We start from the raw sequence: 114,776 nt of genomic DNA, 5'->3' as shown, positions 1-114,776 counted from the left end.
TTGGCGACGGCCTGGGCGATGGGGTGCTCGGAGGCGTTCTCCAGGGCGCCGGCCAGGCGCAGTACCTCGGTCTCGGCCTCGTCGGCGGCGAGGTGCACGTCCAGGAGCGTCATCCGGCCGGTGGTGACGGTGCCGGTCTTGTCGAGCACGACGGTGTCGACACGGCGGGTGGATTCCAGTACCTCGGGGCCCTTGATCAGGATGCCCAACTGGGCGCCGCGCCCGGTGCCGACCATCAGCGCGGTCGGGGTGGCCAGGCCCAGGGCGCACGGGCAGGCGATGATCAGCACGGCGACGGCGGCGGTGAAGGCGCCGGCGATGCCCTGGCCGGTGCCCCACCAGAAGCCGAGGGTGGCGGCGGCGAGGGCGATCACGATCGGCACGAAGATGCCGGAGACCTTGTCGGCCAGGCGCTGCACCCGGGCCTTGCCGTTCTGCGCGTCCTCGACCAGGCGGGCCATCTGGGCGAGCTGGGTGTCGGCGCCGATTCGGGTGGTCCGGACCACGAGCCGGCCACCGGCGTTGACGGTGGCGCCGGTGACGGTGTCGCCGGGAGCGACCTCGACGGGGACCGACTCGCCGGTGAGCATCGAGGCGTCGACCGCCGAGGTGCCCTGTTCGATCACCCCGTCGGTGGCGATCTTCTCGCCGGGGCGGACCACGAACAGGTCGCCGACGGCGAGCTGTTCGACCGGGACGCGCTCCTCGCGCCCGTCGCGCAACACCGCCACGTCGCGGGCGCCGAGTTCGAGCAGGGCCTTGAGCGCGGCGCCGGAGCGGCGCTTGGCGCGGGCCTCGAACCAGCGCCCGGCCAGGATGAAGGTGGTCACCCCGGCGGCGGCCTCGAGATAGATGTTTCCGGCCCCGTCGCTGCGTTCGACGGCGAAGGAGAACGCGTGGGTCATGCCGGGCTCGCCGGCGCTGCCCCAGAACAGTGCGTAGACCGACCAGGCGAGCGCGGCCAGCGTGCCCATCGACACGAGCGTGTCCATGGTCGAGGTGCCGTGCCGCAGGTTGGTCCAGGCGGCCTTGTGGAACGGCCACGCGCCGTAGGCCACGACCGGCCAGGCCAGCGCGAGGGACAACCACTGCCAGTTGGTGAACTGCAACGCCGGGACCATCGCCATCGCGATCACCGGCACGGTCAGTACGGCGGAGATCAGCAGCCGGTCGCGCAGGGCGCGGACCCGGCCGCCCTCGGGGTCCGCCTCGGGCGCGGCTTCGCCGGTTTGGCCGGCGGTGACGGGAGGGGCGGGGAGTTCGGCCGTGTATCCGGCCGCCTCGACCTGGGCGATCAGGTCGGCCGGCGCGATCTCGCCGGCGTAGCTGACCTTCGCCTTCTCGGTGGCGTAGTTGACCGTCGCGGTCACGCCGTCGAGCTTGTTCAGCCGCTTCTCGATGCGCATCGCGCACGAGGCGCAGGTCATGCCGCCGATCGACAGTTCGATCTGCCCGCTGTCCTGCGGCGTCGAGGTCTCGGTGGTCGAACCCATCGCCTGCTCCTGTTCGGATCGGTGGTTGCGCGGCCGTCGCGGGGCCGGGGGCGGTGGCGGCCGGTGCCGTCCCGCGATCATGCCTCAACTATACCCTAGGGGGGTATCAAAACGTCAAACGTCGGCCACGACCGGGGGACGTGTCGGGCATCCCTAGTGCGCGTGCTCGCCGTGCTCGGGCTGGTTGGGCTGGTTGGGCTGCGTGGACTGTGCGGACCGGGCGGGCGGCGGGGCCGGTGCGGTCGTGGCGCCCACCGTGACGGTGAACTCGGCGGTGCGGACCCTGCCCTCGTGTTGGAAGTCCAGGTACAGGCGGTAGTTGCCCGCGCTGGGGGCCTGGGCCTGGAAGCCGATGCCGGGACCCGCGGGGGTCCTGCCGTCGCCGGGCGCGCCCTGCGGGTGCACGTGGAGATAGGCCAGATCGCCCTGGCGCAGCGCGACCAGGTGGCCGTAGGCGCCGAGGTAGGGCTGGAGGTCGGTGACGGGGCGGCCGTCCCTGCTCACGTTCAGGGTCAGCGGTGCGGATGCCCCGGTGGCCAGGTCGCCGGTCAGGGTGACGGTGTAGCCGTCGACGACGGCCGTGCGGCTCGGCGCGGGCAGCGCGGCCGGTGCGTAGTCGCCGGCCACCACGACGTCGGCGCCCAGGGTGAGCGTGCCGCCGGGGTCGCCGGTGGGCGTGAAGTCGGCGAACATCCGGTACGTGCCGGCGGTCGCGAAGGTGAGCGGCACGCTCCAGGTGCCGTCGGCGCCGAGCACGGGGTGTACGTGCTGGAACCCGGACAGGTCGCGGCGGGTCACGATCAGGTGCAGGTCCTTGTCGTGGGCCCGGTCGTAGCGCGTCCACGGTTGCCCGTCCGGGCCGAGTACGCGGAAGCGGAAGTCGGTGGTGGTGCCGGCCGGCAGCGGCTCGGCGGGGGCGACCAGGGTGTAGCCCCGGTCGGAGACCTGCAGGCCGCCGGGCAGCTCGGCGGCGGCCGGTGTGGCGCCGGGGGAGCGGGCGCCGCCCGACGGGCCCGCCTGGGCGCCGCCGTGGCCGCCGTGTGCGGGGGCGGGATCGGAGCCGACCGGGCCGACCGCGTGGCCGACGCCGAATGCGGCCCCGAAGGCCAGCACGACGCCGGCGCCGAACGCGCCGACCTTGACTGCGGTGTTCATGGGCTCTCCCTGTTCGATGGCGCGTTCGCTCGATGGCGCGTTCGACACCGCGTCGGATTCGGATGCCGCGTTCGAGGCGGTGGGGCGGGTGGTCGCCGGACCGCGGCGGGCCCGGTGGTGTCGCCGACCGGGGCCGTAGGTCCTCCGTCGAGGGGGCGCCGGTGTCGGGCGGCGCCCCCTCGACGGATCAGTGGCAGCTGCCGCAGCAGCTCGCGCCGGCCTCGGGGGCCTCGGCTGCCGGGGCGACCAGTTCGTAGCCGGCCTCGTCGATCGCCGCCGCGACGGCCGGGTCGGCCAGGGCCGCGTCGGAGGTGACCGTCACCTTGCCGCTCGCGAGGTCGACCGCGACCTCCGTGACGCCGTCGATCCTGCCGACCTCGGCTTTGACCGAGGAGACGCAGTGGCCGCAGGTCATGCCGGTGACGGTGTAGGTCGAGGTGACGGAAGTGGTCGTGCTCATGGCGAAGCCTCCTGGTTCTCGGGTCCGCCGCACCGGTTCCGGGCGGCGGCTTCGACTACAACATACCCCCCTGGGTATATTGTCAACCCGAGGGGATGGATTCCCGTTGCGAAGCGGGGGGTGTGGGTGGGGGAACTCCCGTCAGGAGCGCACCAATCGGGCCACCGCGTCGGCGGCCTCGCGGACCTTGGCGTCGGCCGCGTCGCCGCCCTGCCCGGCGGCCTGGACCACGCAGTGGCCCAGGTGATCGGTCAGTAGCCCCAGGGCGACCGCCTGGAGCGCCTTGGTCACGGCGGACACCTGGGTCAGCACGTCGATGCAGTAGGCATCCGACTCCACCATCCGATGCAGACCTCTGACCTGGCCCTCCACCCGCTTCAGGCGGGCGAGGTAGGCGTCCTTGCCGTCGTCGTATCCGGTCATCGCGGGCCTCCCTGGTCGCGCATGCGGTCTCGGCTCGACCGCAAGGTACCCCCGCAGGGTATCGTTTCGGTCGGTCGTATACCCCCGGGGCCTATGAAAATATTCGGAATGCCGGGTGCCGGGCGCCCACGTCGAAGGCACGACATGCGGCCGCCCCCGGGATCCGTGGATCCCGGGGGCGGCCGCATGTGCTTCGGGGTGTGCTCGTGCCTCGCGCTCAGTCGCGCAACATCAGGATGACGCCCGCGGTGAGCGCGCCGACCGCGACGGCGGCTATGCCGTACGCGACGCGATGGCTGCGCAGGATCGGCAGGAAGCGGTCCACGGCCAGTCGGCCCGGGCCGGTCAGCGCGAGTGCGGCGGCGGCCGCGGTGAGCAGCAGTTCGTACTCCACGCCCTTCGGTGCGAAGAAGCCGCCGTCCCACTTGACCGCGATGGCGTTGATCATCGTGCCCACGATCCCGGCGGCGGCCAGAGGGGTGCACAGGCCGATGACGAGGGCGAGCCCGCCGAAGGTCTCGGTGAGGCCGGCCACGGTGGCCATCGCCTTGCCGGACGGGTAGCCGCTCATGGTGAAGAACTGGCCGGTGCCGTCCAGGCCGGAGCCGTCGAACCAGCCGAAGAGCTTCTGCGAGCCGTGTGCGGCCATGGTCAGGCCGACCACGACGCGCAGCAGGGCCAGGCCGAGGTCGTAGCCGTGCAGCGACGCGCCGGGCGCGCCGGCGGGCGCGGTGCGGGTCGCCTGATCGGGGTCGCGGTGGGTCGTCTCGGCGGGGGAGTACATGCGGGTGCTCCTGTCGATGGCGAGGTCGCTGGGGCGATCTTGCGGCGTGCGGCATGCCGCACCGCCGCACGCGGTGTCACCGCGTGTGGCGATGCGGGCCACGAGATGCGGGCGGTCCAGTTCAAATTTGAACTACTTCGACGCTACAGGCCGACCCCGGCTTCGACAAGCTGGGTAGGGTTTGCCGCATGAGCGAACCGCGTTGGCTGGACGACCTGGAGATGGCCGCGTGGACGAGCTTCGTCGAGGCCGGCCACCGGGTGGACCGGGCTTTGGAGCGCCAGCTCAAGGACGAGGCGGGGTTGTCCCACCCGCAGTACGAGATCCTGGTGCACCTGGCGGACGCGCCCGACGGCGAACTGCGGATGGCCGAACTGGCCGACCGGTTGATCACCTCGAAGAGCGGGATCACCTACCAGGTCGCCCAGTTGGAGAAGCTGGGCCTGGTCCGCCGGCGCGCGTGCCCGGAACAGGCGCGCGGGGTCTACGCGGTGCTGACCGACGAGGGATCCGCGCGGCTGCGCGGCGCCGCGCCCGCGCACGTGGCGCGGGTGCGCGAGGTCCTGATCGACGTGTTGGATCGTGACCAACTGGCGGTACTGGCCGAGGCGTTGGGCGTGGTCGGCCGCCGACTGCGGGCACACGACCGAGCCTGAGACACGGCCGGCGCCGCGCGGGCCCGGACACGGGTGCGCCCCGCCCCCGGCGCGCTGCCGGGGGCGGGGCGATCACTCGTGATGCGGTGTTCTTCGGGACGCGGTCAGGAGATCGAGACGTCGTCCACGAAGAACGTGGTCGTCGCGGACTCGTCCTCGGAACCGGAGAACTGGAGGCTGACCGTCTGGCCCGCGTAGGCGCTCAGGTCCACGGTCTTCTGCGCATAGGTGCCGGTCGCGTTGGCGTTGGAGTAGGTGGCCAGCGTGGTGCCGTTGATCTGGACATCGAGGGTGTCGTAGACGGTGCTCCCGACCTCCTCGGTGGTGATCTTGACCCACACGCGCAGCTTGGCGTTGGCCGGGACGGTGATGTTCGACTGGCTCAGGGTCTCGGTGGCGGTGCTGCCGTAACCCATCATCCAGGCGTACCAGCCACCGCTGTGCGGGGTGGCCTGCGTGCTGTTGGTGATGTCGTTGGCGCTCTGCGTCCAGTTGGCGGTGCCCTGCTCGAAGCCGCCGTTCTGCAGCGAGTTGCCCGGGTTGACGGTTCCGACGGTCAGCGTGTACGTCGTCGCGTGCTGCACGTTGCCGGTACCGGTGATGGTGATCGGGTACGTACCCGCCGCGACGTTGGCCCCCACCTGGAAGGTCACCGTCGAGGACGCACCGGACTGGACCGACGTCGGGTTGAAGGTCACGTCCACGCCGCTCGGCGCGCCGGAGGAGGTCAGGTTCACCGTCTGCGGGTTGCCGCTGGTGGTCTGGGTGTTGACGGTCGCGGTGGTGTTGCCGCCCGGCTGGGTGTTGCCCGAGTTCGGGCTGACGCCGACCGAGAAGTCGTTGCCGGGGTTGCCGCCGCCGACCGCGGTCTTCCAGATGGTGTAGGCGACACCGTCCGCGCTGCGGTCCAGAACCGTCGCGTTGATGTTGGAGGTGGTGTCACACGCGGAGTGGTAGCAGGAGTCGTAGGACTGGTTGGCCTGTCCGCCCCACTTCTGCGCCTGTGCCGAGGTCTTGCGCGCGTCGGCACCGGCCGCGTAGCCGGAGGTGGGGATGCCGCCCTGCTGGAAGGAGGCGTCGTCGGAGCGTCCCTGGCCCTCGACGTTCTCCTCCGGGCGCAGGTTCAGCGAGTCCCAGTAGGCCTTCATCGGGGCGGCGGTGGCGGAGTTGATGTTGTTGATGAAGTAGCCGCCGTTGGGCGAGCCGACCATGTCGAAGTTGTAGTAGCCCTTGATCGCGGTGCGCTGGGTCGAGCTCAATTGGCTGACGTAGAACTGCGAGCCCTGGAGACCCTGTTCCTCGCCGGCCCACCAGCCGAACCGCACGTGCTTGGTCAGGTTCGGGTTGGCCTGCGCGAGGACGAGCGCGTTCTCCAGGAGGGTGGCGGAGCCGGAGCCGTTGTCGTTGATGCCGGGGCCGGCCTGGACGCTGTCCAGGTGGGCGCCGAACATGACGGTGGAGTCGGCGGGGCCGCCGGGCCAGTCGGCGATCAGGTTGTTGGAGCGGTAGGTGCAGGAGGTGCAGGTCTGCTCGGTGACCTGGTAGCCGGCCGCCTGGAGCTTACCCTTCACATAGGCCAGCGACGCGGTGTAACCGGCGCTGCCCGCACGGCGGTTGCCGCCGTTCTGGGTCGCGATGGTGTTCAGCTGGGACAGGTGCGCCTGCACGTTCGCGACGCTGACGTCGGGAATCGGGGAGGACGTGCCGCTGACCGTCAGGGTGTACTGCGCGGTGTGCGTCACGCCGGTACCGGTGCCGGTCACCGTGATCGTGGACGTGCCCGGCGTGGCGGTCGAACTCGCCGACAGGGTCAGCGTGGAATTGGCGCCGGACTGCACACTGCCCGGGTTGAACTGGGCGGTCACACCGGTCGGCAGGTTGGAGGCGGTCAGGGTGACCGTCTGCGCCTGGCCGGCGGTGATGGTCGTGGCCACCGTGGACGTGACGGACGCGCCCGGGGCCACCGTGCCGGCGGTCGGGTTGAGGGTGATCGAGAAGTCGTTCTGACCCGGGCCGGGGGTGCAGGTCGGGTCACCGGTCTGCGCGGGCACGCTGATCGCGTCCCAGGCGGCCTTGGTCTTGGTGAACAGCGCGCAGGTCGGGTCGAGCGTCTTGGCCGCGCTGAGCGTCGCGGTGCGGTAGCGCTTGTAGGTCATGCCGCTGGTCTTCAGGAGCATGCCGCCGTAGAAGACCTTGCCGGCCTGTTGGATGCCGACCCCGGTCAGGGTGCTGCTGTTGCAGGTCGGGCTGGTCGGCTTGCCGCCGCCGGGGTTGGTGCCCTCGGCGAGCAGGTAGAACCAGTGGTTGAGCGGTCCGGCCGCCGCGTGCTCCTCCGTGCTGGGAATCGAGGAGCTGTAGCAGTCGGGGTCGCCGTTGGTGGACGGCTTGTACATGTAGCGGATCGGGCCCTGGCCCACCAGGTTCACGGTCTCGCCGACGGTGTAGTCGGGAGCGTCGTACGGCGAGGGCTCGTTGGTGTACGCCTCGGTCAGCGCGCCCATGATGTCGCCGGTGGCCTCGCCGAGTCCGGCCTCGCCGCTGGTGCTGCCCGGGGTGAACTGGTCGATGCCGTGGCCGAATTCGTGGCCGACGACGTCCATCGAGCCGATCCACTGGTTGCTCTGGTTGTGCCCGATGGAGATCGACGAGCCGTCCCAGTAGGCGTTGACGTCGTTCAGACCGACCTTGACCGGCCAACTACCGCCGTTGCCGTTGTGCCCGTTGCGACCGAGCCAGTCGCGGAGCATGTTCCATTCCTTCTGCGCCGCCCACATGACGTCGACGCAGCCGGTCTCCTTGCTCGACGCCTGACCGTTGCCCCACGAGTCCGAGGACTTCGAGAAGACCTGGCCGCTCGAGTAGTCGGCGCAGGTCAGACCCGGCCGGTTGGGGTCGCGCAGGGAGTACGTACCACCGGAGTTCGTGGTGTCGATCGCGAGCGGATTGGGGCCGTTCCACTGGCTGTTGCCGGTGCCGGCCTTGACGTCGTCGACGGTGTCGAGCACCGTGCCCGTGCTCGCGTCCACGAACACGTGCAGCCGGCTGGGCGCGGTCGCGGTCCGGCCGATCAACACGGTTTCCCAGGCCAGCGCGCTCTTGCCGTCCTTGACCCGGACGACCAGGCGGTGCGAGTCGACCCGGTCCACGCTCGCCAGCTTGGTCCTGGAGGTGGCCTCGGCCGCGCCCGCCGCGATGGTGGGCTGGGTCGGTACGGAGATTCGGGCGTCGGTGGACGACTGGGTCGCCCGTACCCGGCCCTTGCCGTCGGCCATCACCACGGCGTCCGCGCCGACGACCGGCAGGCCGCGGTAGGTGCGCTGGTAGGCGACCGAGTACAGGTCGTTGATCCACGGCGTGACGGTTTGGCGCTGGTACTGCTCGTCGGGACCCTTGGCGAGGGTGTCGAGGCCGCTGGAGACGGCACGGTCGGCGGCGGAGACCGCCAGTGCCTGCGAGTCGGGCTGTGGCGGGTCGGCTGACGCCGGCTGGGCCACCACGCCCACGGTGAGGCCGGTGAGCATGGCCAGAACGGTTCCGGCCGTGGTCATTCTTCGATTCATCGAGGCTCCTCGAGTGGGAAGGCAGACCTCGACCACGAATCCGGCTTGGACCGCACGCCTCGTGAGCGCCGCGGTCGACCGTGCAGGCCGGGGTTCGTGCCCGAGCGAGCGAAACACTCACACGGACACGAGGGCCGCGCGAAGGGCTGCGGCGAGGCCGGCAAATAGTGGCGAAATCAGTGCTGCCTCGGGCCTGTTGCGGGTTCGGCGTCCGGGCCCTCGGCGGTGCGGGCCCGGATGCCGAGGGATCAGACGCAGAGGGGTTCGCCGGACTGCACCGGGACGCCGACCGCGCTCCAGGCGTCCCGGGTCGCCTTCCAGACGACGCAGGTCGGGTCGAGGGTCTTGGCCGCTTGTACGGTGAGCGTGCGCAGCTTCTTGTAGTCGATGCCGGACGGCCGCGACAACAGGCCGCCGTAGAAGACGCGACCGGCGGTCTTGATGCCCACTCCGGTGACCGTGGAGTGGTTGCAGGTCGGGCTGGCAGGCTTGCCGCCGCCCGGATTGGAGCCTTCGGCGAGCAGATAGAACCAGTGGTTCAACGGACCGGACGCCTTGTGCTCGTCCGGCGGCAGTGTCGAGCTGTAGCAGTTCGGGTCGCCGGTCAGCGAGGGGTTGTACATGTGGCGCAGCGGTCCGCCACCGTCGAGAAAGACCATCTCGCCGACGGTGTAATCGGGGGTGTCGAACGGTGCGGGTTCGTTGGCGTAGAACTCGGTGAGCGCGCCGAAGATGTCGCCGGTGCCCTCGCTGAGGCCGGCTTGCATGAACGAGCCCGGGGAGGTCTTGTCGACCACATGTCCGTACTCGTGGCCCACGATGTCCATCGCGCCGAGCCATTGACTTTTGGTGTCGTGGCCGATGAGCACCTTGTTGCCGTCGAAGTAGGCGTTCACGGTGGGGAGACCGACGACCACCGGTACGGTACCGCCGGCGCCGTTGTGGCCGTTGCGACCGAGCCAGTCGCGGAGCATGTCCCATTCCTTCTGCGCCGCCCACATCGAGTCGACGCAGCCGGTCTCGATCGTGGTCGGGTTCGCGTTGCCCCAGTCGTCGACGGTCTTGGCCAACACCGCGCCGTTGTACTTGGAACAGGTCAGGCCGGGGCGGGTCAGGTCGTTCATGAAGGAGGTGGAACCGCTGGAGGCGGTGGTGATGGTGATCGGGTCGGGGCCGTTCCACTTGCTGTGCCCGGTGCCGGCGTGGACGTCGTCGTAGGTCGCGGTGTCGAGCACCGCGCCGGAACGGGCGTCGACGAACACGTGCAGCCTGCTCGGCGCGTTCCCGACCCGGCCGGTCACTACCGTTTCCCAGGCCAAGTGGGCATTCGCGGGGTCGAGTTGCACCACCAGGCGGGGTGTCTCGACCCGGTCCACGGCGGCGAGTCGGGTGCGCGCGCTCGCCTCGGCGCTCGCGGCGGGTACGGTCGGCGCGGTCGGCACGTCGATGCGCGGGCCGTCGGCGGTCTCCACGGCCCGGACCCGGCCGGTGCCGTCGGCCAGCACGGCGGCGTCGCCGCCCACCACGGGCAGGCCGCGATAGGTGCGGGTGTAGGCGATCGAGTAGAGGTTGTCGAGCCAGGGCGTCACCATGCCCCGCCGGTACCGCTCGCCGGGTGCCTTGGCGAGGTTGCCCGAGTCGCCGGAGACGGCGCGGTCGGCCGCCTCGATCGCGGCGCCGCGGGCGGCGGCTGGGGAGTTCGATGGCGGGGCCGCGTTCGAGGGTGTGGTGGTGCCGATTCCCAGGCCGGCCAGCAGGGCCAGGACCGATCCGACCGTCAGCGTTCTGCGATGCATCGAGGCTCCTCGGGTGGAAGACGGGCCGCGACGACGAAACCGATCGCCGGCGCGCCGGGTTCGTCGCCCGAGCGAGGAACACCCTCACAGCGGAACGGTTCTGCGGCAACGAATCTCGAACAATCGGCACATCTTGGCTAGTTGTGGGCCCGAGCGGGCTCAGTGTCGGGGCTCCCAGCGGAACAGCCGGATGCCGAGCGCGGCGCCGATCAGCGTCCAGGCGGTCACCGACGCCAGCGCCAGGAACGCGCTGCCCACGCCCATCCCTTCCCAGGCCCCGATGGCGAGGTCCACCACGCCGTCGCCGGGGACCAGGTAGCCGAGCCATCGCAGGTGCTCCGGGGCCCGCTCCTGCACGAGCAGGTTGCCGCCGATGGCCACGACCAGGAACGGCATCGTGGTGACCTGCGCCTGCTCCGCCGACGCGGTGAACGCCGAGGTGGCCATCGCGACCCCCGTACACATCAGCGCCCCGCTCACGATCGCCAGGACGAGCAGCCCCGCGTTGTCGGGGGCGGAGAGACTGGTATACGACAACACGACGACCAGCAGCACGAGTTGGCCGCACGTGACCAGGACCGCCGGCAGCACCAGCCCGACGATGATCGACGCGTCGGGGTCCGCGCCGCTGCGCAGACGTTTGAGAAACAGGTCCTTGCGCCGGGCCGCGAGCGTGGCGGCGAGTGTCGCGTGCACCCCGATCAGCAGCATGAACAACACGGAATGCGCGACCGTGTCCGGCGTCGGCGAGGCCAACGCGGTGGACGCGACGAACAGCGGCAGCAGTACCACCGTGGCCGCGACCGTCTTGTCGCGCAGCATGATGCGCAGTTCGGCGGCGGCCACGGCCCGCCAGGCGGTGCCCTTCACGCGGCCACCCCCGTCGGCGCGGGGTTCGCGACGGCCCGGAAGACGTCGTCCAGCGTCGCCGGCCGGGTCACCAAGCCGCGCAGGCGCACGCCGCGCCCGTCCGCCCAGGCGAGCAGCATCACCATGGCGCGCTCCGGCTCGTCGGTGGTCACGGTGACCCGGTTGCCCCGGCTGGCGGCCACGTCCACCGCGAGCGGCAGGTCGGTCGCGGCCGGTCCGTCGGGGAGATCGAAGGAGATCCGGGCGGGGTACGGGGCGAGCAGTTCGGCCAGGGTGCCCTCGACCGCGATCCGCCCCTCGCGCATGATCGCGATCCGGTCGGCCAGCGTGCTCGCCTCCTCCAGGTAGTGCGTGGTCAGCACCACCGTGGTGCCATCCGCCGACAACTCGCGCAGCAGGTCCCACAGGAGATCACGCGTCTGCGGATCCAGTCCGGCGGTCGGCTCGTCGAGGAACAGCAGTTCGGGCCGCCCGTACACCGCCATCGCCAGGTCGAGCCGCCGCCGCTCGCCGCCCGACAACCGGTTGACCCGGACGTCGCGCCGCCGGGTCAGCCCGAGCCGGTCGATCAACGCCTCGTCGTCGTCCTCGCGCCGCGCGACCCGGCTCCACAACCGCAGCGTCTCGATCGGCGTCAACTCGGCCGCGAACCCCGACTCCTGGAGCATCATTCCCGTCCGCAACCGCACCGCGGTCGAGCGCGGATCGCCGCCGAGCACCCGCACCGACCCCGAGGTCGGCCGGCGGTGGCCTTCCAGGGTCTCCAGCGTGGTGGTCTTCCCCGCGCCGTTGGTGCCCAACAGGGCGTACACCTCGCCCCGGCGCACGTCGAGGTCGACCCCGGAGACGGCCTCGAAGGCGCCGTACGAGCAACGCAGTCCGCGTACTTCGATCATCGTCGCATCCATGACGCCAGCGTGTGGCCGGCCGCCCGCGCCCGGTAGTGGCCCGGTGTCCGCTCCCCGGCTGACAAATGTCATGCCCGCCGATGACCGATCACCGGGAGCGAGCCCCGGCCGCGCACCTACGCTGGGCACATGGTCTCCTCCACGATGCGACGGGCACGCCGCTTCACCGCGTGGTCGCTGCTGTCGGCCGTGGTGCTGGTCCCGGGCATCCCAGCGGTGCTCGCGGTGGTCGAGGCGGTCCACGGCGACAACGGGTGGCCGTTCGCCGTGGCCGCGATCGGCTGCTGCGGACTGTTGTTCGCCACCGCCCGGCACTGGGCCGGCACGCCGCCGCGCGGTCTCCTGACGGTGACCTGCGCGGTGGCCCTCGGGGTCTCCGCGGCGGCGCTGGCCCACGACGCGATATTCCCGTGGCCCATGCCGCTCGCCACCGCCGTGGGGCTGCTGACGATGTACGCCCGCGGTCGTCGGTGGCGGGTCCTGACCGCGGGCCTGCTGGTGACAGCGGCGCTGCCGATACTCCTCGGGCCGTCGCCGGGGGAGAATCCGGATCAGACGGTCGGCGCGCTGATCATCACCACCGGTGTGGCGCTGACCTGCGTGGTCAACGACTGGGTCTGGCGCCAGTTCGTCGAACTCGACGACGCGCGCCGGATCGCGGGCGAGTTGGCCGTGGCCAACGAACGGCTGCGGTTCGCCGCGGACCTGCACGACATCCAGGGCCACACGCTGACCGTGATCGCGGTCAAGAGCGAACTCGCCCGGCGGCTGGTCGAGAGAGACCCCTCGGCCGCCGCCGCGCAGATCGGCGAGGTGGAGGCACTGGCCCGCGAGGCGGCGACCGACACCCGGGGCCTGGTACACGGCTACCGCGAGGTGTCCTTCCCCGCCGAACTGGCCAACGCGGCGGCGGTGTTGACCGCGGCCGGGATCGAGTGCCGCTACGCGAGCCCACCCCCGCTGCCGGACCGGGCCGGCACGCTGTTCGGCCTGGTGGTGCGGGAGGCCACGACCAACATCCTGCGGCATGCGGCGGCCACCACCGCCTCGATCGACGTGTCCGCAGACGGCCGCCGGCTCACGATTCGCAACGACGGCGCGACGCACGGAAGACGCCCCGGAGGCACCGGCCTGGCCGGCTTGGACGCCCGGCTGCGCGGCCACGGCGGCGAGTTGCGCGCCTCGGCCGGCCTGGGCGTCTTCGAGGTGGTGGCGCGCCTCGATGTCGCCGACCGTACGGAGGCCCCCGCGTGATCCGCCTGGTGCTGGTCGAGGACGAGGCGATGTTGCGCGGCGCGCTGGGCCAACTCCTGGACCTGGAGCCGGACCTGACCGTGGTCGCCCAGGCCGCCGACGGGACGGCCGCGATCGCCGAGGCCGCCCGGCACGTGCCCGACGTGGTGGTGATGGACCTGGAGATGCCGGGTGGGCCCGACGGTCTGGAGGCGGCCGGCCGCATCCTGGCCGGGCGCCCCGACACCCGGATCGTGCTGGTCACCCGGCATGCCCGCCCCGGCGTGCTCACCCGCGCGCTGCGGGCGGGCGTACGCGGATTCGTGCCCAAGTCGCGGCCGGCCGCGCATCTGGCCCAGGTGATTCGCGACGTGCACGCGGGACACCGGCACGTGGATCCGGAGATCGCGGCGGCGGCCCTGGTACTGGACTGCCCGTTGTCCGAGCGCGAGTTGGACGTGCTGCGGTTGACCCGGGAGGGGCTGAGCGTGCGCGACATCGCCGGCCGGGTGCACCTGGCCGCCGGGACGGTACGGAACTACCTGTCCTCGGCGATGACCAAGGTGGGCGCCCCGAGCCGGCACGCCGCGGCCCGTTACGCGGTCGAACGCGGATGGTTGTGACGGCCGTGGCGGGGGATCGACGGTGACCGGTCGGGAATCGCCCGAGGCGGCGGGCTTCGAGCCGGCCACCGGCGCGGAAGCCGTACCGGTCGCGGGCACGCCGGAGCGCGCGGCGGCGGTGCGGGACGCGTTCGAGGCGCTGCTGCGGATTCGCGACGTGGTGAACAGCGGCGCCGGCGACCCGCGCGCGACGCCGGCCGAGTGGGAGCGGGTCCGGATGGTGCGTGCCGTCGCGCTGGCCTTGGAGGCCGCCGGGATAGCGCCGTCGGCCCTGGACGAGCGCGGACAGCGCACCGCCACCGGATACTGCGTCACCGCCGGCGACCACCCCCAAGTGGTCCGGGTCGAGTGGCCGGGCCCGCGCGGCAGCGGCGCCGGCCACGAGGCGGAGCGGGCGCTGCACGGGTGCGCGCGGGTGCTGGGCGAGTTGGGCTGGGTGGTGTTGGAGTACCGGGGCAAGGGTGGTCGGCGGTATCTGGAGGTGGAGGCCCCGTCGACGATCCGGCGGTGAAACGATCGGCGGTGAGGCCCGTCCGCCGTCACAACCCCGGATCCAGGCCCGCGTGCCGACCGCACAGGGCCATGCAGACCTGATTGGGCCCCTCGTACGCGCGCTCCGGCAGGGCTGCCAGAGCCCGAGCCACCCAGACCGCAGCTCCGTTGATCGTGGCCGCGGCGCTCAGCGCCGCCGGGCGGGCGGGGAACCGCACGCCGAACATCGCGCAGTGCAGCGCCTCGGGATCCACGGTCGTCGATTCGCCGATACTCCTCATGGCTCCTCCACACGCGTCTACCCGACCGTGGGTGTGCGACGACCTGCGGCCGGTGTCGCTGCGCACGCCGAGGGCCGGTCTCCGTGTCGCCCTCGGGGTCGCGCGTCGACACGAAGAGCCGCCGGTCGGACGAGCACGGGTGGTGATCGCGACTCGGGAGCCCGGGGTGGCGGCAGCTTGTGGCTTCAGAGCTATAATACGCCGCCCGCGCGCCGATGGGGGATCACGAACCGGTCGGATGCACACGGTACGGACCCGATCCGGCCGCCGGGGCCCGGGGAATCGCCGCCGAGGGGTTCAGGCGCGAAATCCGAGGTGGACGTGGTCGTGGTGGGTGTCGTCGGTGAAGAAGGCCGCGCCGGAGAGTCGGTACGGGCCGCCGACGTTGTACGAGCCGGCCGCCTCGCCCGCGCGCATGAAGCTCTCGACCAGGGAGCGCGGGGTGGCCGGATCCACGATCGGTCGGCCGTCGACGCGCCACACGTCCACCGCGCGGCCGACCGGGTGGTCGCTGGGGCGGGTGGTGCCGAAGACGTCGATCGGGTGTCCCGAGCGCAGGATGCTCACGTCGACGGTGTGCTGTGCGGCGAGCGCTTCCAGCGCGGTCAGTACGGATGTGTGGACGGTGCCGGCGCGCAGATCGGCGGCGGCTGCGGGTGGCAGCGTGATGCGCGGGTCGGCCAGGACGCGGGCCTCCTGGGCGGAGGGGGTGGCGGCGGCCGCTCCCGGCGTGGAGGGGTGCAGGGCGGTGACCGTCCAGTCGGGCTCGGTCCGGCTCAGTCGTACGTCGACGGTCACGCCGCCGGCCACCGGGGTTCCTTCCGCGCCGCGGATCCACGAGCGGCAGACGACCAGGACACTGGCGGTGGTGTCGAGGATGCCGCCGTACTGGGCGTCGACCACCTCGATGACGGCCTCCGGCGTGTCCGCGAGCAGTGGCCCGGCCTGGTCGGCGAGGGCCGGGGAGTAGCCCAGCGCGGCGATCCGGGCCCGGGCGGCGGCGATTCCCTGTTCGCCCGGCGGCCAGGCGCCGAGCGCGGACACCAGCGTGACGGCCCGCTGTTTGACGTGCGGTCGCACGTCGCCGGGGTTGGCTGCCCAGGCGGTGACCACGGGCAGTGCGGGAGGGGTGGCCGGCGGACTCGCGCTCGCGGTCGGGCTCCCGCCTGGCGTGGTGCTCGACGGGGTCGGCCGGGTGTGCCGACTATCGGACGACGAGCAGCCCGCTGCCGCCGCCACGATGCCGAGTACCACCGCGCGCCGTCCCGGAACAGGCGTTTTGTCCACGCGGCCACGATAGGCCGCGCGCCTGCCCGATTCGGGCGATCCGGTGTCGTGTCGGGGGCGGGTCGATCGCAGGGCGCCGAGCGCGCGGGTGTCGGCTACGACGCCGGTACGGGAGCGTCCGCCGCCGGCCGGACCAGTACCCCGGTCAGCAGGGCGTCGAGGTAGCGGGCGGCCAGCTCCGGATCGTCGCGGTCGGGGGAGTGGCGGACGGCGAAGCCGAGACCGTGGAGCAGGAGCAGCAGGTCGGCGGGCCCCAGCGGCGGGCGCAGCACCTCGGCGTCGGCGGTACGGGCGAGCAAGTCACCGGTGGCGCGCAGCAGTTGGCCTCGCAGCTCCAGCGTCTCCGGGGTGGCCGCGCCGGAGTCGGAGGCCGCGGCGGCGAATGCCTCGTCCTGTACGTAGGCGTCCAGTGTGTCCCCGAGGAAGGCGCGCAACGCCTGCTGTGGGTCGGGCAGTCCGGCTGCCTCGCGGGCCTGCCGGACGAGCGTGGCGAAACGATCGGCGGCCAGTGCTTCGAGCAGCGCCTCGGGGGTGGGGAAATGCCGGTAGACGGTGCCCACGCCGACATCGGCGGCCAGGGCGACCGCGTTCAGTTGCGGCGGCCTGCCCCCGCGTACGAGCACCCGCGCGGCGTCCATGATGCGCCGCCGGTTGCGGGTCGCGTCCTTGCGCCGCGTGGGTCTGTGGGGAGAGGCCGTGTCGTCCATGCGCGCGACGTTATCGGCAAAGCGGATGAGTAGTCCATTAGGAGGATTCATCCGTTTACCGGAGCGCCGGTGACCCGAAGGGCCGGACCGTGCTCGCCGCTTCGGCACGGCCGAACGGGTTCGCCGGATCGGGTGAAATTGCGGCGTTTTCGGCCTTGCCGGCGTGCCCGCGGCCGGAATCGGGGGTTCTCTCGGAGGGCGGTTGCGAAGGAGGTCACGATGGCGCGCGTCACGGCCGGTGGTGCTGTGCCGCGGCACGGCGTGCGCCTGGTGGTCGTACTCGTCGCGCTGCTGGCCCTGTTGCACGCGGCGCACGGCGCCGGTGCCGGAGCGCGCGTCGGTGGGTGGGACTCGGATCGGTGCGCCACCGGTACCACCCGGTACACGGTCCCCGTCGACGCCGAGGACGCTCCGGCGGAGGACTCGGGCGGTCGGCCCGGTCCGGCGGATCCGACCGGCTGTACCCCGCCCGGCCTCCGGCCGCGATACCCGTCCGTCTCCGCGTCGAGCGCAACGTCGGTGGGCGGGCGCGGACTTCGGCCGGCCGACCCGGACGCGCCGGGCGCCCGTACCGCGTCGAATCCGATGGTGGGGGTGGGAACACCCGCGCGGACCGTGGTCCTGCGCTGCTGAGCGGGCACCGCCGCCCCGCCGTCGCCGCAGTGGGCGATCGGCCGGGCCGGCGTACCGATCCGATTCCGCAGCCCGCGAACACGGGAGATTCCGCCATGCCCTTCGACGTCTACCTGCTGATGAGCGCCCTGGTCCGGGCCGAGGCCGCCCGCGCGGCGGCCGGTGCCCCGCCTTCCGAGACGCCGCCTGCCAAGCCCCCGACCGCCAAGACCCCGCCCCCGGTCGCCGACCCCGTCGCCGGCGACCCACCCGGCGCCCGTGCCGAACCCGAGGGGATCCCGGGTGTCCCGGGAGTCCCGGGCGCTTCAAGTACCGACCACGACCCGACCGGTGTGATCCGCAGGCGCTGATCCCCGCCCGTGGCCTCCGACACGCGCACCGGGGGCCACGGGGCGCCCCGCCTCGACCGACCGCGCCCTCATGCCCCCGGCCTGGACACCTTCCGATCAGATGATTATGGTTTTCATTATCGAAACGTCGAGACGGCACCCGCCGATCGACGTACACCCACCCCTGCTCGGAGACTTCCCATGCGTATATCCGTCCGCGCCGGCGCCGCCCTCGCCGCCGGCGTCCTGAGTACCGGCGCCCTCGCCGCCTGCGGTTCCGACGACAAGGACGCCCGGGACGGCAAGCGGACCGAGGCCGCCCCGGTGGCCAACGCCGGCGCGCCCGCCGCCGGTTCGGGGCCGAAGGTCAAGGTCGTGGCGACCACCACGCAGGTCGCGGACTTCGTACGCAACGTCGGGGGCGACCGGGTCGAGGTGACCCAGTTGATCAAGGCCAACGCGAGCGCACACGAGTACGAGGCCACCCCCGCCGACCTGAACGCCATCCGCGGCGCCAAGCTCGTCGTCGAGAACGGCGTGGACATGGAGAAGGCGTGGCTGCCCAAGGCGGTCCAGGCCGCCGGCTTCACCGGACAGGTGGTCGACTCCTCCACCGGCGTACGGCTGCGCAAGGGCGAGCCCGGCACCGACGGCGAGGAGTTCGACCCGCACATCTGGCACGACCCGACCAACGCCAAGGTGATGGTGGCCAACATCGGCCGCGCCCTGAGCGGCGCCGACGCGACGAACGCCAAGGTGTACGAGAACAACCTCGCGGCCTACACCGCCAAGCTCGACGCCCTCGACGCGGACACCCGGGCCAGGATCGACGCCATCCCCGCGGCCGATCGCAAGCTGGTCACCAACCACGACGCGCTGGGCTACTACGTCGACCGCTACCGGCTGGAGTTCGTCGGCTCGATCATCCCCGGCTTCGACGACCAGGCCGAACTGTCCGGCAGCCGAATCGACGAGATCGTCGGCAGGATCAAGGCCACCGGCGCCAAGGCCGTGTTCGCCGAGAGCGCGCTGCCGCCCAAGACCGCCGCGACCATCGCGCGGGAGGCCGGCGTCAAGGTCGTCGACGGCGACGACTCGCTCTACGCCGACTCGCTCGGCGCCCCCGGCTCGGCCGGCGACACCTACCTCGGCGCGGAGAAGCACAACACCGACACCATCGTCGCCGCGCTGCGAGGGTGACGATGACCGACCACATCGCCGCCGCCGCGCCGTGGGCCCGGCCATGACCGACCCCGCTCCCGACCCGATCCGCTTCACCGACGCGACCATGGCCTACCACCGCGCTCCCGTCCTGGAAGGCGTCGACGGCCGGGTCCGCGCCGGCGAGGCGGTGGCCCTGATCGGCCCCAACGGCGGCGGCAAGAGCACCCTGATCAAGGCCGTGCTCGGCCTGGTCCCGGTGATCGCGGGCACGGTGACCGTGGCCGGCCGCCGTCCGGCCGAGGCGCGCGCCCGGGTCGGCTACGTACCGCAGGCGGCGAGTCTGGACCCCGAATTCCCGGTCACCGCCCGCCAGGTGGTGATGATGGGCCGGCTGCGGCTGATCGGCCGATGGCGCCGACCCGGCCGGCAGGACCGGGCGGCCGTCGACGACGCGCTGGCCCGGGTCGGCCTCGCCGACCGTGCCGGCGCCCGCTTCGGCACCCTGTCCGGCGGGCAGCGCCAGCGGGTGCTGCTGGCCCGCGCGTTGTCCCCGGACCCGCCGATCCTGCTCCTGGACGAACCCTTCAACGGCGTCGACGCGGTCAGCCAGGACGCGCTGATCACCGCCCTCACCCGGGCCAAGAGCACCGGCACGGCCGTGCTGGTGAGCACCCACGACCTCGGCCCGGTCCAGTGCCTGTGCGAACAGACCTGCCTGGTCAACCGTCGGCAGATCGCCTTCGACCGGACCGAACTGGCGCTCACGCCCGACCTGTTGCGCGCCTGCTACGGCGGAAACGTGGTCGACCTGGACGCCGGCCGACTCGTCGTCACCCGAGGCTGACCGGCCGTGGACACCACACTGCTCCTGGAGCCCTTCCGCGTCCCCTACCTCACCCGGGCCCTGATCGAACTGACCATCCTGGGCGTACTCTGCGGCACCGTCGGCACATTCGTCGCGCTGCGCCGCCTCGAGTTCGTCGCCGACGCGCTCACCCACACCGTCTTCCCCGGCGTGGTGATCGGCTTCGCCCTCCGGGGCGCGAGCGGCATCCTCGCCGGCGCGCTGATCGCGGCCGGTGTCACCGCCTGCGCCCTGACCCTGCTCACCCGCCACCGCCGCACCGGCGACGACACCGCGCTCGCCATCGTGCTGACCGCGATGTTCTCCATCGGCGTCCTGGTCGTCTCCCGCAGCCACTCCTACACCGCCGACCTCCAGACCTTCCTGTTCGGCCAGGTCCTGTACACCTCCCGCGCCCAGATCACCGAAACCGCCGTGGTGGCCCTGCTCTGCCTGGTCGCACTCGCCGTACTGGGCCGCGAACTCGTGCTGCGCGCCTTCGACCCCGACGCGGCCCGAGCCGCCGGGCACCGCGTCGGCGCGCTGGACCTGGCGCTGAACCTGATCGTCGCGCTGACCGTGGTCGCCGCCGTCCGCACCGTCGGCACCGCGCTGATCCTGGCCCTGCTGGTGATCCCGGCGGCCATCGGCCGCACCCTGGGCCGCCGCCCGGCCCACCTGGCGCTGATCGGCTCGGTCGCCGCCGTGGTGTGCGGCTACCTGGGCCTGGTCATCAGCTACACCGCCTCCGTCGACTCCGACATCGCCCTGCCCGCCGCCCCCACCGTCGTCCTCACCCTCGTCGCCGCGCACCTGCTCGCCCTCGGCGCGTGCGGCGCGGCCCGACTGCGCCCCGCCCGCTTCCGGAGCCCCCGATGACCTGGTTCGACACCTACACCCACCGCGCCTACGCCGAGGCCGTCATGGTCGGTCTCCTGGCCGGCGTCGTCGGTGTCCAGGTCGTGCTGCGCAGACTCGCGTTCCACGCCATGGCGACCACCCACGCCACCTTCCCCGGCGTGGTCCTCGCCTCGATCCTCGGCATCGACATCTACCTCGGCGGCACCGCGTTCGGCGTACTGCTCTCCGTCGCGGTCCTCGCCCTGACCCGGCGCCCGGGGCGGACCGCGTCGGGTGCGATCGGCGTCGTCCTCGCGGCCGGCTTCGCGCTGGGCGCCGTCCTGGTCGCGGCCGGACCCGCGAGCGATCGCAAACTGTCCGCCTTCCTGGTCGGTTCCATCGTCACCATCGACAGCCACGACCTGGTCGTCACCGCCGCCGTCGGGACGGTGATCCTGGCGCTGCTCGCGGTGTTCGGCCGCGAACTCGGCTTCGCCGCCTTCGACCACGACGGGATGCGGGCCGCCGGACACCCGGCCCTGGGCCTCGACCTGCTGCTCCTGCTGATCGTGCAGGCGGTCGTCGTGGTGCTCACCCCGGCGGTGGGCGTCATGCTCACCCTGGCGCTGCTCGTGGCACCGGCGGCGACCGCCCGGTTGTGGACGGATTCGCTGCGCCGCACCGGAGTACTGGCCGGCCTCCTCGGCGTCGGCAGCGCGGTCACCGGACTGGAACTGTCCCGGCACTACGACGTGGCCGCCGGCGCGACCATCGCCCTCGTGGCGGCGGCCGGCTTCGTGGTCTCGCTGCTGGTATCCCCGCGACACGGCGCGCTCGGCCGGCTCCTGGACCGCCGCCCGGAAACGGCGACGGCACCGGCCTGACCGTCCCGCCGCCAGAGATGTGTCAGCGCTCGTCCGGACGGTGGACGATCGAGGAAGGGACGTCCGGGACCGGGTGCGCGCACGCCGTCCGGCACCGGCGAACGTTCGGGCGCGCTCGGTGCGCCGACCTCGAACAGGCGCGTCGGAGCGGGGGGTTGTGCTGAACTGTGGGCATGGAATTCTCCCGACTGCTCGACTGTCTCGCGGCCGACTTCGCCCGCCTCCGGGCCGTGTCGGCGACGGACCCCACGGCCGGTGTGCCGACCTGCCCGGGCTGGACCGTGGCCGACCTGACCCGCCACGTCGGCGAGGTGTACCTGCACAAGACGCGGGCCATCCGCGAGGGCGCCGAACCCGACCCGTGGCCGGCGCGGGAGCCGGCGAAGGAGGATCCGATCGCGCTGCTCGACCGCGCGTACGCAGACCTGCTTTCCGAGTTCGCCACCCACGGCCCGACGGATCCGGCCGGATCCTGGTACGCCCCGGACCCGACCGTCGGCTTTTGGATCCGGCGGATGGCGCAGGAGACGGTGATCCACCGGATCGACGCCGAACTCGCCGCCGGGGAGCCGATCGCCGAGATTCCTCCCGACCTCGCGGTGGACGGCGTCGACGAGTTGCTGAAGGTATTCGTGGCGTACGGCGTCGCCGAGTGGGGCGACTACTTCACCGGCGTCCTGGCCGAATCCCCGGGCCGGACCTACCTCGTGCGCGCCGACGACGCGGCCTGGCGGGTATCGACCGGACCGGGCCTGTTCCGCGTCGAGGACGGCGCGGGCACCGGTCCGGCGGACGTGACCGTGAGCGGCCCCTCGGCGGCGGTGTTGCGCCGGCTCTGGAACCGCGAGGAGGCCGACGCCACGAGCCCGGTGACGGTCGTGGGTGCCCCGGAGGCGGTCGAGGAACTGCACCGCTGCATCGTCGTCGCGACCCAGTAGCCGAGTGGCCGACGAGGGGTGCGGCGGAGACGATGGAAAGGAGCGTGTGCGGGCTTCGCCGCGCGTTTTCGGCCGCCGCCGTCGGCGGCGGATTTCGGGAGAGGTACACACCATGACCATGGCCAGGGACATCATGCACGAGGGCGCGCGGTGGATCCCGCGGACGGAGACGCTGGACCGCGCGGCCCAGTTGATGCTTCGGCTCGACGTGGGCTCGCTGCCGGTCGCCGATACGAACGAACGGCTGTGCGGCATCATCACCGACCGCGACATCGTCACCAAGTGTGTTGCCCTCGGCCACGATCCGGCCAAGGTGACGGCGGGCGACCTGTGCGAGGGCACACCGCGCTGGATCGATGCCGAGGCGGACATCGGCGAGGTGTTGCACGAGATGCGGGAACACCGGATCCGGCGACTGCCGGTGATCGATCACAAGCGCCTGGTCGGCATGATCAGCGAGGCGGATCTGGCCCGGCACCTGTCGGACGAGCAGATAGCCGCCTTCGCGGAAAGCGTGTACGCGGCGTCGCGCTAGTCGCCGCTCGCTGCTCGCTGCTCGCCCGTGTCAACGGCCGTTCCCCGCAGCCCGGTTCGGATCTCCAGGGCTCGGGGGCGGCCGTTGCGCGTGGGCGCGGGCGTCGGTCGGTGGAGGGACGTCGGTCAGTGGATGGGCACCACGCCCACCGGACACCGGGCGTGGTGCAGGACGGCGTGCGTGGTCGGGCCGAGCCGCATCGGCAGGGGGCCGCGCCTGCGGTGTGCGCCGACCACCACGAGCGCGCCGTCGATCGAGGCGTCGACCAGGTCGCGGCCGGCCGTGCCGTTCATCACCGCGGCGTCCACGGGCAGTTCGGGATCCGCGATACGGATCGTGTCGAGCACCTTGTCCACCATCGCGGTGCGTTCGGCCCGGACCGCCTCCACGTCGATCATGTTCGGCAATACCAGGCTCGGCGCCAGGCCGGTGACCGGGAGCACCCACGAGTGCACGGCGCGCAGTCCGCCGCCGAGGCGTCGCGCGTGGTCGGCCGCGAAGTCCGCGGCGGGGCCGTCCTCGGGGCCGCCGACGCCGACCACGACGCCACGCGCGTCCTTCGCCGCGGCGGTGTGTACGACGACCACCGGACAACTGCTGTGCGCGCACACCCGCAACGACACCGAGCCGAGCAGCAGCCCGGTGAAGCCGCCGTGCCCGCGACTGCCCACCACGACCGTGTCGCACCGGGCACTCGCGGCGAGCAACGCTTCGGCGCTGTCGCCCTCGCGGACCGAGGTCTCCACGGCGAGATCGGGAAAGTCCGCGCGGATCCGGGCAGCGGCGGCGTCGATCAGCGTGTGGGCGCGCTGGTGGACCTCGACGCGGTGCCGCCGGCCGAGCCCGCCGACGGGCACCGCGGTGACGATGTACAGCGGCACCCGGCGCGCGGCGGCGTCTTGTGCCGCCCAGCGCAACGCGTGGTCGGCCGCGGCCGAACCGTCGTGACCGACCAGAACCCCGAGACCGACTTCGCTGTGTGGGGACGACATGGCACTCACCTCGAGAGGGCATCCACCGGGTTCATACCCGCTTCGACGGGTGCCGAGTTCGACAGGATCGATCCGGACCTCACATTCGGCCGCGCCCGCGCGTCTACCCGATACAGCGTCGACACCCGGTCGACACAGACCGATACACAACGACACGCCGACACATCGATACATCCCGATGCATACCGACGCACGCCGACACACGGCCGCACGCGGCAGCCGTACATCGCAGAGGAGACCGGCATCATGGACACCCGCCACGCGCTCGTGGACACCTCCCTGGGCGCACTGACCGTGGTGGCCGCGGACGACGCCGTCGTCGGGCTCTACTTTCCGGGGCACTGGTACCTGCCGCCCGAGGAGAGCCTGGGGCGCCGGGTCGACCACCACGACGACCCGCTCCTGGCCCGGACCGCGGCGCAACTGGTCGAATATCTGGCCGGCGAGCGCACCTCGTTCGACGTGCCGACGGCCACCCACGGCGACCCGTTCCAGGAGCAGGTGTGGGCGATGTTGCGGGAGATCCCGTTCGGCGAGACCACGACCTACGGGGCGCTCGCCGAGCGGCTGGGCAACAAGGCGCTGGCCCAGTCGGTCGGCCAGGCCGTCGGGCACAATCCGATCTCCATCATCGTCGCCTGTCACCGGGTGGTCGGCAGCGACGGCAGGCTCACGGGTTTCGCGGGCGGCCTCGTCCGCAAACGTACGCTGCTCGACCTGGAGGAGTCCGAAGCGTCGAAGGCGGCCCGGCTGTTCTGAGCGTCGGCCGGGCACGGGAGCGACGCCGTACGGGATCGGGGAGATGAAGCAACCTTTCGAACGGGTCGTCGACGAACACGGGGACACCGTCCTGCGGGTCTGCCGGGCGATCGTGGGGGTGCACGACGCCGAGGACGCCTGGTCGGAGACCTTCCTCGCCGCCCTGCGCGCCTACCCCGACCTGCCCGAGGACGCCAACGTGCAGGCGTGGCTGGTGACCATCGCGCACCGCAAGGCCATCGACATCACCCGCGCCCGGCGGCGACACGCGGTGGTCACGGACGACCTGCCCGAGCGGCCGTCGACCATCGGCGTGCCCGGCTCGATCGACCACGAGTTGTGGGACGCGGTCAAGGCCCTGCCGCCCAAGCAGCGCCGAGCGGTCGCCTACCACCACTTCGCGGGCCTGCCCTACGCGGCCATCGCCGAGATCGTCGGCGGCACCCCGGCGGCGATCCGCCGCGCCGCGTCCGACGGGATCCGGGCGCTCCGCGCCGCCCTGTCCGCACCCACTTCGAAGGAGTAGCACCGTGATCGACACCCACACCGACGGCCCGGACACCTCCGGCCTTCGCGCCCGGGCCGTTTCGGGCCCGGGCACCCTCGATCGGCTGCACGAGCGGCTGGTGGCGGCCGCGAGTCGGGACGGGCTCCTGGACGTGGCCTACACCAACGTGGACACCCCCGTGGGATCGCTCCTGCTGGCCGCCACCGGGAGCGGCCTGGTCCGGGTGGCCTTCGAGAGCGAGGACCACGAACTGGTTCTGGACACGCTGGCCGGCCGGTTCGGTCCGCGCGTGCTGCGCGCGCCGGCCCGCCTGGACCACGCGGCCCGCGAACTCGACGAGTACTTCGCCGGCACCCGGACGCGCTTCGACCTGCCGCTCGACCTCGCGCTGTCCCGGGGCTTCCGGCAACTGGTGCAGCGCCGGCTCGCCGACATCGAGTACGGGGACACCTGGAGCTACGCCCGGGTGGCGCGCCTGGTCGGCAGCCCCGGCGCGGTCCGCGCGGTCGGTACGGCGTGTGCGACCAACCCGCTGCCGATCGTGCTGCCCTGCCATCGGGTGTTGCGGGCCGACGGCACCCTCGGCGGCTACGCCGGCGGCCCGGCCCGAAAGTCCGCTCTGCTCGCCCTGGAGGCCCGCGGCCGGACCCGGGCCCCGTCCGGCGACCCGGGCTAGCCGGCGATCCCGACCGCCCGATCGGGGCCAGGGGGAGGTTTCGGGCGAGCCGGTTACGACATGTGGACATACAGTGACTTTCATGGACGATTTCTTCGGTGTGTCGGGCGATGAGGCGCCCGGGGACGCGGTGCGCGAGTTGGCCGAGCAGACCACCCGCCCGGACTGGGTCGAGCCGGATCCGGCGGCGGACCTGGTGCCGCGCCTGCGGGTGGCCTGTGACCTGCCCGGTTCGCCCTGGCGGTTGCGCGGGACCACGCTCCTGCCGGGCGGCATCCTCGCCGTCGACGTCGAGCACGCCCGCCCGCGCAGCCCCCGCCTCCTCGCCGACGCCATCGAGTTGCTGGCCGGTGTCGCCGGTCCGGCCTTCTTCGTGCACCACACCGACGCCGCGACCTTCGACTGCGTCACCGGCACCCTGCGCAGCGACACCCCCGGACCCGGCCGAGGCCACCTGCTCCGGCTACGCCTGACGGGGCCCGGGCCCGACGGCAGGCCCACTCTTCGGGCCCACGCGCAAGCCCTGATCCCCGCGCCCTGATCCTGCGCCCTGAGCCGGCCGCCGAAGTCGCGGACGCCGGGCCGCACCCCGGGACGCCGGTACCGCGGGCGCGATGCCCGGCACGGCCGAACTGCCGCCCCGGGTTCGGATATCCGGTGGTTCCACGGCGGCGGGGCTGGTTGGATCCGGGGATGAACAGTGACTTCCCCGAGGGCTACGAGGTGTCCACCGATCCGACGCGGCTCGATGTGGCGACGATCCACCGATGGTTGTCCGAGGACGCCTACTGGGCGCTCGGCCGGCCGCGCGAGAAGCTGGAGCGGGCGATCGCCGGCTCGCTCAACTTCGGTGTGTACGACGTCGTTTCCGGTGCCCAGGTCGGCTACGCCCGGGTGGTCACCGACTGGGCCACATTCGGCTGGCTCTGCGACGTCTACATCGATCCGACGGTGCGCGGCAAGGGTCTGGGCACCGCGCTCGCGATCGCCGTTCGCGACGAGTTGGCGCCGGACGGGCTGCGCCGGATCATGCTGGCCACCGCCGACGCGCACGGGGTGTACGCCAAGGTCGGCTTCCGGCGGTTGGCCTCGACGGACACGTGGATGGTGCTGGGCGAGCACTGACCGCCGGCCCGGCCCACCCCACCCCGTTCCGCGAGGGGTGGCCCCGGTCCGGGCGGGACACGGCCGGGCCGGCGGGGGGCCGCAGGCTCATTCGCTCGGGACACCGGCGGGCGCACGGTAGGTGCATGACTTACCAGGGCGACACCATCACGCGGGAACTCGACGACCCGCTCCCGCTCTCGGCACCCGTAGCATCCCTCGGAAGGACCAGGACCATGTGCCGGCACATTCCCACCTGTCCCACCGCATCGGCCCCCGACCACCTCGCGGCCCACGTCGTCACCAGCCACCCCGAGCAGGGATGGAGCCTGCTGTGCAACGGAGTGGTGATCTTCGAGGACACCGGCGCGCTGCTGCCCGACGGTGAAGTCGAGGCGCCGCACCGGCCGAACCCGGAGGGATCGCCCGTCGACGGGCCCGCCCGGGTCCCGGCGCAGCGCCGACTGGAAACCGCCGGGTAGGCGGACCGACCGCACCGATACCCCCAGAGGACCGCACGCCCCGCGCGTGCGGTCCTCTTCGTATGTGCCCGAGGACACGAGGAGGGCGTCCCTCGGGAGTGCGAGCGCCTCGTTCGGTCCCGAGGTGAATCGGGACTCGGGACGGGACTTCGGCCTCACGTGGTCGGGACCCGGGTGCGCCGAGGGTTGTGGACACATCGCCCCGCAGTACCGAACGGTAGAGAGAGGCACCCCGTGAGTACTCTGTGCCGGCCCGCCGTGGCCGTCCCCGAGAACACCGTCACGCTGGACGAGTCGATCGACATCGCCCGTCGGCTGCATGCCGACAATCCGCGGCTGCCGCTGGCGCTGCGGCTGATCGGCAACACCGGCGTCCGCAAACGACACCTCGTGCAACCGCTCGAACAGACCCTGCGGCACCCGGGTTTCGAGGCGCGCAACCTCGTCTACGAGCGGGAGGCCAAGCGTCGGGTGCCGCCCGTGATCTATCAGGCGCTGGCCAACGCGGAGTTGGGCGTGCGGGACATCGATCTGCTGATCTACGTCTCGTGCACCGGCTTCACCATGCCCTCGATGACCGCCTGGCTGGTCGAGGCACTGGGCATGCGCTCGGACACGCGTCAGCTGCCGATCGCCCAGCTCGGGTGTGCGGCCGGTGGCGCGGCGATCAACCGGGCGCACGACTTCTCCACCGCCTACCCCGACGCCAACGTGCTGATCGTGGCCTGTGAGTTCTGCTCGTTGTGCTACCAGCCCGGTGACGACGACATCGGCTCGCTGCTGTCCGACGGGTTGTTCGGCGACGCGGTCGCGGCGGCGGTGGTGCGCGGTTCGGGCGGTACGGGGATCCGCCTGGAACGCAACGCCTCCTACCTGATCCCGCACACCCAGGACTGGATCTCATACGCCGTCAAGGAGACCGGTTTCCACTTCCGGTTGGACAAGCGGGTGCCGGGCACGATGGAGCCGCTGGCACCGGTGATGGCCGATCTGGTGAGCCGACACACGTGGGACGCCTCGGCGTTGGACTTCTACGTCGTGCACGCCGGCGGCCCGCGCATCCTGGACGACCTGAGCCGATTCCTCGGCGTCGACAAACACGCGTTCCGGCACAGCCGGGCCACGCTCACCGAGTACGGGAACATCGCCAGCGCCGTGGTGTTCGACGCGCTCGACCGGCTGTTCGCCGAGGGCGAGCCGAGCGTCGGCGGGCGCGGCATCGTGGCCGGATTCGGCCCGGGGATCACCGCCGAGATGGCGCTCGGCACCTGGACCCGCGGCGCGCCGCCCGTCGAGCACCGCCGGCGCGGGCGGACCCGGGGGCGGGTCACCGGACAGCGGTCCGCGCCCGGGCATTCGGCGGCGTCGCCGGCGCACCCGGCGGCCTCGCCCGTGCGGCCGGGGTGAGGACGCCGAGCCGACCGTCCGCCGATCCCAGCACCGGGAGATCTCGATGAACGCGAAAACCTCCGACCCCGCCGCCCCTGCCGGGGCACCGGTCACGGACTGGCTGGCCTGCCCGCGCTGTCGGGCGCTCGTGTACCGCAAACGGTTCGAGCGGGCCGACGGGGTGTGTCCGAGTTGCGGGGCGCACGCGCCGCTGAGTGCGGCGCGGCGGCTGGACGCGCTGCTCGACCCGGGCAGTGCCCGGCCGCTGACCGCCGCCGAGACGGTGCACGACCCGCTGTCGTTCGCCGATCTGAAGCCGTATCCGGACCGGTTGTCCGCCGCCCGCGCGACCACGGGGCACGCGGACGCGGTGCGAGTGGCGGCCGGCACGCTGTTCGGGTATCCGGTGGTGGTGGCCGCGATGGACTTCGCCTTCATGGGCGGCAGCCTGGGCGTCGCCGCCGGGGAGGCGGTGGCGATGGCCGCCGAGGCCGCGCTCGCGCGGCGGGCGCCGCTGGTCCTGGTCACCTCGTCGGGCGGGGCGCGGATGCAGGAGGGCGCGTTGGCGCTGATGCAGATGGCCAAGACCGCGGCGGCGATGGCCGCGCTCGACGAGGCCGGCGTCCTCACCGTCACGGTCATCGCCGATCCGACCTACGGCGGGGTGGCCGCCTCGTTCGCCACCCTCGCCGACGTGGTGGTGTGCGAGCCGGGGGCGCGGATGGGCTTCGCCGGTCCGCGGGTGATCGAACAGACCATCGGGCAGCGGCTTCCGGAGGGCTTCCAGACGGCCGAGTTCCTGCTGCGGCACGGCCTGGTGGACGCGGTGCACCCGCGCGGCGAACTGCGCCGAACGCTCGCGGTCCTGCTGGCCTCGGCCGGCGGACACCCCGACCGCACCGGCCCGACGCGCGCCGGCCGGGACGAGCGGGTCGCGGAACTGCCGCGTCCCGTACCGGCGACGGTGGTGCGCGATCCGGCGCGGCTCACCCAACGGTCCGCGCCGGAGGTGGTCGCGGCGGCCCGGGACCTGCGGCGGCCGACCACGCGCGACCACCTCGCGTACTGGATGGACGCCTTCGTCGAACTGCGCGGCGATCGGGCGGGCGCGGACTGCCCGGCGATCGTCGGCGGCCTGGGCATGGTGGAGGGCCGCTCCGTGGTGGTGCTCGGCCACCAGAAGGGGCACACCACCGCCGAACTGGTACGGGCGAACTTCGCGATGGCCTCGCCCGCCGGCTACCGCAAGGCGATCCGGCTGGCCCGGCTCGCCGAGAAGATCGGCGTGCCGCTGGTGACGCTGATCGACACCCCCGGCGCACATCCCGGTATCGAGGCGGAACAGCAGGGCCAGGCCGGGGCGATCGCGGACTGCCTTCGGGTGTTCACCGGGCTGCGGGTGCCCGTGGTGGCGGTGGTCACCGGGGAGGGCGGCAGCGGCGGGGCGCTGGCGCTCGGCGTCGCCGATCGGGTGCTGATCGGCGCGAACGCGCTCTACTCCGTGATCAGCCCCGAGGGCTGCGCGGCGATCCTGTGGAAGACCCGGGAGGAGAGCCCGGCGGCGGCCCGCGCGCTGGGTCTCGACGCCCGGTCGCTGCTCGAACTGGGCGTGGTGGACGGGGTGGTGCCCGAGCCCGAGGGCGGCGCGCAGGCCGATCCGGCCGCCGCGAGCCTGACCCTGCGGGACGCGGTGCTGGGCACGCTGGACGAACTGGCCGTGCTCGACCCGGCCGAACGGGTGCGCCGACGGCGGCGGCGACTGCGCGGCTTCGGACTGCCCGGGCCGCCCGCGACCGGCACGGACCGGGCGCGCTTGGAGGACACCGACGAGGAGGAATCGGCATGACCGGCGCCGACCAGCAGGGCCCGGCGGCCACCCTGGCCGCCCTGCACGCCGCGCTCGACCGGGTGCTGCACGATGCCCCGCGACCGCCCACGCACGTCGTGGTGCGGTCCGGAGGGGAGAGCATCGAGCTGACCTGGTCGGCCGCGGTCGCCCCGCCGCCCGTACCCGAGGCGGCCCCACCCGCGCCGGTCGAGGCGGAGCGGCAGCCGGCGGCGAGCGACGGACACCTCGTCCGCGCCCCGCTGGTCGGCACCTTCTACGCCGCGCCCGAACCCGGCGCGCCGCCGTTCGTCGCGGTCGGCGACCTCGTGGAGGCGGGCCAACAGGTGGCCATCATCGAGGCGATGAAGCTGATGAACCCGATCGAGGCGGACCGCGCAGGTCGGGTCACCGCCGTACTGATCAAGAACGGCGAGGGGGTCGGTTACGACGAGCCGCTCTTCGAACTCGACTGCGACGGGCAGGGGTGAACCACCGTGTTCGACACCGTACTGATCGCCAACCGGGGCGAGATCGCGCTGCGTGTGGTGCGCACCTGCCGGGACATGGGCATCACCAGCGTGGTGGTGCACTCGGGCGTGGACGCGGACTCGGCCGCGGCGCAGGCCGCCGACCGGCGGATCAACATCGGCCCCGCCGATCCGCGCCGCAGCTACCTCTACGCCCCGGCGGTGATCGAGGCGGCCCGGCTGACCGGGGCGCAGGCCGTGCATCCCGGATACGGGTTCCTGTCCGAGGACCCGGACTTCGCCACGATCTGCGCGGAGAACGGGCTGGTCTTCGTCGGCCCGGCCGCCGAGGTGATGGCCCGCCTCGGCGACAAGTCCACCGCCCGGCGGATGATGGCCGACGCCGGGCTGCCGGTGGTGCCGGGTTCGCGCGAACCGGTGGGCACCGCCGACGAGGCGGCCGAGGTGGCGCGGCGGATCGGCTACCCGCTGATCGTCAAGGCGGTCGCGGGCGGGGGCGGTCGCGGGATGGCGGTGGTGCGCGACGCCGGTGCGCTGCTGCCCACGTTTCGGGCCACCCGCGCCTCGGCCCAGGCGGCGTTCGGCGACAACCGCGTGTATATGGAGCAATACCTGTACGGCGCCCGGCACATCGAGATCCAGGTCCTGGCCGACGGGCACGGCAACGTGGTGCACCTCGGCGAGCGCGACTGTTCGGTGCAGCGCCGACATCAAAAACTGGTCGAGGAGTCGCCGGCCCCGGAGTTGCCCCCCGGCCTGGCCGATCGACTGGCCGGCTACGCGGTGGCCGGGTGCCGGGCCGCGGGATATCGCGGCGCCGGCACCTTCGAGTTCTTGGTGCGCGGTGCGGAGGCGGCGTTCATCGAGGTGAACTCGCGGATCCAGGTGGAGCATCCGGTGACCGAGATGGTCACCGGGATCGACATCGTCCGCGAGCAACTGCGCATCGCCGCCGGGGAACCGCTGGGCTTCGACCAGGATCGGGTGGAGCGGCGCGGGGCCTCGGTGGAATGTCGGATCAACGCGGAGGATCCGGCGCGCGACTTCGCGCCGTGCCCCGGCACGCTGACCGGATTCCGGGCGCCGGGCGGGCCGTTCGTTCGGGTCGACACGCACGCGTTCCCGGGGGCGCAGGCCCGTCCTGAGTACGACTCGCTGTTGGCCAAGGTGGTCACGTGGGGGCAGGACCGGGATCAGGCGCTGGCCCGGATGCGCCGGGCGCTGGGCGAACTGCGGGTGGAGGGGCCGGGCGTGCACACCACGGCCGGGCTGCTTGCCGACGTGCTCGACGACCCGGACTTTTGTGCGGGCCGTCACGACACGACCCTGCTGGACCGGCGCGCGGCGTCCTGACGCCGAGGCCGATCGGGGGGTGTCGCCCCATCCGTCGCCCGACCCGCGCGCCGCCCGACCCCGCAACGGGTCGGGCGGCCGCTTTTCCGGTGCGTGTGGCGCGTGGCGCGTGCCGGATGCCGAGTGGCGCGTGGCGCGTGGCGCATGCCGAGGGTCGAGTGGTGCGGGGTGCGGGGTGCGGGTGCGTGGCGCGTGCCCGATGCCGAGTGGGCGCGTGGCGCATGTCGAGTGTCGAAGGGTGCGGGGTGCGTGGCACGTGCCGGATGCCGTGTGCTGATGCTGGGTGGTAAGTGGTGCGTGCCGGGTGCCGGGTGGCGCATGGCGCATGGCGCATGGCGAGTGTCGAGTGGTGCGGGGGTGCGTGCCGGATGCCCGAGTGGTGCGGGGTGCGGGGTGCGTGGCGCGCGCCGGATGTCGAGTGGGCGCGTGGCGCATGTCGAGTGGTGCGGGGTGCTGGTGCTGAGTGGTAAGTGGTGCGTGCTGGATGCCGTGTGCCGTGTGCCGTGTGCCGTGTGCCGTGTGCTGGGTGGTAAGTGGTGCGTGCCGGGTGCCGGGTGCCGGGTGCCGGGTGCTGGGTGGTAAGTGGTGCGTGCCGGGTGCCGGGTGCCGGGTGCCGGGTGCCGGGTGCCGGGTGTTGGGTTCGTGCATGGTCTCGCCCCCCGTCGTTGGATGCGACGGGGGGCGAGGATTTGTGTGTCATGTGCGGTGTTTGCCGCCGGTCGGAGCCCGATTCGGCTCCTCGGGGCGGGGTCGGGCGGTGGGGCTACGGCGGGTACCGATGGCCCGGGTCCGACGGGTGCGACTGGGTGGGATCGGGCCGATGGGGCCTGCCCGGTACCGCCGGCCGGTGCGGTTTCCCCGGCTTCCCGGGCTTTCCCGGCTTCGGCGGATGTACGCTGCTCGGTTCACCCGGTTCCGTCGGTTCGGGCAGTACCGGGCACTTCGGGTTCGGCGGAGTGCACTGGGCGATCTCGTCGGGTACCTCCGTCGCGGGTGGCGGTTCGCCCTTGGGGTGGGGGTGGTGTGACATCGTCGACCTCCGTCGTACGGGTGGGGACGCGGTGCTCGTGGTGTGCGACCGCCCCTCCACTCTCACGCAGCGTGGTCCCGGGCGCATGTGGTCACGGTCCTGGTCCGGTCCGGGGCACGTCCCGGGTGTGCGGGCCCGGGCGGGGGATCACCGCACGCACGGTGGTGCCGTATTCGTTCCGGGTCGCGGTGAACGTGCCGCCCAGTTCCTCGGCGCGATCGGCCATCGAGCGCAACCCCACTCCGCCGCCCGCCGCGTCGGGGCCGGCCGGGTCGGGGGCGAGGCCCACCCCGTCGTCGGTGATCTCGACGGTGACCCGGGTCTCGCTGATCCGGACCGCGAGCGCGGCGCGTCGGGCGCGGGCGTGCCGCACCACGTTGTTCAGCGCCTCTCCGCAGATCCGGTACACCGCGACCTCGACGGCGGGGGCCAATTCCGGCGGCGGGTCGGGGTCGAAGACGATCTCGATCCGGGGATGCCCGTCGCGGCCGGTGTCCAGGCGGTGCGCGGCCTCGCGGAGCGCGCCGGCGAGGCCGAGGCGCAACAGCGCGGCGGGGGCGAGCCCGTCGGTGATCCGGCGCAGTTCGGTGATCGCCTCGCCGATGCCCTGCGAGGCGATCACGAGGGTGCCGGCGGCGGGGGTGTCGGGAGGTACGCAGGCCCGGGCGGTGTCGACCTGGAGGCGGGTGCCGGACAGCGCGGGGCCGAGGCCGTCGTGCAGGTCGTGACGCAGCCGACGGCGGGCCTCCTCGCGCGCGAGCACGATGCGCTCCCGGCTCTCCTGCAACTCCTCGTACAGGCGCAGCGAGGCGATGGCCGGCGCGACCTGGTCGGCGAGGAAACGCAGCAGGTCCACGTCCTGCCGGTCGAGGGTGGTCTGTCCGGGGCGCGGCGGTACGGACAGTCGACCGATCACGGCGCCCTCGTAGCCGAGCGGGAAGACCGCGCAGTCGTCGGGCAGGTCGCCCAGCCGGGCCAGTTCGCGTTCGCCGCGGCGGGTCTCGACGACCACGCTCGCGCCGGGCAGGCCGAGGGTGCGCACGACGGTGCCGCACAGCAGTTCGGGGGCGGCGCCGGGGGCGACCGCGCGGCTGAGTTGTTCGGCCAGGTCGCGAACCACCTGGTAGGGCTTGGCACGTTCGCCGTAGTAGAAGCGGTCCACCACCCGGGCGGCCCAGCCGACGGTCGGGCGCAGCAGCGCGCCGATGACGAGCGCGCCGCCGGCCACGGCGATGGCGCCGGAGCTGCGGGCGCCGGGCAGGTAGTCGGACAGTTGCACGGCGATCGCGAGGTAGCCGCCCATCAGCACCGCGGCCAGCGCGAACGCGGCCAGCACCCGGGAGACGGAGCGGTCCAGATGCCGGCGTCGGTCTCGGGCGAAGGCGTACGCGAAGGAGAGCTGCCACACGACGATGCCCCCGTAGATCAGGAAGTTGTAGATCGAGTCGGAGAGTTCGAGGTGGTAGCCGAGGAATTCCACGGCGAGCCAGAACACGTAGGGCAGCAGCGGCAGGAAGCGCACCGCGTGCGGGCCGGGGGAGCGCACCCAGCGCACCGCCATCACGAGCAGGCTGGTGGCGATGACCAGGGGCGGGATCACCTCCTGGCGCGGGGTGATCCACTCGTTCAGCCACTGCTCCGCGTCGGCCCAGACGCCCTGGTCCAGGAAGCCGGGCAGGCCGTACCAGTCGAAGCCGGCGTAGTCGCGGTAGGCGTGCACCGCGCTCCACACCGCGACCAGCGCGGCCCAGATCCGGACGACGCGGGAGCGCGGCAGCCGCCCGTCGGGGAGCCACAGGGGCAGCGCGTACATCGTGAACAGGTACACGGTGTCGGCGATCAGCCACAGCACGATGGCGAACGCGGACCAGCCCGGCCCGGCGTCGGCGAACACCGCGCCGAGCAGGACCGCGTAGCCGACGGTGACCGCGACCCCGGTATAGAGCAGGAGCCGGCCCAGACCGGGCGCGGAACGACGGGCGAGCACGAACAGCCCGGACAGCGCGAAGCCGCAGCCGAGCAGGACGAACACACCGGTCAGTCCGGGGTTAGGGGCCAGCCGCGGGTCGTCGAGGTGGGTGATCAGCAGGACCAGGGCGACGAGGCAGCTCAGCAGACTGACGGCGCCCGCTCCGTAGATCCGGGCGGGTCCCGCACGTTGCTCCAGCGCGGTGATGGGCATGTGGCCTCCTCACGGGACGTCGGCGGGGGACGTCGCGGACGAGTGGAGCCGGGCCGCCCGCGGCGGATCCGACGCGTGGGTGCCATCTGCGTTCGCCGGTTCCAGCATGCGGCTCCCGTGGTCCCGGGTGCGGGAGGCACCGGTCCCGAGCCGGTCCCGATCCGATCGGGACACCGGGAAGGGGTCGGCGGGGCGCGGCTCGGACGGGCGCCGGTTCAGGGGTCGGTGGGGCGGTCGGCTCCCAGACCGACGTCGCGGGCCCGGGCCACCGCCTCGGCGCGGGTGCTCACGTGCAGCTTTTCGAAGATGTGGGTGATGTGGTTGCGTACGGTCTTCTCGGCGAGGAAGAGCCGGCGGGCGATGCGCCGGTTGTCCAGGCCGCGGGCGAGCAGGTCGAGCACCTCGCACTCGCGCTCGGTCAGTTCGGGGAAGACCCGCTCGCCGCCGCGCCCGGCGGTGCCCGCGAGCAGCGCGGTCAGCCGGGGCACGGTCTGCGCGCCGAAGACCGCGCCGCCGCCGGCGACGGTGCGCACGGCGTGCAGAACCTCGTCCCGGGCGGCGCCCTTGACCAGATAGCCGCCGGCGCCCGCGCGTATCGCGGCGAGCAGGCTGCCGTCGTCGTCGGACATGGTCAGCACCAGGATCGGCACCGGCGTCTCGGCGACCAGGGCGCGGGTGGCCTCGATGCCCGATCCGTCGGGCAGGTTGAGGTCCATCACGACCAGGTCGGGGCGATGTTCGGCGACCGCCGGGGTCACCGCGGCGGCGGTCTCCACCTCGGCGACCACGAGGATGTCACCGGCGCTCTCCAGGGCCGCCCGCAGGCCGGCGCGGAACAGCGGATGATCGTCGACGATCACGATTCGCAACGGCACGGACCCGCATTCACCAACCACGCGGTACATACTACGCGTGAACGGGTCGTTACATCTCGTAGGTTCCCGCATGTGGCGACGCCGGCGTCGCGGTCCGGTCGCCCGGAGCGCGCGCGGCGCCGGTCGATCGGCGCGGTTGTGGCGCAACTGCCCCAACCGGTCAGGTTTTCCGGGCATGGCCCTAGGAACCGCCGGCGCCCGTCGCTACCCTCCAGCGCATGATTTCCACGGTTGTCTGGGGTACCGGCAACGTCGGTCGCGCGGCCATTCGAGCCGTCGAGGCCCACCCGGCGCTCGACCTCGCGGCGGTGCTCGTGCACAACCCGGACAAGGTCGGCCGCGACGCGGGCGAACTCGCCGGACTCGACGGGACGCTCGGGGTCGCGGCGACCGACGACATCGGCACGGTGTTGGCCGCCGGGCCGGGGGCCGTGGTGTACGCGGCGTCGGGCGACATTCGCCCCGACGAGGCGTTGGCGGACATCGTGCGCGCGATCGAGGCCGGCGCGGTGGTGGTCACGCCCGCCCTGTACGCGCTCTACGATCCGACCAACGCCCCGGCGGAGCTGCGCGATCCGGTGCTGGCCGCGATCGCGGCGGGCGGCGGTTCGTTGTTCGTCTCCGGTGTCGACCCGGGGTGGGGCAACGACGTACTGCCGCTGCTGATCAGCGGATTGGGCACCACGGTGGATACGATCCGCTGCCAGGAGATCTTCGACTACTCCACCTACGACCAGGAGGATTCGGTCCGCAACCTGGTCGGCATGGGCCAACCCATGGACTACGGCGCGCCGATGTTGTGGCCGGACATGCCGACCATGGTGTGGGGCGGACAGATCCGGCTGATGGCCCGGGCGCTCGGCGTGGAACTGGACGAGATCCGCGAGACGATGGACCGTCGGGCGCTGGAGAGCACGGTGCGGACCTCGACGATGGGCGAGTTCGCGGCGGGCACGCAGGGCGCCGTGCGGTTCGAGGTGCAGGGCATCGTCGAGGGCGAACCGCGCATCGTGATCGAACACGTGACCCGGATCCACCCGTCCTGCGCCCCCGACTGGCCGACGCCGCCGGACGGGGCCGGGGCGCACCGCGTGGTGATCGAGGGCCGGCCGCGAATCGAGGTGACGGTGGAGGCCACGGACGAGGGCGAGAACCGGTCCGCCGGCGGCAACGCCACCGCCGTCGGGCGCCTGGTGGGCGCCATCGACTGGCTCGTGGCCGCCGAACCCGGGCTCTACGACGCACTCGACATCCCCCTGCGGCCGGCCGTGGGCAAACTCGGAAGGAAACACGCATGAGGATCGACATCCCCGAGGACAAGGACCCGATCGCCTACGTCTGGGGCGAGATGGTGCCGGAGATCGGCATCGCCGCCTCGACCTTCTCGATGAAGGTCTACGACCACTCCACGCTCGGCCTGCGCGAGTTCGAGGCCGCGCGGTTGCGGATCGCGCAGATCAACGGCTGCGTGTTCTGCCTGGACTGGCGCACCGAACGGGACGGGGAGAAGGTCGAGGACGGCTTCGACGAGGCGGTCGCGCGGTGGCGTACCACCGAGGTCTTCGACGACCGCACCCGGCTGGCCGCGGAGTACGCCGAGCGCTACGCGCAGGACCACCACAACCTGGACGACGAGTTCTGGGCCCGGATGTCCGCGCTGTACAGCCAGGCCGAGATCGTGGAGCTGAGCATGGCCATCGGCTCCTGGCTGGCCTTCGGCCGCCTCAACCACGTGCTCGGCCTCGACACGGTGTGCGTGCTGACGCAGCACTGACCCGAACGGCCCGGGCGGCGCCGTCGCCCCGGCCGCCCGGTCGGCGGGCGGCCGGGGCGACCGCGCCCGGGCCCGGGGGATCGGTGGCGAGTGTTCCCGACCGTCTCGGCGGCCGGTACGGCCGTCCTCCGGTCCGGGTAACCGCCCTCCGGAGCCGACCCGAGTCGTGCCGCGTCCGCGCGGCACGACTCGGGTCGGCGGTGGCGCGGGCGGGCTCAGAGCACGCCGGCCGTCATGTCCATCAGGCGGGACAGGACGGTGTCGCCGGAGGCGCCGACGCCGTCGTGCTCCCACTCGTTGGTGACCCAGGTCCGCACCGCGCCGACCTCGCGGGCGGTGCGCAGGGACAGGCCGGCGTCGACGTACATGTCGTCGTGGTAGACGATCGCCGCGACCGGAACCCGGTTGGCGGCCAGCCGCGCCGGGTCGTACAGCGGCGCCCAGTCGGCGCGTTCGGCGAGCAGGTGGGCGGCCTCGGCGAACGGGCGCAGGCCGGCGATCTCGTCGAACATCCAGGGGTGGATGGTCTCGCCGGTGAGCAGCAGCGGGTCCGCGTCGTCGGCGAAGTCCGCAAGCGCGGTGTGGGTCCGCTCGGCGGCCCACCCGGTGGGGCCCGCGCCCTGGGCGTAGACGGACTCGTGGAGCACCGCGTACAGCGGGTTGTCGACGAACCCGGTCAGCGTGGCCACCTGGCGCAGGAAGGTGTCGGAGAGCTCGCCGGTCGTGGGGTCCACGGCCTCGTCGAGCAGCCAGTGCACCCGCTCGAAGCCGTCGCCCATGCCGAACACCTGGCCCAGCGTGCGCAGTCGACGCACCGTCAGCACATCGCCGTCCGGCAGTCGTACGCCGCCGTCGGCGATCGTGTCGGCGATCCGGCGCAGGCGCGCCACGTCGTCCGGGTAGCGCTCGCGGAACTCGGCGTTCTTGTCCCGGATGCGCGGGTAGGTCAGCGCGTACACGTCGTCGGCCGTGGCGGACAGGCCGGGCAGGCCGCCGGTGATGTGGCAGCGGCGCAGTCCCTCGGGGGCCAGCGACAGGTAGCTGAGCGTGATGAAGCCGCCGTAGCTCTGGCCCAGCGTGTCCCAGGGCTCGTCGTCGCACAACGCGCGGCGGATCGCCTCGGCGTCGGCGACGATCGAGTCGGCGCGGAAGTGCGCGAGGTGGGCGGCCAGTTCGTCGGCGGAGCGGAACCGGGCGGCGGCTCGGGCGGTCACCGGGGTGCTGCGTCCGGTCCCGCGCTGGTCCAGAAGCAACACGCGGTGGGTCCGGGTGGCGTGCCGCAACCAGCCGGGGGAGCCGGAGATCGGGCGCGGCGACTTGCCGCCCGGGCCGCCCTGGAGGTAGAGCAGCCAGGGCAGCCTTTCGTGGGCGCGGGCGGGATCGACGACCTCACGGGCGAAGACGTCGATCCGCGGACCGGTCGGATCGTGGTGGTCCAGCGGCAGCGGGAACACGTGGTCGGTGATCGTGTATCGGTGGTTCATGGGGAGTTCGCCCTAGTCTTCCGGTGTGGACTCGCGCGCCCGGTCGGACCAGAGCGAGCGGATGTGGCCCAGGTGTTCGCTCATCGCGCGACGTACGCCGGCGGCGTCGCCGGCGAGCAACAGGTCGAGGATCTCCTCGTGTTCGCGGGCCGAGGCGACCAGCGCGCCGCGTTCGGCGAGTCGGGTGAGGCCGTACAGGCGCGAGCGCTTGCGCAGGTCGCCGACCACCTCGACCAGGCGGCGGTTGCCGCCGAGTTCGAGCAGGCCGAGGTGGAACTGGCGGTCGGATTCGAGGTATCCGATCAGGTCGCGGCGTTCGGCGGCGGCCACGATGGCGGCGGCCACCGGGCGCAGCGCCTCCAGGGCCGCGTGATCGGCGGTCTCGGCGAGGCGTTCGATCACCGGGATCTCGATCAGCGCCCGGATCTCGGTGTATTCGTCGAGGTCGCGGCCGGACAGCGCGGTCACCCGGAAGCCCTTGTTGCGGACCACCTCGACCAGACCCTCCTTGACGAGGTCGAGCATCGCCTCGCGCACGGGGGTGGCCGAGACGCGGAACTGGGCGGCCAGGCTCGGTGCCGAGTAGACGACGTCGGGGCGCAGCTCGCCGGCGATCAGGGCGGCACGCAGCGCGTGGGTGACCTGATCGCGCAGACTGCGGTGCTCCCGCACGGACGGCAGGTTCAGCGAGCCCGGGGTGTCCCCGGCGCCGTTCCCGAGGACGTGCCCGCTCGATACTTCGGCGTCCGCGCTCATCTGGTGTGTCCTTCCTCGGGACCGGATACGGACCGGCCTTTGTGCGATGTGCAATGGCACAGCGTAGCCGCCGCCGCGCCCGAAGCCTCCTCTCCGTCGGAATCTCTTTTGCACTGGTGTGCCGGCCGGGTTGCGAGCGGGTGCCGGTCGCGTCGAGCGCGCGGCTACGGCGTGCCGGTGGGGTCGGCCGGGAGCAGGCTCACGGTGCGCACCGAGGTGTAGAAGTCGGCGGCGGCGCGGCCCTGTTCGCGGGGCCCGTGGCTGGAGGCCTTGGTGCCGCCGAAGGGCAGGTGGAAGTCGACGCCGGTGGTCGGTGCGTTGACCTTGACCAGGCCGGTGTCGATCCGGTCGACCACGGTCAACGCGGCGTCGAGGTCGCGCGTGTGTACGGAGGTGACCAGGCCGTGCGGCACGTCGCGGGCCAGTTCCAGGGCCTCGGTGAGGTCGGCGGCGGTCTGTAGGACGGCGACCGGGCCGAAGACCTCCTCGCGCAGGATCGGGTGGCCGGTGGGGACCCGCTCCAGGATGGTCGGGGCGGTGTACCAGCCCGGGCCCTCGGGGGTTTCGCTCGTGGCCAGGATCCGGGCGCCGGCGCCGGTCGCGGCGTCGATCGCGGCGCGTACCCGGTCGCGGGCCGCCTCGCCGATCACCGGTCCGCACACCGTGGCGGCGTCGCGGGGGTCGCCCACGGTCAGGGCCCGGGCGGCGGCGGCCAGGGCCGCGCGCAGCGGGTCGGGGTCGCCGACCACAATGATCCGGCCGGTGGCGGTGCACTTTTGACCCGCGTAGCCGAACGCGGCGGCGATCAACTGGCCGGCGGTGGTGCGCACGTCGGCGTCCGGGAGTACCAGCGCGGCGTTGCAGCCGCCCAGCTCGGCCTGCACCGGGACGCCCCGGGCGGTGGCGGCGCGGACCACCTCCTGCCCCACGGCCGTGGAGCCGGTGAAGGAGACCACGTCGGCGGCCTCGACCACGGCCGCGCCGGTGGCGGCCTCGCCGGGCAGCACGGTGAACACGTCGGCGGGCAGCACCTCGGCCAGCAGTTCGGCCAGGCGCAGCGCGCAGCCCAGGGCCTGCGGGGCGGGCTTGAGCAGGACCGCATTGCCCGTGGCGAGCGCGGGCGCGGCCTTCCAGAGCGGGATGGCCAGCGGGAAGTTCCACGGCGTGATCAGCCCGGCGACGCCGTGCGGGCGGCGCCGGGTGAGCAACAGGCCGGGGCCGGCGGCGGGTTCGTGCACCGTGCCGACCGGGTCGTAGGCCTGCTGGGCGTTGTAACGCAGGATGGCGACGGCGCGGGTGACTTCGCCGCGGGCCTCGGCGATCGGCTTGCCGACCTCGCGCACGATCAGGTCGGCGAGGTCCCCGGCCGCGGCGGCGAGCCGGTCGGCGGCGGCGTCGAGCGCGGTACAGCGGGCGCCGGCGCCGGCGTCGAGCCAGGCCCGCTGGGCGATCCGGGCCCGCTCGGCGGCCCGACGCACATCGGCGGGCGCGACGGCCGGGGCCTCGGCGACCTGCGTGTCGGGGTCGGCGGGGTCGTGGCTGCGGACGGACGGTGCGGTGGTGGTGGTCACGATGGCAAGCCCTTCGGGAAGGGGACGGCGGGGGCGGGTGGCGTCGGTGCGGCCGGTCGGCCCGCGACGGGCGTGGCTCGCAGCGGTGCGTGGGGCGGGCGAGGGTGGCGTCGCGGGCCGGTCGGTGGCCGGTCGTCAGCTCAGCCCGGCGGCGACGGCGCGTTCGGTGGCTCGGCGTACGGTGTCCTGGGCCTCGGCGGACAGCGGGCGGCGCGGCGGGCGGCAGGGGCCGCCGGGCTTGCCGACCACGTCCATGGACAGTTTGATCGCCTGGACGAACTCGGTACGGGTGTCCCAGCGCAGCAGCGGGTGCAGGACGTCGTACAGCGCGCGGGCGCGGACCAGGTCCCCGGCGCGCGTGGCGTGGTACAGCTCCGCGCAGGAGGTCGGCAGCACGTTGGAGAAGCCGCCGATCCAGCCCTTGGCACCGCCGACGGCCAGCTCCAGGAGCACGTCGTCGGCGCCGGCCAACAGGTCGAGATCGGGGGCGAGTTCGGCGATGCGGTAGGCGCGTCGGGTGTCGCCGCTGAACTCCTTGACGCCGACGATGTGACCGTCGGCGTGCAGCTTGGCGAGCAGTTCGGGGGACAGGTCGACCCGGGTGTCGAACGGGTTGTTGTAGGCGACGATCGGCAGGCCGACGGCGGCCACGTCGGCGTAGTGCGCGTGTACCTCGGCGTCGTCGGCGCGGTAGGCGTTGGGCGGCAGCAGCATGACCGCCCGGGCGCCGGCCTCGGCGGCCTGTTCGGTCCAGCGGCGGGCCTCGGTGGAGCCGTACGCGGCGACTCCGGGCATCACCCGGTCGCCGCCGACGGCCTCGATCGCGACCTCGACCACGCGGGCGCGTTCCTCCGGCGTGAGCGTCTGGTACTCGCCCAGGGATCCGTTGGGCACCACGCCGTCGCAGCCCGCTTCGACCAGCTCGCGCACGTGGTCGGCGAACGCGTCGTAGTCGATGCTCAAGTCGGCCCGCAGCGGCAGGGTGGTGGCGACCATGAGACCGCGCCAGGGGCGCGGTGTGCGATCGGTGGTGGTCGGTGCGGACATGGGAACTCCTTGACGGGTGAGGCGAATCGGATGGTGGCGCACACTGCGGAGGCGGCCCCCGGGCGCCCTCGGCGAGGGTTCGCACGGGCCCGGCGCGGGCCGAGGGGCGGGTGACGGGGAAAGGCGGGTGTCGGTCGTCGGCGAGGCGGACGACCGGCACCCGGGCGCCGGGGCCGGGGGTGCGGCGCCGGTGCCGGTCCATGTCGGCTCGTGCGACGTCGTTGTCGCAGGGCTCTACTCCGGTCACCTCAGTACAATGTCACATGGCTCCAATGGTGCGCCAGTCCCCTGGTGAAGACGGCCGGAAAAGACCGGGAGGGTAAAACCGCAGGTGAAAGGTAAAGGAAAAGTAAATACAATGTCGCACCTCAAATGTGACACTGCCTAAACCTTGACCCTTGGATCACCCGTGGGCAGAGTTCCCCACCACCACCCACCCCGCCGCCTCCCGAGAGGCTCGCCAAACATGACCACCCTCGCGCCCCCCACGGATCCGCCGGTCGAGGACGATCCGCCCAGCACCCGACCGGCCCCCACCGGGCTGCGCCCCTCGCAACTCGCCTGGCGACGCTTCCGGCGCGACCGCACCGGGATCGCCGCCGCCTGCGTCGTCGCCGTCTTCGTCGTCGCGGGTCTCGGCGCACCGCTGTTCGCCGAGCTCTACGGCAAGGACCCGTACACCACCTACGGCCAGAACCGCCCCGGCCTGCTCAACGAGTTCGGCTTCCCCATCGCCCCCAACGGCGGCATGTCCGGCGACTTCTGGCTCGGCCTCGAACCCGGCCTCGGCCGGGACGTGCTCACCCAACTCCTGTACGGCATCCGCACCTCGCTGCTCATCTCGCTCGCCGTGGTCGCGGTGGTCACCGTGCTCGGGGTGCTGGTCGGGGTGACCGCCGGATACCTGGGCGGGGGCACCGACTTCGTGGTCGGCCGGGTGATCGACGTGATGCTCAGCTTCCCCTCGACGCTGTTCTTCATCGCCTTCACGCCGGTGGTCACCTCGCTGCTCACCGAGCCCGGCGAACAGATGTCCTCGGTTCTGCGGGCGGGGGTGATCATCGCCGTGCTCGCCGCGTTCGGCTGGGCATCGGTGGCCCGCCTGCTGCGCGGTCAGGTGTTGTCGCTGCGCAGCCGCGAATACGTCGAGGCCGCCCGGGTGATCGGGGCCTCGCCCGGTCGCGTGGTGCTGCGCGAACTGCTGCCCAACCTGGTCACCCCGATCCTGGTCAGCGCCTCGATGGCGGTGCCGACCTACGTGACCACCGAGGCGGCCCTGTCCTACCTCGGCGTGGGCATGGTCGAACCCACCCCCGACTGGGGGCGGATGCTGCTCAAGGGCGCCGAGGTCTACCGGACCGACATCACCTACATGTGCGTGCCGGGCATCTCGATGCTCGTCTTCGTCGTCGCCTTCAACCTGCTCGGCGACTCGGTCCGCGACGCGCTCGACCCGAAGAGCGACCGCTGACCACCGCGCTCCTCGCGATACCGCACCAGCACGGCAAACCCTCGGAAGGAACCATGACCCTGCGCACCGGTACCACCAGAGCCACGCTCGTCACGCTGGTCCTCGCCCTCGGCGCGGCCGCGTGTTCCAGCGGCGGCGGCAGCCCCGACGGCGGCGGGCCCGGCAAGGGCGCCGCGCCCAAGGCCCAGGTCCGCGCGGTGTCGATCGGCGCCGCCGCCGAGTCGAAGGGTCCGGCCAGGGAACTCCCCGGCGCCAAGCCGGGCGGCACCGCCACGGTTTTGGAGCGTGCCGACTTCAACCACCTCGACCCGGCCCGGGTCTACGTCTCGCACGAGCAGACCGCCGAACTGCTGATCTCGCGTCAGCTCACCACGTACAAGCAGGAGGGCGACCACACCACGCTGGTCGGCGACCTGGCCACCGACACCGGCACCAGCCCCGACGGCGGCAAGACCTGGACCTTCACCCTCAAGGACGGGCTCAAGTACGAGGACGGGTCGCCGATCACCGCGCAGGACGTCAAATACGGCATCGAGCGCTCCTTCGCCAAGGAGATCACCGGCGGCCCGACCTGGATCCAGGAATGGCTGGTCGGCAACACCGACTTCCGCTCGGTCTACGACGGCCCGTACGGCGGCCGCGAGTTGGACGCGATCAAGACCCCCGACGCGCGGACGATCACCTTCGCGCTGCCCGCGCCGCGCGGCGACTTCCCGTTCGCGGTGGCGATGCACACCAGCACCCCGGTGCCGCGCGCCAAGGACACCAGGCTCGAGTACGACAAACACCCGTTCTCCAGCGGCCCCTACAAGATCTCCGGCCGTGAGATCGACAAGTCCATGACCATGGTGCGCAACGAGCACTGGGACCCGAACACCGACGCGGTCCGGCACGCCTACCCCGACCAGTGGAAGTTCGAGTTCGGCGCGTCCAACCAGCAGATCAACGAGCGGTTGATCGCGGCGAACGGCAACGACCGCAGCGCGATGACGTTCCGCGTCGCGGTCGGCCGCGAGGTGGCTCAACAGGTGCTCACCACACCGGAGTTGAAGGCCCGCACGGCGGACGCCGCCACCCCGTACACCGAATACTTCGAGATGAACAACCGGCGCCTGACCAACCCGAAGGTGCGCCAGGCGCTGATCGCGGCGTTCCCCAAGGAGCAGGTGCGGCAGATCCTCGGCGGCCCCGCCTACGGCGAGTTCGCCACCACGCTGATGGGCCCGACGGTGCTCGGCTTCGAGCCCTACGACCTGGCGGGTGTGCCGCCCACGGGTGATGTGAACAAGGCCAAGCAGCTGCTCGCCGAAGCCGGCACGCCCAACCCCACCATCTCCTACGCCTACAGCCAGACCCCGCTGTGGGAGCAGGTCTCGGTGACCATCGTCCAGGCCCTCCAGCAGGCCGGCTTCAAGGTGGTCCCGCAGCCGATCAACGACAAGAGCTATTACACCGAGATCGGCCGGGTGGACAACAAGTACGACCTGTACTGGGCTGGTTGGGGCGCCGACTGGCCGAGCGCGGCGACCGTGCTCCCGGCCAAGTTCGACGGCCGCAAGATCATGGACGACGGCTCCGTGTACAGCCTGTACGACAACCCGGCGACGAGCACCGAGATGGACCGGATCACCTCGATGTCGGACGTGGTCGCCGCGGGCAAGGAGTGGTCGAACCTGGAGAAGAAGATCATGGCCGACGCCCCCGTGGTGCCGTTCGTCCACCGGCGCCAACTGACCCTGTACGGCCCCGGCCTGGGCGGCGTGCGGGTCGGCTTCATCGGCTCGACCTACCCGATCGACGTCTGGGTCAAGTAGCCCCGGGCGAGGCGGCCCCGGCTCCGGCCGGCGGCGCGGGCGGGAAGGCTCCCCCTTCCCGCCCGCGGTACCCGCGCCGCCGGGCCGCCCGGCCGCCCCGGCCACTCCCAGGTCCGACCTCCAGTGAGGGCCCATCCCCATGTTCCGATTCCTGGTGCAGCGACTGCTCGGCGCGGCGCTGATCCTGTTCGTCGTCTTCACCGTCACCTTCTTCCTGTTCTTCGCGATGCCGGACGACCCGGCGCGATTGTCCTGCGGCAAGACCTGCACCCCCGAGACGCTGGCGCTGATCCGCCGCGACCTCGGCCTGGACGAGTCCGTGCCGATGCAGTACCGGCACTACATCGTCGGCGTCTTCGCCGGCCGCGACTTCGGCGCCTCGCACTGCTCCGCGCCGTGCCTGGGCTACTCGTTCGTCAACCACGAGCCGGTTCTCGACACCCTGCTCGACCGTTTCCCGGCCACCCTGTCACTCGCGCTCGGCGCCTCGGTGATCTTCCTCGGCGTCGGCATCATGATCGGCATGCTCGCGGCGCTGCGACGCGGCACCTGGCTGGACAAGTCCACGATGGCGCTGTCGCTGATCGGCGCCTCGGTGACGATCCAGTTCCTCGGCGTGATCGCCCGCTACGTGCTGGTCGACCAACTGCGCTGGTTGCCCAAGCCCGAATACCTTCCGTTCACCGGTGATCCCGGCGGCTGGACGGGCGGCCTGTTGCTGCCGTGGCTGACGCTGGCCTGCGTCCAGGCCGCGGTATACGCCCGACTGACCCGCGCGTCGATGATCGACGCGCTCGGCGAGGACCACGTACGCACCGTGCGGGCCAAGGGATTGACGTCGCGTCAGGTCTACCTGAAACACGCGTGGCGCGGCGCGATCACTCCGGTGGTCACCGTGTACGGCATCGAACTCGGCGTTCTGCTCGGTGGCGCGGTGGTCACCGAGACCACCTTCAACATCCCCGGCATCGGCAAGCTCGCGGTCAACGCGGTCGCCAACTCCGACCTGCCGATGATCACCGGAGTGGTGCTGATCGCCGCCACCGCCATGGTGCTCGCCAACGTCGCGGTGGACGCCGTGTACGCCGTCATCGACCCCCGGGTGCGTGTGTGATGACCCCTCCGCTGCTTGCGGTCCGCGACCTGCGGGTCCGCTTCGCCACCGAGGGCGGCGTGGTCAAGGCCGTCGACGGTGTCTCCTTCGACGTCGAACGCGGCCGCACCCTCGGCATCGTCGGCGAGTCCGGCTCGGGCAAGAGCGTCACCAACCTCACCCTCCTGGGCCTGCACAACCCCGCCCGCACCACCGTCGAGGGCAGCGCCGTCCTGGACGGCACCGAACTGGTCGGCGCGTCCGAACGCACCCTGCGGGACCTGCGCGGACAACGTGTGTCGATGGTCTTCCAGGACCCGCTCACCGCCCTCTCCCCCTACTACACGGTCGGCGCGCAGATCGTGGAGACCTACCGGCGCCACACCGGCGCCGGCCGCCGCGAGGCGCTCGACCGGGCGATCGACATGCTGGACCGGGTCGGCATCCCACAGGCCGCCCGCCGCGCCCGGGAGTATCCGCACCTGTTCTCCGGCGGTATGCGCCAGCGCGCGATGATCGCCATGGCGCTGGTGTGCGAACCCGACCTGCTGATCGCCGACGAGCCGACCACCGCGCTCGACGTGACCGTCCAGGCCCAGATCCTCGACCTGCTCGGCGAACTCCAGGCGCAACTGGGCACCGCGATCATCCTGGTCACGCACGACCTCGGCGTGGTCGCCGACGTCGCCGACGACGTGCTGGTGATGTACGCCGGACGCGCGGTCGAACGTGGCCCGGCCGCACAGGTGTTGGAGACCCCCAGGCACCCGTACACCCGGGGCCTGCTCGCCTCCGTGCCGCGGCTGTCCGACCCGCTGGACCGCCCGCTGCGACCGGTGCCCGGCGCACCGCCCAGCCTGCTCGCGCCGCCGCCGGGCTGCGCCTTCCACCCGCGCTGCGCCCAGGTGATCGCCGGGCCCGGATCGCCGTGCCGCACCCGGGCGCCGGTGCTCGTGAGGATGGGCGACAGCGCACACGCGGCCGCCTGTCACCGGGAGGAGGCGCCCGCGTCGGTGGGGGTCGGGGCGGCGGGCGCGGAGGCGGGCGCGGGGCCGGTGGAACGGGAGCGGGCGCAGATGCCCGACGCGCGAGAAGGCGGGAAGAACGTATGAGCACACCCGAGGCGCCGCTGCTCGAAGTGGCGGGACTGACCAAATTTTTCCCCGGGCCGCGCAGTCTGCTCCGCCGCCGAGTCGGAGCCGTCCGCGCGGTGGACGGCATCGACCTCACGGTCGAGGCCGGGGAGAGCATCGGCCTGGTCGGCGAATCGGGCTGCGGCAAGTCGACCACCGGACGGCTGATCACCCGTCTGCTCGAACCGAGCGCGGGCACGATCCGGTACCGGGGCCAGGACATCACGCACGCCTCGCGCCGCGAACTGGCGCCGATCCGCGCGCAGATCCAGATGGTCTTCCAGGACCCGTACTCGTCGCTGAACCCCCGGCACACCATCGGCGGCATCCTGCGTGCCCCGCTGGACGTCAACAACATCGACCCACCCGGCGGTCGGCGCAAGCGCGTTCGGGAACTGCTCGACACCGTCGGTCTGAATCCCGAGCACTACAACCGCTTTCCGCACGAGTTCTCCGGCGGACAGCGGCAACGCATCGGGATCGCACGCGCGTTGGCCGCCGGACCCAAGCTGATCGTGGCCGACGAGCCGGTGTCCGCGCTGGACGTGTCCATCCAGGCGCAGGTGATCAACCTGCTCGCGGACCTGCGGCGCGACCTGGGCATCGCGTTCGTGTTCATCGCGCACGACCTGGCCGTGGTCCGGCACTTCTGCGACCGGGTCGTGGTGATGTATCTGGGCCGGGTGGTGGAGAGCGCGGAACGCGGTGCGCTGTACGAGAACGCGCATCACCCGTACACGCACGCCCTGTTGTCGGCGGTGCCCGGCGCGGTCGGGCCGGACGGCGCTCGGCGCGAACGTATCCGGCTGATCGGTGACGTGCCCAGTCCGATCAACCCGCCCTCGGGCTGCCATTTCCGGACCCGCTGCCACAAGGCGCAGGACGTGTGCGCGACGACCGCGCCGGCGCTGACCGCCCTGGCGGGGGATCCGGGGCATCGGGTGGCCTGCCACTTCCCGTCGCCCGCCAAGACGTTGGCGTCGGTGGGGGATAGGACCCCGGCCGGACGGGGGGCGGCCGGATCGGGGACGGGGGCGGGGCGGGCGGCCGGCCATGGCTTTGGCGGGCCGCCCGCCCCGTGCGGGCGCCGGTGAAGGGCCGGTCCCTTCACCGACGTTCGGTGTTCCGGTGCCACCACCGCCAGGCCCGCTCGACCGGCTGCCAGGCGGGGTTGCCCACCGATTCGACGGTGGGCCGACGCGGCGCCGGTTGGTCATGCCGGGCGGCGTCGGGACCGAACACCGCGGCCGGAACCACGATCACGACCACCACGGCCACCACGATCGGCACCAGCACCCGATAGGCGGTGCGGGACGGGGGTTTCGGGCGGCGGGCGTCGGAGCGGCGGGGGTCGCCGTGGCCGGGGGTGACGGACATGGGGAGAGTTTGGCGCGGCGTTCATGAGGATTTCGTGATGCGGCCGGAGCGGGGGCGTCGGGGCGGTCGGTCGGGTCAGGATTCGCGGGGTTCGGGGGATTTGGGGGGCTCGGGGGGTTCGCGGTGCGGTTCGGGGCGGGATTCCGGGGCCGGTTCGGACGGCAGGCGGAGTTCGGCCACGGCGCCGCCGCCGGGGGCGTCGGTGATGCGGGCGGTGCCGCCGTGCAGGTCGGCGACCCAGCGTACGATCGCCAGGCCGATTCCCGTACCGCCCGTCGGGCCCGTCGCGCGCCGCTCGAAGACTCGCTCGCGGTCGCCCTCGGCCACCCCGGGCCCGCGGTCGCGCACCCGTACCGCGCCGTCCGCGACCTCGACGTCGATCGCGGCATCGCCGCCGCCGTGCTTGAGCGCGTTGTCCACCAGGTTGCGCACCGCCTGGGCCAACAACTCCGGATCGCCGCGCACCACGGTCGGCTCGGTCCGCACCACGAACCGCGCCCCGGACGGCGGCAGTTCGTCCACGACCTGCTCGACCAGCTGATCCAGCCGCAGCGCCTCGCGCTCCACCTCCTGCGTCCCGGCTTGGACCCGGGCCCGCACCAGCAACCCCGTGACCAACCGGCCCAGTTGATCCACCAGACGTGTCGCGCGGGCCAGTTCCCTCGGTGCGGTGTCCGGCGCCGCCGCGCCCGCCGAGGTGACCAGACGCAACGTGGCCAGCGGGGTGCGCAGTTCGTGCGCGGCTTCGGACAGGAACTGCTCCTGCTGCTCCAGCGTGCGCAGCGCGGGCCGCATGCTGCGCCCGGACAGCAGGTGCCCGGCCAGGCCCGCCGCCGCGGCCAGGGCGAGGCAGCCCAGGAACAACGAGCGCACGAGCCGGTCGTGGTCGCGCCGACCCGGTCCCGGGTCGGCCACGGCGATCAGCGCCGCGTCGATCCGATCGGCCTCCCACACCGGGGCCGCGGCCACCCGCACCGTGCGGCCGTCGCGCCCCTCGGCGTCCCAGGCCACCGCCGACTGCACCTCACGGGCGTCCGCGCCGATCTCGGTGAGCTGCGCCGCGCTCGGCAGCAGCGGCGAGTCGGCGGGTTCGGCGTAGGAGCGTCGGGGCACCCCGGCCGGATCCCATTCGACCACGGCGATCGCCACGTCCCCCTCGACGAGTTCGTCCTCGTGCAGCGAGTCGAGGCGCAGTGTGCCGTCCTCGTAGTAGAGGGCCCGGGACAGGCCCGACACGCGGCGGTCGAGGTCGTTGTCCAGTTCCCGCGTCCGGGACTGGCCGTCGATGGACCCGGCGACCAGGGCGAGCACGACCAGGCAGACCGCCGTGGTGAGGGTGAACAGCGCGGTCAGCGTCCAGCGCAGGCGGCGCAGCCGGGTGACGGCGGGGCGGATGGGCCGGGGGGTACGGGTGGCGCGGGTGGGCGACGGGTCCGCTGCCCGGACCGCCGAGCGGGCGCGGAACCTCACGGGGTGCCGGCCGCTTCGTCCGCGCCGATCACGAAGCCGACGCCGCGCACCGTCCGGATCAGGGCCGGCGGGCCGAGTTTGCGGCGCAGTTGGGCGATCACCGCGTCCACGACGTTGGACATCGGCTCGGCCATCTCGTCCCAGCAGCATTCGATCAGGTCGGCGCGCGGCACCACCCGTCCGGCGCGGGCGGTCAGCAGTTCCAGGACCGCGAACTCCTTCACGGTCAGCGTGAGCAGCACCCCGGCCCGGCGCACCCGGCGGCGGGCGGTGTCGATCTCGACGTCGCCGACCACCGAGACCGGCGGCCGGGGCTGCTCGGCGCGGCGGCACAACGCCCTCACCCGGGCGGCCAGTTCCTCGAAGACGAAGGGCTTGACGAGGTAGTCGTCGGCGCCGCCGTCGAAGCCCGCGAGCCGGTCGGGCACGGCGTCCATCGCGGTCAGCATCAGCACCGGGGTACGCGCCCCCGCCGCACGCAGCCGGCGGACCAGATCCAGGCCGTCGCCGTCGGGCAGGCCGCGGTCGACGACCAGACAGTCGTAGGTGTTGACCGCGGCCTTGAGGTCGGCGTCGGCGATGCGTCCGGCCGCGTCCACCGCGAACCCGACCGTCTGCAATCCGGACACCACGGCCCGGCTCAGTTCCGGATCGTCCTCCACCACGAGCACACGCATGGCCGTGAGCCTAGGCCCTGTCCGGCGGTGGCTCGGGTCAGCGGGTCCGGGCGGGTGCCGGGCCGGGGGAGAGTTCCCACCACGGACTGACCTGGGCGGCGTCGTCGGTGTCGACCCGGTCCCCGGGGCGGGGGATGGCCAGCCGTACGTCCTTGGCCTTGGCCTCCTGCCACAGCCGGTCGACCGGTTCGGCCCACGGGTGCAGGGCGAGGTCGAAGGTCGCCCAGTGCACCGGGAGGAGCACCCTGCCGCCCAGGTCCAGGTGGGCGGTGACGGCCTCCTCGGGGTTCATGTGGATGTCGGGCCAGCTCGGGCTGTACGCGCCGATCGGCATCAGGGTCAGATCGAAGGGGCCGTGCGCGGCGCCGATCCGGGCGTAGCCGTCGAAGTAGCCGGAGTCGCCGGCGTAGAACACCCGGCGCTCGGCGCCCGCGACCACCCACGAGCCCCACAGCGTGTCGTTGCGGCGCAGGGTGCGGCCGGAGAAGTGGCGGGCCGCGGTGGCGGTGAAGCGCAGACCGGCGACCGTGGCGTCCTCCTCCCAGTCGAGTTCGATGATGCGGTCGGCGGGGACGTTCCAGCGCTCCAGGTGGGCGCCGATACCGAGCGGGACGAGGAAGGGCGCGGTCTGGGTCGCGGTGAGCGCGCGTACGGTGGCGCGGTCGAGGTGGTCGTAGTGGTCGTGCGAGATGACCACCGCGTCCACGGTGGGCAGGGTGGCGAGCGGGACCGGCAGCGGATGCATCCGGCGCGGGCCGACGAGCTGCGACGGGGAGACCCGGTCGCTCCACACCGGGTCGAAGAGCACCCGGCGGCCCTCGATCTCGACCAGGGTGGTCGCGTGGCCGTACCAGACGGCGCTCACCCCGTGCGGGGACTGTGGCACGGTCGGGGCGGCGACCAGGGGCACGGGCGCGGCGGGTCGGCGCAGGTGACGGTCGCGCAGCAGGGCCGCGATCAGGCCGGGCGCGCTGCCGGCCGCGACCAGGTCGGCGGGTACGGGGTTGTGGAACGCGCCGTCGCGGAACTGCGGTGAGCGCCGCATGCGGGCCAGGCGTTCGCCGTCGGCCTTGCCGCCGAGCTCCGCCGGGACGTCCCGCAACGCCCAGCCGGCGGCGGCCAACGCCAGCCCACCCGCGACCAGTCGGCCCGCCGATCGGAATCCCGCCATCGATCACACTCTCCTCGTGTCGTCCTTCAGGCACTTCAACCGACGACGGGTGTAACACGTTCCCCAAACCACGAATCCCGACGCATCCGGCAGGCCGGCGTCAGCCGTCCGCCGCTCGCCGCGCCCGGCGGCCCGCGACGCGACACGTCCCGGGCCCGATCCGGGCGGCGTGAAGCGCGGCGGAACCGCACTCTCCGCCACCGGCGGAGCGCGGCGCAGCCGGAAGGCACCAGGCACCACCGCAGCGGCGGCGCCGGGCGCCTTCCGCTCCCGGCGGAGCGAAGCGCAGGAGAAGCCACCCCACGATCGCCCCGACGGCAACCACCACCCGCACGTCCGCTGCCCCCGGGTCGGCTGCCTCTCGCGGTTGCCGGCTTCGTTGCCGGGCGGCTTCGTTGTGGAGGCTGTTGTATTCCGGATTGCTTGATTGCATCATGCAGTTGATGGATCGAGTCAAGCGAAGCGAGGGTGCACGCGATGGACACCGGTGAGTTGCTGGACGACCACGACGCGGTGGGGCTGGCCGACCTCGTTCGGCGGCGGGAGGTCTCGCCGGCGGAACTGCTCGACGCGGTGTCGTGGCGGATCGAGGAGCGTGATCCCACACTGCGCGCGTTCGTGGCGACACGTGTCGAGGCGGCCCGGGCGGAGGCGGCGGGGGAGTTGCCCGACGGTCCGCTGCGAGGGGTGCCGTTCGCGGTGAAGGACCTCGGCTGCGACGTGGCCGGCATGGTGAGCAGCCAGGGCTCCCGGCTGTTCGCCGACGCGGTCGCGGCGCGGGACGGTGCGCTGACCACGCGCTACCGGCGGGCCGGGCTGGTCGTGGTCGGCAAGACGAACAGCCCCGAGTTCGGCAAGAACGCCAGTACCGAACCGCTCCTGCACGGCCCCTCGTACAACCCCTGGCGGACCACGCACTCCACCGGGGGCTCCTCCGGCGGTTCGGCCGCCGCCGTGGCCGGGGGCATGCTGCCGGCCGCGCACGCCAACGACGGCGGCGGCTCGATCCGGATCCCGGCGGCCTGCTGCGGGCTGTTCGGGCTCAAACCGTCGCGGGGCCGGGTGCCCGATGACCAGGGGCTGTCCGCACTGGCCTATCCGCTGTCGATCGCGCACGCGGTTACCCGGACGGTCCGCGACTCGGCCGCGCTGCTCGACGTGGTCGCCGGGCCGCTGCCGGGCGACCCGTACGCGGCCCTGCCGGCGCCGGCCGCCGGATCGTTCCTGGCCGCGCTCGACGCCGCGCCCACCCGGCTGCGGGTGGGGTTCGCGACGGCCAACGTGGACGGGATCGCCGCGCACCCGGCGGCGGTGCGCGCGGTGGAGCGCACGGCCGCGCTGCTCGCCGAACTGGGCCACCGGGTCGAGGAGGCCGCGCCGGTGTGGGACGGACCCGCCACGGGGCAGGCACTCGGACAGGTGATGTCGGCGGCGACGCACGCCCAGATCGAGGACCGCTTGGCCGAACTGGGCCGGGAGTTGCGAGAGGACGACATCGAGCCGTTCACCCGGGTGATCCACGAACGGACGGCGGCGATGCGAGGGGCGGACCTGTCGCGGGCGCTGCAGACCGTGGTGCGGATCGGTCGCGAGGTGGCGCCGTTCTTCGAGTCGTACGACGTGTGGCTGAGCCCGACGCTGGGCGTACCGGTGCCCGAACTCGGCGTGCTGGACACGAGCGACCCGGCGAGCATGTACGCGCACGCCGCGAAGATGACCTGGTTCACCTCGGTGTTCAACGTGACCGGACTGCCGTCGGCGAGTGTGCCGGCGGGCTTCGACGAGGCCGGATTGCCGGTGGCGATCCAGCTCACCGGGCGCCTCGGCGCCGAGGCGCAACTGCTGCGGATGGCCGCGCAGTTGGAGGAGGCCGCACCGTGGCCCCGCCAGGCGACGTGGCCGCCGCCGGTGGGATGAGGGTGGTGCGGGGTTTGTCCGAGTGGCTCCTGCCCCCGTTGCCGGCCGGCTTTCGCCGAGCGACTCGCCCGTGTCGTCGGGAGTGGTCAGGTGGGCAGGGCCGCTGTCAGGTCGACCTCGACCAGTTGGCCCGGAAAGCCGAGTTGGGCGACGCCGAGGAGAGTGCAGGCCGTGGTGAAGGCGGGTCCGAGAGGGGAGCGAGTGAGGGCGGCCCAGGCGGCGGAGAGGTCCGTTCGGTCGGCGCTGACCACGTAGACGACGGAGCGAACCACGTGCTCGGGCCGGGCGTTTACCGCCGCCAGGGCGACGAGCGCGTTCGCGACCACCTGGTCGATCTGCGCGTCCAGGTCGGCCGGACCCACCAGTGAGCCGGACCGGTCGAGTGGGCATTGGCCGGCCAGGAACGCCGTCCGTCCGGCCTCCACGACCGTGATGTGGTGATAGCCGGGCGTCGGGTGGAGCTCGTCGGGATTGATGCGCGTGATGGCGGCGGTCATGGGGCCGAGTCTGGCGATTCGGCGGAGATGGCGCACCGGAATTTCGGGACGGTCGCGATTCGGGTGCGGGTGGGCTGCGGGTGAGGGTCGGCTTCATGGGGATGGTAGCCATGGAAGCCGGTGCCGGGGCGGTGGTACGGCATTCGGACCGTGGTCCGGTCGGCTTGGTGGACCGCGGTCCGTTTGCCTTGGTCCACACCGTGGGTCATTCGAGCGGTCGGCCCGGTCGAGGGCGGCCGAAGAGCAGGTCGTAGCCCGGTGGGAGTTGTAGGAGCACACGGTTCATCAGGTCTTCGCCGGCGGCGTCGGCCACCACGCTCAGCACTGCCCCGACATCCCACTTCGCGGTCTCGTCGGTGGCGCCGTCGATCCAGGCGCCGGTCGCGCGGACGAAGCGTTCCGCGCTCAGGGGTTCGTGCGCGGGGAGCGGGTTGAGCAGTACCAGCGCGCAGGTCTCCGGCAACCGCGGGGCCAGTTCGGCACGTTCGCCGCCGACCAGGTGGGCGCCCAGGAGGGCGAGTACGACACGGATGGCGCGTTCGGCTTCTTCGGGGGAGGAGTATTCGCCCCGTTCCCGGACTGCCGCGAGGAATGGTTCCCATCGCATCGGCATGTGTATCGGACCTTCTTTTCCTATCGGTCTGCGGTGCTCGGGGCCGCCGGCCGCCGACCGGCATGGGGTGCGGGTGCCGGTGAGCGTCCGCTCGGCCCGGTCGGCGCACGCGGCGTCCCGGTGGGAACGGTGCGCCCGGGGTCGCGAAAACCCCGGGGCCGTCGCCTCCGGGGGCTCCCGCTCACGGCGCGGGTGCGTGCGGATGCGCGTCGGTATGCGCGCGCCTCCTCGGGTCTTCGACGCGCGTGGGGTGACCCCATCTATTTAACTCTCCACCTGGCGCCGGTACGAACATTCGGAATCTATCGGGCAAAAATGTGCCGAATTGTGCCGCCGCTTGCCGTGTCGGCCTCCTCCTCCCCGATCACGGATTCACGCCGCGTGGCCCTCGGTGGCGGGCGGTGACCGGCGCCCCGCCGCCGGGCGTGGCTTCGGGCGGTTCTCGGGGTGCGCCGGGTCTTCCCGTGAAGCTCGTTCGGGTGTGCGCGGGTGTTCATGTGCCGGACATCGCTCGCCGGCCTACTGAGCCGAACCGTTTGGCCAACTCGACTTCTGCCTGGAGTACTTCCGTGCCCACCGCTCGTGGCCGCGACATACCGGTCCCCGCCGGTCGCGCGGTCGCGCTCGGGCGCGGGTCGGGCATGGCGTGCGATTGCCGAGTGGTGGTCCTACGCGGCGCCGCCTGCCGGAACGTTCTCGGCTGAGTCTCCCCGAGTCGGTGTGCCGCACCACCCGGATGCCCCTCGTACCACTGCCACCTCCCCGCACCGGAAAGGAATCGACGACATGTCTGGGAGCTCGCTCACCCTTGTGCGCCCCACCGCGCCGAAAGAGGGTGATCAACTGACCTTCCGCTTCGCCACCGACGCGCCGCACCCGAAGAACTGGGTCGGGGTGTACGACGGCACCCGAGTGCCGGGCAACGGGGGTTCGCTGGTCTGGAAGTACGTCACCACCGCCGAGGGCGAGGCGACCCTGGAGACCCAGGGGCTCACAGACGGGCCGTACACCGCCTATCTGTTGGCCAAGGACGGCTACGCGATCCTCGCGCGGAGCGCGCCGTTCGGCTTCGCGGCCCGGCCGGTGCCGCCGCGGCCCCGGTTCGCGGTCGACACCCTCACCACCTCGGCGGTCGCGGCGGGGGAGGCGGCCGTGGTGCGGTTGGCCGGCCTGTGGACCGCGGCCGACGGGCAGCAGAACGGCCGGGGCGTCACGTTCCGGGCCCGCGCCGGCGACGACTGGCTGAGCGTCGGCGCCGACGGCACCGTCACCGCCAAGGCTCCGCGCGCCGGCACACACCATCCCGGCGTACTGACCGTCGAGGGCCGCGACGGCGCGACCGGCGCCACGTCGCAGCTCACCGTCCAGGTGCCGGTGCGGCGCAACCCGCGCGGCATCGTGATGAAGGTGGCCACCCTCGACGCCTGGGACGCGGGTCGGCACGTGGACGGCGTGCTCACCAAGCTGCTCCGGCTCGTGCTCACCCAGGGGCTGGATGTGCTCGCGCTCCAGGACACCGGCGGCACACTGGGCACTTCGCTGGCCGAAGCGCTCGGGTGGGCGGTGTACGAGGACCCGGGAGGGCTCGCGCTGATCAGCCGGTATCCGCTCGCCGACGCGCGGCCCGAGGATCGTGATCTACCCGCGATCGCCGCCACGGTGCGGGCGCCGGGCGTGCGTCCCGTGCGGGTGTGGAACGCGCGCCTGGACGAGGGCGATTACGGGCCGCTCGGAATCCGGCGAGGGCGCACCCCGGCGCAGGCGGAGGCGGCCGAGTGGGCGAGCCTGCGCTACCGGCAGGCGCAGAACCTGGTCACCGCGATGGCCCCGGACCTGGGCGCGTCCCGGGACGTCCCGGTGCTGCTCGCCGCCGCGCTGTCCTCGCCCTCGCACCTGGACTGGACCGTACGGACCGCCGGCAGCCACGGCACGACGGGCCCGGTGCGCTGGCCGGTCACCCAACTGCTCGACCAGGCCCGCCTCGTCGACGTCTTCCGGGCCGCGCACCGCGACCCGGTCCGCGAGCCCGGCAACACCTGGTCGCCGGTGGACCCGGCCCAGCCCCAGGACCGGATCGACGCGCTGTATACGGCCGGGCCGCTGTCCGCCGACGAGGCGCACATCCTGGTCACCGGCTGGCCCAAGCCGATCCCGGACACCGCCGCGAACGGCTGGCCCAGCGACCATGCCGCCGCCGTGGCCACCTTCGGCGTCCGCGCCTGACTGCCCGTCAATCCCCTTTCCCGAAAGGTCGCTTCGCCATGACCGAGTTCAGCCGCCGCTCCTTCGTGGGGGCCTCCGCGGCCGTCGGCGCGGCCGGCGCGGTGGGTCTCACCGCGACGCCCGCGCAGGCGGATCCGGATCCGGCCGTGGACGCCGCCCGCCGGCCCGCGCCGGGCAGCATCGAGGACGTGCGCCACGTGGTGATCCTGATGCAGGAGAACCGCAGCTTCGACCACTACTTCGGCGCCCTCGCGGGCGTCCGGGGTTTCGCCGACCGGCAGGGGCTGGTCCTGCCGGGCGGCGGCGACGTGTTCCGCCAGCCGCACCCGGGCCGCACCGACGGCGGCTATCTGCTGCCGTATCGGATGGACTCCACCAGGTACAACGCGCAGAACGCCGGCGGCCTCCCGCACGACTGGACCACCGGGCACACCGCGGTCAACAACGGCGCACAGAACCGCTGGGTGGCGGCCAAGGGCGAGCGGTCGATGGGCTACTTCACCCGGGAGGACATCCCGTACCAGTACGCCCTCGCCGACGCGTTCACCGTCTGCGACGCGTACTTCACCTCGCTCAACGGGCCCACCGACCCCAACCGGCTCTACCTGTGGTCCGGCACGGCGGGACCAGGTCGGGACGGCACCACGGGGCCGTGGATCGACAACACCCCCGTGACGGACAACCCGGTCGCCGACTGGACCACCTACGCCGAGCGGTTGTCCGCCGCCGGGGTGAGCTGGCGGGTGTACCACAACCCGAGCAAGGACGAGCGCTACGGCGACTACGACGACAACGGACTGTCGTACTTCAAGCAGTTCCACGCGTTCGCCGAGGACGACCCGCGGTATGTGAACGCGATGACCAAGTGGGACCTGAGCGCGTTCGACACGCACTGCAAGGACGGTACGCTGCCCACGGTTTCCTGGCTGGTCGCGCCGTATCTGTTCAGCGAACACCCCGACGCCGGGCCGAACTACGGGGCGCACTGGGTGAACACCGCGCTGCGCTCGATGTTCGCCAACCCCGAGGTGTGGAAGCACACCGTGTTCCTGCTGATGTACGACGAGAACGACGGCTACTTCGACCACGTGGTGCCGCCGATGCCGGAGCCCGGCACGCCCGAGGAGTTCGTCGGCGGGCGGCCGATCGGGCTCGGATCGCGGGTGCCGCTGTGGGTGGTCTCGCCGTGGAGCCGGGGCGGGCGGGTGAACTCGCAGGTGGCCGACCACACGTCGGTGCTGCGCTTCCTGGAGACGGTGACGGGGGTCGCGGAGCCCAACATATCCGCGTGGCGGCGCACCGTCTGCGGCGACCTGACCTCGTGTTTCGACTTCGCCAGGCCCGACTTCACGATCCCGGCGCTGCCGGACACGAACGAGTTGATCGCCAAGGCGGACGCGGCCAAGGCGCTGCCCGGTGTGCGGCTGCCCGAGCCCGGCGCCCAGCAGGTACCGGTCCAGGAACCGGGCTACCGGCCGCATCTGCCGCTGCCGTACCGGCCGTGGGCGGACGCGACCGTGGACCGGGGCACCGGTCGGGTGGTGTGCACGCTGGTCAACGAGGGCACGGTGGGCTACCACTTCACCGTGTTCCCGAACATCGCGCTGCCGTTCGCCGGTACGCCGTTCACCGTGGCGGCGGGCAAGAGCGCGACGTACGTATGGGAGGCGGCGGGTACGGACGGCGCGTACGACTTCAGCGTGCACGGGGCGGACGGCTTTGTGCGCCGCTTCGCCGGCACCGTGGTGCGCGAGCCGCAGCGCGACATCGCGGTGCCGTCGGTCCGGGCCACGCTGCGCGGACACCGGCCGGAATCGGCGCGGCTCGACCTGCGGTTGGGCAACGACGGCGACACGGAAGTGCGCTTCACTCTCACGCCGAACGACTTCGGCGGCACCGCGCGCGACCACTGGATCGGCCCGCGCGCCCACGACTCCGTTTCCTGGCCCACCGACGAACACGGCCGCTACGACATCACGATCACCGCTCCCGACGGCTTCGCCCGCCGCTACGCCGGCACGGTCCACCCCTCCGACCGCGACTGACCGACCCGCCTTCCCCCGCCCCCGGCTGCGCCGACCCCGGGGGAAGGCGGCCTCGGGGCGGTTACGGGACGTTATGGAACAGTTCCTGTCACCCGCGACGGTTCACCGGGTGCGTACTCGATTCGGGCATTGTGGGCAAATGGCTGGAGTGGGGTCGCGTCGGTGTGGGGTGGAAGGGGGAACCCGGTTGGCTTCTTTGGTCGTGAGTGCAACTGATCGGGGCAGTCTCAGCGTTGATGAACATGACGCACCGTTTCGGGTCGTCGCCACATTCACAGTCAGGAGAGGCCATGACCGGTCCCTTGATCCTCGGCCGCAGGGCCCCGGTTCCCATGGGTGGAGCGCCCGTGTTGCCCCGTCACCACTACGACCCCGACCTGTGCGTCAACGTCACCGCGGGCGGGAAGCTGCTGATCCACGCCGTGAACTCCGGCACCTACACCGGCACGCAGGAACCCCGGGGTTACAAGAAGGATGACTGATCACGGCGCGGGCGTCGTGATCGTGGCCACCGAGGAGGATCTGACCGCCGACATGGTGGCGGCTCACCTCCTCGGCGGCCCGGCGGCCGTCCTGCGTCTGGATCCGGGACGAATGCGCGAACGACCCCTGGTCACCGGACACTTCAGCGGCGGGCGCTGGCGCACGGTACTGAGTTCCGGTACCGCGACGGTGACCCTGGACGAGGACTGCGGCGTCTACTGGCGCAAGCCCACCCGCCCCGACACGCCGGCCTCCGCCGAGGAGCGCTGGCGGGCGGACGAGAACACCACCGCGCTGCTCGGGCTGTTGCGCGCGCAGCCGCTGAAGGTGTGGATCGACGACCCCACCGTGGTCGAGGCATCGCGCCACAAGCCCACCCAGCTGCGCGCCGCCGCGCGGCGCGGCTTCACCGTGCCCGACACGCTGTTCACCAGCGATCCCGAAGCCGCGCGCGCGTTCATCGCCGCGCATCGGGACAAGGTCGTGGTCAAGGCGCTGACCCAGCGGCACACCACGTTCATCCCCACCACGCGCATCCGGCTCTCCGACGACCTGTCCGGGATCGCCGGCACCCTGCACTACCTCCAAGCCCTGGTCGAGGACCGGCTGTACGACGCGCGGGTGACGGTCGTCGACGACCGGGTCTTCGCCGCGGCGATCAGCACCGACGGCGAACTGGACTGGCGCGCCGTGCCGGCCGACGCGTGCGAGCACCGGGTGATCACCCCGCCGCCGGACCTGGCGCGGGCCTGCGTCGAACACGTCCGCGATCTCGGACTCGTCTACGCCGCCCTGGACTTCGTGGTCACCGCCGCCGGTTGGACCTACCTGGAGACCAACTGCGTCGGCGAGTTCGGCTGGATCGAGAGCGCGACCGGTCTGCCGATATCCGCCCGGATCGCACACACCCTGCGCCACGGCCGCACCCGACCGAGCGACCCCCTCCGCGCCGTCCGCGGCTGAGCGCGCGCCCGCCGCGTGACCCGGCGACCCGCCGTCGTCCCCCCATGCCGTCCACGGTGTCCCGGGCGCCTGCGAAGATCGGGGAATGGATCCGCTGCTCGCCGCCGCGCTGGACGCCCTGGGCATCGCCGACCGCCCGCGTCCGCTGACCGCGCACCACACCAACGCCTGGCGAGCGGGACAGTGGCGGATCAAGACCGCCGAGAGCCCGGCGGAGGCCGTCCCGCTTCACCACGAGGCGCGCGCGCTGACGCTGTTGCGCGAGCAGGGGCTGTATCCGGTCTCGGGCACCTACGGGCGAGTGGGCGCCGGGCTGTGGACCGCGGTGGAGTGGCGGCCGGGCGTGACCCTGTGGCGGTGGTGCGCCTCCGCCCGGCGCGGCGGTCCCGGCCGGGCGCATCATCTGCCGGTCCTGGCGCACCGGGCGTTCGCCGGGCTGGCCCGGCTGCACGCGGCGGGCTGGCACCACGGCGACATCCAGCCGATGAACATCCTGGTCACCCCGGGCGGTGAGATCGAGTTCATCGACCACGACCTCGCGCAGCATCCCGACCTGCTCCCGCTGCCGGTGCCCTATCGGGGCGGCATGGACCTGACCACCGCGCCCGAGATAGCCAGACGCCTCCTGGACACCGGGCCCGGCGAGCACGTCGAGCTCAGCGACGCCGCCGAGGTGTACAGCCTCGGCGCCTCCTTCCGGGCCGCCTGGACCGGTCGCCCGCCCGCCACCGACCGGCAGGTCGGCAACGGGGTCGGCGCCGCCGACATCCTGGAGGACATCGCCACCGGCCGGCGCCGCACCCCGCTGGCCGACGCCCGGCCGTGGGCGGACCCCGATCTGGAGTCGCTGATCGAGGCGACCATGTCCCTCGACCCGACCCGGCGCGCCAAGGGCGCGTGACGCCCGGCGACCGGAAAGGGACTTCCGGGGAGTGTTGCGTGGGGCCTGCGGCGCCCGTCAGGCCACCGGGGAAGAGGTATCGGCGACAGCGGCGGCGTGCAGCGTCTCGGGCCGCTGTGCGGGCACCAGGTGCGGCCGGCGGGCGGCGGCGACCAGGGCGTCCGCGACGCGCGTGTCCCGGCCCGCCTCGGGGTGCCACTGCACGCCGAGCACGAACTTCTCGTTCGGCGCCTCGACGGCCTCCACGATGCCGTCCCGGGCCCGAGCGCACACCACCAGTCCGTTGCCGAGCCGGTCCACCGCCTGGTGGTGAAAGGTAGGCACCTCGTACGCCTCCACCCCTAGGGACCCGAACAACGTCCCGGGGATCGGCTCCACCACGTGCGCGGCCATGGCTCCGGGCGAACCGGAGTGTTCGCCGTGGCCGACCACGTCCGGCAGGTGTTGGATCAGCGTGCCGCCGAGCACCACGTTGAGCAGCTGCATGCCTCGGCAGATCGCCAGGAGCGGGGTGTTCGACGCGAGGGCCGCCTCGATCAGCGCGATCTCCCACAGGTCGCGCGCATCGTTGTGCGGGCCGCTCCGCGGGTGCGGCTGGGCACCGTAGCGCTGCGGCCGTACATCCGGCCCGCCCGCGATCACCACCGCGTCCAGCCGCTCGACCGTCTCGACCGCCGCGTCGGGCTCGTCCGGCGGCAGCAGGACCGTCAGGGCGCCGGCCCGGCGGAAGTACTCCGGATAGTTGAGCGGGACCAGGGCGGCGGGCTGCTGCCACGCGCCCCAGCGGGCGGATTCCTCGTGGTAGGTGCTGATACCGATCAGGGGCTTGGGCATGGCGGGTGGCTCGGTTCCTCACGGTGTGCGGTGGACGGGTGCCGGGGGTCGGTGGGGTCGGGGTCGGGTGCGGGCGGGTCGCGGGCGGTCGGTACGGGTCGGGGACGGACGGGCGTCGGGGTCAGTCCCGGTCGAGTTCGGCCTCGGCCGCGGCCAGCGCCGCGAACTCCTCCTCCGGCGCGTTGGCCACGAGACGATGCCGGCTGTACAACGCGAAGTACGCGAGCGCGACCGCGTAGACACCCAGCGCGATGAACGCGGCCTCCTTGTCCACCAGGAACGTCGCGACCAGCGCGGAGCAGGCGAGCACGAAGGCCACCGACGAGGTGACACTGCCACCGGGAGTGCGGTACGGCCGGGGCAGATCGGGCTCGCGACGACGGAGCACGATGTGCGAGAGCGACATCAGCGCGTAGGAGATCGTCGCACCGAACACGGCGATATTCAGCATTCGAGCGCCGTCCCCGCTCCAGGCGGCCAGTGTGAAGCCCAGCGCACCCGGAACCACCAGGCCGAGCCAGGGCGCCTTGCGGCGGCTGGTCAGCGACAGGAAGCGAGGCAGGTAGCCCGCCCGGGAGAGGGCGAACAACTGCCGGGATCCGGCATAGATCAGCGAAAAGAACGAGGCTACCAGGCCGGCCAGACCCGCGTAGTTGACGAACCGGCTCAGCGCGGTCGGGTCACCGTCGCCCTGGAGCGCGGTCACCAGCGGGTTGCCCGCGTCCAGGACCGCGTTCGACCCGTGCGCCCCGGTCGCGGCCAGGAAGGTGAGCACGGCCAGCAGCAGCAACACGCCGATCGACAGGCCCATCGCCTTGGGCAGCGTACGGGCGGGATCCTTCGTCTCCTCGGCGGCCAGCGGCACCCCCTCCACGCCCAGGAAGAACCACATCCCGAACGGGAACGCCGACCAGATGCCGAGCAGGCCGAACGGCAGCCACGAGTTGGCGCCGAGCGCGTCGTGGTCGACCGGGATGTCGTTCAGGCCGCCGCCGTCGAACTCGGTGAAGGCGCCGACCGCGAAGATCAGCAGCGCGGCCACGGCGATGCCGGTCACCACGAAGCTGAACCGCAGCGCCTCGCCGACGCCCCACAGGTGGATGCCGATGAAGATCCCGAAGCAGGCGAGGTAGACCGGCCACGACGACTCCAGGCCGAACAGGTTCAGCGACTCCACATAGTCGCCGATGAAGATCACGATCGCGGCCGGGGCCAGCACGTACTCGATCAGGATCGCGGTCCCGGTCAGGAAGCCGCCCCAGGTGCCGAGGGCGCGGCGCGCGAAGCCGTAGCCGCCGCCCGCCGCGGGCAGGATCGAGGCCAGCTCGGCCAGCGAGAACACCATGCACGTGTACATCAGGCCCATCAGCGCGGCGGCGATCGCCAGCCCGCCGAAGCCGGCCTCGGCCAGGCCGTAGTTCCACCCGGAGAAGTCGCCCGAGACCACGTAGGCCACACCCAGGCCGGTCAGCAGCAGCCAACCGGCGCTGCCGCGACGCAGGGTGCGCTTCTCCAGGTAGGTGTCCGCCGTGCCGGCCGCAGCGGTCGTGTCGGTGCCGCCGCCCTGCTTCGTGCGCGCTGGTATGTCGTCGACCACGAGCCACTCCTGACGGGAGGGAGGGTGAGGGGGAGGGGGAATTATTGGTTCGAGCGCATACCATTGCTCGTCGAGTCGGGCCGGCGCAAGACCCCGCAGCGAATCGATATCGACCCGCGAAACGCCCGGCCGGCCCCGGGGGCCGGCGTCACGGGATGCCGCGGTGACGGGTGGAGGGGTGCGGGCGGGGCGTCACCGGCGGCCGGCCGGCGGGCGCTGCCGCGACGCAGGGTGCGCTCTTCCGGGTAGGTGTCCGCTCGTGCCGACGATGCCGGCCGCAGCGGTCGTGTCGGTGCTGCGGCGTCGCGGCGTCGCGGCGTCGCAGGGTGTCTGGTGGGGCGGCGCGGGGGGTGTCCGGGGGTCGAGCCGGCCGGGCGCGGGTGACCATCGACCACGCTGCCCGACCGCCCCCGGCGGGCCGGAGAACCGGCGACCCGGACCGCGTGTCGAGGCCGTCGGCCGCGTTCGTTCGGGCCGCCGGCCGGCTCGGGTCCGGCCTGCCGGTCGGGTCGACGGTCGCCCCGCTGAGCGTTGCCGGAGCGGATTGTCGGCCACCGGCGGGCCGGTTGTGCCGGGTCCTGGGTCAGGCCAGAAAACCGCGCAGCAGGGCCGCCGTTCCCGCGCAGTGTTCGCGCATCACCTCGGCCGCCGCGTCCGGGTCGCCCTCCAGGATCGCCTCGACCAGCGCGGTGTGCTGGTGCTGCGAATGCTCCAGATTGCGCACCAGCAAGGGGATACAGTCCAACAGATCGTTCACGGTGGCCCGGACCGCCGCGTACTGGGCGGCCAGCGAGGGCGAACCGCACAACTCCGCGAGGGTCAGATGCAGCAGCGTGTCGCAGCGCCGATACTCAGCCAGCGGCGCGTCCCGGGTGCGGTCGAGCGCCGCCCGCAACCGCGCGGCCCGCGCCTCGTCCAGGCCCTGCGCCGCGCACAACCCCGCCGCGCCCACCTCCAGCACCTCACGAAAGCGCAGCGTGTCCTCCACGTCCACCCGCGCGATCCGCCGCCGCAACTCCGCCGCCGAGCCGTCGCCCACCGGCCCGGGACGCTCGCGCACGAAGGTGCCGCCGTAGCGTCCCCGCCGGCTCTCCACGATGCCCTGATCCGCCAGCACCTTCAGCACCTCGCGCAGGGTCACCCGGCTGACCCCCAGCCGATCGGCCAACTCGCGCTCGGCCGGCAGTCGGCCCCCGTCCGCGACCAGGCCGAGCCGGATCACCTGGAGAATCTGCTCCAGCGCCTCCTCGAAGCCGTTGCCCGCGCGAACCGGGCGCAGCAGCGGCGACAACCGGTCCCGGTGCTCCGCCCCCGATACCTCGGCCACGATCCCTCCCCTCCAGCTCTTCCCAATCAATGGTTCACGGCCATACCTTATGGCTTCCGGTTGGACCGACAGGAGGCATTCCCTTGGCAGACCGAACGCCCCCGCTGTCCGTCGACGAACTGCGCGCACTCGTCGACACCGGGGAAATCGACACGGTAGTCCTGGCCTTCACCGACATGCAGGGCAGGCTCCAGGGCAAGCGCTTCGCCGCCCGGTTCTTCCTCGACGACACGCTCTCCCACGGCACCGAGGGCTGCAATTACCTCCTCGCCGTGGACACCGACATGAACACCGTCTCGGGCTACGCGATGTCGTCCTGGGAACGCGGCTACGGCGACTTCGTCCTGCGCCCCGACCTCGCCACACTGCGCCGCACCCCCTGGCACCCGGGCACCGCGCAGCTGACCGCGGACCTCCTGTGGCACGACGGCTCCCCGGTCGTGGCCTCGCCGCGGCAGATCCTGCGCCGCCAACTCGACCGGCTCGCCGAACGCGGCTGGACCGCGCACGCCGGCACCGAACTCGAGTTCATCGTCTTCAAGGACACCTACGAAGCCGGCTGGGACCGCGCCTACCGCGGCATGACGCCGGCCAATCAGTACAACGTCGACTACTCGATCCTGGGCACCGGCCGGGTCGAACCGCTGCTGCGCCGCATCCGCAACGAGATGGGCGCGGCCGGGATGACCGTCGAGTCGGCCAAGGGCGAATGCAACCTCGGCCAGCACGAGATCGCCTTCCGCTACGACGAGGCACTGGTCACCTGCGACCAGCACACGGTCTACAAGACCGGTGCCAAGGAGATCGCCGCGCAGGAGGGCATGTCGCTCACCTTCATGGCCAAGTACGACGAGCGCGAGGGCAACTCGTGCCACATCCACCTGTCCCTGCGCGACGAGGCCGGCCGGCCCGTGCTCGCGGACGACGCCGGCACCTACGGCATGTCGAAGACGATGCGGCACTTCCTGGCCGGACAATTGGCCGCGATGCGCGAGTTCACCCTGCTGTACGCCCCCAACATCAACTCGTACAAACGTTTCCGTCCCGGGTCGTTCGCGCCGACCGCGGTCGCCTGGGGCCCGGACAACCGCACGTGCGCGCTGCGGGTGGTCGGACACGGCCACGCGCACCGCTTCGAGAACCGCCTTCCGGGCGGTGACGTCAACCCCTACCTGGCGGTCGCGGGGATGATCGCCGCCGGGCTGTACGGCATCGAGCACGAGTTGGATCCGGGCGAGGCGTGCACGGGCAACGCCTACACGGGCGACGCGCCGCACGTACCGGGCACGTTGCGCGAGGCCGCCGAGTCGTGGGCGGGGTCCACGATCGCCCGGGACGCCTTCGGCGCGGAGGTGGTGGAGCACTACCTCCACATGGCGCGGGTCGAACAGGACGCGTACGACACCGCGGTCACCGACTGGGAGCGCTTCCGCTCCTTCGAACGCATGTGAGGATCGGAACGTTGTCCGAACACCAGGCACCCGACGGCCGATTCGCCGCGAACGGGCCGCACGAGCACGACATCATCGACCCGACCACCGAGGAGGTCGTCACCACCGTCGCGGCGACGCCCCCCGCCGAGGTGGACGCTGCGGTGGCCCGCGCCACCCGGGCCGCGGAACAGTGGGCCGCCCGCGCCCCCGGCGACCGGGCCCGCGTATTGCGCCGGTTCGCCGTCGTGGTGGACGAACACCTGGAGGAACTGGCCCGGTTGGAGGTGCGCGAGGCCGGACACCCGATCGGCAACGCGCGCTGGGAGGCGGGCAACGTCCGCGACCTGCTCGACTACGCCGCGGGCGGGGCCGAGCGGCTGAACGGCCGGCAGATCCCGGTGGCCGGCGGCCTCGACGTCACCTTCCACGAACCGCTCGGCGTGGTCGCGGTGATCGCGCCGTGGAACTTCCCGATGCCGATCGCCGGTTGGGCCCTGGCCCCGGCGCTCGCGGCCGGCAACGCCGTCCTGCTCAAGCCCGCCGAGACCACCCCGCTGACCGCGCTGCGCCTGGCCGAACTGGGCCTGGCGGCGGGGCTTCCGGAGGGACTGTTCCAGGTGCTGCCGGGCGCGGGACCGGTCACCGGTCGGGCCCTGGTGGAGCACCCGGGCGTGGCCAAGGTGGTGTTCACCGGCTCCACGGCCGTGGGCAAGGACATCATGGCCCGCTGCGCCGCCGGGTTGAAGCGGATCACGCTCGAACTCGGCGGGAAGAGTCCGAACATCGTCTTCGCCGACGCGGACGTCGAGGCCGCCGCGGCGGCCGCCCCGGGCGGATTCCTGGACAACACCGGACAGGACTGCTGTGCGCGCACCCGGATCCTGGTGCAGCGTTCGGTGTACGACCGGTTCCTGGAACTGCTCGAACCGGCGGTGCGGGCCTTCCGGGTCGGCGATCCGAACGACCCCGATACGCAGATGGGGCCGCTGATCTCGGCGGCTCACCGCGAGCGGGTGCGCTCGTATGTGCGTGAGGACGCGCCGGCGGTGATCCGCGGCGAGGTACCGGCCGGCAAGGGCTTCTGGTATCCCGCGACGGTGCTCGCCCCGGAGTCCGCGGCGGACCGTACCGCGGTCGAGGAGATCTTCGGTCCGGTGGCCGTCGTGGTGCCGTTCGAGGACGAGGCCGACGCGGTACGCCTCGCCAACGCCACCGCGTACGGCCTGTCCGGATCCCTGTGGACCCGCGACGTCGGACGCGCGTTGCGCGTTTCGCGGTCCGTCCGGGCCGGGAACCTGTCGGTCAACTCGCACAGCAGTGTCCGCTATTCGACCCCCTTCGGCGGGTTCGGGCAATCGGGCCTGGGCCGCGAACTGGGCCCGGACGCGCTGGTCGCCTTCACCGAGACGAAGAACGTGTTCATCAGCACCGAGGAGAACTAAGTGACCGAGCAGACCCCCGTGTGCCGCCGCCTGGTCGGCCGTACCGCCGTCGTCACGGGAGCGGGCAGCGGAATCGGCCTGGCCACCGCCCGGCGCCTGGCCTCCGAGGGCGCCAACGTGGTGTGCGCCGACATCGACGAGGCGTCGGGCAAGGCCGCCGCCGCCGAGGTGGGCGGCCTGTTCGTCCGGGTCGACGTGACGAACGAGGAGCAGGTCGAGGCGCTGTTCAAGGCCGCGTTCGACGCCTACGGCTCGGTGGACGTCGCGTTCAACAACGCCGGCATCTCGCCTCCCGACGACGACTCGATCCTGACCACCGGTCTGGACGCCTGGCGCCGGGTCCAGGAGGTCAACCTGACCTCGGTGTTCCTGTGCTGCAAGGCCGCGTTGCCGTACATGCGCCGGCAGGGCCGGGGTTCGATCATCAACACCGCGTCGTTCGTCGCGGTGATGGGCGCGGCGACCTCGCAGATCTCCTACACCGCGTCCAAGGGCGGCGTGCTCGCGATGTCGCGCGAGTTGGGTGTGCAGTTCGCCCGCGAGGGCATCCGGGTCAACGCGCTGTGCCCGGGACCGGTGAACACGCCGCTGCTGAAGGAGTTGTTCGCCAAGGACCCCGAGCGGGCCGCGCGGCGCCTGGTGCACATCCCGGTGGGCCGGTTCGCCGAGCCCGAGGAACTGGCCGCCGCGGTCGCGTTCCTGGCCAGCGACGACGCGTCGTTCGTGAACGCGGCCGAGTTCCTGGTCGACGGCGGCATCGCGGGGGCGTACGTCACCCCGATGTAGCCCCGGCCACACGCGGGTTCGATCCGCGCACGAGCCCCCGCGGCCGCGATGTCGCCATCGCGCCCGCGGGTCGGCCGCCGCCGACCGTTCGCGCCGTACGCTCATGGTCGGCGGCGGCGTGTCGCACGTCAGCGCCCGATCGTCGCGATCTCCGCGAAGGGCGCGGCGTGGGCGACCGCGAACGCCCGGTCGATCTCGAGGGCCGCGGACCGCAGCGGGCGGGCCGCGCGGTGTGCGTCGAAGGAGCCGACGCGGCCGGTGATGCCGATCATCCCGACCAACTCGCCGTCCGGAGCGTGCAGTCCGGTGGCCACACAGGAGTAGCCGAGCAGACACTGCTCCCGCTCGACCGCGATCCCGGTGTCCCGGACCACGTCGATCGCGGCGTCGAGCCGTGCCCACGAACCGGCGGCGTAGCGGGTGAGCGGAGCCGGCGGGCGGGCGCGCAGGTGCTCGACCAGGTCCGGTCGGCGGGCCATCAGCACCCGGCCGACGGCGGTGTTCGGGAAGGCGGGGCTGTCGATCGGCAGCGGCCAGCCGCCGCGCCGCACGTCCTGGGCCCGGTTGGCGCCGAACGCGGTGCCCACCAGGGTCAGTGCGCTCTCGGTGAACGTATTGATCCAGACGATCTCCCCGGTGCGGGCGAAAAGGTCCTGGACATGCGGGGTGCCGATGCGATGCAGGCCCTGCTGTGCCGCGGCACGCATGCCCAGATCCAGTAATCGGCTGCCGAGCCGATAGCGGTGGCCGCAACGGTCCAGCAATCTGCGGCGGACCAGGTCGTGCGCGATGCGTCGCACGGTCGGTTTGGGAATCGTGGTACGGCGGGTCAGTTCGGCCAGCGAAGCGGGGGTGCGCTGGGCGGCGACCGCGTCGAGTACCGCGATGACACGTCCGGTGACGGTGTGATCGTCCATTGGCCCACTATGACCGCGCTTCGTCGCTGCCGCTCGGGTACCGGGTTCACTCAGTGACCCCTCCGGCCGGCGCCGGAACGCACCGGGCCACACACTGCTTTCGTGGGCCATCGCCGCACGGGTCGGGGCATCGCGGTCGGGGGAGACGCGCGGTCGGGACCCACTCGCGCGGGGGCCGGCGTGCCGCGGACGCGGGCGCCGTGCGCCGTGCGGGGCGGCCGGGTGTCGGGGCCGGTGGTCGAACACGAACTCCCCAGGATGCCAGTCATGTCGGCCTCGGAGGGCTCATGCACCGCACTCGCGCGTTCACCGTCGGTTTTGTTCTGTCGTCGATCCTGGGATTCCTGGAGATGGCGAGCCTGTTGGCGATCGGTGTCGACGACGCCCCGCCGACCTGGGTGCTCGTCGTCGGCTTCGGGCTCGGCTCGATCACCGTGGTCGGCGCGTTCTTCGCGTGGTCCGGCCATCGTCGCGGTCTGCTCGCGGTCGTCGGATCACGCGCGGGATCTCTCGTGTTGGCGGCGCCCGCGTTCTTCCTCACCGAGATGTCCACGGTCGGCGCGGCGTTCGCCGTCGGATCCGATGGTGTGACGATCCTGGCCCTGGCCCTGTTGCTGCCCACGGTGCGCGGTCGGCAGCCGTCGACGGCGTCGCATCGGGGCTGAGCCGCCGCGGGGAAGGGGAGTCCGGCCGGGAACATCATCGTTCGCGTCCGGACTCCCGGGGTCGTCCCGAATGTCGCGCGGCGGGCCTGGTGCGCGGAAGTGCACGGCGCGGATCAGACGCGGTTGCGGCGGTGCAGGCGGACGGCCTTGACCATGGCGACGGCGGCGGCGGTGGACAGCACGGCGCGGATGCCGTTCCAGATGTTCCAGGTGGTTTCGAAGTCGGTGCGGGTCTTGGTGGGGTCGGTGGTGCCGGCGTGGGCGAGCATCTGGTTGAGGGGGACGTTGATGCCGGAGGTGGTCAGGACGGTGGTGGTGTAGAGGGCGAGGGCGGCGAGGGCCCACTTCAGGGCGGTGCCGCCGCCGAGCCTGCGGAGTTTCCAGGCGGCGACGGCGGGGGCGGCCATGGCGGCGGTGAAGACCGCGAAGAACAGCGGGTTCTCGATGCCGGTGTTGATGTCCTGCATGGTGGTCACGAAGTCGGCGTCGCTCTTGGTGCCGAGCCAGGGCATCACGGCCGCGGAGAAGGCGACGTAGGTGCCGGCCATCAGGGTGTTGGTGACGGCGCCGGCGGCCAGCCAGCGGCCGACGCTCTTGCGCGTGCGGGCCGTGGCGGTCGGGGCGGCGGTGAGGGTGCGGTCGATCGCGGCCATGATGAACTCCCGTGTGGTGGTGAGGTGTTGGGCGTCGGGGCGGTGGCTTTCCGCGGTGGTCCGCCGTGCCGTTCCTTCCGACACCTCAAGATTCGCGGGTGCGCCGCTCCCGAACAACGGCCGATCCCGGAACCGGGGTTAACCCAGGGGTTATCGATGCGACGAGGGGCCGGGTCGGCTCGACCACACCCCCGACCGTGGGGCGTGGTCGAACAGGCGCGCCGGCCCTTCGCATGATCGCCGGTGTGGCATCGGACCGGTCCCGGCGCGGCAAGGAGGCGGGGCGGCGCAGGGCGGCCGGCCGCTGAACCGGGACGACTCGGGCATCGGCGCTCCGTGCCCGGTGTGTGCTCAACCCCTCGGCGCGCCCGTGCTGGTGCGGACGACGAGTTCGGGGTGCAGCAGATGACGGGCGGCCCGGGTGCGTTCGCCGCGCAGGCGTTGGAGCAGGGTCTCGGTGGCGAGCCGGCCCATCTCCTCCCTCGGCTGGTTGATCGTGGTCAGCCCGATGTGTCGGAGCCCGGCCAGGTGGGTGTTGTCGTAGCCGATCACCGACACGTCCTGGGGTACCCGGACGCCCGCCTCGGACAGTTCGCCGATGATGCCGACCGCGTTGAAGTCGTTGGCCGCGACGATCGCGGTCGGAAGCGCGTCGCCGGCCAGGAGGACGCGGGCGGCCTCGGCGCCGCCGATGTCGGTGTACTCGCTCGGCACCACGCGCAGGTGGCGGGCCAACGCCAGTCGCCGCATCGCCTGTTCGTAGCCCCGACGGCGGACCGACGACTGCGAGCCGCCACCGCCGTCCACGTGCACGATGTCGCGGTGGCCGAGCGCGGCCAGGTGCTCGACGGCCAGCGCCGATCCGGTGGCACCGTCGTCGTTGACCGTGTCCACGTGTCCCGCCCGGACGCTGCGGGCGACCAGGACGGTGGGCACCTGGGAGGCGGCCTCCTCGATCGCCGCGGTCTCCACCACGGGGCCGAGCAGGAGCAGGCCGGCCGGGCGGAACTGGAGCAGGCGCTCGACGCTGCGGCGCTCGTGCGCGGGTCGGCGCCCACCGGTGCCCAGGATGATCTCCATGCCGTTGTCGTGCGCGGCGGCCTCGACGCCGTCGACCACCTCGGCGAAGTACGGGTTGTGCAGATCGGAGATCATCACGCCGAGCGTGCTGCTGTTGCCGGTGGCCAGCGTGCGGGCGTTGAGGTTGGGGCGGTAGCCCAACTCGCGGGCGGCGGCGAGCACGGCTCGGCGCCGGCCCTCGCTGACCTTGGGCGAGTCGCGCATCACCAACGACACGAGGGAGCGGGAGACCCCGGCGCGGGCGGCGACGTCCTCGAGGGTGGGACCGGACACTGATGCTCACCTTTCTCCCGAATGCGGCGTTGTCGACCCGACGGCGCGCCGCCGGCCGGCTCGGTGGCATCGACCCGTGCCGACGACTCGACGACACCGACGTCACGGTGCAGGCGCGACCCGCACAACCGCGCCCCGTCCACCCGGCGTCCGAACCTCGGCGCCGTGATCCCCACGATCCCCGCGGCCGGACCCCGGCCACACCGGGACCCCGACCGACAACCTGAACCGAAGATACACGCTAGGAGTGTTTGGAGCGCTCCAACGCGTGGAGCGCTCACGCCGATCCGGCCCGAGCCGCCGCGACCGACCCGGCGAATGGCTGTAATGCCCACTGATCCGGGTGTGTCGACGACGTTCGGCCAGCGAGGCGCGTGACCCTTGACATGCTCGGACGGCGAGTATCAGTCTTGGGGCGTTCTCGGATTGGAGCGCTCCAAAGGGCGGAGCGCGTCAACGCACGGAGCGCTCCGTCGGGCGGATCCGGGGAGGCTCCTCGATCGGCTCGACTGCCAAGTTGCACCAGCCCACTGGAGAAATGAATCTGATGCGTATCGGAGTCGCAGGCGTGGGGCGGATCGGCGCGATGCACGCGCGCAACCTCACCGACCTGGAGACGGTCGACAAACTCGTCCTGTTCGATCCCCAACCGGGGCGCGCGGACGCCGTCGCCCGCGAGATCGGCGCCGAGGCGGTCGCCGACCTCGACACCCTGCTCCGCGAGGTGGACGGGGTCGTGGTGGCCACGCCCACCGACACCCACCCGGAGATGGTGCGGCGCACCGTCGCCGCCGGCGTGCCGACGCTGTGCGAGAAGCCGATCGCGTCGGACGTGCCGGCGATGCGCGCGCTGATCGCCGAGGTGGAGGCGAGCGGGGTGCCGGTACTGGTCGGCTTCCAGCGCCGGTTCGACCCGGCGGTGGTCGAGCTGAAGCGGCGCCTCGACGCGGGTGAGACGGGTACGCCCTACCTGGTCCGCGCGGTCGGTCAGGATGCCGCGCCGCCAGACTTCGGCTACCTGCCCGCGTCCGGCGGGATCTTCCGCGACCTGCTGATCCACGACCTGGACGCGGTGCCGTGGCTGATCGGCGAACCCGTGGTCGAGGTGTACGCCAGTGGGTCGGTGCTGGTCGACCAGGCGTTCGCGGACGCCGACGACGTGGACAACGCGGTCGTCCTGCTGCGCTTCGCCGGCGGGGCGCACGCGGTGCTCACCGGCGGGCGGCACGACCCGGCGGGATACGACCACCGCATCGAGGTACTGGGTTCGGCCCAGTCGCTCGCGGTGGGCCTGGACCCGCGCACCCCGCTGACCTCCCTGGAGGAGGACGGGCCGCAGGCCGGGCCGGACGCCTATCCGGGCTTCCCGGAGCGCTTCGCCCGGGCGTACGGCAACGAGATGCGGGTGTTCGTCGAGGTGGTCGCCGGGCGGATGGCCAACCCGTCGCCGGTGCGCGACTCGCTGGGCAGCCTGATCCTGGCCGAGGCCTGCGAGCGGTCGCGGCGCGAGGGGCGCCCGGTGGTTCCGGACCTGCCGGCCGTCGACCCGGCGGTGTCGGCGGTCGGCGAGGCGGCGTCGTGAGCGCCCCGGCGGGAGCCGACCTGCGGCTCGCGGGCGCGCCGATCACGTGGGGCGTGTGCGAGGTGCCCGGCTGGGGCCCGATGCTCCCGGTGGACACCGTGCTCGGCGAGATGGCCGACCTCGGCCTGACCGCCACCGAACTGGGCCCGCCCGGCTACCTGCCGGACGATCCCGCCGCGCTCGAGGGCGTGTTGGCCGGCCACGGGTTGGCCCTGGTCGGCTCCTTCGCCGCCCTGGTCCTGCACGACCCGCACCGCCTGGCGCAGACGCTGGCCGCCGCCGCACACACCGTCGAACTGATCGCCGCGGCCGGCGGCGAGGTACTGGTGCTGGCCGCCGCCACCGGCCTGGACGGCTACGACACCCGACCGGAGTTGTCCGACGCGCAGTGGGGGCAACTGATCGCCACCGCCGAGGAGATCGCCCGGATCGCGGCCGACCGCGGCCTGCGCGCCACGCTGCACCCGCATGTCGGCACCCACGTGGAGAACGCGGCCGAGGTCGAACGTTTCCTCCGGGACAGCACCCTGGCGCTGTGCCTGGACACCGGCCACCTGCTGATCGGCGGCACCGACCCGCTCGACCTGGTCCGCCGCCACCCCGATCGGATCGGGCACGTGCACCTGAAGGACGTACACGCGGACACCGCCGCGCTGGTGCGGTCCGGCGCGCTGAGCTACGCCGAGGCGGTCGGACGCGGCATATACCGCCCGCTCGGCGAGGGCGACGTCCCGGTGGCCGAGATAGTGGCGACGCTGCGCGCGGCGGGCTATCGGAACTGGTACGTCCTCGAACAGGACACGCGTCTCGGCGACGACCCGGCCGACGCGGACCTGCCGCGCCGGGACACCGCGCGCGGCCTGGCCCACCTGCGCGGCAACTGACCGTTGGGCGCCGGGTGCGGCGCGGCGGGCGGGTTCGGTCGCCCGGTCGGGGTACGACACACCTACCGGGCCGGGCGCCCGGTACGCCGCGCACGCCGAGCCGCCACGTACCCGAGCCGCACCCGATCCCCACCCCTCACCTCATCACCTCCCCGAACGTCCCGAACGTCCTGACGAGGAGTATTCGATGCCCCGACGTTCCCTCGGATTCGCCGCAGCCCTCGGCATGTCCGCGCTCGTCCTCGCCGCCTGCAGCAGTCCCTCCGGTTCGGACCCGGACACCGAGAACACCGCGAACAGCGCCCCGACGGTCGCGGCCAAGGGCAACAACACGGTGGCCGTGATCACCCACGGCTCGGCCGGTGACGCGTTCTGGAGCGTCGTACAGAACGGCGCGCAGGACGCCGGCAAGAAGCTGGGCGTCGACGTCCAGTACCAGGGCAACGGCGACCCGGCCGGCCAGGCCCGGTTGATCGACAACGCGGTCACCCAGGGGGTGGGCGGGATCGTGGTCTCGATGGCCAACCCGGACGCGCTGGCCAACTCGATCAAGGCGGCCACCGCCAAGGGCATCCCGGTGATCACCATCAACTCGGGGCAGAGCAGATCCGCCGAGTTCGGCGCGATCGCGCATGTCGGCCAGGACGAGTCGATCGCCGGCGAGGCGGCCGGCGCAAAGCTCAAGCAGGCGGGCCGGACCAAGATGTTGTGCGTCATCCACGAGGCGGGCAACATCGGCCTGAACCAGAGATGCGACGGCGCCAAGGCCGGCTTCGGCGGCGCGACGCAGACCCTCCAGGTCGACATCGCCAACCCCACCGACACCCAGGCCCGGATCCGCGGCGCACTCCAGTCCGACTCCTCGATCGACGCCGTGCTCGCGCTCAACCCGCAGGTCGCCGCGGTCACCGTCGGTGCGGTCGGCGACGCGAACTCCAAGGCGCAGATCGCCACGTTCGACCTCAACGCCGACGTGGTCACCGCGATCAAGGGCGGCAAGATCATCTTCGCGGTGGACCAGCAGCAATACCTCCAGGGCTACCTGCCCGTGACGATGATCAAGCTGTATCGGGACAACGCCAACACCGTCGGCGGCGGCAAGCCGGTCCTGACCGGCCCCGGATTCGTCGACAAGAACAACGTCGACGCGGTGGCCGGATACGCGCAGCGGGGGACGAGATGACCACGACTCCACCGCCGAAGCCCGCGCCCACCCCTTCGCCCACCCCCGCGCCGCCCGCACAGACCGGCGGCGGCGCCGGCACCGAGGCGCCCGGACCCGCGCGCGCCGGCGACGAGCGGGTGTCGCCGGGGGGTCTGGCCCACCGACTGCTCGTGCGGCCGGAGTTGGGTTCGCTGATCGGCGCCGTGCTGGTCATGGTGTTCTTCTCGGTCGTCGCCGACGGCTTCTTCACCGCCGCCGGCGCGGCGACCTGGCTGGACGACTCGGCCACTTTGGGGATCATGGCGGTCGCCGTCGCCCTGCTGATGATCGGCGGCGAATTCGACCTGTCCGCCGGGGTGATGACCGCCTCGACCGCGCTGATCACCGCCATGCTCGCCACCCGCGCGGGCTGGTCCGTCTGGCCGGCGCTCGCGGTGTCCCTGCTCTTCGCCCTCGCCGTCGGCGCCCTGAACGGCTGGCTGGTGGTGCGTACCGGACTGCCCAGCTTCATCATCACGCTCGGCACGTTCCTGGCCCTCCAGGGCCTCAACCTCGGGGTCACCCGGCATGTGACGAACAGCGTCCAGGTCAGCGGGATGCGGGCCACCGACGGCTACGAGTCGGCCGGGCGGTTCTTCGCCTCGACGATGGCCGTGGCCGGCACCGAGATCCAGGTCTCCGTGTTGTGGTGGCTGCTGTTGGCCGCGCTGGCCACGTGGGTGCTGGCCCGGACCCGATTCGGCAACTGGATCTACGCCGTCGGCGGCGCTCCGGTGAGCGCGCGCAATGTCGGCGTCCCGGTGGACCGGACCAAGATCGTGCTGTTCATGACCACCGCCGCGGCCGGCTGGCTGGTCGGCTCGATCAACATCCTGCGCTACACCTCGGTCCAGGCCAATCAGGGCATCGGGCTCGAATTCCAGTACATCATCGCGGCGGTGATCGGTGGATGCCTGCTCACCGGCGGCTACGGGTCGGCGATCGGCGCCGCCCTGGGCGCGTTGATCTTCGGCATGGCCCGGCAGGGCATCGTGTACGCGAAGTGGAACAGCGACTGGTTCCAGCTCTTCCTCGGCGTGATGCTGCTCGCCGCCGTGCTGGTCAACAACTCCTTCCGACGCCGCGCGGAAAGGCCCCGCCGATGACGAACACCACTCCCGAACCCCGGCCGACCGGCGCCGGACCGGACGCCTGCGCCCGGCCCGGTGCGGGTGCCACCCGAGCCGGCGCCCGGGCCGGGCACCTGCTCGAACTGCGCGGTGTGGGAAAGCGGTTCGGCAATGTGATCGCACTCGACGACGTGTCCACCTCGGTCGACGCCGGCGAGGTGACGTGTGTCCTGGGGGACAACGGCGCGGGCAAGTCGACGTTCATCAAGATCCTGGCCGGCGTACACGGCAACGACAGCGGCGAATACCTCGTCGAGGGCGCGCCGGTGCGCTTCCACTCGCCCCGCCAGGCGCTGGACCGGGGGATCGCCACGGTCTACCAGGACCTGGCCGTGGTGCCGTTGATGAGCGTGTGGCGCAACTTCTTCCTCGGCTCCGAACCCCGAAAGGGACGTGGGCCGTTCGCCCGGCTCGACATCGCGCGGGCGCGCGACACCGCACGCCGGGCGCTGCTCGACATGGGCATCGACCTGCGGGACGTGGAGCAGCCGGTGGGTACGCTCTCCGGCGGCGAACGGCAGTGTGTGGCGATCGCCCGGGCCGTGCACTTCGGCGCCAAGGTGCTGATCCTGGACGAGCCCACCGCCGCGCTCGGCGTCAAGCAGGCCGGAACGGTGCTGCGCTACATCGCCCGGGCGCGCGATCGTGGTTTGGGCGTCGTGTTCATCACGCACAACCCCCATCACGCGCACCCGGTCGGGGATCGATTCCTCCTGCTCAACCGCGGGCGCAGCCAGGGCAGTTACACCAAGGACGAGATCACCCTGGCCGAACTCACCCGGCAGATGGCGGGCGGCGCCGAACTGGAAGCGCTGGCCCACGAGTTGCATTCGGGGGCCAAGGCATGACGGGTGCGGGCATGACCGGGCCCACGGCGGAGCCGGAGCGCGGCGGGCCTTTCACCGGAGAGCCCGAGGTGCTGACCGTCGGACGGGTAGGGGTGGACCTGTACCCGCAGCAGAGCGGGGTCCCGCTCGACCGGGTCGAGACCTTCGCCCGGTTCCTGGGCGGCACCGCGACCAACGTGGCGGTCGCCGCGGCCCGGCTCGGCCGTCGATCGGCGGTGTTGACCAAGGTCGGCGCGGATCCGTTCGGCACCTTCGTCCGCGACGCGCTGACCGGGTTCGGTGTCGATCCCGCCTGGGTGTCCACGCACGAACGGCTGTTGACCCCGGTGGTGTTCTGCGCGCTCGATCCGCCGGAGGATCCGCCGCTGCTGTTCTACCGGCTGCCGACCGCGCCCGATCTCACGCTCACCGACGCGGACGTGCCGTGGGATCTGGTTCGCCGGGTCCCGGTGTTGTGGGTGACCGGGACCGGCGCCAGCGTGGAGACCTCACGCGGCACACACCTGCGGATGCTGGCCGCGCGCGGTCGGCGCGAGCACACCGTGCTCGACCTCGACTATCGGCCGATGTTCTGGCCGGACCGGGACACCGCCTCGCGGCACATCGGCGCGCTCGTCGACGAGGCCACCGTGGTGGTGGGCAATCGGGCCGAGGTGGAGATCGCGGTCGGCACGGCCGATCCGGACGAGGCCGCGCGGCGGTTGCTGGCTCGGGGGGTGCGGCTGGCCCTGGTCAAGAAGGGCGCCGAGGGTGTCCTGGTGGCCACCGCCGAGGGCAGCCACACGGTGGCGCCGCGCCGGGTCGAGGTGGTGTGCGGGCTCGGTGCGGGCGACGCGTTCGGGGGCGCGCTCGTGCACGGTCTGCTGTCCGGGTGGGATCCGGTGCGGATCGCCGAATGCGCCAACGCCGCCGGGGCGCTGGTGGCGGGGCGGCTCGCGTGCGCGGACGCGATGCCGACGCCGGCGGAGATAGCGGAACTGCTGACCGCACATCAAGCGAATGCGAACCACCCGATCGTGAACCACCCGATGTTGGAGACCCGAACGTGATCAGCGACCACGACTGGAACACCCTGCTCGCGACCCGGGCGCACCGGCCCGACGCGGTTCTCGCCGCGTACGACGAGCGCCGTCGCCGACCGAACCTGCTCTCCCCGCACGGCACGCTCTTCCTGGTCGCCGCCGACCACCCCGGACGCGGCTCGCTGGGGGTGGGCGGCGACGCGCTCGCCATGGCCGACCGGCGCGACCTCCTGGACCGTCTGGTCACCGCCCTGGAACACCCCGACGTGGACGGTGTGTTGGGCACACCCGACGTGATCGAGGAACTGCTGCTCCTGGGCGTCCTCGAGGACAAGGTGGTGATCGGGTCGATGAACCGGGGCGGCCTGGCCGGCGCGTCCTGGGAGATCGACGACCGGTTCACCGGATACGACGCCGAGGCCATCGACCGCTACCGGCTCGACGGCGGCAAGATGTTGCTGCGCATCGTGGACGCCGACGCCGGCACGATACCCACCCTGGAGGGCTGCGCACGAGCGGTGAGCGAGCTGGCCGGCCGGGGGATCCGGGCGATGATCGAACCGCTGCCGTATCGGCGCGACACGTCCGGGCGGCTGGTCCTGGACCGCTCGACCGAGGCCAACGTGCGGGCGGTGACGGTCGCCTCCGCGCTGGGCACGACCTCGGCCTACACCTGGCTGAAGCTGCCCGCGACCGACGAGCCGGACAAGGTGGCCGGCGCCACGACCCTGCCGACCGTGGTGCTGGGCGGGGTGCCGTCCGCCGATCCGCGGGCCGACCTGTCCTCGTGGGGCCGGGCGCTCGCGCAACCGGCGGTGCGCGGCCTGGTGGTGGGCCGGGCGCTGCTGTATCCGGCCGACGGGGACGTGCGCGGCGCGGTGGACGCCGCCGCGCGGGTCCTGCGCGCGGCCAATCCGCGCGCGGCGGAGGTGATCGTATGAGCGATCCGCGACTGTTCCACCCCTGGGGCACGGCGGGCGGGGCCGACGACCCGCTGCTGATCACGCCCGAACTGGCGGGCTGGCGCTACAGCGGCCTGCGGGTGATCCACCTGCCGCCGGGCGGCCGGCGGGTGCTGGCCACCGGGGACCACGAGGTCGCGGTGATCCCGCTGGCCGGCGGTCTGACCGTGGAGACCGAGGGTCGCAGGTTCGAACTGGCCGGTCGCGAGTCGGTGTTCACCGCCGTGCCGGACTTCGCGTACGTCCCGCGCGACGCGGAATTGCGGCTGAGCGCGGCGCACGGGTGCGAGGTGGCGTTGGCGTCGGCGCGGGCGACCCGGCGGCTGGATCCCGCGTACGGGCCGGCCGCCGGCGTGCCGGTCGAGGTGCGCGGCGCCGGTCGGGCCACCCGGCAGGCGAACAACCTGCTCACGCCCGACGCGTTCGACGCGGACAAGCTGGTGGTCTGCGAGATCCTGACCCCGGACGGCAACTGGTCGTCCTTCCCGCCGCACAAGCACGACGAGGCGAGCGCGCACGAGGTCGTCAACGAGGAGATCTACTTCTTCCGGGTGGCCGGCCGGGACGGACGCACCCCCGACCGGGAGGGTTTCGGGCTGCACCGCACGTACACCGCCGACGGCTCGATCGACGAGACCGTGACGGTGCGCGACGGTGACGTCTTCCTGGTCCCGCGCGGCTACCACGGCCCGTGCGTGGCCACTCCGGGACACCACCTCTACTACCTGAACGTGATGGCCGGACCCGCCGCCGAACGCGCGATGCTCGCCTGCGACGACCCCGCCCACCACTGGGTACGGGACAGCTGGGCCGGACAGCCGGTCGACCCGCGCTGCCCGCTCACCTCGCCGCCCGCCCCCGACGGAGGAATCCGATGACTTCGACGACTTCGACGAGGACGGCCGGTGCCACCGTGCGGCTGACCACCGCCCAGGCTCTCGTCCGCTGGCTGATCGCCCAGGGGAGCGAACTCGTCGACGGTCGCCGAGTGCCGCTGTTCCCGGGTGTGTTCGCCATCTTCGGCCACGGCAACGTGCTGGGCCTCGGCGACGCGCTGCACGAGGCGGGCGGGCAACTCCCGGTGTGGCGCGGCCAGAACGAACAGGGCATGGCGCTCGCGGCGGTCGGCTACGCGCGGGCGACGCAGCGCCGACAGGTGATGATCGCGACCTCCTCGATCGGGCCCGGCGCGCTGAACATGGTCACCGCGGCGGGTGTGGCGCACGCCAATCGGCTGCCGTTGCTGCTCCTGGTCGGGGACACCTTCGCGAGCCGGGCGCCGGACCCGGTACTGCAACAGGTCGAGCACTTCCACGACCCGAGCGGCACGGTCAACGACGCGTTCCGCTCGGTCAGTCGCTACTGGGACCGGATCACCCGGCCGGAGCAGTTGATCGCCACGCTGCCGCAGGTGGCCCGGGCGCTCACGGACCCCGCCGACTGCGGGCCGGTCACACTGGCGCTGCCGCAGGACGTGCAGGCGCAGGCGTACGACTTCCCGCTCGCGATGTTCGCGCCCCGGCTGCACCGGCCGGTACGCCCGCGGCCGGATCTGGCCGAACTGGCGGACGCGGCGGCACTGCTGCGGGCCGCCGCCCGGCCGTTGCTGGTGGTGGGCGGCGGGGTGCGGTACGCGGACGCGGCGGCGGAGGTGCTGGCGCTCGCCGAGGCGTACGGTGTCCCGTTCGCCGAGACGGTCGCGGGGCGCACCCTGCTGCCGCACGAACACCCGCTGCACGCCGGGCCGTTGGGCATCACCGGATCCGCCTCGGCGAACGCGCTCGCGGCCGACGCGGATCTGATCCTGGCCGTGGGCACCCGACTCCAGGACTTCACCACCGCGTCCTGGACGGTCTTCGCCGCCGACGCGCGCCTGGTGTCGATCAACGCGGCCCGGTTCGACGCGGTCAAGCGCGGAGCGACGCCGGTGACGGGAGACGCGCGCGAGGCGCTGCGCGAACTGACCCCGCTGCTGGGCGACTGGCGCCCGGACCCGGCCTGGACCGCGCGCGCCGCGAGCGAACGCCGGGCCTGGGACGACACGATCGACGCACTGCGCGCGCCGGGCGACCCGGCGGAACCGCCGACGTACGCGCAGGTCGTGGGCGTGGTCAACCGGTTGGCCGGGCCTGCGGACTACGTGCTCACCGCCGCCGGTGGGCTGCCGGGCGAACTGGTGGGCGGCTGGCGGTCGGTGGGGCCCGTCGGGGCGCCGACGATGGACGTCGAGTACGGGTTCTCCTGCATGGGCTACGAGATCGCCGGCGCGTGGGGTGCGGCGATGGCGCGGCCCGAGGGGGTGGTCACCACGCTCCTGGGCGACGGCTCGTACCTGATGCTCAACTCCGAGGTGTACTCGGCGGTGTTGTCCGGACACCGGTTCGTCGCGGTGGTCTGCGACAACGGCGGCTACGCGGTGATCGCGCGGCTGCAGGAGGGGCAGGGGGCGGCGCCGTTCAACAACATGATCACCGACTGCCGGGGACCGGGCGCCGCGGCCGACCACCGGGTCGATTTCGCCGCGCACGCCGCCGCGTTGGGCGCCGAGGTGTTCACCGCCGACACGGTGGCCGACCTGGAGAAGGCCTACGCGGCGGCTCGGGCGTCGCGGCGGCCGTCCGTGGTGGTGGTGCGGACCAGCCCGAACCACTGGACCGAATCGGGCGCGTGGTGGGAGGTCGGCGTCCCCGAACTCTCCGCGCGCCCGGAAGTGACGGCGGCCCGCCGGCGCATGGACGAGGCGAGAGCGGAACGCGCGGCCCGAAACTGACCGGGTCGGCGTCGCCGGGCTCGGGTGGATCGCCCCACCCGAGCCGCGGGCGCGAACGGGCCGCGTCCGCACCGCGAACGGGCCGCGATCAGGCCGCGATCGGGCGGGCCGGCAGACCCGCGCCCGCTCTCGCCTCGGCGAACGAGCCGAGCAGCCGGTCGTGGATGGCGCCGTTGGAGGCGACCAACTCCCCGTCGCCGGGCTTCCAGTCGTCGCCCTCGAAGGTGGTGGCCCGACCGCCCGCCTCGCGGACCAGGATCGCGCCGGGCGCCCAGTCCCACGGACCGCAGCGCTGCTCCCAATAGGCGTCGAGCCGGCTCGCGGCCACCCAGGACAGGTCGATGCCGGCGCAGCCCAACCGCCGCACGTCACGGGTGTCGTTGACCACCGACAGGAACTCGGCCAGGTTGTTGTCCGGGTCGGTCGCGCGGGACGGCGGGAAGCCGGTGGCGATCACGCTGCGGCCCAGGGTGCGGGTGTCCGAGACGTGCAGGCGTTTGCGGCCCTCGTACGCGCCGCGCCCGGCCTCGGCCCAGTACGTCCGACGTCGCGTCGCGTCCGCGACCACGCCCAGGGCGAGTCGTTCGCCGTCCCAGAACGCGATCGCGCAGGCGTAGTGCGGCAGTCCGTGCGCGAAATTCGTGGTGCCGTCGAGCGGATCGACGAACCAGGTCGGGCGGTTCAGGTCCAACTCGGCCAGCCCGCCACCCTCTTCGCCGACCACCGCGTCCTGTGGATAGTGGCTGCCCAGCCAGGCCCGGACCAGCTTCTCCACGCGCAGATCGGTCGCGGTGACCAGGTCGGCGGACGACGACTTGAGCCGGATCCGCCGAGGTCGCCCGGCCCGGCGAATGACCTGGGCGGCCTCTCGGGCGACGCGCAGCGCCGCAAGCGTACGGGGGAGGGGGAAGACCACGGTGACGCTCCTTGCCTACGGCGCTCGATGAAACCGATGCCCGATCGACCACGGAGCACCCACCGGCCCCACACCCGACCCACGCCCCTCGCCCCACGCGAAGACCGCCCCGACACCGACTCGCCGCCCTGCAACTCCTGGCCCCGACATTATGTCGACCCCCACCTCCCATCACCACCGAGTTGGCCCGCGCGCCCGCCTCGTGCGGTCGGCCGGACCCGGGCGCGGGGCCGCAGCGCGGTCGTCGCCGCGGGTGCGGGCTCGGCCGCGCACGGTGGCGGAGCCGTCGGATACCCGCCATCGGGTGCGCGGCAGCCGAGTGCGGGGTTTGTGGGGGTTCGGGGTGGTAGTTCGCATGGGGTGGGTTGAGGTGGGGATGGTGGGTCATGATGAGGGAGTAGTGGTATCCGTGCGGTCGGAAGGTGCGAGCGTTCGGCGGTCGGGTTCGGGGTGGGTGGGGCGTCGGCGCGCGTGACAGTCGAGGAGCCCCCCATGGCACGTCCGGTTGGTATCGACCTCGGTACGACGAACTCGGTGGTCGCGGTTCTGGAGGCCGGTGAGCCCACCGTCATCGCGAACGCGGAAGGGGCTCGGACGACACCGTCGGTGGTCGCCTTCGCGAAGAACGGCGAGGTCCTGGTCGGTGAAGTGGCCAAACGCCAGGCGGTGACCAACGTCGAGCGCACCGCGCGGTCCGTGAAGCGGCACATGGGCGACAACACCTGGCACTTTCCCGAGACCGGCGACATCGACGGCAAGCGATACACCGCCCAGGAGATCTCCGCGCGGGTGTTGCAGAAGCTCAAACGCGACGCCGAGGCCTATCTGGGCGAGAAGGTCACCGACGCCGTGGTGACGGTGCCGGCGTACTTCGACGACGCCCAGCGGCAGGCCACCAAGGAGGCCGGGGAGATCGCGGGCCTCCAGGTGTTGCGGATCGTGAACGAGCCGACGGCGGCGGCGCTGGCGTACGGGCTGGACAAGGTGCGCGACCAGATGATCCTCGTGTTCGACCTGGGCGGCGGCACGTTCGATGTGTCGCTCCTGGAGATCGGCGAGGGGGTCGTGGAGGTCAAGGCCACGCACGGTGATACGCATCTCGGCGGCGACGACTGGGACCAGCGGGTGATGGACCACCTGGTCAAGCAGTTCAAGAACGCGCACGGGATCGACCTGTCCAAGGACAAGATGGCCGTACAGCGGCTGCGGGAGGCGGCGGAGAAGGCCAAGGTCGAGTTGTCCGGCGCCACCGAGACGTCGATCAACCTGCCGTACATCACCGCGTCGCCCGAGGGCCCGCTGCACCTGGACGAGAAGCTGACCCGGGCCCAGTTCCAGCAGCTCACGGCGGACCTGCTCCAGCGCTGCCGGGCCCCGTTCCACGCGGCGATCGACGACGCGGGGATCTCGGTCGAGGAGGTCGATCAGGTGGTCCTGGTCGGCGGGTCGACCCGGATGCCGGCCGTGAGCGAGCTGGTCCGGGAGCTGACCGGCGGCAAGGAGCCGAACAAGGGCGTCAACCCGGACGAGGTGGTGGCCGTCGGTGCCGCGCTCCAGGCGGGTGTGTTGAAGGGTGAGGTCAAGGACGTCCTGCTGTTGGACGTCACCCCGCTGTCCCTCGGTATCGAGACCAAGGGCGGCATCATGACCAAGCTGATCGAGCGCAACACCACGATCCCGACCAAGCGTTCGGAGATCTTCACCACGGCGGACGACAACCAGCCGTCGGTGCAGATCCAGGTGTTCCAGGGTGAGCGCGAGATCGCCGCGTACAACAAGCGGCTGGGCATGTTCGAGCTGACCGGCCTGCCGCCCGCGCCGCGCGGGCTGCCGCAGATCGAGGTGATCTTCGACATCGACGCGAACGGCATCGTGCACGTGTCCGCGAAGGACCTGGGCACGGGCAAGGAGCAGTCGATGACCATCACCGGCGGTTCCAGTCTGCCCAAGGACGACATCGACCGGATGATGCGCGAGGCGGAGGCGCACGCGGAGGAGGACCACCAGCGGCGGGAGACCGCGGAGACCCGCAACCAGGCCGAGCAACTGGTCTACAGCACCGAGAAGTTCCTCGGGGAGAACGGGGACAGGGTGCCGGCGGACGTCAAGGGCGAGGTGGAGACGGCGCTGACCGCGCTGCGCGAGGCGCTCGCGGGCGAGGACACGGCCGCGATTCGCGAGGCGGCGGAGCGGGTGAGCACGGTCGGTCAGAAGCTGGGCACCGCGATGTACGCGAACGCCCAGCCGGGCGCGGCGGGCGCGGGCGGTGCGGCGGGCGGCACCTCGGCCGAGGCCGGCGTCGACGAGGACGAGGTCGTCGACGCCGAGATCGTCGACGACGACAAGCGCGGAGGTGGGACCGCATGAACCGGATCTCCCCCGGCCCGGGACTGCTGCCGGTTCCGTCCGGGCAGCCGCCGTCGCCGATCCTGGCGTCGCTGCTGGCCGAGATCGCGGCGCAGCGTGAGCAGGTGACCGAGCGGGTGGACGAGTTGTGCCGGCTCCGGGCGGACTACGACGGCTATCGCCGGCACGTGCGCCGGGACCGGCTGGCCGTGCGGGAGGCGGCGCTGGTCAATGTGCTCACGCCGCTGTTGCCGGTGGTCGACGGCTTCGACCGGGCGCGGGCCGCCGGTGATCTCACGCCGGGGGTGGCGAGTGTCGTCGACGCGTTGGCGGACACCCTCGCGGCGCTGGGGCTGCGGGCGTTCGGGGCGGTGGGCGACGTGTTCGACCCGTACGTGCACGACGCGTTGGCGTTGCGCGTGGTGGCCGGGGTCGATCCGCCGATCTGCTCGACCGTGCACGAGCCGGGGTATCGGGTGGGCGACCGGCTGCTGCGTCCGGCCCGGGTGACGGTGACCGGGCCGTCGGCGGCGGGTGCGCGATGAGTCGCCGGCGGGTGGTCGTATCGGGGGACGTGCAGGGCGTCTACTTCCGGGACACGTGCCGCGGCACCGCGGAGCGGCACGGTGTCGCGGGCTGGGTGCGGAATCTGCCGGACGGCACGGTCGAGGCGGTGTTCGAGGGCGCGCCGGACGAGGTCGCGCGGATGACCGCGTGGACAGGGCGCGGGCCGTCGCTCGCGGTCGTCGACCGGGTGTACGTGTACGACGAGGATCCGGCGGAGGAGGGGCTGGTGGGGTTCGAGATCCGCCCGACTCCGGCTCTACGGCAACGATGAGCGGGCCGGCCGCGTGAGCGGGTGGGTCGGCTGCGTGAGCGACTGCGGTAAAACTACCGATTCGTGGTGGATTGAACCATCCTGGGAGAGGGGGTGAACGCGGCGGCGGCGACGGAGTGGACCGACGGAGTCGGGGGCTTGGAGGCGACAGGTATGCAGATCGTGGGATGGCACGTAGAGATGGAGTTCAAGGAGGACGGGAAGCGGACCGAGGCCGCGGCGCTCCTGCGCCTGCGCGACGGTACGGAACTGCGCTCGCACGCGCACGCCAGCCGGTATCCGGACGACCCGGACCAGCCGGCGGTCGGCGAAGAGCTCGCCGCGGCGCGGGCGTTGACCGACCTGACCCGGCAACTGCTGGACAAGGCGGCGGGTGAGATCGAGTCGTCGACGAGTCGGCCGGTTCACGCGCTCGCCTGAACGACGCGGGTTCGACCGCGCTCGACGGGGCCGGTGTCGGCCGGCGGTTTGCCGTCGGTCGGCGCCGGCTCGCGCGCGCCTCGGCCGGGGCGGCGGGCCCGCCGATGACCGGTGGTGGGCGGTACGCGCGTGGGGAATCGGCTCGCCCGCGCAGCCGGGATGATGCCGGATGCCGGCGCTGGGGGCGGGTGGCTCCCGTGCGTCTTCCGGGCGTTGAGGGCCGTCGTGGAGAAGGTGGCTCTGCCGCCCGACCGGGGTAGCGGGCGGATGGCCGGTGGTGGCTGTTCCCGTGTGGGTTGCGGGGGTGAGGGCTCTCGGTGGGCGTCGGATCCGTTGCCGGATCGGGACGGCGGGTGGATGGCTGGTGGTGACTGGTTCCCCTGTGGAGTGCGGTGTGTTCCGGGGGATTTGGGTGGGTAGTCATCATGCTGATTGCCGCACGTGATTGATTGATTACCATGTGTGCTTGCCGGGTGGGTCGTGGTCTGCGGTGGCGGGGGTAGAGCAGAGTCGATGAGTGTGGCGATCGAGGTACTCGTGATCACCCCGGTTCGGATCTATCGCGACGCCACCGTGCGGGCGCTCGCCGACGAACCCGCGTTGCGGCTGGTCGGCTCGGGTGGCTCCGCCTCGGAGGCGGTCGCCGGCGCGCGGCGGTTGCGCCCCTCCGTACTCCTGCTGGACCTGAGCACGCCGGACAGCATTCCCGCGATCCGCGCGATCCGACGCGGGACGCCGGAGACCCGCCTGATCGCGATGGGCGTGGACGAGTCCCGCGACGACGTCATCACCGCTGCCGAGGCGGGCGTGGCCGGATTCATCGGCCGCGAATACTCGCTCTCGCAGACCGCCGCCGCGATCATCGGCGTCGTGCGCGGCGAGGCCTCGTGCAGCCCGCGGATCGCCGCACTGCTGCTGCAACGCGTACAGTCCCCGACCGTCGCCGCGCAGCGCATGTCGGCGCTGCCCGAGACGCTGACCGCACGCGAGCGGGAGATCCTGTTTCTGATCGCCGAGGGCAGGACCAACCACGAGATCGCCCGGGATCTTTCCATCGGCCTGTCCACGGTCAAAACCCATGTGCACGCCGTACTGCGGAAGTTGCGCGTCCCGCACCGTGAGGCCGCCGCCGGCCTGCTGCGGGCGACACCGGCCGGCGAACCGCTCGGCCCCGCCCGGGTGGAGGCCGACGGCGCACCGGATCGAGCGCTCGGCGCACCGCGCGCCGTACCGCCACCCGTGTGGGGCTCGCGCGCGCCGCGCACCCGGCGGGCACCGGACCACGAACAACCCGCCGGCGGCGGGCCCGCGGCCGGGTAACCGGGCCGCCGGGGGCGCGCCGGACCCACCCGATCGGGTGGACAACGCTCTCCATCCGAGGTGGAGGCCGGCCGAGTCGACCGGCGGTGGAGGTCTACTTCCGCGCTCGGCAAAGATCGAACCGGCGGGTGGATGACGCGCTTCGGGCCGATGATCAACGATCGCGGCATGGCCGTCGCCGGCTCGATCGGTTCGAGCGCACCCGTGTTGACCGACCTCTCCGACCTGGAGCGGTGGATCGCGGACGTGCTGGCCCGGGCGGTGCAGGCCAACGGGCCCGAATCGGACGAGAGTTCGCTGGAACGCCTGTACCCCTCCCACGAGGAGGTGCGCGCGGCGCTGGCGGGTGCGCCCCGGCCCGCGCCGGTGCTGATCACCGGGCCGCCGCTGCCCGCCCACCTGGCGCTGCCGCTGGCCCGGCGCGGCTTCGACCCGTTCGACCTCGCCGCGCTCGCGCTGATCCTCGCACCCGAACTCGACCCGGCGTACGGCCGGGTGATCGCCTGGCTGCAACGCGACTCCGGGCAGCCGTACCCGACGCTCGACCTGCTTGCCCGCCTGTGCTGCGAGACCGGGCAGGACCGGGCGGCGGTCGCGGTACGGCTGTCCACCGCCGGTCCGCTGCTCCGGTGCGGGCTGGTGGAGCCGGTCGGCGGGCGCTCCGGACCCTCCTACGCGGGCGCCGTGCGGCCCTCGGCGGTGCTGCTGCGCCGGTTGTTCGCGATCGGCCGACTCGACGACGCGCTCGCGCCGTTCGCGACGGTGGACGCGTACGCGCCGGTCGACGCGCCCGACCCGATCGCCGCCGCCGCGCTGGTCGCCCGGCTCGTCGGCGACGCGCCCTCGCTCACCCACCTGTCCGGCGCGCCGCCCGCGACCTGCCTGGACGTCGCGTGGTGGAGCGCGGCGCGGGCCGGCCGGCGGGTGCTGACCGCGCGGCCCGAAGCGCTCGCCGACCCGGCCCTGCTGCCCGGTCTGGCCGCCGAGGCGCTGCTGCGCGAGGCCGTCCTCGTGGTGGACACGCACGCCGGCGGCCCGCCCGACGCGGTGTGGGAGCGGTTCACCCACGCCGTCGTGGTCGGCGGCCCCGACACGCTCGCGCCCACCGGGCCCCACGTGCCGGCCGAGCGGGTGGCCGCGCTGTCGGTCCGCCGGGCGGTCGGCGTGCCCGGGGGCCTGGCCACCGCCTTGGCCGCACACGGCGTCGAGGTCGCGAGCACGCCCGGCGCCGACCCGCCGGCCGGCTGGACCCACCTGGCCGGGCCGGAGTTGCGGCACACCCTCGACGCGGTCGCCGCCCGGGCCCGCGGTCGGGCCGAGCCGGGCGCGCCGCTGCGCACCACCGCGGCCGAGGTCGTCGACGTCGCCGCCCGGATCACCGGAGGCGAACTGGGCCGCCTCGCCACCCGGTTGGGCACCTCCGACGACTGGTCCGCGCTGATCGTCCCGGACGACGTCGGCGCGCGGCTGCGCGATGTGTGCGCGCACCTGACCGCCCATCGCACGGTGCTCGACGCGTCCGGCTTCGCCGACCGGCCGGGCCCGGGTCGCGGCGTGTCGGTGCTGTTCGCCGGACCCAGCGGCACCGGCAAGACGTTCGCCGCGCGCCTGGTCGCGGGTCGGCTCGGGCTGCCGCTGTACCGGGTGGACCTGGCGTCGGTGGTGTCCAAGTACATCGGCGAGACCGAACAGAACCTGGACGCCGTCTTCACCGCCGCCGCGCGCACCGACGCCGTGCTGCTGTTCGACGAGTGCGACGCGCTGTTCGGCAAGCGCAGCGAGGTGCACGACGCGCGCGACCGCTACGCCAACCTCGAAGTGGCCTATCTGCTTCAGCGGTTGGAGGACCACGACGGGCTCGCGGTGCTGGCCACCAACCTCCTGCACCACATGGACGACGCGTTCATCCGCCGGTTGACCTACTGCGTGCACTTCCCGTTCCCGGAGGCCGCCGAGCGGCGGCGGATCTGGCAGGGCGCCTGGCCGGCGGCACTGCCCCGGGACGTGGACGTCGATCTGGGCGAACTGGCCGAGCGCTACCCGCTCTCCGGCGGTCACATCCACAACGTCGCGGTGGCGGCGGCCCACCTGGCCGCTGCCGAGGGGCGCGTGGTGGACCGGGCGGCGGTACTCCGGGCGATGGAGCGCGAATACGACAAGATCGGACCGTCCCCGCAGGCCCCCACCACGATCGGGGCGCGGTGATGGCGGCGCCGATGAAGGCGGGGGGCACCGCTGCGCACCTGCCGGCCGAGTTGGAGGCGCGGGCCGAACGGGCCCGGCCGCTGGACGCCGCGCTGCGCGGTCCGATGGAGCGTTCGTTCGGTACGTCCCTGGGCGACGTGGTCGTGCACACCGACGCGGACGCGGCGGCATCGGCCGACCGCCTCGACGCGAAGGCGTACGCGGTCGGTCGGCACGTCGTGTTCGGCCCCGGACGCTACGACCCGCACTCGACGGTGGGCCGGGCGCTGATCGGCCACGAACTCGCGCACGTGGTGCAGCAGCGCCGCGGCGGCCCGCAGCCGGGACCGCGGGGCGTGCACCCCTCGGGCACCGCCGCCGAGGGCGCCGCGCACACGGCGGGTGCCCGGGCCGCCGCCGGCCTGTCCGCCCCGGTCGCGGCCGGCACCGCGCCGGGCGTGTCCCGGGCGCCGAAGAACGACCCGGAGGACGAGGCCCGGCTCGCGGAGGTCAAGCAGCGGAACCGCTCCGACGCCATGGTCGCCCTGGGCACCGCCGAGGGGACCGGCCTCGAGGTCACCGGCCTGGTGGACACCGTGATCGGCCTGGACTACGCGGCGCACGATGTGGGGCGGCTCGGCGTGGACAAGGCCGCGTCGGCGCTGGGCCTGTCGGCCGACGACAAGAAGACGCTCCACACCGTGTTCGACGTGGTCACCGGCGGCGCGGTGCTGGACGCCATCCGGGAACGGGCCAAGGCGTCGGGCTGGGTCGACCCGCTCACCGGCGCGCCCGCGCTGTCGCCCAAGGTCACGGCGGCGGGCAACTGGGCCGAGGCGGAGTACGACAGGCTCACGGGCAGCCACGCGATCGACGACGGCAGCCTGTTCACCGAGCGGGAACTGGCGCAGATCGCCACCTCGCTCGGCCTGCAGACGGCACTGGCGTTCACCGGCGTGGAAGAGGTTGCGCTGGTACTCAAGGTGTTGGGCGTGGCGACCTCCGTGAAGGGGATCCTGGACGCGATCAACGCCGATCCGGAGCACTGGCCCTCCGACTCGCGGTTCTGGATCCAGGTCGTCGGCGCCGTCCTCAACGTAGCCGGACTGGCCGCCTCCTCGGCGGGCAAGCGGCTGGCGGGGCTGCTCGTCGACGCCGCGCTGACCACCCTGGCGACGGCTCCGTCCGTGCTCAAGTTGTGGGGCGACTGGAAGAACGCGCAGGGTCCGGACCGCGACGAGGTGCTGAGGAAGGACCTCAAGGAGGTGTTGCGGGCGTTGGCGGCGGTGCTGCACCAGATTTTGCTGCGCGCGTCGAGCCACCGGCGATCGAAGACCCCGGGCGGTCCCGGCGGTTCCGGGACGGAGGAGCACGGCGGGCCGCCCGCGAAGCGGCCGCAACCGGCCGCAGCCCCCCACCCGACGGATGCGGCGCCGCCCGTACCGGCCCGCGCAGCCGCGCCCGCCTCGGCTCCCCCACGCGGCCCGCCACCGCGCCCGCGGCGCCCGAGCCGGCCGCGAAGTCGGGCGGGACAACAGGCGGTAGGAAGGCACCCGGCAGGAAGTCGCCGGGCAAACCGAAGACCAGGCCCGCCGACACCGAGGCCGGCCCACCCGTGGCGGGCACGAACCCGGTGGGTCCCTCGCCTGCCGAGCCCGCCCCGGCGGTGAAGGCCGGCGCGAAGAGCCCCGGAACGACAGGCACGGGCACGACCGGCGCGGGCCCGAAGAGCATCGGCGAGAGCACCGGCGCGGCCAAGCCGACGACCGGCGGGAAGACCACGGGCGACACCGTGACGGGTGACACCGCGACGGGCAAGGCCCCCACGAAGAAGGCCCCCGCCAAGAAGGCGGCCGGTGGGAAGGATACGGGCACGAAGAGTACCGCCGAGAAGGCCGCCGCGGGGCGGCCCGCCGACGGCGGGGCCGGGCCGGCCGGGGGCGGATCCGTCAAGACGACGGACCTCGCCGCCAAGCGACAACTGGTCAAGGACGTCCGTGCCCGGGCCAAGGCGCTGCGCGAGGAGGCGCGGAAGGACCCGTCCGCCGTCGACCGGTTGCGCGAGCTGTACGAGGGCCAACCCGACCACGTTCTCGGTGCGTTGAGCGACGATCCGGTGGCCGCGCAGGTCCGGGACCGCCGCCGGGCGCAGCAGCAGAAGGACGAACTCGCCCGGATCGACGCGAGCGACTCTCGCCCGCCGCACGAGGCCACGGTCCGTGTGCTCGACCCCAACGGGCGCGTCGTGCACAACGAGTCCCTGCGCAGCGGCGGCGTCACCCCCGAACAGCGTGCGGCACGCGGACTGAACCGGGCCAACCAGGACAGCCACACCGAGGCCAAGGCGGTGGCGCGGGCCCCGCTGACGGCCGGTCGGCGGATGTACATCACCGGCCAGTACGACCCGTGCGGCTCCTGCCGCGCCGCCATGCAGGCGGCGGCCCTGCGCAGCGGCGGGCGGATCAACTACTGGTGGCCCGGCGGCCCACCCGAAGGCATGTGGTTTCCGCTCGGCTCCGGCGGTGCGCGATGATCGACATCCTCGACCTGATCATCCGCGAGACGCTGGTCGCCGGCGTGCCCGGGCTGACCGGCGCCCGGATCGGGTTCCAGCCGCCCGACGACGACTGGCGGCAGCGGGTGGGCGCGAGCCAGGGCGTCTGGGTCAACTGCGCGCTGGTCGATCTGCGCGAGGACCGGCACATGCGGCAGAACATCCGACAGCGGATCACCACCGGCGCGGTCACCGTGGAGCGGCCCGAGCCGGCGCGGATCCGCTGCCACTACCTGATCACGGCGTGGAACGCGGCCAAGGACAGTCCGCAGATGCCCGCGACCGAGCAGGAGCACATGGTGCTCGGCGCGGTCCTGGCCGTGTTCCTGCACGCCGACCCGCTGGTCGCCTCCGCTGTGTTGACACCCGATCAACTGGTCGGCGTACCCGAGGTGTTGCGCGAGGCCGAACTGCCCGTCGAGGTGGTGCCGCCGGAAGGGTTCGGCAAACTCGCCGAGTTCTGGGGCACGGTCGGCCGGGCCACCTCGTGGCGCCCCGCCGTGTACCTGATCGTCACCATGCCGGTCCCGGAGGCGGACCGGCGGATCGACGGCGTGGTGCACACGGTGCTCACCTCCTACGAGGGCACGCCGCCCGACGGCCCTGCCGAGCAACTGGCCGACGTGGGCGGCCTGGTACTCGACGCCACGGCCGGTCCGGGGGTGCCGCCGGTGCCGGTGGCGGATGCCCGGGTCGTGCTGCTCGACGCGGCGGGCGGCGAGGCGGTCCGCGCCCGCAGCGGCGCCGACGGGCGCTTCGTGCTGGTCGAGGTGCGGCCGGGTGCGTACACCGCGCTGGTCACCGCCGCCGGACTGCCGCCACCCGCGCCCACCCCCGTTCAGGTCCCCGGCTCCCCCGACGCGCTGATCGAACTGCGCTTCACCTGATCACCCGATCACTGAGAGGACGTCCGCCATGGCCGTGCAGGTCTCGTACCCCGGCGTCTATATCGAAGAGACCGAGCCCGCCGCGCCCATCCAGGGCGTGTCGACCAGCGTCGCGGCGTTCATCGGGATCACCGCGCAGGGGCCGATCGCCGAACCCACCCTGGTGACCAGCCCGGACGCGTTCACCGCACTGTTCGGCCCGCCCGTCGACGGCGGCGACGTGCCCTACTATCTGCCGCTCGCCGTGGACGGCTTCTTCCGCAACGGCGGCACCCAGTGCTTCGTGCTGCGCGTGGGCACCGCGACACCGGCCGGGATCGACTTGCCGGGGCGGGCGACGGGGGCACCGGCCGCGGCCAGGGCGGTGGCCCGCCTCGACGGTCCGGACGGCGAGGGCGGCTCGGTGCGGATCGCCGACTCCAGCGCGCTGGCCGCCGCGTTGACCGCGGCCGGCGCCGGTACCGACCTGGCCGTGGCTCGGGGCAGCGCGAGCGTCACCGCCGTCGACGCCACCCGGCGCGTGCTCACCGTGAACGCGGTCGACGGCCTGGCGGTGGGCGATCGGGTGGTGGTGGCCAAGGGCACCGACCGGCAGACGGTGCGGGTGAAGTCGGTCCAGGCGCCGGACACGGTCGTGCTGGCGAGCGGCCTGTCGGGCACCGTCGACTTCGCCGGCGGCACCGTGAGCGGCGACGATCTCGCCGCCGGGGACACCGTTTTGCGACTGACCGTGCCCGCCGCGATCGCGCTGCGCCCACTGGTCCCGGTCGGCTCGTCCGTGCGGATCTCCGACGGCACCAACACCGAGTGGGGCATCGTCGCGGCGGTCTCCAACGACGCGATCACCCTGCGCAAGCCGCTCGTCAAGGCGTACCGGCTCACCGCGCCGACACGGGTGGCCACCGCCGAGTTCGACCTCACCGTCACCGACCGCAACGGCCGGGCCGTCGGTTATCCGGGCCTGTCCACCACCCCGTCGCATCCGCGCTGGTGGGGCGGGCCGACGGTGGCGAGCGACTACCTGCGGATCGTGATCGCGGCCGACGCGCCGATCCCGGCGGGCGATCCGCGACCCAGGGCCGGGACGTACGCCCTCGCGGGCGCCGTCGCCGACGTGCCCGCCACCTCCTGGGCCGACGTGGCGAACAAGATGCCCCGACACCTGAACCTGCTCCGCCCGATCGACGAGATCAGCCTCGTACTCGCGCCGGGTTGCACCGACACCGGCGCACAGCGGGCGATCGTCGAACACTGCGAGTCGCTGTACGACCGCTTCGCGATCCTGGACAGCCTGCCGGGCGTGGACGTGGTCACGGTCAAGGCCCAACGCGCAGATCTCACGGGTGCGCTGGACAAGGGGTTCGCGGCGCTCTACTACCCTTGGATCCAACTGCGCGATCCCGCCAAGCAGGCGGTGGTTCTGCAACCGCCGTCCGGCCACCTGGCCGGCATCTACGCGCACACCGACGCGACCCGGGGTGTACACAAGGCCCCGGCCAACGTCGGCATCGCGGGCGCGCTGGGTCTGGAACGGCGATTGAGCGACGCCGATCAGGGCCTGCTCAACCCCGACGGGGTCAACGCGCTGCGCATCCTGCCCGGACGCGGCTCGCCGGTGGTGTGGGGCGCGCGCACCACGACGGGTGATCGCAACTGGCAGTACGTCAACGTGCGACGGCTGTTCCTCTACCTCGAGGAGTCGATCCAACTCGGGCTGCGCGGCGCGGTGTTCGAGCCGAACGACCTCGAACTGTGGGGCAGGCTCCGACACACCCTCACCGAGTTCCTCACCCGGGTCTGGCGCGACGGCGCGCTGTTCGGAGCCAAGGCCAAGGACGCCTTCTTCGTCCGCATCGACGAGGCGCTCAATCCGCCGAGCACCCGCAAACTCGGACTGCTCCACATCGAGATCGGCGTACAGCCGGTCTACCCGGCCGAGTTCATCGTGGTCCGGATCGGCATCTGGGACGGCGGCGCGGAGGTCAGCGAGCAGTAGCGGGCGCGCGCGGCGCGACACCGACCCGCGGGACATCGACCGGTACGACACCGACCGGTACGACACCGACCCGCACGACAGGGCAACGACAGGCAGTGGAGGGCGCCGTGAGCACGGGCGATATCCAGGACCCCTTTGTCAATTTCAACTTCAAGGTCGAACTCGACGGGATCATCCGCGTCGGCTTCCACGAGGTGAGCGGCCTCGACGCGACGGTGGACGTGATGGAACACCGCGAGGGCGGCTGGAACATCACCCCGTACAAGTTCCCCGGCCAGGCCAAATTCGCCAACATCATGCTCAAGTGGGGCATGACCACCGACACCGAACTGTACGACTGGCACCGGCAGATCGTCGAGGGCGACATCGTCCGGAAGAACGGCGCGGTGCTGCTCCTGGACCGGCGCGGCGTGGTCACCTCGCGCTGGAACTTCGTCCGCGCCTGGCCGACCAAGTACACCGCCCCGCCGCTCACCGCCGAATCCAACGACATCGCGATCGAGACCCTGGAACTGGTCCACGAGGGCCTGGAGCGGGTGCAGTGACCATGTTGCGGATCGAACACGACTTCACCCTCCCGATCGGACTCCTCGGCGACGACGGCACATTGCATCGCGACGGCACGATGCGGCTGGCCACCGCCGCCGACGAGATCCTGCCGCTCGCCGATCCGCGCGTGCAGCGCAACCCGGCCTATCTGTCGGTGATCCTGCTCAGCCGGGTGGTCACCCGGGTGGGCGCGGTCGAGACGGTCACCCCGCGCACGATCGAGACGCTGTTCGCCGCCGATCTGGCCCACCTCCAGGGCCTGTACAACCGGATCAACAGCGTGGACGAGCCGGACACGTCGGCCGAGGGGTCCTGTCCGAACTGCGGCGAGGAGGTCCCTCCGGGCCACGAGCGCCTGGGGGGATCCGCGGATATCCGGTCGATCGGCTGAGGGAGGAGATCGCCTTCGTCGCTTACCACCTGCATTGGTCGCACGCCGAACTGATGGATCTCGACCACGCCGAGCGCCGCCGGTGGGTGGAGCGGGTGTCGGCGATCAACCAGCGCCTCAACGAGGCGGCGGGCGGCGGCTGAGGTCGCGGACGGATGCGTAGGGGAGCAGTGGTCGTGAACGTGGGTATGGGGAGAGGAGTTCGACCGTGATCGTCACGGGAGCGCGTCCGCCGTCGGCGGGGTGGCCAGTTCGGACGGCCGCCTCCTCGATGCTTGCCGCCGTTCGTGCCCGGGTCGAGCCGGGCGGCGGACGGAACCTGGGGACGCGGGTCGAGGGGCGGGTGTCCGGGGGCGCGTTCGTGCTGCGGGTGACGCCGCGTGCGCCGAAGGCCCCCAAGTCGCAGGCGATTTCCTCGCGGGTCGTGGACCTTCGGCGATGTGCGCACGTGCGGCTCGACGTTCGGGTGAGTCTGCCGCCGATGGTGGCGCTCACGAGGGTCGAGCGGGTCGACTCGGGTGGGGCGGACGGGTTCGGGGCGGTCGGCGGGCCGCCGGTGCCGGTGTTGCGTACCGGGTCTGCGGCAGTCGGTCGTGGCGTGGCCGAACGGGCGCGTGCGACTAGGCAGTTGTACGAGCGGGGCGCCGGGCACGGTCGGCGGATCGAGGAGCCGGGCGGGCGGCCGGCTCCGACCTCGCGCGGCGCGCGACCCGACCCGTCCGGAGCAGCGCCATATACACGACCCCGGAGCGCGTTGACGTTCGCCGCCCCCGCCCCACCCGCGCCCGCCCCGGCCACCGCGCCGGGGTATCCCGCCGATCCGATCGCCCGGGACCGGGCCGCGCAGCCGTACCGCGCCGCCCCGGCCGCGACCGCGCTCACTTCGGCGGATCTGCCGCGTCTGGTGGACGGCGTGGTGCGGGAGATCGACCGCCGGGTGCTCGCCCGCCAGGAGCGTCGGGGGTGGAGCCGATGACCGTCATGGAACGCGCGACGATCACCAATTCGGTCACCGGCAAGCTCACCCGCGTGTTGTTCAACCCGGAGGACTACACGGTCAACCGGGAGACCACCTACGCCCAACTCCCGGTCCCCGGACTGTCCGCGCCGATCGTGCAGTTCGTGCACGGCAACGCGCAGACCCTGGAGATGGAGCTGTTCCTCGACTCCCTGGAGGCGAACGACCAGGCGGGCGCGGGCAGCGACGTGCGGATCCTGGTGCGCCGCGTCGTCGACCTGATGGACATCGACCCCACGCTGCACGCGCCGCCCCCGCTGGTGTTCGCCTGGTCGAGCCTGACCTTCACCTGCGTACTGACCCGGGTCGCGCAGAAGTTCGTGATGTTCAAACCGGACGGCACCCCGGTGCGGGCCCGGCTGAGTGTCACCTTCAGCGAGTTCCGCAACGTGGACATGGAGGCGAAGGAGGTCAAGCGGCAGACCTCCGACTACACCAAGGCGCATACCGTCGTGGCCGGCGAGACGTTGCAACTGATCGCCTGGCGCGAGTACGGGTCCGCCGCCGCGTGGCGGCCGATCGCGTTGCGCAACGGGCTCGACGATCCGCGGGTGTTGGCCGTCGGCGACACGCTGCACATCCCGCGCCTGCCGTACCGGGATCGTGGTACCGACGAGGTCTTCGACGCGCCGCCGCCGGAGGTGCCGGCATGACCGTGTTCCCGCACTACGCCCCGGAGATGCGCCTGCGGTTCGCCGGGCGGCCCGCGCCGGCCGCGGTGCGCGGCTCGGTCACCGGGATCACCTGCCAGACGGGCATGGGCGACGCGGACCGGCTGGAGGTCTCGCTCGCCAACGAGGCGCTGCGGTGGCTGGACGATCCGCTGTTCGGGCTCGACACCGAGGTGGGCATCGCCCTGGGCTACGCGCCGGACGAGCCGCGCCGGTTGTTCACCGGCGACGTGGTGGGCAGCGAGGCGACGTTCCCCGCCGACGGCATGCCGATGTTGCGGGTGATCGCGCAGGACCGCCGGACCCGGCTCGCCGCCGCCTCGCCCGCGCGCTGGTTCGGGGTGCCGGTGCCCAAGCTCGGCGTGCTGCCGCTGCCGGACCCGGTGGTCGCTCCGCTGCTCGCGGTCGAACACGGGATGATCCCGCTGCTCGATCCGCTGGGCGCGTTCCTGTCCGCCGCCCTGGGTGTGGTCGACGTGGTGGCCTCGGTCGAGGATCCGAGCATGCGGCAGCGGGTGGTGCGGCGGCAACACTCGGAGACCACGCTCGACTTCCTGCGGAAGATCGCCGCGGAGAACGCGTGGGAGCTGATCGTCGAGCACGACAGCGAACCTTCGGGTTTTGTGCTGCGGCTGATGTCGCCCGCCGCGTATCTGTCGCCCGACGTGACGCTGCGGTACGGGAGTTCGCTGATCGAGTTCAACCCCCGGATCAGCACGGTCGGCCAGGTGGGGCGGGTCTCGGTGCGGGTGTGGCGGTCGGAGGTGGGCCTGGAACTGACCATCGCGGTCGGCTACGACTGGGATCGCCGGGCGCTGACCATCGAGGTGGTTCCCGGATTCCGGGGGCCGGAGGGTCGGGGCGGGCCGGCGCGCGAGGTGCTGCTCGTGGACGAGCCGGTGACCATCGCCACCGCGCCGCGACTGATCGTTTCCAGACTGCTGCCCCGGCTGAACCGGCGCACCACCGCGAGCGGTTCGTGTGTGGGCGACCCGCGGATCACGGCGGGTCGGGTGTTGCGGATCGAGGGTGTGGGGGAGACGTTCGGCGGCCTGTGGCGGGTGGTCTCGGCTCAGCACACGCTCGACGGCGGCGGCTACCGCACGTCCTTCGACCTGCGCAAGGAGATCTGGTTCGGCGGCATCCCGCCCGCCGCACAGGGCGCGGTCCGGGTACAGGGCGGGCTGTTGTCGCTGCCGGCGCCCAACTCGTAGGTGAGGGGCCCGATGTGCCGCCGACGGCGAATGCGGAAGGCGGAATGCCGACCGAAGTGCCGACCGAATCCGTTACCGACGACCACCCGCGCCGTGTGCGCGGACCGGACCGATGTTCCGACCGCTCGACCTCCCGGGAGGACCGGCATGTTCGAACCGCTCTTCGACGCCCTCGACGACATCCACGAGTCGGACAGCCCCCGGGTGACCGGCGTGGCGCCCGCGACGGTGGTGGACAACCTCGACCTGACCGGGGCCGGGCGCGTGCAGATCCGGTACGCGTGGTTGCCGGGCGTCGAGCCGTGGGCACGGGTGTGTGCGACGGTGGCGGGTGACGGGTCGGGCGTGTGGTTCATGCCGCAGCCGGACGACGAGGTCCTGGTCGCGTTCCGCAACGGCGACGTGCGCGAGCCGTACGTGCTCGGCGGGCTCTGGACGATGACCTCGCGCCCGCCCGCGGCCCTGCCCACCGACTCGATCACCAAGCGGGTGATCCGCACTCCCGTGGGCCACGAGATCGCCATCGACGACCTGGTGCAAAAGCTCACGCTGACCCACACCCTGGGCCACGCGATCGAGATCGCCGCAGACGGGATCACCCTGTCGGTGGCCGGCGGCGCGGCGAAGATCTCGCTGAGCGCGTCCGGCGCGGTGACCATCACCGGCACCCGCTCGGTGGAGGTGACCGGACTGGACGTGAGCGTCAAGGCCGGCAACGGCCTGACGGCGAACGCGACCCGGGCGGACATCCGGGCCGCCGCCACGTGCAGCATCCAGGGCGCGCTCGTGAAGATCAACTGACCCGCCGGATCGGGCCCGTGCCCACGACCCACCAGACGCGACCCCGCCACACCCGAGGAGGCAGCCGTGCCCGCAGCAGCGCGAGTCACCGACCCCACCGGCCACCCCGGCATGGTCGCGGGACCAGGCGTGGCCACCGTGCTGATCGGCGGCCTGCCCGCCGCCGTGCAGGGCGACATGCACGCGTGCGCGTTCCCGCCGCCGGCCGCGCACCCGCCGTCGCCGTTCGCCAAGGGCTCCGCGACGGTGCTCGTCGGTGGTCGCGGCGTGCTGCGGCAGGGCGATCTCGCCGGCTGCGGTGCGCCCGTGGTGGCCGGCACGCCGACCGTGCTGATCGGAGGTTGACGGTGGCCGAGCCGAACGCGCCGCTGAACCCGGATCCCGCGCGGCGCACCCCCGACGACGCCGCCGTGTTGGGGCGGGGTTGGGCCGCGCCCGCGCACCTGGATCCGCTCGGCGAGGCGGCGCAGGCGTCCGGGCCGGAGAAGGTCCGCCAGTCGGTGCTGCTGATCCTGGGCACCAGGCGCGGCGAGCGGGTGATGCGCCCCGACTTCGGCGCGGGCTTGGAGGACCTGCTGTTCGAACCGGTCACCGCGGCCACCGCCGCCGTGGTGCGACTGCGGGTGGAACGGGGCCTGATCGCCTGGGAGCCACGAATCGACGTGCTCGGCGTCGAGGTGTCGGTGGCCGACCGGGCGGCGGGCCGGCTGGACGTGGGCATCGACTACCGGATCCGCGCCACCAACACCTTCTACAACCTGGTCTATCCGTTCTACCTGCACGAGGGAGCAGCCAGGTGAGGACGCCGGACGGGCGTGCGGCGCTCGGGCGCGGGCGGGGTGGTGGCGAGGTGGTCGGCGCGTGCGGGCGAGGGAGCGGCCGAGTGGGGGCGTCGAGCGGGGGTGCCGCTGGGCGCAGGCGCGGGGTCCGTGGCGTCGGGTGGGTGTGCGGGGGCGGGCGGGTGAGGGTGTCGCGTGGGGGCGTTGCGGTCGGGTGTCGGTGCGGGGGTGGGCCGGGCGTGGACGTCGAGTGCGGGGGAGGGCGTGGCCTCGTGGGGGGGGTCGAGCGGGCGTGCCGCGGGCGGGCGTGCGCGTGAGGCGGTCACGTGCCGAGTGGGTGTGTCGCGGTCGGGTGGGGGCGCGGGCGAGGTGTCTGGGCGGTGTGTGGTGGGTGTGGGTGAAGGGGTGGGCTTGTGAGTGTGTCGCGTGGGCGGGGTGAGGTGGTGGCGGCTTTGTTGGCCGTGCGGAACGGGTGGGTGCCCGAGTGGCATCCGACTCCTGGGGGGCCTTCGATCGGGGTCGCGCACGGGCTCGGGGCGTTGTTGGCCGCGCTGGAGGAGCGGCTCACCGCGCTGCCCGATCGGCAACTCGCGGCGCTCCTGGACATGGTGGGGGTGTCCCTGCTGCCCGCGCAGGGTGCCGACACGACCGTGCTGCTGCAACCGCTGCCGGGCGTGCCCGACGCCCGGGTCACCGCCGGCTCGCGACTCGGCGCCACCGTGCCCGGACAGGACGCGCCGCTCGTCTTCGAGACCCAGGAGACGGTGGCGCTGGCCGGCGCGCCGCTGGTCGAGGTGTGGAGCGTGGATCCGGGCGCGGATGCCGCCGCCGACCACTCCGCCGACGTACTGGCCCGCCGTCCGATCACGCTGTTCACCGGACTGCGCCCTGCGGTACGGGAGTTGTACCTCGCACACGACACGCTGCTCGCGTTCGCGGGACGGGCCGTCGTCGAGGTGGCGATCGCCCTGACCCGCCCCGCGTCCACCGCGCTGCGGATCGGCTGGGCCTGGTGGGACGGCGCCGACTGGCGGCCGTTCGCGCCGTGGGGCGACGGCGACGACGCCTCCCGCGACGGCACCGCCGGACTGACCCGCTCGGGCACGGTGCGGCTGGTCGCCCCCTGCGCGACGGCCGTGACCACGACGGTCGACGGGATCGACGGCTATTGGATCCGGGCCCGGCTCGACTCCGCGCTCTCGGCGCGACCAGGTTTCGTGGTACCGGAGTTCACGCACATCCGGCTCGCCGCGGAGAGCACGCATGCCCGGATCGCGCTGTTCGCGAGCCCCGCGACGGGCGCCGGGACCACGGTCACCGTGCGTGCGCCGTACGGGACCACCGCGCCGCCGACGGTGACGCTGCATGTCGCGGACACCACCGCCGGCGTCAGGGAGGATGTGGCCGGGCAGCCCGACAAGCCGCTCGCCGTGGCGGGCGGGCACGAGGGCCACACCGTACGGTTCGGCGTCACCGTGCCGCCGACCGCCGCCGACACCTTCACCGCCGGCGCAGCCGCCCCGAAACCGGGCGTCGACTACTTCCCGCTCGACGACCCCGACGACCTCACCGCGCCGCTCGCCCTGGACGCCCCGCTGCACCTGGACCTGTCCCTGCGCGCCGGACTGGCCCCGGACAAGGCGGTCGCCGACGCGCAAGCCGTCGATCTCACCCGGGCGTTCACCCCGCTGGGCCCGGCTCCGGTACGCGGCAGCGCGTTCCACGTCGCGTGCGACGCGGCCTTCGGCAAGCCCGGTGCCCGGGTGACCGTGGTGGTGGGCCGACCGCGTACCGCGGCGGAGGAGGCCGACCAGCGCACCGGCGAACTGACCGGCGGGGTCCAGAACGCCAAGGAGTTCCGGGACAAGACGGTTGCCGACATCCGCGCCGTGGCGACGAAACTGGACGCGCTCACCGCCGTCACCGGCGACCTCGGCCGGGCCGTCGTCTCGCCGCTGTCCGGCGAGGACCCCGTCGGCTGGTACACCGGGGTCAAGACGCACATCCGCGACGCGCTCACCGCGCTCGGCACCGCCGCGCAGACCGAACCCGGCCTGTTCGCGGGCGTCGGCAGCGCCCGCGACCACGTCAAGGCCGCGCAGACCGCGGCCGACCCCGGCCCCGACCTCGCCGCCGCGCTGACCGCGCTCGGCGGCGCGCCGCGCGCAAGTGCCGCACTGCTGCTGGCCTCCGCCGATGTGGCGGCGCAACTGTCCGCCGGGGCCAGTGCGTTGGCCGCGCCGCGGGCCGCGCTCGCCCAGGCCCTGGCCGGCGGTACCGATGCCCAAGTGGTCGCCGCCCACGGGCAGTTGGCCGGCGTGCTCGCCACCGTGCTGGCCACGCCCACGCCCTACCTCGCGGACACGCCGCTGCCGTCGTTCCTCGCCGCCGACCCCGTCGCGTTCGTCGCCGATGTGACCACCCGGATCGGCGCGGCCAAGGCGGCCGTCGACACCCAGGTGCACAAGGCCCGCACGATCGCCACCGACCTGGAGAACCTGGCCCCCGAGGACCTGCTCAAGGCCGTCGCCGGCGCGCAGACCCCCAATCAGCTCACCGCCCCCGAGGTGACCTGGGAGTACTTCGACGGCACCCGCTGGCGGCCGATCGGCGCCGCCGGCGCCCCCGCCGTCCTCGCCCTGCAACGTTCGGGGGCGCTGCACTTCACCGTGCCCGACGACTGGGCGAGCGCGAGCGTCACCGGCGACGAACGCCGCTGGTTGCGCGCCAGGTTGGAACGCGGCAGCTTCTCGTTCCTGCGGCAGGTCAGCTGGACCGACAAGTCCGGTGTGCTCAACTTCCTGCCCGTGGTGGAACCGCGCCCGCCGATCCTGGACCGGTTCGAGGTGTTCTACCGCCACCTCGCCGGACCGGACGACCCGGCCCATACGCTCGCGCTCGACGACCACGTATCCACCGACCTGACCACCCGACTCGCCTTCCCCGGACTCGGCGCCACGCCGTTTCGACCGATGGCCGAGACCGCCCCGAGCCTCTACCTCGGCTTCGACGGCGAACTGCCCGCCGACCGCCTCGGACTCTACGTCGAACCCGCCGACGAGGACCCCGACGCGGTACCGGTGCGACCCACCTGGGAGGCGTACGACGGCACCACGTGGGTGACGCCGGCCACCGACGACGGCACGGAGGGGCTGACCCGCACCGGCGTGATCGGCCTGCTGTGGCCCGGCACCTCCGGCGCGCCCGGTGCCCCCGTCGCGGGCGCCGCCGACCACACGGTGACCCTGCTCGGGCGCGGCGCCGCGGCCCGATTCGCCCCCGGCGACCGGTTGTTGCTCACCGACCTGCGCGGCGGCGAGCCGGTGACGGTGGCCGCCGCCGACGGCGAGACGCTGACCGTGCGCGATCGGCTCACCCGCGCCTTCGCCGGCGGCGAACTCCGCGACGCGCCGCCGGCCCGATTCGGCACCCCGCGCACCTGGATCCGGGCCCGCTTCCCCGCCGAGGCCGACCCGCCCCGGACGGCGCTGACCGCAATGGTCCCGGGCGGCGCACGGGTGCGGCAGGTGCAGACGGTCACCGACGAGCTGCTCGGCTCGGCCGACGGCAGCGCCGGGCAGGTCTTCCAGGCCCTGCGGATCCCGGTCCTGGACGGCGCCGTGGTCGAGGTGCGCGAACTGGATGGCGACCGGGCCGCCGTCGATCTCCCGCTGCTGCAAAGGGAGTTGGGCGAGCGGGCGGCGGCCGCGCTGCGCCTGGTCGGCGACCCGCGCACCGGCCGGACCACCGAGGTGTGGGTGCGCTGGGACGAACTGCCCTCGCTCGGTCTGGCCGGGCCGGCCGATCGGGTGTACGTGTGCGACCACGCCACCGGGCGCCTGCTGTTCGGCGGCGACGGCCACGGCCGGGTGCCGCCGGTGGGCGCGGACAACATGCGGCTGCGCAGCTACCGCTCCGGCGGCGGCGCGGTCGGGAACGTACCGGCCGGCGCGATCACCCAGGCGATCAGCGCGGTCGCGGTCGGCGGGGTGGTCAACCCCCGTGGCGCGAGCGGCGGTACGGACGCCGAGCGATTCCCCGACGTGCTGCGTCGCGGGCCGGCGCTGCTGCGGCATCGGCGGCTCGCGCTGACCGAGGCGGACGTGGCCGCGCTGGCCCGGGAGACCGTGCCGGCGATCGCGGCGGCCCGCGCGCTCGGCGCCCGGGATCGACACGGGCGGGTGCTTCCGGGTGGGGTCCGGCTCGTGGTGGTGCCGCGCGACGGCACACAACGACCGCAACCGACCGGGGAGTTGTTGCGACGGGTCCGGGACGCGGTAAGCGCGCGGATGCCGGCGGCGGCGCGCCTGGTGGTCGAGGGGGCGCGCTATTTCCCGGTCGGGGTGACGGCGACGGTGCGGCCGACGCGGGCCGGCGACGCGGGGCCGGTGCGAGGCGCGGTGCTCGCCGACCTGGCGCTGTTCCTGCATCCGCTGGACGGCGGGCCGGGCGGGACCGGGTGGCCGTTCGGGCGCGGGGTGTACCTGTCCGATCTGGCGCGGCGGCTGGAGGCGGTACCGGGGGTGGACGTGGTGACCTCGTTGGAGCTGACCGTGGGCGGCGTGCCGGCCGGAGACGTGGTTCCGGTCGATCCGGACGCGATGGTGTGCGCGGGCCCGCTCGCGGTGCGGTTGGCCGGGGCGGGCGGGCGCACCGCGGGTCCCGGAAGGGAGTACTGAACCATGCCCCTGTTCCCGCCGAACCCGGACACCAGGCGGTGGCCCGACCTCGTCGCCGAGGCGCGGGCGTTGTTGCCGCTGGAGAGTCCGGGGTGGACCGACCACAACCACTCGGATCCCGGCATCGCGGTGCTTGAGATGTTGGCGTGGCTGGTGGACACCGACGTCTACCGGGTCTCCCGGGTGACCGACCGGCATCGTCGCAAGTTGCTCGCGCTGCTCGGCGTACGACCGGCCGCGCCGAGCGCCGCACGGGTCGTGTTGTCGATCCGCCCCGGGCCCGGCGCACCGGCCGAACTGCCCGCCGGGCTCGGCTTCGTCGCCCACGGAGCGGACGCGCCACTCGGCCTGGAGACCGTGGCGGCGTTGCCGCTGACCGGTAGCGCGGTGGCGGCGGCTCTGGTGGCGAGCACCGAAGACGAGTCCAATTGGACCGATCACACCCCCACCCTGCTCGCCGGCACCACCGTGGCCGCCCTCGGCCCGGACCCGCACGTCGGCGCCGCGCTGCTGCTCGGCCTGGACCGGGCGCTGCCCGCGGGCACCGCGCTGACCCTGTGGGTGGACGCCGACGGCACCGACGACCTCGACGCCGAGCCGCATCACAGCGCGCGGACCGTCTGGGAGGTGCGCTCCGGCGGCGCGTGGGCGGCGCCGGCCGAGGTCGACGATCGCACCCGCGCGCTGACCCGTTCCGCCGCCGTACGCCTGCGGATCGGGCCCGGCGGGTTGCCCGTCGAGCCGCTCGGCGCGGCCGGGGCCCGGGCCTGGCTGCGCTGCCGCCTTGCGCGGGGCCGGCACGACGCGGCGCCGCGGTTGCGCCGGGTGGTCGCGGACGCGGTCGAGGCGACGCAGGCCAGTACGGCGGTCGGCGCCTACGACGTCGCGCCGGGGGTGGTGGTCGGCGGGGCCGGCGCTCCGGTGGAGGGGGCCCGTACCGCGCTGACGATCACCGTGGACAACGCGCGGACGGTACGCACGGTGCACACCGGCGACCCGGCCGCGCCGACCGTGCGGGTGCTGCGCTGGATCGCGCCGACCGCGACGGCGCCCGGGCGGCTCGTGGTCGAACTCGTCGCGGTCGGTGTCGGGGACGGCGCGCCGGAGCAGGTCTTCGCGCTGCCCGGCGGCGCGACCGCCGAGGCGCCCCGGGTGTGGTTGGCCGATCCGGCGGGCGGTGTGGAGGCGGTGCGGTTGCTTCCGGATCTGGACGCGGCGGGCCGGACCGACCTGTCCGCCGTGTTCGACGCCCGAACCGGCACGCTGACCTTCGGCGACGGCCGCGCGGGACGGGTGCCCGAACCGGGGCGTACGGTACTCGCCGGCTTCCGGGGCACCGCCGGGGCCCGGGGCGGCGCGCTCGCCCCGCCCGCACCCGTGGCCGTCGCCGACGACGCCCGCACCCGGGTCCTGCTCGGTGGCCCGCCCGCCGCCGGCGCGCTGACCGCAGCCCTGGTCGGCCCGGCGGCGGGCGGCACCGACGCCGAGGACACCACAGCCGCCGCGGCCCGCGCGGAACGGGCGCTGTGGGCCCACGAACGCCTGCTCGACGCGCTCACCGCGGCCGACGCCCGATCCCTCGACGACCTGCCCCGCGCGACCGTGCCGCGCCTGGCCCCGCCGGAACGCGCGGTCACCCTGGCGGGCATCGAGCGATGCACCCTGGACACCCCCGGCGCCCGGATCGCCCGGGCCCGCGCCTTCGCCGAGACCGACCCGCGCCTGCCGGGCCTGGTCGCCGCGGGCTGCGTGACCGTCGTGGTGGTGCCGGAACTGCCGCGCGAGCGCCCCGAACCCACCCCGGGCCTGCTGCGCGCGGTCCGCCGGCACCTGGCCGGGCTGCGCACGGCCGGCACCCGGTTCTTCGTCACCGGGCCGCGCTACGTCGAGGTACGCGCCGAGACGACGGTCGCCTTGCTCCCGGGCGCCGATCCGGCGGCGGTCGCGGCGGCGGTGCGGGCCGCGCTGGACACCTCCCTGCACCCGGTCACCGGCGGGCCGCGCGGTACGGGCCGGTCGTTCGGGCGGGACGTGTATCGCAGCGAGGTGATGCGGGTGATCGACGAGGTTCCCGGGGTGGACCACGTGCGCGCCCTCGCGCTGCGCGCCGACGGCGGGCCGCCCGGATGCGGCGGGTTGTGCGTACCGCCGACCGCGCTGGTGGTGCCTGGGCCGCACACGGTGAACGCGGTACCGGCGGAGGCGGGGCGATGAGGGCCCGCGGCGGCGCGGCGCCCACAAGGTCCGCGGATCGGGTGGTCGAGGAGGCCGGCGTGCGACTGGCCGCCGCCGATCTGCGCGACCTCGCGGGCAACGAGGTGTCGAGCCTGGCCCGGCACACCCGGGCCGCGCACCGCACGTGGGGTGTCGGCGTGGGCCTGGAGGTGTGGAACCTCGGCGACGGACGGGTGCTCGTGGAGCCGGGCGTGGCGCACACCCGCTGCGGTGAGCTGCTGGTGCTCGGGGCCGACGAGGTGCCGATCGTGCCCGCGCAGGCGACCGGGCCGCTGACGCTGGTACTGCGGGCCGAATGCGGCGGCCCGAGGGCCCGGACGCGCTGGGTGGCGAGCGGGGTGCCGGCGGGCGCCGAGGACGTACCGCTGGCCGTGTACCACCCCGACACGCGGGCGCTGGACGTCGGCGACGGCGCGCGGCGCAACGCCCACGGACCCGGTCCGGCGGTGGTGGTCGCGGGCCGGACGGCCCGGGGCGGGACGGCCGCCGAGGGGTCGCGGATGCGGTGGTCGGCCCGGATCGACTTCGCGCGCCCGTTCGCGGGTGTACCGGAGGTGTTCGTCACCGCCGAGGGGCCGCCGCCGGCCCCCGCGGGCGCCACAACCGTGCAGGTCTCGGCGGTCGACGCGGCGGGATTCCGGATCACCGTGCGGCACGTGCTGCCGGACGACGGCGAGCCGGCCGAGCAGCCGAAGGTGTCCGCCGTGCCGATGGCGTTCGGGTGGACGGCGGTACTGGCCGCCGATGCGGTCCCGGCGCGCCCCGAGCCCCGGACCGACCCGTGCCCCCCACCGTGCACCCGGCCACCCCTGAACCTGCCCGGCCTCCGGAGCCGGGCCGACACACCGGCCGGCGTCCGCCCGGGCGCGCGCCCGGATCCTCGATCGAGGGGGGAGTTCGTATGACGGGTTCGACGTGGAGCGGGGCGGATGGGGCGCCGTCGCGGTTGCGGCGCCGTGTGTGGGCGGCTGCGTCGGCGGGTGTTCGTCCGGGTGTGTGCCCGGGTCTTGGATCGAGGGGGGAGTTCGGATGACGGGCCCGACGACGAGTGGGGCGGCGTTGCCGTCCACGCATCGGCCGAGCTTCTTCGCTCGACAGGTGCTTGCCGCGGCGGAGTTGAACGACGTGGTCGCGGTGGAGCGTTCGCGGCGGTGGTTGCACAACCGGGTGTTGCACGGGTGGGGGGTGGCGCTCGGGTTGGCGGCCACCGGTGCTCGGGGCGGCAAGCGGGTGGCGGTCGGTGCCGGGTATGCGCTCGATGCGCTCGGGCGGGACCTGATCCTGGCCGAGGGGGTGGAGGTCGACGTACCGGCCGTCGCCGCCGGACCGGACGGCGGTGCCGTGGAGTTCTGCCTGACGCTGCGCTGGACCGAGGACGACGAGGCGGCGGTCCGGACCCGGTCGGGCGAGTGCGGGGCGGTCGGTGCGGTGCGGTTGGCGGACGGACCGACCGCGGCCTGGTGTACGCCGGCCGAACTGCGCGACGGGCTGGACGTGTTGCTCGCGACGGTGTCGGTACGGGGGTGTGCGCTGACCGCGCCGCCCGATCCGGCCGGGCGGCGGATCCTGCCGGTGTCCCCGACGCCGTATGTGGCGACCGGCTCCACGGGGGCCTTCGGCACGGTGTGGTCGCGGGTCGAGGATCCGGCCACCGGTGTGGTGATCGGGCTGCGCACGCTGGTGGACACGAGTGCGGCCGGCTTCGGCGACACCCCCGCGTATCTGGTCCGCCTCGACGGCGACCGGGAGTTGACCGCCGCCGGCGCGCCGGGCGGCCAGGCGTGCGTGCTGGACGGTACGCCCTACGTCGACGCCCCGGAGCCGGGACGGATGACCGTGGTGGTGCCGATGCCCGCCGGCCGGATCGGCGGCGTCGTCGGCGGCGCCACGACGCTGCCGCTGAATCCGGCACAGGTCTTGGCCGATGTCACCCTGCCCGACCTGGTGCGGAGCGCACTCGGTTGGCACATCTCCTGGATGGGGGTGGAGGGGGCGTGAGCGGCGCGAGCGACTACCGCTGGGTCAACGCCCTCGGCCGCTGGCCCGGCGCGCGGTTCGCGGGGGTGCGGACGGACGGCGAACGGTTGGTGCTCGCCCCGGGCGCCGCCTCGCTCGAACCGGCGGCGGTCGCCGACCTGGATCCGGCGGATGGCCCGCTGGGCATGGTCGTGCTCGCCGACGGCACCGTCCTGGTCACCGATCCGGGCCACGGCCGCGTCCTGCGGATGGACGGCTGCGACCACACGGTATGCGTCCTCGGCTGCCTCGACGTCGCGACGGGCGACCCGGCCGCACTCCGCGCACCGCGCGGCCTGTGGTTGCTCGGCGGCGGACGGCTGTTGGTGGTGGACGACGCGACGAAGGACCTCCACGCCCCCGACGGTTCGCCCCGAGCGGAAGGCCGTCCGGTCGGCATGGTGGTCCGGGCCGACACCGGTGAATACCTCGCGCCGTGGACCGATCCGCCGCCGGCCGAGGACCCCGCGCTGCGGGCCGCCCGGGAGCGGGTCGGCGGGCTCGCGGCGGTGCGGGTGGCCGACGGGGTGCTGGTGGCGGGCGGGGCGCGGCAGGTGCCGGGGGCCGGGGTGGTGTTCGTCCCGGACGACGGCGGCGACGTCGTGCTGTTGGCCGGCGGGGACTCGGCCGGGATCGCGGTGGATCATTGCGGGCGGGTGTTCGTGGCCGGCCCCGGTGGGATCGCCCGGCTCGGGCCCCGGCGAATCGGGGCGCGCGGCGTCGCCGTGGTGCCCGCGCCGAGGGAGCCGGTCGGGGTCGAGCACTGGGATCGGGTGCGGGTCGTGCTCGCCGAACCCGCGCCGGCGGGCAGCCACGTTCGGGTCTGGACGATGCTCGCGACCGACGCCGCCGGTACCCCCGATCCGCCCGACCCGATGCACGCCGACGCCGACGACGCGCCCGTGCCGACCGCCCGGGGGCGCTGGCGGGCCGGCCCGCTGGACGGTGTGGACGTGCGAGTCCTCGCCGGCCCGGCCCACCCCGGCGACCGGCTCTGGATCACGATCGAACTGCTCGGCGACGGCCGCGGCACCCCGCGCGTGGACGACATCCGGGTGGAACGCCTCGGGCGCGGCCTCCTCGACGCGCTGCCCGCCGCCTACACCGGCGACGACGACGGCTCCGGCACGCTCGGCCGACTGCTCGGCCTGTTCGGGTCGGCGCACGCGGCGTCGGTGCGCGGCCTCGACGACCTGCCCGCCTCGCTCGACCCCGGCTCGGCCCCCGACCGCCCCGACGACCCGTGGCTGGACCGGCTCGCCGGCTGGGTCGACGCCGTACCGCTCACCGCCGCCGACGAGGCGGCCCGCCGCGCGAACGTCGCCGGAGCGTACGCCGCACACGGCCGGCGCGGCACCCCCGCCGGCCTGGTCGAGGCGGTCGAGCGCGAGACCGGGGTCGCCGTCCGGGTCGTCGAACCGCTGCTGGGCGCGCAGGTCTGGCGCCTGGGCACCGGCGGCCTCGGTCGGGACACGAGCACCCGCGTCGCCGACCCCGGCCCGCCCGCCCTGGACACCACCGCCGTCCTCGACGGCGCCGACCTCGTCCCGGCACACGATCGTGGCCTGCCGCTGTACGCGGCCTACGCACACCGGGTGTGCGTCCACGTCCCGCCGGAGCGGGCCGACGCGCTGCCCGAGATCGCGCGCGTGGTCGAGCGGGAGCGTCCGGCACACGTGTTCGCGCAGGTGCGGCTCACCCGCCCGGGCCGAATTCCGGGACGGGTCGGCATCGACACCTTCGTCGCGGGTCCGCCGCCCGAGTGGACCGCCGGCGGGGGTCCCGGCCTGGGCGCGGACGTACGCCTGCCCGGCTCGCCCGCCGCGCACGTCGGCGGCCCGGTCGAGACCCGCCTCGACACAACGCTTCCCACACCGGGCGGTCGCGGTGCGACCCCCGTCCGTCTGCAAGGGGTTGAGCACACGTGAGTCAGGATCGACGACACTCCGGGTCGGACACGGGATGCGGCTGCGGCGGCGAGGACGCGGCCCCGGCGCCGCCGGTGCGCAACCGGTTCTACCCCGGCAAGTCGATGGACGTCCGCCACTGGTACGTCGAACAGTCCTACCACCGGCGGACCGCGGCCACCCTGGCCCGACTCGGCCTCGGCCCGGGCGTGTTGTGCGGGCTCGACGTCGAACTCGGCACCGACGGCGCGCTGACCGTCTTCCCCGGCGTCGCGGTGGACGGCCACGGCCGGCTGATCGTGGTCGACGAGCAGGTACGGATCGAGCACCCGAACCAGCCCACGGACTGCGCGGGAGACCCGAAGGGCGACCCGATCGAGACCGGCACGGTGGTACTGCGGTTGTGCCGGCACGAGTGCGGGGCCGAGTACGCGCGTATGCCCGTGGTGGACTGCGAGGTGCGCGAGGAGTGTGTGCCCTCGCTGACCCTGGAGCGGTTCTCCCTGCGGATCACCGCCGGCGAACCCGATCCGGTCGGGCTGAGCGCCGCGCAGTGCGCCGCGATCTTCCCGACCCGGCCCGGCGAGCACTTCGACCGCCGGGAG

Annotated in this window: 105 protein-coding genes (2 of these 105 cut by a window edge); 73 read left to right on the top strand and 32 right to left on the bottom strand. The window is 73.0% G+C overall.

Annotation, left to right across the window (positions count from 1 at the left end; genetic code table 11):
• From B4N89_RS40120 to B4N89_RS40100, 5 genes are all read right to left on the bottom strand, one after another.
• A protein-coding gene (locus tag B4N89_RS40120) for a heavy metal translocating P-type ATPase (RefSeq protein ID WP_078981453.1) crosses the window boundary here: on the bottom strand, positions 1–1,493 show its 5' portion. Its footprint begins 811 nt before the window's first position; only the first 1,493 of its 2,304 coding nucleotides appear in the window; it begins with the start codon at positions 1,491–1,493; the stop codon falls past the left edge of the window.
• 153 nt (positions 1,494–1,646) lie between these two features.
• Positions 1,647–2,648, bottom strand: coding sequence for a hypothetical protein (locus B4N89_RS40115; RefSeq protein ID WP_078981452.1), 1,002 nt, complete (start codon positions 2,646–2,648; stop codon positions 1,647–1,649).
• A 187-nt stretch (positions 2,649–2,835) separates the two neighbouring features.
• A complete protein-coding gene (locus B4N89_RS40110) occupies positions 2,836–3,108 on the bottom strand; it encodes a heavy-metal-associated domain-containing protein (RefSeq protein ID WP_078981451.1) in 273 nt (90 codons plus the stop codon).
• Positions 3,109–3,249: 141 nt separating this feature from the next.
• The gene (locus tag B4N89_RS40105; RefSeq protein WP_078981450.1) at positions 3,250–3,531 is read right to left on the bottom strand and encodes a metal-sensitive transcriptional regulator; all 282 of its coding nucleotides are present in this window, start codon (positions 3,529–3,531) and stop codon (positions 3,250–3,252) included.
• A gap of 217 nt (positions 3,532–3,748) precedes the next feature.
• Positions 3,749–4,315 (bottom strand): DoxX family protein, encoded by a 567-nt coding sequence (locus tag B4N89_RS40100; RefSeq protein ID WP_078981449.1) that lies wholly within the window; start codon positions 4,313–4,315, stop codon positions 3,749–3,751.
• 188 nt (positions 4,316–4,503) lie between these two features.
• Between B4N89_RS40100 and B4N89_RS40095 the strand changes: the two genes are divergently transcribed.
• Entirely contained in the window at positions 4,504–4,971 is a 468-nt protein-coding gene (locus tag B4N89_RS40095) for a MarR family winged helix-turn-helix transcriptional regulator (protein ID WP_078981448.1), read from the top strand.
• Positions 4,972–5,075: 104 nt separating this feature from the next.
• Here B4N89_RS40095 and B4N89_RS40090 read toward each other — a convergent pair whose 3' ends face one another.
• From B4N89_RS40090 to B4N89_RS40075, 4 genes are all read right to left on the bottom strand, one after another.
• Positions 5,076–8,531 (bottom strand): M28 family peptidase, encoded by a 3,456-nt coding sequence (locus B4N89_RS40090; RefSeq protein ID WP_078981447.1) that lies wholly within the window; start codon positions 8,529–8,531, stop codon positions 5,076–5,078.
• A gap of 248 nt (positions 8,532–8,779) precedes the next feature.
• On the bottom strand, positions 8,780–10,327 hold the full coding sequence (locus B4N89_RS40085; protein WP_101897497.1) for a M4 family metallopeptidase: 1,548 nt from the start codon (positions 10,325–10,327) through the stop codon (positions 8,780–8,782).
• Positions 10,328–10,486: 159 nt separating this feature from the next.
• Positions 10,487–11,197 carry an ABC transporter permease gene (locus B4N89_RS40080; protein ID WP_078981446.1) on the bottom strand — a complete coding sequence of 237 codons (711 nt, stop codon included), beginning with the start codon at positions 11,195–11,197 and terminating at the stop codon, positions 10,487–10,489.
• Complete coding sequence (locus B4N89_RS40075; protein WP_078981445.1) at positions 11,194–12,105, bottom strand: ABC transporter ATP-binding protein; 912 nt, start codon at positions 12,103–12,105, stop codon at positions 11,194–11,196. The genes B4N89_RS40080 and B4N89_RS40075 overlap by 4 nt, the downstream gene beginning before the upstream one ends.
• Before the next feature lie 129 nt (positions 12,106–12,234).
• Here B4N89_RS40075 and B4N89_RS40070 point away from each other — a divergent pair, with 129 nt between their 5' ends.
• From B4N89_RS40070 to B4N89_RS40060, 3 genes are read left to right on the top strand one after another with little or no spacing between them, the layout of a single operon-like run.
• Positions 12,235–13,359 (top strand): sensor histidine kinase, encoded by a 1,125-nt coding sequence (locus B4N89_RS40070; RefSeq protein WP_078981444.1) that lies wholly within the window; start codon positions 12,235–12,237, stop codon positions 13,357–13,359.
• Positions 13,356–13,961, top strand: a complete 606-nt coding sequence (locus B4N89_RS40065) for a response regulator transcription factor (protein ID WP_078981443.1) — start codon at positions 13,356–13,358, stop codon at positions 13,959–13,961. The genes B4N89_RS40070 and B4N89_RS40065 overlap by 4 nt, the downstream gene beginning before the upstream one ends.
• Positions 13,962–13,983: 22 nt before the next feature.
• Positions 13,984–14,472: a hypothetical protein gene (locus tag B4N89_RS40060; protein ID WP_078981442.1), complete on the top strand. Its 489-nt coding sequence runs from the start codon at positions 13,984–13,986 to the stop codon at positions 14,470–14,472.
• Positions 14,473–14,500: 28 nt separating this feature from the next.
• Here B4N89_RS40060 and B4N89_RS40055 read toward each other — a convergent pair whose 3' ends face one another.
• The 3 genes from B4N89_RS40055 to B4N89_RS40045 form a co-directional block, all read right to left on the bottom strand.
• The gene (locus B4N89_RS40055; RefSeq protein WP_107504201.1) at positions 14,501–14,734 is read right to left on the bottom strand and encodes a DUF2795 domain-containing protein; all 234 of its coding nucleotides are present in this window, start codon (positions 14,732–14,734) and stop codon (positions 14,501–14,503) included.
• Positions 14,735–15,031: 297 nt separating this feature from the next.
• Positions 15,032–16,021, bottom strand: coding sequence for a hypothetical protein (locus tag B4N89_RS40050; protein WP_235619235.1), 990 nt, complete (start codon positions 16,019–16,021; stop codon positions 15,032–15,034).
• A gap of 95 nt (positions 16,022–16,116) precedes the next feature.
• Positions 16,117–16,728, bottom strand: a complete 612-nt coding sequence (locus B4N89_RS40045) for a TetR/AcrR family transcriptional regulator (protein ID WP_201261123.1) — start codon at positions 16,726–16,728, stop codon at positions 16,117–16,119.
• 219 nt (positions 16,729–16,947) lie between these two features.
• On the opposite strand from B4N89_RS40045, the gene B4N89_RS40040 reads away from it, so the two are divergent.
• The 8 genes from B4N89_RS40040 to B4N89_RS40005 all read left to right on the top strand — a co-directional run bounded on the left by B4N89_RS40040 (position 16,948) and on the right by B4N89_RS40005 (position 22,895).
• Positions 16,948–17,361, top strand: a complete 414-nt coding sequence (locus B4N89_RS40040) for a hypothetical protein (protein WP_143658250.1) — start codon at positions 16,948–16,950, stop codon at positions 17,359–17,361.
• Between the two features lie 95 nt (positions 17,362–17,456).
• Entirely contained in the window at positions 17,457–17,711 is a 255-nt protein-coding gene (locus B4N89_RS40035; RefSeq protein ID WP_078981439.1) for a hypothetical protein, read from the top strand.
• Between the two features lie 180 nt (positions 17,712–17,891).
• Positions 17,892–18,890, top strand: a complete 999-nt coding sequence (locus B4N89_RS40030) for a metal ABC transporter substrate-binding protein (RefSeq protein WP_078981438.1) — start codon at positions 17,892–17,894, stop codon at positions 18,888–18,890.
• Positions 18,891–18,933: 43 nt separating this feature from the next.
• A complete protein-coding gene (locus B4N89_RS40025) occupies positions 18,934–19,698 on the top strand; it encodes a metal ABC transporter ATP-binding protein (RefSeq protein ID WP_078981437.1) in 765 nt (254 codons plus the stop codon).
• A gap of 6 nt (positions 19,699–19,704) precedes the next feature.
• Positions 19,705–20,577 (top strand): metal ABC transporter permease, encoded by an 873-nt coding sequence (locus B4N89_RS40020; protein ID WP_078981436.1) that lies wholly within the window; start codon positions 19,705–19,707, stop codon positions 20,575–20,577.
• Positions 20,574–21,422 carry a metal ABC transporter permease gene (locus tag B4N89_RS40015; protein WP_078981639.1) on the top strand — a complete coding sequence of 283 codons (849 nt, stop codon included), beginning with the start codon at positions 20,574–20,576 and terminating at the stop codon, positions 21,420–21,422. Before B4N89_RS40020 ends, B4N89_RS40015 begins: the two co-directional genes overlap by 4 nt.
• Before the next feature lie 173 nt (positions 21,423–21,595).
• A complete protein-coding gene (locus B4N89_RS40010; protein ID WP_078981638.1) occupies positions 21,596–22,360 on the top strand; it encodes a maleylpyruvate isomerase family mycothiol-dependent enzyme in 765 nt (254 codons plus the stop codon).
• Positions 22,361–22,472: 112 nt separating this feature from the next.
• On the top strand, positions 22,473–22,895 hold the full coding sequence (locus B4N89_RS40005; RefSeq protein WP_078981435.1) for a CBS domain-containing protein: 423 nt from the start codon (positions 22,473–22,475) through the stop codon (positions 22,893–22,895).
• 125 nt (positions 22,896–23,020) lie between these two features.
• On the opposite strand, the gene B4N89_RS40000 is transcribed toward B4N89_RS40005, so the two are convergent.
• A complete protein-coding gene (locus B4N89_RS40000; RefSeq protein ID WP_161500974.1) occupies positions 23,021–23,887 on the bottom strand; it encodes a universal stress protein in 867 nt (288 codons plus the stop codon).
• Positions 23,888–24,133: 246 nt separating this feature from the next.
• Between B4N89_RS40000 and B4N89_RS39995 the strand changes: the two genes are divergently transcribed.
• The 10 genes from B4N89_RS39995 (at position 24,134) to B4N89_RS39950 (ending at position 32,474) form a co-directional block, all read left to right on the top strand.
• Positions 24,134–24,646, top strand: coding sequence for a methylated-DNA--[protein]-cysteine S-methyltransferase (locus tag B4N89_RS39995; protein WP_078981433.1), 513 nt, complete (start codon positions 24,134–24,136; stop codon positions 24,644–24,646).
• A gap of 43 nt (positions 24,647–24,689) precedes the next feature.
• On the top strand, positions 24,690–25,172 hold the full coding sequence (locus B4N89_RS39990) for an RNA polymerase sigma factor (RefSeq protein WP_078981432.1): 483 nt from the start codon (positions 24,690–24,692) through the stop codon (positions 25,170–25,172).
• Between the two features lie 4 nt (positions 25,173–25,176).
• Positions 25,177–25,830, top strand: a complete 654-nt coding sequence (locus tag B4N89_RS39985) for a methylated-DNA--[protein]-cysteine S-methyltransferase (protein WP_235619234.1) — start codon at positions 25,177–25,179, stop codon at positions 25,828–25,830.
• A gap of 82 nt (positions 25,831–25,912) precedes the next feature.
• Positions 25,913–26,371: a hypothetical protein gene (locus B4N89_RS39980; RefSeq protein WP_078981431.1), complete on the top strand. Its 459-nt coding sequence runs from the start codon at positions 25,913–25,915 to the stop codon at positions 26,369–26,371.
• Between the two features lie 152 nt (positions 26,372–26,523).
• Complete coding sequence (locus B4N89_RS39975; protein ID WP_078981430.1) at positions 26,524–26,955, top strand: GNAT family N-acetyltransferase; 432 nt, start codon at positions 26,524–26,526, stop codon at positions 26,953–26,955.
• Between the two features lie 215 nt (positions 26,956–27,170).
• Complete coding sequence (locus tag B4N89_RS39970) at positions 27,171–27,416, top strand: DUF5999 family protein (RefSeq protein ID WP_078981429.1); 246 nt, start codon at positions 27,171–27,173, stop codon at positions 27,414–27,416.
• A 234-nt stretch (positions 27,417–27,650) separates the two neighbouring features.
• Complete coding sequence (locus B4N89_RS39965; protein ID WP_078981428.1) at positions 27,651–28,823, top strand: type III polyketide synthase; 1,173 nt, start codon at positions 27,651–27,653, stop codon at positions 28,821–28,823.
• Between the two features lie 46 nt (positions 28,824–28,869).
• Positions 28,870–30,651 (top strand): acetyl-CoA carboxylase carboxyltransferase subunit alpha/beta, encoded by a 1,782-nt coding sequence (locus tag B4N89_RS39960; protein ID WP_078981427.1) that lies wholly within the window; start codon positions 28,870–28,872, stop codon positions 30,649–30,651.
• Positions 30,648–31,121: an acetyl-CoA carboxylase biotin carboxyl carrier protein gene (gene accB, locus B4N89_RS39955; protein ID WP_078981426.1), complete on the top strand. Its 474-nt coding sequence runs from the start codon at positions 30,648–30,650 to the stop codon at positions 31,119–31,121. The genes B4N89_RS39960 and accB overlap by 4 nt, the downstream gene beginning before the upstream one ends.
• Positions 31,122–31,127: 6 nt before the next feature.
• Positions 31,128–32,474, top strand: a complete 1,347-nt coding sequence (locus B4N89_RS39950; protein WP_078981425.1) for an acetyl-CoA carboxylase biotin carboxylase subunit — start codon at positions 31,128–31,130, stop codon at positions 32,472–32,474.
• A gap of 1,121 nt (positions 32,475–33,595) precedes the next feature.
• On the opposite strand, the gene B4N89_RS39945 is transcribed toward B4N89_RS39950, so the two are convergent.
• Positions 33,596–35,686 carry a GAF domain-containing sensor histidine kinase gene (locus B4N89_RS39945; protein WP_078981424.1) on the bottom strand — a complete coding sequence of 697 codons (2,091 nt, stop codon included), beginning with the start codon at positions 35,684–35,686 and terminating at the stop codon, positions 33,596–33,598.
• Positions 35,687–35,901: 215 nt separating this feature from the next.
• Positions 35,902–36,555, bottom strand: a complete 654-nt coding sequence (locus B4N89_RS39940) for a response regulator (protein ID WP_078981636.1) — start codon at positions 36,553–36,555, stop codon at positions 35,902–35,904.
• Between the two features lie 224 nt (positions 36,556–36,779).
• Here B4N89_RS39940 and B4N89_RS39935 point away from each other — a divergent pair, with 224 nt between their 5' ends.
• Positions 36,780–37,859 (top strand): dihydrodipicolinate reductase, encoded by a 1,080-nt coding sequence (locus tag B4N89_RS39935; RefSeq protein ID WP_078981423.1) that lies wholly within the window; start codon positions 36,780–36,782, stop codon positions 37,857–37,859.
• Entirely contained in the window at positions 37,856–38,335 is a 480-nt protein-coding gene (locus tag B4N89_RS39930; RefSeq protein WP_078981422.1) for a carboxymuconolactone decarboxylase family protein, read from the top strand. Before B4N89_RS39935 ends, B4N89_RS39930 begins: the two co-directional genes overlap by 4 nt.
• A gap of 215 nt (positions 38,336–38,550) precedes the next feature.
• Here B4N89_RS39930 and B4N89_RS39925 read toward each other — a convergent pair whose 3' ends face one another.
• The 4 genes from B4N89_RS39925 to B4N89_RS39910 form a co-directional block, all read right to left on the bottom strand.
• Positions 38,551–39,819: an alpha/beta fold hydrolase gene (locus B4N89_RS39925; RefSeq protein WP_078981421.1), complete on the bottom strand. Its 1,269-nt coding sequence runs from the start codon at positions 39,817–39,819 to the stop codon at positions 38,551–38,553.
• Between the two features lie 12 nt (positions 39,820–39,831).
• Positions 39,832–40,575 (bottom strand): GntR family transcriptional regulator, encoded by a 744-nt coding sequence (locus B4N89_RS39920; RefSeq protein WP_235619233.1) that lies wholly within the window; start codon positions 40,573–40,575, stop codon positions 39,832–39,834.
• A 164-nt stretch (positions 40,576–40,739) separates the two neighbouring features.
• On the bottom strand, positions 40,740–42,149 hold the full coding sequence (locus tag B4N89_RS39915) for an aldehyde dehydrogenase family protein (protein WP_078981420.1): 1,410 nt from the start codon (positions 42,147–42,149) through the stop codon (positions 40,740–40,742).
• Between the two features lie 132 nt (positions 42,150–42,281).
• Positions 42,282–43,193 carry a dihydrodipicolinate synthase family protein gene (locus B4N89_RS39910; protein WP_078981419.1) on the bottom strand — a complete coding sequence of 304 codons (912 nt, stop codon included), beginning with the start codon at positions 43,191–43,193 and terminating at the stop codon, positions 42,282–42,284.
• Between the two features lie 466 nt (positions 43,194–43,659).
• On the opposite strand from B4N89_RS39910, the gene B4N89_RS39905 reads away from it, so the two are divergent.
• The 5 genes from B4N89_RS39905 to B4N89_RS39885 all read left to right on the top strand — a co-directional run bounded on the left by B4N89_RS39905 (position 43,660) and on the right by B4N89_RS39885 (position 49,798).
• Entirely contained in the window at positions 43,660–44,664 is a 1,005-nt protein-coding gene (locus B4N89_RS39905; RefSeq protein ID WP_201261121.1) for an ABC transporter permease, read from the top strand.
• 53 nt (positions 44,665–44,717) lie between these two features.
• A complete protein-coding gene (locus B4N89_RS39900; RefSeq protein ID WP_078981418.1) occupies positions 44,718–46,478 on the top strand; it encodes an ABC transporter substrate-binding protein in 1,761 nt (586 codons plus the stop codon).
• A 139-nt stretch (positions 46,479–46,617) separates the two neighbouring features.
• A complete protein-coding gene (locus tag B4N89_RS39895; protein WP_078981417.1) occupies positions 46,618–47,592 on the top strand; it encodes an ABC transporter permease in 975 nt (324 codons plus the stop codon).
• Positions 47,592–48,683, top strand: coding sequence for an ABC transporter ATP-binding protein (locus B4N89_RS39890; protein ID WP_078981416.1), 1,092 nt, complete (start codon positions 47,592–47,594; stop codon positions 48,681–48,683). Before B4N89_RS39895 ends, B4N89_RS39890 begins: the two co-directional genes overlap by 1 nt.
• Entirely contained in the window at positions 48,680–49,798 is a 1,119-nt protein-coding gene (locus tag B4N89_RS39885) for an ABC transporter ATP-binding protein (RefSeq protein ID WP_078981415.1), read from the top strand. The genes B4N89_RS39890 and B4N89_RS39885 overlap by 4 nt, the downstream gene beginning before the upstream one ends.
• 13 nt (positions 49,799–49,811) lie before the next feature.
• Here the strand turns inward: B4N89_RS39885 and B4N89_RS39880 are convergent, their stop codons facing one another.
• From B4N89_RS39880 to B4N89_RS39865, 4 genes are all read right to left on the bottom strand, one after another.
• The gene (locus B4N89_RS39880) at positions 49,812–50,081 is read right to left on the bottom strand and encodes a hypothetical protein (RefSeq protein ID WP_078981414.1); all 270 of its coding nucleotides are present in this window, start codon (positions 50,079–50,081) and stop codon (positions 49,812–49,814) included.
• 75 nt (positions 50,082–50,156) lie between these two features.
• Positions 50,157–51,551 (bottom strand): sensor histidine kinase, encoded by a 1,395-nt coding sequence (locus B4N89_RS39875; RefSeq protein WP_235619232.1) that lies wholly within the window; start codon positions 51,549–51,551, stop codon positions 50,157–50,159.
• The gene (locus B4N89_RS39870; protein ID WP_078981413.1) at positions 51,548–52,228 is read right to left on the bottom strand and encodes a response regulator transcription factor; all 681 of its coding nucleotides are present in this window, start codon (positions 52,226–52,228) and stop codon (positions 51,548–51,550) included. The genes B4N89_RS39875 and B4N89_RS39870 overlap by 4 nt, the downstream gene beginning before the upstream one ends.
• 37 nt (positions 52,229–52,265) lie before the next feature.
• The gene (locus B4N89_RS39865; RefSeq protein ID WP_078981412.1) at positions 52,266–53,399 is read right to left on the bottom strand and encodes an MBL fold metallo-hydrolase; all 1,134 of its coding nucleotides are present in this window, start codon (positions 53,397–53,399) and stop codon (positions 52,266–52,268) included.
• Positions 53,400–53,876: 477 nt separating this feature from the next.
• Here B4N89_RS39865 and B4N89_RS39860 point away from each other — a divergent pair, with 477 nt between their 5' ends.
• On the top strand, positions 53,877–55,316 hold the full coding sequence (locus B4N89_RS39860) for an amidase (RefSeq protein ID WP_078981632.1): 1,440 nt from the start codon (positions 53,877–53,879) through the stop codon (positions 55,314–55,316).
• Between the two features lie 86 nt (positions 55,317–55,402).
• On the opposite strand, the gene B4N89_RS39855 is transcribed toward B4N89_RS39860, so the two are convergent.
• Together B4N89_RS39855 and B4N89_RS39850 are read right to left on the bottom strand one after the other, a co-directional pair.
• Positions 55,403–55,813, bottom strand: coding sequence for a Rid family hydrolase (locus tag B4N89_RS39855; protein WP_078981411.1), 411 nt, complete (start codon positions 55,811–55,813; stop codon positions 55,403–55,405).
• Positions 55,814–56,018: 205 nt separating this feature from the next.
• Positions 56,019–56,426, bottom strand: a complete 408-nt coding sequence (locus B4N89_RS39850) for a DUF2267 domain-containing protein (RefSeq protein ID WP_078981410.1) — start codon at positions 56,424–56,426, stop codon at positions 56,019–56,021.
• 786 nt (positions 56,427–57,212) lie between these two features.
• Between B4N89_RS39850 and B4N89_RS39845 the strand changes: the two genes are divergently transcribed.
• The 5 genes from B4N89_RS39845 to B4N89_RS39825 all read left to right on the top strand — a co-directional run bounded on the left by B4N89_RS39845 (position 57,213) and on the right by B4N89_RS39825 (position 63,041).
• On the top strand, positions 57,213–58,649 hold the full coding sequence (locus tag B4N89_RS39845) for a hypothetical protein (RefSeq protein WP_078981409.1): 1,437 nt from the start codon (positions 57,213–57,215) through the stop codon (positions 58,647–58,649).
• A gap of 38 nt (positions 58,650–58,687) precedes the next feature.
• Positions 58,688–60,694 (top strand): phosphocholine-specific phospholipase C, encoded by a 2,007-nt coding sequence (locus tag B4N89_RS39840; RefSeq protein ID WP_078981408.1) that lies wholly within the window; start codon positions 58,688–58,690, stop codon positions 60,692–60,694.
• A gap of 290 nt (positions 60,695–60,984) precedes the next feature.
• Positions 60,985–61,176, top strand: a complete 192-nt coding sequence (locus B4N89_RS39835) for a hypothetical protein (RefSeq protein WP_078981407.1) — start codon at positions 60,985–60,987, stop codon at positions 61,174–61,176.
• Positions 61,169–62,140 (top strand): hypothetical protein, encoded by a 972-nt coding sequence (locus tag B4N89_RS39830; RefSeq protein ID WP_078981406.1) that lies wholly within the window; start codon positions 61,169–61,171, stop codon positions 62,138–62,140. Before B4N89_RS39835 ends, B4N89_RS39830 begins: the two co-directional genes overlap by 8 nt.
• 85 nt (positions 62,141–62,225) lie before the next feature.
• Positions 62,226–63,041: a hypothetical protein gene (locus B4N89_RS39825; protein WP_078981405.1), complete on the top strand. Its 816-nt coding sequence runs from the start codon at positions 62,226–62,228 to the stop codon at positions 63,039–63,041.
• 57 nt (positions 63,042–63,098) lie between these two features.
• Here the strand turns inward: B4N89_RS39825 and B4N89_RS39820 are convergent, their stop codons facing one another.
• The 3 genes from B4N89_RS39820 to B4N89_RS39810 form a co-directional block, all read right to left on the bottom strand.
• Entirely contained in the window at positions 63,099–63,875 is a 777-nt protein-coding gene (locus B4N89_RS39820) for a gamma-glutamyl-gamma-aminobutyrate hydrolase family protein (protein ID WP_078981404.1), read from the bottom strand.
• A gap of 121 nt (positions 63,876–63,996) precedes the next feature.
• Positions 63,997–65,460 (bottom strand): ethanolamine permease, encoded by a 1,464-nt coding sequence (gene eat, locus B4N89_RS39815; protein ID WP_078981631.1) that lies wholly within the window; start codon positions 65,458–65,460, stop codon positions 63,997–63,999.
• A 595-nt stretch (positions 65,461–66,055) separates the two neighbouring features.
• The gene (locus tag B4N89_RS39810; RefSeq protein WP_078981403.1) at positions 66,056–66,799 is read right to left on the bottom strand and encodes a FadR/GntR family transcriptional regulator; all 744 of its coding nucleotides are present in this window, start codon (positions 66,797–66,799) and stop codon (positions 66,056–66,058) included.
• 83 nt (positions 66,800–66,882) lie between these two features.
• Between B4N89_RS39810 and B4N89_RS39805 the strand changes: the two genes are divergently transcribed.
• From B4N89_RS39805 to B4N89_RS39795, 3 genes are all read left to right on the top strand, one after another.
• Positions 66,883–68,250, top strand: a complete 1,368-nt coding sequence (locus B4N89_RS39805) for a glutamine synthetase family protein (protein WP_078981402.1) — start codon at positions 66,883–66,885, stop codon at positions 68,248–68,250.
• 71 nt (positions 68,251–68,321) lie between these two features.
• Entirely contained in the window at positions 68,322–69,674 is a 1,353-nt protein-coding gene (locus B4N89_RS39800; RefSeq protein WP_414646468.1) for an aldehyde dehydrogenase family protein, read from the top strand.
• Entirely contained in the window at positions 69,675–70,460 is a 786-nt protein-coding gene (locus tag B4N89_RS39795) for a 3-oxoacyl-ACP reductase (protein ID WP_078981401.1), read from the top strand.
• Between the two features lie 128 nt (positions 70,461–70,588).
• On the opposite strand, the gene B4N89_RS39790 is transcribed toward B4N89_RS39795, so the two are convergent.
• A complete protein-coding gene (locus B4N89_RS39790; RefSeq protein WP_161500973.1) occupies positions 70,589–71,377 on the bottom strand; it encodes an IclR family transcriptional regulator in 789 nt (262 codons plus the stop codon).
• Between the two features lie 287 nt (positions 71,378–71,664).
• Here B4N89_RS39790 and B4N89_RS39785 point away from each other — a divergent pair, with 287 nt between their 5' ends.
• A complete protein-coding gene (locus B4N89_RS39785) occupies positions 71,665–72,042 on the top strand; it encodes a hypothetical protein (protein WP_078981399.1) in 378 nt (125 codons plus the stop codon).
• A gap of 113 nt (positions 72,043–72,155) precedes the next feature.
• On the opposite strand, the gene B4N89_RS39780 is transcribed toward B4N89_RS39785, so the two are convergent.
• Together B4N89_RS39780 and B4N89_RS39775 are read right to left on the bottom strand one after the other, a co-directional pair.
• Positions 72,156–72,695, bottom strand: coding sequence for an anthrone oxygenase family protein (locus B4N89_RS39780; protein ID WP_143658248.1), 540 nt, complete (start codon positions 72,693–72,695; stop codon positions 72,156–72,158).
• Between the two features lie 351 nt (positions 72,696–73,046).
• The gene (locus B4N89_RS39775; RefSeq protein WP_078981397.1) at positions 73,047–74,048 is read right to left on the bottom strand and encodes a LacI family DNA-binding transcriptional regulator; all 1,002 of its coding nucleotides are present in this window, start codon (positions 74,046–74,048) and stop codon (positions 73,047–73,049) included.
• Positions 74,049–74,565: 517 nt separating this feature from the next.
• Between B4N89_RS39775 and B4N89_RS39770 the strand changes: the two genes are divergently transcribed.
• The 9 genes from B4N89_RS39770 to iolD all read left to right on the top strand — a co-directional run bounded on the left by B4N89_RS39770 (position 74,566) and on the right by iolD (position 84,450).
• Positions 74,566–75,630 carry a Gfo/Idh/MocA family protein gene (locus tag B4N89_RS39770; RefSeq protein ID WP_268812582.1) on the top strand — a complete coding sequence of 355 codons (1,065 nt, stop codon included), beginning with the start codon at positions 74,566–74,568 and terminating at the stop codon, positions 75,628–75,630.
• Positions 75,627–76,514, top strand: a complete 888-nt coding sequence (locus B4N89_RS39765) for a TIM barrel protein (RefSeq protein WP_078981396.1) — start codon at positions 75,627–75,629, stop codon at positions 76,512–76,514. The genes B4N89_RS39770 and B4N89_RS39765 overlap by 4 nt, the downstream gene beginning before the upstream one ends.
• A gap of 187 nt (positions 76,515–76,701) precedes the next feature.
• A complete protein-coding gene (locus B4N89_RS39760) occupies positions 76,702–77,697 on the top strand; it encodes a sugar ABC transporter substrate-binding protein (RefSeq protein WP_078981395.1) in 996 nt (331 codons plus the stop codon).
• Complete coding sequence (locus tag B4N89_RS39755; RefSeq protein ID WP_235619231.1) at positions 77,694–78,824, top strand: ABC transporter permease; 1,131 nt, start codon at positions 77,694–77,696, stop codon at positions 78,822–78,824. Before B4N89_RS39760 ends, B4N89_RS39755 begins: the two co-directional genes overlap by 4 nt.
• Positions 78,821–79,696 (top strand): ATP-binding cassette domain-containing protein, encoded by an 876-nt coding sequence (locus B4N89_RS39750; protein ID WP_078981394.1) that lies wholly within the window; start codon positions 78,821–78,823, stop codon positions 79,694–79,696. Before B4N89_RS39755 ends, B4N89_RS39750 begins: the two co-directional genes overlap by 4 nt.
• A gap of 11 nt (positions 79,697–79,707) precedes the next feature.
• Positions 79,708–80,745 carry a 5-dehydro-2-deoxygluconokinase gene (gene iolC / locus B4N89_RS39745; protein ID WP_078981393.1) on the top strand — a complete coding sequence of 346 codons (1,038 nt, stop codon included), beginning with the start codon at positions 79,708–79,710 and terminating at the stop codon, positions 80,743–80,745.
• Positions 80,742–81,659: a Cgl0159 family (beta/alpha)8-fold protein gene (locus B4N89_RS39740; protein WP_078981392.1), complete on the top strand. Its 918-nt coding sequence runs from the start codon at positions 80,742–80,744 to the stop codon at positions 81,657–81,659. The genes iolC and B4N89_RS39740 overlap by 4 nt, the downstream gene beginning before the upstream one ends.
• Entirely contained in the window at positions 81,656–82,558 is a 903-nt protein-coding gene (gene iolB, locus B4N89_RS39735; RefSeq protein WP_078981391.1) for a 5-deoxy-glucuronate isomerase, read from the top strand. The genes B4N89_RS39740 and iolB overlap by 4 nt, the downstream gene beginning before the upstream one ends.
• Positions 82,555–84,450 (top strand): 3D-(3,5/4)-trihydroxycyclohexane-1,2-dione acylhydrolase (decyclizing), encoded by a 1,896-nt coding sequence (gene iolD / locus B4N89_RS39730; RefSeq protein ID WP_078981390.1) that lies wholly within the window; start codon positions 82,555–82,557, stop codon positions 84,448–84,450. Before iolB ends, iolD begins: the two co-directional genes overlap by 4 nt.
• An 88-nt stretch (positions 84,451–84,538) precedes the next feature.
• Here iolD and B4N89_RS39725 read toward each other — a convergent pair whose 3' ends face one another.
• Complete coding sequence (locus tag B4N89_RS39725) at positions 84,539–85,366, bottom strand: inositol monophosphatase family protein (protein ID WP_078981389.1); 828 nt, start codon at positions 85,364–85,366, stop codon at positions 84,539–84,541.
• A 492-nt stretch (positions 85,367–85,858) separates the two neighbouring features.
• Here B4N89_RS39725 and dnaK point away from each other — a divergent pair, with 492 nt between their 5' ends.
• From dnaK to B4N89_RS39610, 25 genes are all read left to right on the top strand, one after another.
• The gene (dnaK, locus tag B4N89_RS39720; protein WP_078981388.1) at positions 85,859–87,733 is read left to right on the top strand and encodes a molecular chaperone DnaK; all 1,875 of its coding nucleotides are present in this window, start codon (positions 85,859–85,861) and stop codon (positions 87,731–87,733) included.
• Entirely contained in the window at positions 87,730–88,257 is a 528-nt protein-coding gene (gene grpE, locus B4N89_RS39715) for a nucleotide exchange factor GrpE (protein ID WP_078981387.1), read from the top strand. Before dnaK ends, grpE begins: the two co-directional genes overlap by 4 nt.
• Positions 88,254–88,550, top strand: a complete 297-nt coding sequence (locus B4N89_RS39710) for an acylphosphatase (protein ID WP_078981386.1) — start codon at positions 88,254–88,256, stop codon at positions 88,548–88,550. Before grpE ends, B4N89_RS39710 begins: the two co-directional genes overlap by 4 nt.
• A 153-nt stretch (positions 88,551–88,703) precedes the next feature.
• On the top strand, positions 88,704–88,970 hold the full coding sequence (locus B4N89_RS39705; protein ID WP_078981627.1) for a DUF1876 domain-containing protein: 267 nt from the start codon (positions 88,704–88,706) through the stop codon (positions 88,968–88,970).
• A gap of 513 nt (positions 88,971–89,483) precedes the next feature.
• Entirely contained in the window at positions 89,484–90,290 is an 807-nt protein-coding gene (locus B4N89_RS53180; protein ID WP_078981385.1) for a LuxR C-terminal-related transcriptional regulator, read from the top strand.
• A gap of 150 nt (positions 90,291–90,440) precedes the next feature.
• On the top strand, positions 90,441–92,495 hold the full coding sequence (locus B4N89_RS39695; protein ID WP_143658247.1) for an AAA family ATPase: 2,055 nt from the start codon (positions 90,441–90,443) through the stop codon (positions 92,493–92,495).
• 11 nt (positions 92,496–92,506) lie between these two features.
• Entirely contained in the window at positions 92,507–94,144 is a 1,638-nt protein-coding gene (locus B4N89_RS39690; RefSeq protein ID WP_161500972.1) for a DUF4157 domain-containing protein, read from the top strand.
• On the top strand, positions 94,108–95,007 hold the full coding sequence (locus B4N89_RS39685) for a hypothetical protein (protein WP_161500971.1): 900 nt from the start codon (positions 94,108–94,110) through the stop codon (positions 95,005–95,007). The genes B4N89_RS39690 and B4N89_RS39685 overlap by 37 nt, the downstream gene beginning before the upstream one ends.
• Positions 95,004–95,915: a Pvc16 family protein gene (locus B4N89_RS39680; protein WP_078981381.1), complete on the top strand. Its 912-nt coding sequence runs from the start codon at positions 95,004–95,006 to the stop codon at positions 95,913–95,915. The genes B4N89_RS39685 and B4N89_RS39680 overlap by 4 nt, the downstream gene beginning before the upstream one ends.
• A gap of 28 nt (positions 95,916–95,943) precedes the next feature.
• Positions 95,944–97,911 (top strand): phage tail sheath subtilisin-like domain-containing protein, encoded by a 1,968-nt coding sequence (locus tag B4N89_RS39675; protein WP_078981380.1) that lies wholly within the window; start codon positions 95,944–95,946, stop codon positions 97,909–97,911.
• 107 nt (positions 97,912–98,018) lie between these two features.
• Complete coding sequence (locus B4N89_RS39670; RefSeq protein WP_078981626.1) at positions 98,019–98,456, top strand: phage tail protein; 438 nt, start codon at positions 98,019–98,021, stop codon at positions 98,454–98,456.
• A gap of 2 nt (positions 98,457–98,458) precedes the next feature.
• On the top strand, positions 98,459–98,851 hold the full coding sequence (locus tag B4N89_RS39665) for a hypothetical protein (protein ID WP_078981379.1): 393 nt from the start codon (positions 98,459–98,461) through the stop codon (positions 98,849–98,851).
• Entirely contained in the window at positions 98,773–98,994 is a 222-nt protein-coding gene (locus B4N89_RS53175) for a DUF6760 family protein (RefSeq protein ID WP_414646467.1), read from the top strand. Before B4N89_RS39665 ends, B4N89_RS53175 begins: the two co-directional genes overlap by 79 nt.
• A gap of 65 nt (positions 98,995–99,059) precedes the next feature.
• On the top strand, positions 99,060–99,827 hold the full coding sequence (locus B4N89_RS48325; protein WP_143658246.1) for a hypothetical protein: 768 nt from the start codon (positions 99,060–99,062) through the stop codon (positions 99,825–99,827).
• Positions 99,824–100,522: a LysM peptidoglycan-binding domain-containing protein gene (locus tag B4N89_RS39660; protein ID WP_078981378.1), complete on the top strand. Its 699-nt coding sequence runs from the start codon at positions 99,824–99,826 to the stop codon at positions 100,520–100,522. Before B4N89_RS48325 ends, B4N89_RS39660 begins: the two co-directional genes overlap by 4 nt.
• Positions 100,519–101,754 (top strand): phage late control D family protein, encoded by a 1,236-nt coding sequence (locus B4N89_RS39655; protein WP_078981377.1) that lies wholly within the window; start codon positions 100,519–100,521, stop codon positions 101,752–101,754. The genes B4N89_RS39660 and B4N89_RS39655 overlap by 4 nt, the downstream gene beginning before the upstream one ends.
• Before the next feature lie 147 nt (positions 101,755–101,901).
• Positions 101,902–102,555 carry a phage baseplate assembly protein V gene (locus B4N89_RS39650; protein WP_101897494.1) on the top strand — a complete coding sequence of 218 codons (654 nt, stop codon included), beginning with the start codon at positions 101,902–101,904 and terminating at the stop codon, positions 102,553–102,555.
• Positions 102,556–102,621: 66 nt separating this feature from the next.
• Entirely contained in the window at positions 102,622–102,900 is a 279-nt protein-coding gene (locus B4N89_RS39645; RefSeq protein ID WP_078981375.1) for a PAAR domain-containing protein, read from the top strand.
• A gap of 2 nt (positions 102,901–102,902) precedes the next feature.
• Positions 102,903–103,355 carry a GPW/gp25 family protein gene (locus B4N89_RS39640; RefSeq protein ID WP_235619230.1) on the top strand — a complete coding sequence of 151 codons (453 nt, stop codon included), beginning with the start codon at positions 102,903–102,905 and terminating at the stop codon, positions 103,353–103,355.
• A gap of 392 nt (positions 103,356–103,747) precedes the next feature.
• Positions 103,748–108,013: a baseplate J/gp47 family protein gene (locus B4N89_RS39635; protein WP_143658245.1), complete on the top strand. Its 4,266-nt coding sequence runs from the start codon at positions 103,748–103,750 to the stop codon at positions 108,011–108,013.
• A 3-nt stretch (positions 108,014–108,016) separates the two neighbouring features.
• On the top strand, positions 108,017–110,227 hold the full coding sequence (locus B4N89_RS39630; protein ID WP_078981373.1) for a baseplate J/gp47 family protein: 2,211 nt from the start codon (positions 108,017–108,019) through the stop codon (positions 110,225–110,227).
• Positions 110,224–111,153: a hypothetical protein gene (locus tag B4N89_RS48320; RefSeq protein ID WP_143658244.1), complete on the top strand. Its 930-nt coding sequence runs from the start codon at positions 110,224–110,226 to the stop codon at positions 111,151–111,153. Before B4N89_RS39630 ends, B4N89_RS48320 begins: the two co-directional genes overlap by 4 nt.
• 124 nt (positions 111,154–111,277) lie before the next feature.
• Positions 111,278–112,246, top strand: coding sequence for a hypothetical protein (locus tag B4N89_RS39620; RefSeq protein ID WP_143658243.1), 969 nt, complete (start codon positions 111,278–111,280; stop codon positions 112,244–112,246).
• Positions 112,243–114,192, top strand: a complete 1,950-nt coding sequence (locus B4N89_RS39615) for a phage tail protein (protein ID WP_078981370.1) — start codon at positions 112,243–112,245, stop codon at positions 114,190–114,192. The genes B4N89_RS39620 and B4N89_RS39615 overlap by 4 nt, the downstream gene beginning before the upstream one ends.
• Positions 114,189–114,776, top strand: partial view of a hypothetical protein gene (locus B4N89_RS39610; protein ID WP_078981369.1) — the start only. 1,350 nt of this gene lie beyond the right edge of the window; the window shows 588 of its 1,938 coding nt (coding positions 1–588); the start codon lies at positions 114,189–114,191; its stop codon lies beyond the right edge, outside the window. Before B4N89_RS39615 ends, B4N89_RS39610 begins: the two co-directional genes overlap by 4 nt.

Source organism: Embleya scabrispora (assembly GCF_002024165.1).
Classification (GTDB): Bacteria; Actinomycetota; Actinomycetes; order Streptomycetales; family Streptomycetaceae; genus Embleya; species Embleya scabrispora_A.
The sequence above is the reverse complement of the archived record's forward strand: the minus strand, read 5'-3'. Positions and strand labels throughout refer to the sequence as shown.

Excerpts from the sequence above, each read along its gene's own strand:
- B4N89_RS40115 (WP_078981452.1), bottom strand. The coding sequence starts at position 2,648 with ATGAACACCGCAGTCAAGGTCGGCGCGTTCGGCGCCGGCGTCGTGCTG.
- B4N89_RS40110 (WP_078981451.1), bottom strand. The coding sequence starts at position 3,108 with ATGAGCACGACCACTTCCGTCACCTCGACCTACACCGTCACCGGCATG.
- B4N89_RS40105 (WP_078981450.1), bottom strand. The coding sequence starts at position 3,531 with ATGACCGGATACGACGACGGCAAGGACGCCTACCTCGCCCGCCTGAAG.
- B4N89_RS40100 (WP_078981449.1), bottom strand. The coding sequence starts at position 4,315 with ATGTACTCCCCCGCCGAGACGACCCACCGCGACCCCGATCAGGCGACC.
- B4N89_RS40095 (WP_078981448.1), top strand. The coding sequence starts at position 4,504 with ATGAGCGAACCGCGTTGGCTGGACGACCTGGAGATGGCCGCGTGGACG.
- B4N89_RS40090 (WP_078981447.1), bottom strand. The coding sequence starts at position 8,531 with ATGAATCGAAGAATGACCACGGCCGGAACCGTTCTGGCCATGCTCACC.
- B4N89_RS40085 (WP_101897497.1), bottom strand. The coding sequence starts at position 10,327 with ATGCATCGCAGAACGCTGACGGTCGGATCGGTCCTGGCCCTGCTGGCC.
- B4N89_RS40075 (WP_078981445.1), bottom strand. The coding sequence starts at position 12,105 with ATGGATGCGACGATGATCGAAGTACGCGGACTGCGTTGCTCGTACGGC.
- B4N89_RS40070 (WP_078981444.1), top strand. The coding sequence starts at position 12,235 with ATGGTCTCCTCCACGATGCGACGGGCACGCCGCTTCACCGCGTGGTCG.
- B4N89_RS40055 (WP_107504201.1), bottom strand. The coding sequence starts at position 14,734 with ATGAGGAGTATCGGCGAATCGACGACCGTGGATCCCGAGGCGCTGCAC.
- B4N89_RS40045 (WP_201261123.1), bottom strand. The coding sequence starts at position 16,728 with ATGGACGACACGGCCTCTCCCCACAGACCCACGCGGCGCAAGGACGCG.
- B4N89_RS40040 (WP_143658250.1), top strand. The coding sequence starts at position 16,948 with ATGGCGCGCGTCACGGCCGGTGGTGCTGTGCCGCGGCACGGCGTGCGC.
- B4N89_RS40035 (WP_078981439.1), top strand. The coding sequence starts at position 17,457 with ATGCCCTTCGACGTCTACCTGCTGATGAGCGCCCTGGTCCGGGCCGAG.
- B4N89_RS40030 (WP_078981438.1), top strand. The coding sequence starts at position 17,892 with ATGCGTATATCCGTCCGCGCCGGCGCCGCCCTCGCCGCCGGCGTCCTG.
- B4N89_RS40025 (WP_078981437.1), top strand. The coding sequence starts at position 18,934 with ATGACCGACCCCGCTCCCGACCCGATCCGCTTCACCGACGCGACCATG.
- B4N89_RS40015 (WP_078981639.1), top strand. The coding sequence starts at position 20,574 with ATGACCTGGTTCGACACCTACACCCACCGCGCCTACGCCGAGGCCGTC.
- B4N89_RS40010 (WP_078981638.1), top strand. The coding sequence starts at position 21,596 with ATGGAATTCTCCCGACTGCTCGACTGTCTCGCGGCCGACTTCGCCCGC.
- B4N89_RS40005 (WP_078981435.1), top strand. The coding sequence starts at position 22,473 with ATGACCATGGCCAGGGACATCATGCACGAGGGCGCGCGGTGGATCCCG.
- B4N89_RS40000 (WP_161500974.1), bottom strand. The coding sequence starts at position 23,887 with ATGTCGTCCCCACACAGCGAAGTCGGTCTCGGGGTTCTGGTCGGTCAC.
- B4N89_RS39995 (WP_078981433.1), top strand. The coding sequence starts at position 24,134 with ATGGACACCCGCCACGCGCTCGTGGACACCTCCCTGGGCGCACTGACC.
- B4N89_RS39990 (WP_078981432.1), top strand. The coding sequence starts at position 24,690 with ATGAAGCAACCTTTCGAACGGGTCGTCGACGAACACGGGGACACCGTC.
- B4N89_RS39980 (WP_078981431.1), top strand. The coding sequence starts at position 25,913 with ATGGACGATTTCTTCGGTGTGTCGGGCGATGAGGCGCCCGGGGACGCG.
- B4N89_RS39975 (WP_078981430.1), top strand. The coding sequence starts at position 26,524 with ATGAACAGTGACTTCCCCGAGGGCTACGAGGTGTCCACCGATCCGACG.
- B4N89_RS39970 (WP_078981429.1), top strand. The coding sequence starts at position 27,171 with ATGTGCCGGCACATTCCCACCTGTCCCACCGCATCGGCCCCCGACCAC.
- B4N89_RS39960 (WP_078981427.1), top strand. The coding sequence starts at position 28,870 with ATGAACGCGAAAACCTCCGACCCCGCCGCCCCTGCCGGGGCACCGGTC.
- accB (WP_078981426.1), top strand. The coding sequence starts at position 30,648 with ATGACCGGCGCCGACCAGCAGGGCCCGGCGGCCACCCTGGCCGCCCTG.
- B4N89_RS39945 (WP_078981424.1), bottom strand. The coding sequence starts at position 35,686 with ATGCCCATCACCGCGCTGGAGCAACGTGCGGGACCCGCCCGGATCTAC.
- B4N89_RS39935 (WP_078981423.1), top strand. The coding sequence starts at position 36,780 with ATGATTTCCACGGTTGTCTGGGGTACCGGCAACGTCGGTCGCGCGGCC.
- B4N89_RS39930 (WP_078981422.1), top strand. The coding sequence starts at position 37,856 with ATGAGGATCGACATCCCCGAGGACAAGGACCCGATCGCCTACGTCTGG.
- B4N89_RS39925 (WP_078981421.1), bottom strand. The coding sequence starts at position 39,819 with ATGAACCACCGATACACGATCACCGACCACGTGTTCCCGCTGCCGCTG.
- B4N89_RS39920 (WP_235619233.1), bottom strand. The coding sequence starts at position 40,575 with ATGAGCGCGGACGCCGAAGTATCGAGCGGGCACGTCCTCGGGAACGGC.
- B4N89_RS39910 (WP_078981419.1), bottom strand. The coding sequence starts at position 43,193 with ATGTCCGCACCGACCACCACCGATCGCACACCGCGCCCCTGGCGCGGT.
- B4N89_RS39905 (WP_201261121.1), top strand. The coding sequence starts at position 43,660 with ATGACCACCCTCGCGCCCCCCACGGATCCGCCGGTCGAGGACGATCCG.
- B4N89_RS39900 (WP_078981418.1), top strand. The coding sequence starts at position 44,718 with ATGACCCTGCGCACCGGTACCACCAGAGCCACGCTCGTCACGCTGGTC.
- B4N89_RS39895 (WP_078981417.1), top strand. The coding sequence starts at position 46,618 with ATGTTCCGATTCCTGGTGCAGCGACTGCTCGGCGCGGCGCTGATCCTG.
- B4N89_RS39890 (WP_078981416.1), top strand. The coding sequence starts at position 47,592 with ATGACCCCTCCGCTGCTTGCGGTCCGCGACCTGCGGGTCCGCTTCGCC.
- B4N89_RS39885 (WP_078981415.1), top strand. The coding sequence starts at position 48,680 with ATGAGCACACCCGAGGCGCCGCTGCTCGAAGTGGCGGGACTGACCAAA.
- B4N89_RS39880 (WP_078981414.1), bottom strand. The coding sequence starts at position 50,081 with ATGTCCGTCACCCCCGGCCACGGCGACCCCCGCCGCTCCGACGCCCGC.
- B4N89_RS39870 (WP_078981413.1), bottom strand. The coding sequence starts at position 52,228 with ATGCGTGTGCTCGTGGTGGAGGACGATCCGGAACTGAGCCGGGCCGTG.
- B4N89_RS39865 (WP_078981412.1), bottom strand. The coding sequence starts at position 53,399 with ATGGCGGGATTCCGATCGGCGGGCCGACTGGTCGCGGGTGGGCTGGCG.
- B4N89_RS39860 (WP_078981632.1), top strand. The coding sequence starts at position 53,877 with ATGGACACCGGTGAGTTGCTGGACGACCACGACGCGGTGGGGCTGGCC.
- B4N89_RS39855 (WP_078981411.1), bottom strand. The coding sequence starts at position 55,813 with ATGACCGCCGCCATCACGCGCATCAATCCCGACGAGCTCCACCCGACG.
- B4N89_RS39850 (WP_078981410.1), bottom strand. The coding sequence starts at position 56,426 with ATGCCGATGCGATGGGAACCATTCCTCGCGGCAGTCCGGGAACGGGGC.
- B4N89_RS39845 (WP_078981409.1), top strand. The coding sequence starts at position 57,213 with ATGTCTGGGAGCTCGCTCACCCTTGTGCGCCCCACCGCGCCGAAAGAG.
- B4N89_RS39840 (WP_078981408.1), top strand. The coding sequence starts at position 58,688 with ATGACCGAGTTCAGCCGCCGCTCCTTCGTGGGGGCCTCCGCGGCCGTC.
- B4N89_RS39835 (WP_078981407.1), top strand. The coding sequence starts at position 60,985 with ATGACCGGTCCCTTGATCCTCGGCCGCAGGGCCCCGGTTCCCATGGGT.
- B4N89_RS39830 (WP_078981406.1), top strand. The coding sequence starts at position 61,169 with ATGACTGATCACGGCGCGGGCGTCGTGATCGTGGCCACCGAGGAGGAT.
- B4N89_RS39825 (WP_078981405.1), top strand. The coding sequence starts at position 62,226 with ATGGATCCGCTGCTCGCCGCCGCGCTGGACGCCCTGGGCATCGCCGAC.
- B4N89_RS39820 (WP_078981404.1), bottom strand. The coding sequence starts at position 63,875 with ATGCCCAAGCCCCTGATCGGTATCAGCACCTACCACGAGGAATCCGCC.
- B4N89_RS39790 (WP_161500973.1), bottom strand. The coding sequence starts at position 71,377 with ATGGACGATCACACCGTCACCGGACGTGTCATCGCGGTACTCGACGCG.
- B4N89_RS39785 (WP_078981399.1), top strand. The coding sequence starts at position 71,665 with ATGCACCGCACTCGCGCGTTCACCGTCGGTTTTGTTCTGTCGTCGATC.
- B4N89_RS39780 (WP_143658248.1), bottom strand. The coding sequence starts at position 72,695 with ATGGCCGCGATCGACCGCACCCTCACCGCCGCCCCGACCGCCACGGCC.
- B4N89_RS39760 (WP_078981395.1), top strand. The coding sequence starts at position 76,702 with ATGCCCCGACGTTCCCTCGGATTCGCCGCAGCCCTCGGCATGTCCGCG.
- B4N89_RS39755 (WP_235619231.1), top strand. The coding sequence starts at position 77,694 with ATGACCACGACTCCACCGCCGAAGCCCGCGCCCACCCCTTCGCCCACC.
- B4N89_RS39750 (WP_078981394.1), top strand. The coding sequence starts at position 78,821 with ATGACGAACACCACTCCCGAACCCCGGCCGACCGGCGCCGGACCGGAC.
- iolC (WP_078981393.1), top strand. The coding sequence starts at position 79,708 with ATGACCGGGCCCACGGCGGAGCCGGAGCGCGGCGGGCCTTTCACCGGA.
- iolB (WP_078981391.1), top strand. The coding sequence starts at position 81,656 with ATGAGCGATCCGCGACTGTTCCACCCCTGGGGCACGGCGGGCGGGGCC.
- iolD (WP_078981390.1), top strand. The coding sequence starts at position 82,555 with ATGACTTCGACGACTTCGACGAGGACGGCCGGTGCCACCGTGCGGCTG.
- dnaK (WP_078981388.1), top strand. The coding sequence starts at position 85,859 with ATGGCACGTCCGGTTGGTATCGACCTCGGTACGACGAACTCGGTGGTC.
- grpE (WP_078981387.1), top strand. The coding sequence starts at position 87,730 with ATGAACCGGATCTCCCCCGGCCCGGGACTGCTGCCGGTTCCGTCCGGG.
- B4N89_RS39710 (WP_078981386.1), top strand. The coding sequence starts at position 88,254 with ATGAGTCGCCGGCGGGTGGTCGTATCGGGGGACGTGCAGGGCGTCTAC.
- B4N89_RS39705 (WP_078981627.1), top strand. The coding sequence starts at position 88,704 with ATGCAGATCGTGGGATGGCACGTAGAGATGGAGTTCAAGGAGGACGGG.
- B4N89_RS53180 (WP_078981385.1), top strand. The coding sequence starts at position 89,484 with ATGAGTGTGGCGATCGAGGTACTCGTGATCACCCCGGTTCGGATCTAT.
- B4N89_RS39695 (WP_143658247.1), top strand. The coding sequence starts at position 90,441 with ATGATCAACGATCGCGGCATGGCCGTCGCCGGCTCGATCGGTTCGAGC.
- B4N89_RS39690 (WP_161500972.1), top strand. The coding sequence starts at position 92,507 with ATGAAGGCGGGGGGCACCGCTGCGCACCTGCCGGCCGAGTTGGAGGCG.
- B4N89_RS39680 (WP_078981381.1), top strand. The coding sequence starts at position 95,004 with ATGATCGACATCCTCGACCTGATCATCCGCGAGACGCTGGTCGCCGGC.
- B4N89_RS39675 (WP_078981380.1), top strand. The coding sequence starts at position 95,944 with ATGGCCGTGCAGGTCTCGTACCCCGGCGTCTATATCGAAGAGACCGAG.
- B4N89_RS39665 (WP_078981379.1), top strand. The coding sequence starts at position 98,459 with ATGTTGCGGATCGAACACGACTTCACCCTCCCGATCGGACTCCTCGGC.
- B4N89_RS39660 (WP_078981378.1), top strand. The coding sequence starts at position 99,824 with ATGACCGTCATGGAACGCGCGACGATCACCAATTCGGTCACCGGCAAG.
- B4N89_RS39655 (WP_078981377.1), top strand. The coding sequence starts at position 100,519 with ATGACCGTGTTCCCGCACTACGCCCCGGAGATGCGCCTGCGGTTCGCC.
- B4N89_RS39650 (WP_101897494.1), top strand. The coding sequence starts at position 101,902 with ATGTTCGAACCGCTCTTCGACGCCCTCGACGACATCCACGAGTCGGAC.
- B4N89_RS39630 (WP_078981373.1), top strand. The coding sequence starts at position 108,017 with ATGCCCCTGTTCCCGCCGAACCCGGACACCAGGCGGTGGCCCGACCTC.
- B4N89_RS48320 (WP_143658244.1), top strand. The coding sequence starts at position 110,224 with ATGAGGGCCCGCGGCGGCGCGGCGCCCACAAGGTCCGCGGATCGGGTG.
- B4N89_RS39620 (WP_143658243.1), top strand. The coding sequence starts at position 111,278 with ATGACGGGCCCGACGACGAGTGGGGCGGCGTTGCCGTCCACGCATCGG.